This window comes from Streptomyces melanosporofaciens, from assembly GCF_900105695.1.
Lineage (GTDB): Bacteria > Actinomycetota > Actinomycetes > Streptomycetales > Streptomycetaceae > Streptomyces > Streptomyces antimycoticus.
In genome coordinates this window covers 7,842,972-7,958,314 of record NZ_FNST01000002.1, presented here as the reverse complement: position 1 = coordinate 7,958,314, position 115,343 = coordinate 7,842,972, and the positions used below count along the sequence as shown (strand labels likewise).

Annotated in this window: 96 protein-coding genes, 5 pseudogenes and 1 riboswitch (2 of these 102 cut by a window edge); of the genes and pseudogenes, 52 read left to right on the top strand and 49 right to left on the bottom strand. The window is 70.5% G+C overall.

The features are described from left to right. The 5 genes from BLV72_RS36510 to BLV72_RS36490 form a co-directional block, all read right to left on the bottom strand. On the bottom strand, window positions 1–352 hold the 5' end (the start) of the coding sequence (locus BLV72_RS36510; RefSeq protein ID WP_093467763.1) for an ABC transporter permease. Its footprint begins 509 nt before the window's first position; only the first 352 of its 861 coding nucleotides appear in the window; it begins with the start codon at window positions 350–352; its stop codon lies off the left edge, out of view. Continuing rightward, the gene (locus BLV72_RS36505) at window positions 349–1,299 is read right to left on the bottom strand and encodes an ABC transporter permease (protein WP_093467762.1); all 951 of its coding nucleotides are present in this window, start codon (window positions 1,297–1,299) and stop codon (window positions 349–351) included. Before BLV72_RS36505 ends, BLV72_RS36510 begins: the two co-directional genes overlap by 4 nt. 10 nt (window positions 1,300–1,309) lie before the next feature. Further along, complete coding sequence (locus tag BLV72_RS36500; RefSeq protein ID WP_093467760.1) at window positions 1,310–2,872, bottom strand: ABC transporter substrate-binding protein; 1,563 nt, start codon at window positions 2,870–2,872, stop codon at window positions 1,310–1,312. A gap of 251 nt (window positions 2,873–3,123) precedes the next feature. Next, window positions 3,124–3,762, bottom strand: coding sequence for a hypothetical protein (locus BLV72_RS36495; RefSeq protein WP_143059832.1), 639 nt, complete (start codon window positions 3,760–3,762; stop codon window positions 3,124–3,126). A 130-nt stretch (window positions 3,763–3,892) separates the two neighbouring features. After that, window positions 3,893–5,152 carry an ROK family transcriptional regulator gene (locus BLV72_RS36490; protein ID WP_167746458.1) on the bottom strand — a complete coding sequence of 420 codons (1,260 nt, stop codon included), beginning with the start codon at window positions 5,150–5,152 and terminating at the stop codon, window positions 3,893–3,895. Between the two features lie 147 nt (window positions 5,153–5,299). Between BLV72_RS36490 and BLV72_RS36485 the strand changes: the two genes are divergently transcribed. From BLV72_RS36485 to BLV72_RS36440, 10 genes are all read left to right on the top strand, one after another. After that, window positions 5,300–6,703 (top strand): sulfatase family protein, encoded by a 1,404-nt coding sequence (locus tag BLV72_RS36485; protein ID WP_093467756.1) that lies wholly within the window; start codon window positions 5,300–5,302, stop codon window positions 6,701–6,703. A 150-nt stretch (window positions 6,704–6,853) separates the two neighbouring features. Next, window positions 6,854–8,845, top strand: a complete 1,992-nt coding sequence (locus BLV72_RS36480) for an alpha-L-arabinofuranosidase C-terminal domain-containing protein (RefSeq protein ID WP_167746457.1) — start codon at window positions 6,854–6,856, stop codon at window positions 8,843–8,845. Further along, window positions 8,838–9,302, top strand: coding sequence for a DUF6924 domain-containing protein (locus BLV72_RS36475; protein WP_093467753.1), 465 nt, complete (start codon window positions 8,838–8,840; stop codon window positions 9,300–9,302). Before BLV72_RS36480 ends, BLV72_RS36475 begins: the two co-directional genes overlap by 8 nt. Window positions 9,303–9,387: 85 nt before the next feature. Next, window positions 9,388–10,782, top strand: coding sequence for an FAD-binding oxidoreductase (locus BLV72_RS36470; protein ID WP_093467751.1), 1,395 nt, complete (start codon window positions 9,388–9,390; stop codon window positions 10,780–10,782). Between the two features lie 169 nt (window positions 10,783–10,951). Further along, entirely contained in the window at window positions 10,952–11,683 is a 732-nt protein-coding gene (locus BLV72_RS36465) for a GntR family transcriptional regulator (protein ID WP_093467750.1), read from the top strand. Between the two features lie 180 nt (window positions 11,684–11,863). Beyond that, window positions 11,864–12,904, top strand: coding sequence for an ABC transporter substrate-binding protein (locus BLV72_RS36460; RefSeq protein ID WP_208905840.1), 1,041 nt, complete (start codon window positions 11,864–11,866; stop codon window positions 12,902–12,904). Beyond that, window positions 12,901–14,082: an ABC transporter ATP-binding protein gene (locus BLV72_RS36455; protein WP_093467747.1), complete on the top strand. Its 1,182-nt coding sequence runs from the start codon at window positions 12,901–12,903 to the stop codon at window positions 14,080–14,082. Before BLV72_RS36460 ends, BLV72_RS36455 begins: the two co-directional genes overlap by 4 nt. Next, window positions 14,043–14,966 carry an ABC transporter permease gene (locus tag BLV72_RS36450; RefSeq protein ID WP_208905838.1) on the top strand — a complete coding sequence of 308 codons (924 nt, stop codon included), beginning with the start codon at window positions 14,043–14,045 and terminating at the stop codon, window positions 14,964–14,966. The genes BLV72_RS36455 and BLV72_RS36450 overlap by 40 nt, the downstream gene beginning before the upstream one ends. Beyond that, entirely contained in the window at window positions 14,963–15,850 is an 888-nt protein-coding gene (locus tag BLV72_RS36445) for an ABC transporter permease (protein ID WP_208905836.1), read from the top strand. Before BLV72_RS36450 ends, BLV72_RS36445 begins: the two co-directional genes overlap by 4 nt. 48 nt (window positions 15,851–15,898) lie before the next feature. After that, the gene (locus tag BLV72_RS36440) at window positions 15,899–17,212 is read left to right on the top strand and encodes an NAD(P)/FAD-dependent oxidoreductase (protein ID WP_208905835.1); all 1,314 of its coding nucleotides are present in this window, start codon (window positions 15,899–15,901) and stop codon (window positions 17,210–17,212) included. On the opposite strand, the gene BLV72_RS36435 is transcribed toward BLV72_RS36440, so the two are convergent. The 4 genes from BLV72_RS36435 to BLV72_RS36420 all read right to left on the bottom strand — a co-directional run bounded on the left by BLV72_RS36435 (window position 17,169) and on the right by BLV72_RS36420 (window position 24,235). Continuing rightward, window positions 17,169–18,383, bottom strand: a complete 1,215-nt coding sequence (locus BLV72_RS36435) for an SGNH/GDSL hydrolase family protein (RefSeq protein ID WP_093467745.1) — start codon at window positions 18,381–18,383, stop codon at window positions 17,169–17,171. The two genes, BLV72_RS36440 and BLV72_RS36435, sit on opposite strands and share 44 nt — an antisense overlap. Beyond that, window positions 18,380–20,803, bottom strand: coding sequence for a glycosyl hydrolase family 95 catalytic domain-containing protein (locus BLV72_RS36430; protein WP_167746456.1), 2,424 nt, complete (start codon window positions 20,801–20,803; stop codon window positions 18,380–18,382). The genes BLV72_RS36435 and BLV72_RS36430 overlap by 4 nt, the downstream gene beginning before the upstream one ends. Before the next feature lie 60 nt (window positions 20,804–20,863). Further along, window positions 20,864–22,693: an alpha-galactosidase D gene (locus BLV72_RS36425; RefSeq protein WP_093467744.1), complete on the bottom strand. Its 1,830-nt coding sequence runs from the start codon at window positions 22,691–22,693 to the stop codon at window positions 20,864–20,866. Window positions 22,694–23,023: 330 nt separating this feature from the next. Continuing rightward, window positions 23,024–24,235 (bottom strand): ROK family transcriptional regulator, encoded by a 1,212-nt coding sequence (locus tag BLV72_RS36420; protein ID WP_093467742.1) that lies wholly within the window; start codon window positions 24,233–24,235, stop codon window positions 23,024–23,026. A gap of 230 nt (window positions 24,236–24,465) precedes the next feature. Here BLV72_RS36420 and BLV72_RS36415 point away from each other — a divergent pair, with 230 nt between their 5' ends. Then, window positions 24,466–26,601, top strand: a complete 2,136-nt coding sequence (locus BLV72_RS36415; protein WP_093467741.1) for an alpha-galactosidase — start codon at window positions 24,466–24,468, stop codon at window positions 26,599–26,601. Between the two features lie 47 nt (window positions 26,602–26,648). Here BLV72_RS36415 and BLV72_RS36410 read toward each other — a convergent pair whose 3' ends face one another. Next, window positions 26,649–27,500, bottom strand: coding sequence for a LysR family transcriptional regulator (locus tag BLV72_RS36410; protein WP_093470754.1), 852 nt, complete (start codon window positions 27,498–27,500; stop codon window positions 26,649–26,651). 110 nt (window positions 27,501–27,610) lie between these two features. Here BLV72_RS36410 and BLV72_RS36405 point away from each other — a divergent pair, with 110 nt between their 5' ends. Next, complete coding sequence (locus tag BLV72_RS36405) at window positions 27,611–28,096, top strand: cupin domain-containing protein (RefSeq protein WP_167746651.1); 486 nt, start codon at window positions 27,611–27,613, stop codon at window positions 28,094–28,096. Next, a complete protein-coding gene (locus tag BLV72_RS36400; protein WP_093467739.1) occupies window positions 28,093–28,455 on the top strand; it encodes a DoxX family protein in 363 nt (120 codons plus the stop codon). Before BLV72_RS36405 ends, BLV72_RS36400 begins: the two co-directional genes overlap by 4 nt. Before the next feature lie 110 nt (window positions 28,456–28,565). Here the strand turns inward: BLV72_RS36400 and BLV72_RS36395 are convergent. Both BLV72_RS36395 and BLV72_RS36390 read right to left on the bottom strand, forming a co-directional pair. Next, window positions 28,566–29,589, bottom strand: a pseudogene (locus BLV72_RS36395) (metallophosphoesterase); the annotation flags it as partial. 117 nt (window positions 29,590–29,706) lie between these two features. Further along, window positions 29,707–31,080, bottom strand: a complete 1,374-nt coding sequence (locus BLV72_RS36390) for an MFS transporter (protein WP_208905834.1) — start codon at window positions 31,078–31,080, stop codon at window positions 29,707–29,709. Between the two features lie 164 nt (window positions 31,081–31,244). Between BLV72_RS36390 and BLV72_RS36385 the strand changes: the two genes are divergently transcribed. From BLV72_RS36385 to BLV72_RS36370, 4 genes are all read left to right on the top strand, one after another. Further along, a complete protein-coding gene (locus tag BLV72_RS36385; protein WP_093467738.1) occupies window positions 31,245–31,766 on the top strand; it encodes an SRPBCC family protein in 522 nt (173 codons plus the stop codon). A gap of 29 nt (window positions 31,767–31,795) precedes the next feature. Then, window positions 31,796–34,087, top strand: a complete 2,292-nt coding sequence (locus BLV72_RS36380; protein WP_093467736.1) for an FdhF/YdeP family oxidoreductase — start codon at window positions 31,796–31,798, stop codon at window positions 34,085–34,087. Between the two features lie 614 nt (window positions 34,088–34,701). After that, window positions 34,702–35,673, top strand: a complete 972-nt coding sequence (gene speB / locus BLV72_RS36375; RefSeq protein WP_208906090.1) for an agmatinase — start codon at window positions 34,702–34,704, stop codon at window positions 35,671–35,673. Between the two features lie 202 nt (window positions 35,674–35,875). Further along, entirely contained in the window at window positions 35,876–37,327 is a 1,452-nt protein-coding gene (locus tag BLV72_RS36370) for a carboxylesterase/lipase family protein (RefSeq protein WP_093470750.1), read from the top strand. Window positions 37,328–37,342: 15 nt separating this feature from the next. Here BLV72_RS36370 and BLV72_RS36365 read toward each other — a convergent pair whose 3' ends face one another. Continuing rightward, window positions 37,343–37,774 carry an Lrp/AsnC family transcriptional regulator gene (locus BLV72_RS36365; protein ID WP_425288550.1) on the bottom strand — a complete coding sequence of 144 codons (432 nt, stop codon included), beginning with the start codon at window positions 37,772–37,774 and terminating at the stop codon, window positions 37,343–37,345. A 365-nt stretch (window positions 37,775–38,139) separates the two neighbouring features. On the opposite strand from BLV72_RS36365, the gene BLV72_RS36360 reads away from it, so the two are divergent. Both BLV72_RS36360 and BLV72_RS36355 read left to right on the top strand, forming a co-directional pair. Beyond that, entirely contained in the window at window positions 38,140–38,787 is a 648-nt protein-coding gene (locus tag BLV72_RS36360) for an HD domain-containing protein (RefSeq protein WP_093467733.1), read from the top strand. Beyond that, complete coding sequence (locus tag BLV72_RS36355; RefSeq protein ID WP_167746650.1) at window positions 38,784–39,794, top strand: GlxA family transcriptional regulator; 1,011 nt, start codon at window positions 38,784–38,786, stop codon at window positions 39,792–39,794. Before BLV72_RS36360 ends, BLV72_RS36355 begins: the two co-directional genes overlap by 4 nt. A gap of 17 nt (window positions 39,795–39,811) precedes the next feature. On the opposite strand, the gene BLV72_RS36350 is transcribed toward BLV72_RS36355, so the two are convergent. The 3 genes from BLV72_RS36350 to BLV72_RS36340 all read right to left on the bottom strand — a co-directional run bounded on the left by BLV72_RS36350 (window position 39,812) and on the right by BLV72_RS36340 (window position 43,803). Then, window positions 39,812–41,176, bottom strand: a complete 1,365-nt coding sequence (locus tag BLV72_RS36350) for an MFS transporter (protein WP_093467732.1) — start codon at window positions 41,174–41,176, stop codon at window positions 39,812–39,814. 97 nt (window positions 41,177–41,273) lie between these two features. Beyond that, entirely contained in the window at window positions 41,274–42,752 is a 1,479-nt protein-coding gene (locus BLV72_RS36345; protein ID WP_093467730.1) for an NAD-dependent succinate-semialdehyde dehydrogenase, read from the bottom strand. Between the two features lie 172 nt (window positions 42,753–42,924). Continuing rightward, on the bottom strand, window positions 42,925–43,803 hold the full coding sequence (locus BLV72_RS36340; protein WP_244321185.1) for an IclR family transcriptional regulator: 879 nt from the start codon (window positions 43,801–43,803) through the stop codon (window positions 42,925–42,927). 202 nt (window positions 43,804–44,005) lie between these two features. Between BLV72_RS36340 and fae the strand changes: the two genes are divergently transcribed. The 6 genes and pseudogenes from fae to BLV72_RS36310 form a co-directional block, all read left to right on the top strand. Next, window positions 44,006–44,545 carry a formaldehyde-activating enzyme gene (gene fae, locus BLV72_RS36335; RefSeq protein WP_093467729.1) on the top strand — a complete coding sequence of 180 codons (540 nt, stop codon included), beginning with the start codon at window positions 44,006–44,008 and terminating at the stop codon, window positions 44,543–44,545. Continuing rightward, entirely contained in the window at window positions 44,542–45,654 is a 1,113-nt protein-coding gene (locus tag BLV72_RS36330; RefSeq protein WP_093467727.1) for a mandelate racemase/muconate lactonizing enzyme family protein, read from the top strand. Before fae ends, BLV72_RS36330 begins: the two co-directional genes overlap by 4 nt. Beyond that, window positions 45,651–47,171 (top strand): aldehyde dehydrogenase, encoded by a 1,521-nt coding sequence (locus BLV72_RS36325; protein WP_208905832.1) that lies wholly within the window; start codon window positions 45,651–45,653, stop codon window positions 47,169–47,171. Before BLV72_RS36330 ends, BLV72_RS36325 begins: the two co-directional genes overlap by 4 nt. Window positions 47,172–47,245: 74 nt before the next feature. After that, window positions 47,246–48,181, top strand: a complete 936-nt coding sequence (locus BLV72_RS36320; protein ID WP_093467726.1) for an NAD(P)-dependent oxidoreductase — start codon at window positions 47,246–47,248, stop codon at window positions 48,179–48,181. A 47-nt stretch (window positions 48,182–48,228) separates the two neighbouring features. Beyond that, window positions 48,229–49,398: an iron-containing alcohol dehydrogenase gene (locus BLV72_RS36315; RefSeq protein ID WP_093467724.1), complete on the top strand. Its 1,170-nt coding sequence runs from the start codon at window positions 48,229–48,231 to the stop codon at window positions 49,396–49,398. A 292-nt stretch (window positions 49,399–49,690) separates the two neighbouring features. Continuing rightward, window positions 49,691–49,951: pseudogene (locus BLV72_RS36310) on the top strand (sigma factor); the annotation flags it as partial. 227 nt (window positions 49,952–50,178) lie between these two features. Here the strand turns inward: BLV72_RS36310 and BLV72_RS36305 are convergent. Both BLV72_RS36305 and BLV72_RS36300 read right to left on the bottom strand, forming a co-directional pair. Next, window positions 50,179–50,637, bottom strand: coding sequence for a MarR family winged helix-turn-helix transcriptional regulator (locus BLV72_RS36305; RefSeq protein ID WP_093467723.1), 459 nt, complete (start codon window positions 50,635–50,637; stop codon window positions 50,179–50,181). Between the two features lie 105 nt (window positions 50,638–50,742). After that, a complete protein-coding gene (locus tag BLV72_RS36300; RefSeq protein WP_093467721.1) occupies window positions 50,743–51,735 on the bottom strand; it encodes an ArsR/SmtB family transcription factor in 993 nt (330 codons plus the stop codon). A gap of 128 nt (window positions 51,736–51,863) precedes the next feature. Between BLV72_RS36300 and BLV72_RS36295 the strand changes: the two genes are divergently transcribed. Further along, window positions 51,864–53,093 carry an MFS transporter gene (locus BLV72_RS36295; protein ID WP_244321184.1) on the top strand — a complete coding sequence of 410 codons (1,230 nt, stop codon included), beginning with the start codon at window positions 51,864–51,866 and terminating at the stop codon, window positions 53,091–53,093. Between the two features lie 159 nt (window positions 53,094–53,252). Here BLV72_RS36295 and BLV72_RS36290 read toward each other — a convergent pair. Continuing rightward, window positions 53,253–53,741: pseudogene (locus BLV72_RS36290) on the bottom strand (cysteine hydrolase family protein); the annotation flags it as partial. 206 nt (window positions 53,742–53,947) lie between these two features. Here BLV72_RS36290 and BLV72_RS36285 point away from each other — a divergent pair. Further along, window positions 53,948–54,553, top strand: coding sequence for a TetR/AcrR family transcriptional regulator (locus BLV72_RS36285; protein WP_093467718.1), 606 nt, complete (start codon window positions 53,948–53,950; stop codon window positions 54,551–54,553). Next, window positions 54,550–55,569, top strand: coding sequence for a DMT family transporter (locus BLV72_RS36280; RefSeq protein WP_093467717.1), 1,020 nt, complete (start codon window positions 54,550–54,552; stop codon window positions 55,567–55,569). The genes BLV72_RS36285 and BLV72_RS36280 overlap by 4 nt, the downstream gene beginning before the upstream one ends. A gap of 51 nt (window positions 55,570–55,620) precedes the next feature. Here the strand turns inward: BLV72_RS36280 and BLV72_RS36275 are convergent, their stop codons facing one another. From BLV72_RS36275 to BLV72_RS36255, 5 genes are all read right to left on the bottom strand, one after another. Beyond that, window positions 55,621–55,962, bottom strand: a complete 342-nt coding sequence (locus BLV72_RS36275) for a hypothetical protein (protein ID WP_093467715.1) — start codon at window positions 55,960–55,962, stop codon at window positions 55,621–55,623. 112 nt (window positions 55,963–56,074) lie between these two features. Next, window positions 56,075–57,880, bottom strand: coding sequence for an FAD-binding dehydrogenase (locus BLV72_RS36270; RefSeq protein WP_093467714.1), 1,806 nt, complete (start codon window positions 57,878–57,880; stop codon window positions 56,075–56,077). Window positions 57,881–58,036: 156 nt separating this feature from the next. After that, complete coding sequence (locus BLV72_RS36265; RefSeq protein WP_093467712.1) at window positions 58,037–58,420, bottom strand: hypothetical protein; 384 nt, start codon at window positions 58,418–58,420, stop codon at window positions 58,037–58,039. 69 nt (window positions 58,421–58,489) lie between these two features. After that, window positions 58,490–58,667: riboswitch (cobalamin riboswitch) on the bottom strand. Between the two features lie 60 nt (window positions 58,668–58,727). Further along, window positions 58,728–60,803, bottom strand: coding sequence for an NAD-binding protein (locus tag BLV72_RS36260; protein ID WP_425288475.1), 2,076 nt, complete (start codon window positions 60,801–60,803; stop codon window positions 58,728–58,730). A 73-nt stretch (window positions 60,804–60,876) separates the two neighbouring features. Next, window positions 60,877–61,074 (bottom strand): hypothetical protein, encoded by a 198-nt coding sequence (locus tag BLV72_RS36255; RefSeq protein WP_143059831.1) that lies wholly within the window; start codon window positions 61,072–61,074, stop codon window positions 60,877–60,879. A gap of 192 nt (window positions 61,075–61,266) precedes the next feature. Here BLV72_RS36255 and BLV72_RS36250 point away from each other — a divergent pair, with 192 nt between their 5' ends. Further along, entirely contained in the window at window positions 61,267–63,168 is a 1,902-nt protein-coding gene (locus BLV72_RS36250) for a glycoside hydrolase family 97 protein (RefSeq protein WP_093467708.1), read from the top strand. Window positions 63,169–63,175: 7 nt separating this feature from the next. Here BLV72_RS36250 and BLV72_RS36245 read toward each other — a convergent pair whose 3' ends face one another. The 6 genes from BLV72_RS36245 to BLV72_RS36220 all read right to left on the bottom strand — a co-directional run bounded on the left by BLV72_RS36245 (window position 63,176) and on the right by BLV72_RS36220 (window position 69,563). After that, a complete protein-coding gene (locus BLV72_RS36245) occupies window positions 63,176–63,577 on the bottom strand; it encodes a hypothetical protein (RefSeq protein ID WP_093467706.1) in 402 nt (133 codons plus the stop codon). A gap of 166 nt (window positions 63,578–63,743) precedes the next feature. Next, window positions 63,744–64,361 (bottom strand): hypothetical protein, encoded by a 618-nt coding sequence (locus BLV72_RS36240; protein WP_093467705.1) that lies wholly within the window; start codon window positions 64,359–64,361, stop codon window positions 63,744–63,746. A gap of 42 nt (window positions 64,362–64,403) precedes the next feature. Next, the gene (locus BLV72_RS36235; RefSeq protein WP_093467703.1) at window positions 64,404–65,441 is read right to left on the bottom strand and encodes a PHP domain-containing protein; all 1,038 of its coding nucleotides are present in this window, start codon (window positions 65,439–65,441) and stop codon (window positions 64,404–64,406) included. A 49-nt stretch (window positions 65,442–65,490) separates the two neighbouring features. Next, window positions 65,491–67,836: a glycoside hydrolase family 65 protein gene (locus BLV72_RS36230; protein WP_093467702.1), complete on the bottom strand. Its 2,346-nt coding sequence runs from the start codon at window positions 67,834–67,836 to the stop codon at window positions 65,491–65,493. After that, entirely contained in the window at window positions 67,833–68,576 is a 744-nt protein-coding gene (locus BLV72_RS36225; protein ID WP_093467700.1) for an HAD family hydrolase, read from the bottom strand. The genes BLV72_RS36230 and BLV72_RS36225 overlap by 4 nt, the downstream gene beginning before the upstream one ends. 87 nt (window positions 68,577–68,663) lie before the next feature. Further along, window positions 68,664–69,563: a Gfo/Idh/MocA family protein gene (locus BLV72_RS36220; RefSeq protein ID WP_093467699.1), complete on the bottom strand. Its 900-nt coding sequence runs from the start codon at window positions 69,561–69,563 to the stop codon at window positions 68,664–68,666. A 214-nt stretch (window positions 69,564–69,777) separates the two neighbouring features. Between BLV72_RS36220 and BLV72_RS36215 the strand changes: the two genes are divergently transcribed. The 4 genes from BLV72_RS36215 (at window position 69,778) to BLV72_RS46850 (ending at window position 73,324) form a co-directional block, all read left to right on the top strand. Continuing rightward, window positions 69,778–71,028, top strand: a complete 1,251-nt coding sequence (locus BLV72_RS36215) for a YVTN family beta-propeller repeat protein (RefSeq protein WP_093467697.1) — start codon at window positions 69,778–69,780, stop codon at window positions 71,026–71,028. A 93-nt stretch (window positions 71,029–71,121) separates the two neighbouring features. Continuing rightward, window positions 71,122–71,625, top strand: a complete 504-nt coding sequence (locus tag BLV72_RS36210; RefSeq protein ID WP_093467696.1) for a MarR family winged helix-turn-helix transcriptional regulator — start codon at window positions 71,122–71,124, stop codon at window positions 71,623–71,625. A 72-nt stretch (window positions 71,626–71,697) separates the two neighbouring features. Then, complete coding sequence (locus tag BLV72_RS36205) at window positions 71,698–72,969, top strand: MFS transporter (RefSeq protein ID WP_093467694.1); 1,272 nt, start codon at window positions 71,698–71,700, stop codon at window positions 72,967–72,969. A gap of 100 nt (window positions 72,970–73,069) precedes the next feature. Then, the gene (locus tag BLV72_RS46850) at window positions 73,070–73,324 is read left to right on the top strand and encodes a hypothetical protein (protein ID WP_143059830.1); all 255 of its coding nucleotides are present in this window, start codon (window positions 73,070–73,072) and stop codon (window positions 73,322–73,324) included. A 42-nt stretch (window positions 73,325–73,366) separates the two neighbouring features. On the opposite strand, the gene BLV72_RS36195 is transcribed toward BLV72_RS46850, so the two are convergent. From BLV72_RS36195 to BLV72_RS36185, 3 genes are all read right to left on the bottom strand, one after another. Then, window positions 73,367–73,744, bottom strand: coding sequence for a hypothetical protein (locus BLV72_RS36195; protein ID WP_059146634.1), 378 nt, complete (start codon window positions 73,742–73,744; stop codon window positions 73,367–73,369). Window positions 73,745–73,746: 2 nt separating this feature from the next. After that, window positions 73,747–73,986: a hypothetical protein gene (locus BLV72_RS36190; RefSeq protein ID WP_014057435.1), complete on the bottom strand. Its 240-nt coding sequence runs from the start codon at window positions 73,984–73,986 to the stop codon at window positions 73,747–73,749. A gap of 89 nt (window positions 73,987–74,075) precedes the next feature. Beyond that, a complete protein-coding gene (locus BLV72_RS36185; protein WP_093467693.1) occupies window positions 74,076–75,044 on the bottom strand; it encodes a carbon-nitrogen hydrolase family protein in 969 nt (322 codons plus the stop codon). Window positions 75,045–75,287: 243 nt separating this feature from the next. On the opposite strand from BLV72_RS36185, the gene manD reads away from it, so the two are divergent. Both manD and BLV72_RS36175 read left to right on the top strand, forming a co-directional pair. Then, window positions 75,288–76,529, top strand: a complete 1,242-nt coding sequence (manD, locus tag BLV72_RS36180) for a D-mannonate dehydratase ManD (protein ID WP_093470746.1) — start codon at window positions 75,288–75,290, stop codon at window positions 76,527–76,529. A 42-nt stretch (window positions 76,530–76,571) separates the two neighbouring features. Next, complete coding sequence (locus BLV72_RS36175) at window positions 76,572–77,555, top strand: aldo/keto reductase (protein WP_093467691.1); 984 nt, start codon at window positions 76,572–76,574, stop codon at window positions 77,553–77,555. A gap of 16 nt (window positions 77,556–77,571) precedes the next feature. Here the strand turns inward: BLV72_RS36175 and BLV72_RS36170 are convergent, their stop codons facing one another. From BLV72_RS36170 to BLV72_RS36135, 8 genes are all read right to left on the bottom strand, one after another. Continuing rightward, complete coding sequence (locus BLV72_RS36170; protein ID WP_093467690.1) at window positions 77,572–79,512, bottom strand: cellulase family glycosylhydrolase; 1,941 nt, start codon at window positions 79,510–79,512, stop codon at window positions 77,572–77,574. Between the two features lie 94 nt (window positions 79,513–79,606). Then, entirely contained in the window at window positions 79,607–81,061 is a 1,455-nt protein-coding gene (locus BLV72_RS36165) for an FG-GAP and VCBS repeat-containing protein (protein ID WP_093467688.1), read from the bottom strand. Between the two features lie 96 nt (window positions 81,062–81,157). Further along, window positions 81,158–82,237 carry a CobW family GTP-binding protein gene (locus BLV72_RS36160; protein ID WP_093467687.1) on the bottom strand — a complete coding sequence of 360 codons (1,080 nt, stop codon included), beginning with the start codon at window positions 82,235–82,237 and terminating at the stop codon, window positions 81,158–81,160. A gap of 104 nt (window positions 82,238–82,341) precedes the next feature. After that, the gene (locus tag BLV72_RS36155; RefSeq protein WP_093467685.1) at window positions 82,342–83,349 is read right to left on the bottom strand and encodes an aldo/keto reductase; all 1,008 of its coding nucleotides are present in this window, start codon (window positions 83,347–83,349) and stop codon (window positions 82,342–82,344) included. A 73-nt stretch (window positions 83,350–83,422) separates the two neighbouring features. Next, on the bottom strand, window positions 83,423–85,972 hold the full coding sequence (locus tag BLV72_RS36150; RefSeq protein WP_093467684.1) for a beta-L-arabinofuranosidase domain-containing protein: 2,550 nt from the start codon (window positions 85,970–85,972) through the stop codon (window positions 83,423–83,425). A gap of 93 nt (window positions 85,973–86,065) precedes the next feature. Next, window positions 86,066–87,952 (bottom strand): family 43 glycosylhydrolase, encoded by a 1,887-nt coding sequence (locus BLV72_RS51220; protein ID WP_093467682.1) that lies wholly within the window; start codon window positions 87,950–87,952, stop codon window positions 86,066–86,068. After that, complete coding sequence (locus BLV72_RS36140) at window positions 87,949–89,832, bottom strand: glycoside hydrolase family 43 protein (RefSeq protein WP_093467681.1); 1,884 nt, start codon at window positions 89,830–89,832, stop codon at window positions 87,949–87,951. The genes BLV72_RS51220 and BLV72_RS36140 overlap by 4 nt, the downstream gene beginning before the upstream one ends. Window positions 89,833–90,004: 172 nt before the next feature. After that, a complete protein-coding gene (locus BLV72_RS36135; protein ID WP_093467679.1) occupies window positions 90,005–91,036 on the bottom strand; it encodes a DUF8189 domain-containing protein in 1,032 nt (343 codons plus the stop codon). Window positions 91,037–91,315: 279 nt separating this feature from the next. Between BLV72_RS36135 and BLV72_RS36130 the strand changes: the two genes are divergently transcribed. The 6 genes from BLV72_RS36130 (at window position 91,316) to BLV72_RS36105 (ending at window position 97,587) form a co-directional block, all read left to right on the top strand. Continuing rightward, window positions 91,316–92,401, top strand: a complete 1,086-nt coding sequence (locus tag BLV72_RS36130; RefSeq protein WP_093467678.1) for a MerR family transcriptional regulator — start codon at window positions 91,316–91,318, stop codon at window positions 92,399–92,401. Window positions 92,402–92,580: 179 nt separating this feature from the next. Further along, window positions 92,581–94,575, top strand: coding sequence for a glycoside hydrolase family 127 protein (locus BLV72_RS36125; protein WP_093467676.1), 1,995 nt, complete (start codon window positions 92,581–92,583; stop codon window positions 94,573–94,575). Window positions 94,576–94,762: 187 nt separating this feature from the next. Then, window positions 94,763–94,993 carry an SGM_3592 family protein gene (locus BLV72_RS36120; protein ID WP_093467675.1) on the top strand — a complete coding sequence of 77 codons (231 nt, stop codon included), beginning with the start codon at window positions 94,763–94,765 and terminating at the stop codon, window positions 94,991–94,993. Window positions 94,994–95,123: 130 nt separating this feature from the next. Further along, window positions 95,124–95,918: an ABC transporter substrate-binding protein gene (locus BLV72_RS36115; protein WP_093467673.1), complete on the top strand. Its 795-nt coding sequence runs from the start codon at window positions 95,124–95,126 to the stop codon at window positions 95,916–95,918. A 41-nt stretch (window positions 95,919–95,959) separates the two neighbouring features. Beyond that, window positions 95,960–96,745, top strand: a complete 786-nt coding sequence (locus tag BLV72_RS36110) for an amino acid ABC transporter permease (RefSeq protein ID WP_059146648.1) — start codon at window positions 95,960–95,962, stop codon at window positions 96,743–96,745. Window positions 96,746–96,750: 5 nt separating this feature from the next. Further along, window positions 96,751–97,587 (top strand): amino acid ABC transporter ATP-binding protein, encoded by an 837-nt coding sequence (locus BLV72_RS36105; protein ID WP_425288474.1) that lies wholly within the window; start codon window positions 96,751–96,753, stop codon window positions 97,585–97,587. A gap of 101 nt (window positions 97,588–97,688) precedes the next feature. Here the strand turns inward: BLV72_RS36105 and BLV72_RS36100 are convergent, their stop codons facing one another. Continuing rightward, a complete protein-coding gene (locus tag BLV72_RS36100) occupies window positions 97,689–98,933 on the bottom strand; it encodes an SGNH/GDSL hydrolase family protein (protein ID WP_093467672.1) in 1,245 nt (414 codons plus the stop codon). 380 nt (window positions 98,934–99,313) lie between these two features. Between BLV72_RS36100 and BLV72_RS36095 the strand changes: the two genes are divergently transcribed. After that, window positions 99,314–100,357: a LacI family DNA-binding transcriptional regulator gene (locus BLV72_RS36095; RefSeq protein ID WP_093467670.1), complete on the top strand. Its 1,044-nt coding sequence runs from the start codon at window positions 99,314–99,316 to the stop codon at window positions 100,355–100,357. Window positions 100,358–100,540: 183 nt separating this feature from the next. Continuing rightward, window positions 100,541–101,509 carry an acetylxylan esterase gene (locus BLV72_RS36090; protein WP_093467669.1) on the top strand — a complete coding sequence of 323 codons (969 nt, stop codon included), beginning with the start codon at window positions 100,541–100,543 and terminating at the stop codon, window positions 101,507–101,509. 129 nt (window positions 101,510–101,638) lie between these two features. On the opposite strand, the gene BLV72_RS36085 is transcribed toward BLV72_RS36090, so the two are convergent. After that, on the bottom strand, window positions 101,639–102,322 hold the full coding sequence (locus tag BLV72_RS36085; protein WP_093467667.1) for a TetR/AcrR family transcriptional regulator: 684 nt from the start codon (window positions 102,320–102,322) through the stop codon (window positions 101,639–101,641). 207 nt (window positions 102,323–102,529) lie between these two features. Between BLV72_RS36085 and BLV72_RS36080 the strand changes: the two genes are divergently transcribed. The 6 genes from BLV72_RS36080 (at window position 102,530) to BLV72_RS36055 (ending at window position 107,626) form a co-directional block, all read left to right on the top strand. Continuing rightward, complete coding sequence (locus BLV72_RS36080) at window positions 102,530–103,051, top strand: Zn-ribbon domain-containing OB-fold protein (RefSeq protein WP_342030696.1); 522 nt, start codon at window positions 102,530–102,532, stop codon at window positions 103,049–103,051. Between the two features lie 195 nt (window positions 103,052–103,246). Next, window positions 103,247–103,597, top strand: a complete 351-nt coding sequence (locus BLV72_RS52175; RefSeq protein ID WP_093467666.1) for a phosphopantetheine-binding protein — start codon at window positions 103,247–103,249, stop codon at window positions 103,595–103,597. 73 nt (window positions 103,598–103,670) lie between these two features. Beyond that, on the top strand, window positions 103,671–104,810 hold the full coding sequence (locus tag BLV72_RS36070) for a CaiB/BaiF CoA transferase family protein (RefSeq protein ID WP_093467664.1): 1,140 nt from the start codon (window positions 103,671–103,673) through the stop codon (window positions 104,808–104,810). 211 nt (window positions 104,811–105,021) lie between these two features. Beyond that, window positions 105,022–105,678: a DedA family protein gene (locus BLV72_RS36065; protein ID WP_093467663.1), complete on the top strand. Its 657-nt coding sequence runs from the start codon at window positions 105,022–105,024 to the stop codon at window positions 105,676–105,678. 269 nt (window positions 105,679–105,947) lie between these two features. Then, complete coding sequence (locus BLV72_RS36060; protein WP_342030695.1) at window positions 105,948–106,991, top strand: sensor histidine kinase; 1,044 nt, start codon at window positions 105,948–105,950, stop codon at window positions 106,989–106,991. After that, the gene (locus BLV72_RS36055) at window positions 106,982–107,626 is read left to right on the top strand and encodes a response regulator (protein ID WP_161558708.1); all 645 of its coding nucleotides are present in this window, start codon (window positions 106,982–106,984) and stop codon (window positions 107,624–107,626) included. The genes BLV72_RS36060 and BLV72_RS36055 overlap by 10 nt, the downstream gene beginning before the upstream one ends. Window positions 107,627–107,762: 136 nt before the next feature. Here the strand turns inward: BLV72_RS36055 and BLV72_RS36050 are convergent, their stop codons facing one another. Then, window positions 107,763–108,722 (bottom strand): ornithine cyclodeaminase family protein, encoded by a 960-nt coding sequence (locus BLV72_RS36050; RefSeq protein ID WP_244321183.1) that lies wholly within the window; start codon window positions 108,720–108,722, stop codon window positions 107,763–107,765. Window positions 108,723–109,174: 452 nt separating this feature from the next. Between BLV72_RS36050 and BLV72_RS36045 the strand changes: the two genes are divergently transcribed. Further along, window positions 109,175–111,361 (top strand): MMPL family transporter, encoded by a 2,187-nt coding sequence (locus tag BLV72_RS36045; RefSeq protein WP_244321182.1) that lies wholly within the window; start codon window positions 109,175–109,177, stop codon window positions 111,359–111,361. 103 nt (window positions 111,362–111,464) lie between these two features. On the opposite strand, the gene BLV72_RS36040 is transcribed toward BLV72_RS36045, so the two are convergent. The 5 genes and pseudogenes from BLV72_RS36040 to BLV72_RS36025 all read right to left on the bottom strand — a co-directional run bounded on the left by BLV72_RS36040 (window position 111,465) and on the right by BLV72_RS36025 (window position 114,451). Next, window positions 111,465–112,178 carry an alpha/beta fold hydrolase gene (locus tag BLV72_RS36040; protein WP_244321181.1) on the bottom strand — a complete coding sequence of 238 codons (714 nt, stop codon included), beginning with the start codon at window positions 112,176–112,178 and terminating at the stop codon, window positions 111,465–111,467. After that, a pseudogene (locus tag BLV72_RS50480) lies at window positions 112,147–112,233 on the bottom strand (MbtH family NRPS accessory protein); the annotation flags it as partial. The gene BLV72_RS36040 and the pseudogene BLV72_RS50480, both read right to left, overlap by 32 nt. Before the next feature lie 57 nt (window positions 112,234–112,290). Beyond that, on the bottom strand, window positions 112,291–113,172 hold the full coding sequence (locus BLV72_RS51215; protein WP_483153944.1) for an alpha/beta fold hydrolase: 882 nt from the start codon (window positions 113,170–113,172) through the stop codon (window positions 112,291–112,293). Then, window positions 113,173–113,816: pseudogene (locus BLV72_RS51210) on the bottom strand (AMP-binding enzyme); the annotation flags it as partial. 155 nt (window positions 113,817–113,971) lie between these two features. Then, window positions 113,972–114,451, bottom strand: coding sequence for an ArsI/CadI family heavy metal resistance metalloenzyme (locus BLV72_RS36025; protein WP_093467654.1), 480 nt, complete (start codon window positions 114,449–114,451; stop codon window positions 113,972–113,974). Window positions 114,452–114,531: 80 nt separating this feature from the next. On the opposite strand from BLV72_RS36025, the gene BLV72_RS36020 reads away from it, so the two are divergent. Then, on the top strand, window positions 114,532–114,942 hold the full coding sequence (locus tag BLV72_RS36020) for an ArsR/SmtB family transcription factor (RefSeq protein ID WP_093467653.1): 411 nt from the start codon (window positions 114,532–114,534) through the stop codon (window positions 114,940–114,942). Beyond that, a protein-coding gene (gene arsB / locus BLV72_RS36015; RefSeq protein WP_093467651.1) for an ACR3 family arsenite efflux transporter crosses the window boundary here: on the top strand, window positions 114,939–115,343 show its start. Its footprint extends 708 nt past the window's final position; only the first 405 of its 1,113 coding nucleotides appear in the window; it begins with the start codon at window positions 114,939–114,941; its stop codon lies off the right edge, out of view. Before BLV72_RS36020 ends, arsB begins: the two co-directional genes overlap by 4 nt.

Here is a 115,343-nt window from a genome sequence, read left to right as displayed (position 1 = left end):
ACCGGGCCAGTCCGCTCGCGAGGCCGATGAGGATCCCGGCGAGGGCACCGATCGGGACGGCTATCACGGTGGCGAACACGTCCTGGCGCAGCCCGTACAGCACCCGGGAGAACAGGTCGCGGCCGTATTCGTCGGTGCCGAGCGGGTGGGTTGACGACGGATCGGCGAGGGCGAGCGGCCCTTGTTGGGTCGGCGAGGCGGGTGCCAGAAGCGGGGCCAGCACACCGGCCAGGACGAGCACGACGACGAGTCCGAGCCCCATGCTCAGCACCGGGCGGCGCGGCGGCCGCGGCCGACCTCCGCCACGGACGGCGACGGTGGCCGTCGGCGGTGCCTCAGTGCTGGTGGTCATGCTCGCTCCATCCTGAGTCGGGGATCGACGGCCGCGTGCAGCAGATCGGTCAGGGTCTGCAGGACGACGAACACCGTGACCGTGATGAGCAGCAGATTCTGCACGACGAAGTAGTCGCTGCTCTTGAGAGAGTCGATGATGAGCTGGCCCACGCCCGGCCAGGCGAAGATGGCCTCCACCACGATCGCCCCGCCGAGCATCTGGCCGATCTGAATGCCGAGGACGGTGAGCACCGGCGGCAGGGCGTTCGGAAGCGCGTGGCACAGGACGATCCGGCGCCGCCGCAGGCCCTTCGCCGTGCCGATGCGGATGTAGTCCTCATCGAAAACCCGCCGGATCGATGTCGACAGGAAGCGCGCGAGTACGGCGGCGGCGGGCAGGGCCAGGGCGAGGGCCGGCATGATCAGGTACTGCACCCCGATCTCCGGGTCCGCGGTCAGGGAGATGTGGCCGCCCGCGGGCAGGATCCGATGGGTGATGGCGAACACCATCACCAGGAGCACTCCGCTGACATAGGGCGGTATCGCGAAGGCCAGTGCCGTCGCGGCGGCGGTCGCGCCGCGGATGAGGCGGCCTTTGGCCACGCCGAGCACAAGCCCGGCCGGGCCACCGAGCAGGACCGCCAGGACGATGGCGCCGAGGGTGAGTTCAAGGGTGTTGCCGAGGCCGTTGCCGATCAGGGTGGCGACCGGCACTCCGCGTACATAGGACTCCCCGAGGTCGCCCGTCAGCACCCCGCCGAGCCAGGACAGGTACTGCCGGGGCAGCGAAGCGTCCAGTCCCAGCTGGTGCCGGACCGCGGCCACGGTCTTGGCGGAGGCGTCCGGGCCCGCGGCGAGCACGGCGGGGTCGCCGGGCGCCAGGTGGAGAACGCCGAAGACCACGACCGACGCGATGGCCAGCACCACCAGGGCCGAGGGGACACGCCGGAGGGCGTAGCGGAGCATGGGATCCTCCTCATGCCAGGTAGGCATTGTCGAGGTCGATGCCGTCGTACATGGTCCAGGTCAGACCGTGGAGCGAATCCTGAATGGCATATGTATGGGTGCTGTTGATCAGGTCGATGACGAACTGTTCCTCAAGGAGCAGTTCGTTGAGGTCCCGGTAGGCGGCGGTCAGCGCGTCGCCCTTGCCGGTCCAGATCTCTTCGGCCAGGCGGCTGTACTCGGGATCGCGGAAGTTGGACGCGTTGTGCTGGGCATTGAAGGGCCAGGCGCCTTTGACGAGGGTCGACGGAGTCAGTTGCCCGAAGCCGTGGCCGTTGACGAACAGGCCGGGGATCTTCCCGCTGACGAACAGCTTCTGATACTCGGCGTCCTGCTTGGGTCGCAGCCGGCAGGTGAGGCCGATGTCCTCGAGGTTCGCCTGCACGATCTGGGCGATCGCGGCGTTGGTCGCCAGCGTGTTGCTGTAGTACAGGTCGACCTTGGCGTCGGCCGCGCCGGCCTGTCGCAGCAGACGTTTCGCCTTCTCCGGATTCAGCGTGTAGGCCGCTGCCCGATCGGGGTCCCAGGCGGCCGAGGCCGGTGACCACGGCAGGCTGCTCGGTCGGCCGATCCCGCCCAGGGCCTGGGCGAGCACGCGCTCCCGGTCGACCGCCCAGGCCACTGCCTGCCGTACCTCGGCCTTGTCCAGCGGGGGCACTGTGACGTTGGCCCCGATGTAATAGGTGAGATCGTGGGCGTCGGACTGCACCAGGCGGAATCCCGGCCGGTCACGGATGCCGGCGGCGTCGAGTGGCGAGAGGTCGAGGGCCAGATGTGTCTGCCCGGAGCGCAAGGAGGCCACGGCGGTGGACGACTGCGCGGCGATCGCGATCTCTATGCCGTGGAGGTAGGGACGGCCGGGTTTCCAGTAGTGGCGGTTGCGTTTCAGTGAGATCGACGAGCCCGGCTTGTAGGACTCGACGGTGAACGGCCCGGTGCCGATGATCTCCCGTCCCGAGGCGAGATCGGCCACCGACTCCCGGTCGATCACGACCATCATCTCGAACATGTCCCACACATTGCTGACGGCCTTGCCGAAGCCCACGGTGACTTCGTGAGCGCCGGTCCGCTCGGCGGAGGTGACCTGCCGAGCCACGGCCTTGACCTGGGAGCTGGTGGTGTCCTTGGTCAGGTGGTCCAGGACGAACACGACGTCGTCCGGTCCGAAGGGGCGGCCCGAGTGGAACGTCACGTCGTCACGGAGCTGGAAGACATGGGTCCGTCCGCCGTCCGACACCCGCCAGCTCTTCGCGAGCGACGACCTGGGCCGCAGAGTCCTGTGGTCCAGCTCGGTCAGGGTGTTGAAAACCGTGCGGCTCACCGAGAAGTTCGGGTTGATCTGCGACAGCAGGAACGCGGGGAGGATGTCCGTGCCCTGGACCATGTGCAGGGTGCCGCCGTGGCGCGGCCCGCCCCCGGACCCCTGCTGTTCCGCGACGGCACTGCGGCAGGCGGTGTTCAACGGGCCCGTACCGAGCAGGAGTCCCGCGGCGAGGACCGTGCGGCGGGCCGGCTGACCACGTTGTCCGGTCACGCTGACTCCTACCGGTCGGTTGACCACACGAGCCGCTTGCCCGCGTGATGGTCGGCGAGGTCGGGGACGGGGTGGGAGCAGGCGGCGTCGGGGCAGCCCGCGCCGCACCGCAGCCTCTCCCACCCTTTAAATTAGAGTAGTTTATTTAACTACGCTGGAGTGACCTTGCAACCAAAACCCAGGGAGGTCAAGGGTCCCGCCGGGTGAGCCTGCCGCGGGATCCCCCGGTTCCCGCGGCCGCCAACGCCGCGTCAGCCGATGGAAAGACCCAGGTCCGTCACATACCAGCGACCGTCCACGACGGCGGCCTCGACCCTGACACCCATCTCGTCCTCCTTCACTCCGGTGGAGTTCGACAGGACGATGGCCTTCAACGTCTGGCCGTCCACGGTGATCTGCTCGCCGTCGACCGTCGCCTTCTTCTCCGCGACCGGGACCTTCGCCACCTTCACCGTCGGGGGATTCTTCGGCTGATCAGGGGCGAACGAGGCGTGCAGACGGTGTATTTGCTGCTTCATCTGCTGGGCTTGCGGTGTGTCGCCGCCGCACATCGCCGCCGTGTTGGGCTTCGCGGGAGACCCGTCGGTGGCCGAAGTCGCCATGACCAAGCAGGCCTTCTTGGGACGGTCCTGTACGACCCCGGTGACCCAGGTGGCCACCGCCTCCTGCACCGTGGACTGACCACCGGGCCGCCCCTTCGGGGAGGGGGTGGGTTCGGCGCTGGTGCCGGTCGAGGCAGACGGGGCGGCCGAGGCCGAGCCGTCCGGGCCCTTCGACTTCGTGGAGTCCGAGTCCGTCGAACACCCCGTGAGGGCCGGCGCCGCGGCCAGCAGCACACATACGCCGGCGATCCAGCCGGCAGCCGTCTTCTTCGGCATCGCGGTTTTCATGCGGTTCACGCTCTCTGGTAGTTCATCATCGGTGGAACCCCGGATGGTCCTCGTCGCCATCCACACATGGCCGGATATTCGGCCGGCCGGGACGGACGCAGAGGTGGCCGGTGGGGCATTCGGCAGGAAATCAGGCCGCCCTGGGGGCGGGGGCGAGGGGGTCGAGGTAGTCCGTCTCGGCCGTGTCGAGGGCGAGGCGTACGGCACCGGTGACCACGGCATGCTCGCGCAACGGCGAGGCTTCGATGCGGGGGACGCGCGGAACGAGGTCGGTCAGCCGGCGCCGCAGCGGCGGCAGCAGAACGTCTCCCGCTCCCGCCACGGCACCGGTGACCACCACCAGTTCGGGGGCGAGCAGCATCGTCAGCGTGGCGATCGCGCGGGCGGCCGCCTCCAGCCCCTCCTCCAGGGCCCCGGCGGCGCCGAGGTCGCCCCGGCGGACGGCTTCGAAGACATCCCTCGCGCTCACGCGGCGCGGGTCCGCGTCGGTCAGTGTGCGCAGCTCGGCGCCCGGTGCGCCGGGGCGCGGCGGGGTGGCTCGGGCCGCCGCCTCGGCGACCAGGGACGCTCCCCGCTCCCGGACCGATCTCGCGATGCCGTCGTCGCGGGAGTAGTCACCCATCAGGGACAGGAAACCGAGGTCCCGGGCGCTGTTGGCCTGGCCGCGCACCAGGGTGCCGCCGGTGCACATGCCCACCCCCAGCCTCTCCCCCGCCAGCAGACAGACGACATCCTGGGAGGTGCCCGCACATCCGCGCCAGCGCTCGCCGATGAGCGCCAGGTTGCAGTCGTTCTCCACGCACACCCGCGCGGAGAAGTCCCGGGCCAGCGCGGCGCGGAGGTCGACCCCGAGGAAGCCCGGGATGCCGGTGCGCTGCTGTACGACGCCGTCGGCGTCGACGGGGCCGCTGGTGCCCACGCAGACCGCCAGTACCTGCTCATCGCGCAGCCCGGCGGTGCGCACCACCTCGACGGCGAGCTTGCGCACCCGCGTGATGCGCTGCTCCGGGCCGACCGACGGGTCACCGAACGCGATCCGCGCCTCGGCGACGAAGGCTCCCCGCAGATCGGCGACGACGACGCGGACACTGTGTGCGCCGATGTCGATGCCCAGAACATAACCGGCGGTCGCCGCGAACGAGAAGACCCTCGATGGCCTACCGCGCCCGGAGAGTCGCCCGTCGACGCGATCGCTGCTCTCCCGGACCCAGCCGAGCTCGACGAGGTGGTGCGCGGCGGCGTGCACGGTGGGCCGCGACATGCCGGTGGCATCCACCAAGTCGCCGGAGGACATCTCCGCCCGCTTCGCGGGGCGTTCCCGCAGCTTTGCCAGGATGCGGGCGGCGTTGACCCTCCGGGCCAGGGCGGATGTAGCGATATCGCCCGGCATCTGCTGCGGCGCTCCTCTCGACTGCGCACTGAGGACATTGACGAGTACGGGATCTTGACCCCGGCGCGCGCGGCCTGGAAGTCTAGCGCACGGCTTGCTTAAATAAAATACTCTCATAAAAAACAAGGGACAGGAGGGCCACGCACGATGACCCGCAGCGCTTCTCCCTCCGGCCCCACCACGTCCACGCGGCGTCCGAACGTCCTCGTCTTCTTCACCGACCAGCAGCGCTGGGACACCACCGGTCTGCACGGGAACCCGCACGGGCTCACGCCGGTCCTCGACCGCCTTGCCGCGGAGGGGGTGAGCGTGGACCACTCCTTCACCTGTCAGCCCGTGTGCGCGCCCTCCCGCGCCAGCCTCCAGACCGGGCAGTACCCGACCACCACCGGCGTCTTCCGCAACGGCCTCGCCCTCCCCCGGGACACTCCGTCCCTGGCCCGCTCCTTCCGGGACGCGGGCTATACCACCGGCTACATCGGCAAGTGGCATCTCGCCGGCGACCACACCGCCGGGCCGGTGCCGGAGGAGGACCGGGCGGGTTACGAACACTGGCTCGCCGCCAACCTGCTGGAATTCACCTCGGACGCCTACGAGACCACGCTGTACGACGGCAGTGGCTCCCCGCACCCGTTCGAGGGCTACCGCGCCGACGCGCTCGGCACCGCCGCGATCGACTTCATCGACCACGCCCGCGGCCGGGGCCAGGGCCAGGATCAGGACCGGCCGTTCTTCCTCTTCCTGTCCTTCCTGGAGCCCCACCACCAGAACTCCCGCGACGACTATCCCGCCCCGAACGGCTACCGCGACCGCTATGCCCCTCCCTGGGTGCCGTCCGATCTCGCTGCCCTCGGCGGCGGCAACTGGGCCGAGCATCTGCCCGGTTACTACGGAATGGTGCGTCGGCTCGACGAGGTGCTCGGCCGCATCGTGTCCGCCCTGGAGCGGCGCGGGGAGATGGCCGAGACCGTCATCCTCTTCACCTCCGACCACGGCTGCCACTTCAAGACCCGCAACGACGAGTACAAGCGCAGTGTGCACGACGCCTCCCTGCGCGTGCCCACCGTGCTGCGGGGGCCGGGGCTGCGCGGTGGCGTGCGCCTCCCGGAGCTGGTCAGCCATGTCGACCTGCCGCCCACGTTGTTGCGGGCCGCGGGCATACCCGTGCCGCCACAGATGCAGGGACGGTCCCTGCTGCCACTGCCACACAGCACGGACGGCGCCGAGTGGCCACGCGAGGTGCTCTTCCAGATCAGCGAATCGGAGGTCGGGCGAGGGCTGCGGACCGACCGCTGGAAGTATGCCGCGACCGCGCCGGGCGCCGACGCCTGGAACGAACCGCGCGCCGAGCGGTATCAGGACGCCTACCTCTATGACCTGCACTCCGACCCCGATGAGTTGAGGAACCTCGTGGACGACCCGACTCATGAGGACGTCCTGGTGAAGCTGAGACGGCGGCTGGCGCAGCGCATCGTCGACTCGGGCGAACCGCGGCCCTCGATCACCGCGAGGGAGACGGCCCCGAAGGCCGTATCCGAGGACAGCGTCTAGGCCGGTCGGGCAGCGGCTCCTCACATGAATCCCACAAAGACAGCATTTACCGTCCTCTTCACGAAGACGTACAACTCGTGGGAGGTTGCGCCATGTTCGGCAGTCGCCGTTCGCGTGTCCTCGGCCCCTTCGGAAGGAGCGAGAGCGCGCATGAGTGAAATAGGTCGGCGCCACTTCCTGTACGGCGCGGCCGCCGCGGTGGCCGGCGTCATGGGCACCGGGTGTACCCCGGACGACCTGACGGGGTCGAGCGGCCCGGACGGCGTGCCGGTCATCGCCGTCGACGCCCAGCGGCGATCGTTCACGGTGAGCCCGTTCATGACCGGTGTGAACGGGGCCAAGTGGTACGACGACGCCTACGGCATGTGGGACCCGAAGCACAACCGCCCGGCCCCGGGCATCGTCGGAAAGATCAAGAAGGCCGGAATCGGGATGATCCGGTATCCCGGCGGCACCTCCTCCAACCTGTTCAACTGGAAGGGGGCCATCGGCCCCCAGGCGGACCGGACTCGCCAGGTGGAGGCGCAAGAAGGGGTACCCGTCGACAGCCGGTTCGGGCCGGACGAGTACATGGCCTTCATGCGGGAGGTCGGCGCCACTCCGGAGATCATGGCGCCGTTCGCCAACTCGACCCCCGACGAGATCGCCGACTGGGTGGCGTACATGAACGCACCCCAGGGGACCACGTGGGGCGACCTCCGGGCGCGGAACGGCCACCCCGAGCCCTACGGCGTGCGCTACTGGGAAATCGGCAACGAGCTGCACGGAGAGAACCAGCGCTACTGGATGAGCGCCGACGACGACAAGGCCATGCGGCAGTACGCCTTCGGGGGCACCCAGCGGCAAAAGCGCCAGCGCGTCGGAACACCCACCGACCACCGGCCCTCCGCCGCGGTGAGCAATGGCCAACCGAACCAGAGCTTCACCGTCTGGTACCCGCCCGTCGTACCCAAGAGCCAGACCATCCGCGTCGATGAGGACACCTGGCGCGAGGTCGCCGATCTCGCCTCGGCCGGAGCGGACGACCCCGTCTACACCTTCGACCCGCGCAGCGGCAGGATCCGCTTCGGCGACGGACACCACGGAGAGGTCCCCCGGAAGGGCTCGGAGATCACCGCCGATTACGACTCCGGACCACACGCCGGTTTCGTCGACTACTACACGAAGATGAAGGCGGTCGATCCGACCATCGAGGTGCTCGCCATCTGGGCGCCCATCGAGGACGGGAAACCGGCGGGCGGGAAGAGCTTCCCGGAGCTCATGGCCGAGCACGGCCACGCGGACGCGTACGACGGCATGGCCATCCACCCGTACACCAACTTCTCCCGGGACCTGAAGGCCACGAGCTTCCCCGACAAACAGGCCGGACACGACTATCAGATGCTCGGCGAAAGGGCCGCCGCGAAGATGGTCTCCGACCTCATCGCGCAGGTACGCGCACACGGCAAGGATCGCGCCTATGTCGCCGTCTCCGAATGCGGCGCCCTCTTCTTCGGGAAGAAGAACGATTCCAAGGACTATCCCGAATACTCCTATGCCATGTCGCACGCCCTCTATATGGCGTCCCAATGGGCCCGGTTCGCCGACCTCGGTGTCCGCTGGACCACGGGCAACGGCCTGATCGGGAAGAAGCCGGGACTGCAGCGGACGCTGTTCGGAGGCGCGCCCGGCTTCGTGACCACCCCGGAAGCGATCGTGCGCGAGCAGCTCAGCGACTTCTTCCACGGCGGCGGACACGTCGTGGCCAGCGAAGTGAAGGGCAACACCGAGGTTTCCACCCGGGAGACACCGCTGGGCTCGTCCTACGAGGCACTGGTGACGAATGCCACCGTCGACAAGGACGGAACGCTCAACCTTCTCGTCGTCAACCGCTCACCGGAGGACGACATCAAGTCCCGGGTCGAGCTGGAAAGTTCCCAGCATGCCACGACGGTCGACGTATCCGTGGTGGCGGGCAGGAGCTATCACGACTTCAACGACGCCGAACACCCCGACGCCGTCACCATCGAAAAGTCTCGCGCCACGGCCCACGGCACCTCCCTGACCTGGTCATTTCCAGCACACTCGGTCACGCTCCTGCAATTCTCACCGGAAAAGGCAGGAGCTACATCGAGCGACAAGAAGAGGACTTCCCATGCGTGACCCCGCCATGCCACCGACCATCGATTTCACCCATCACGACTTCGAAGCCGAAGCCCTTGTCGTGCGTACGGACTTCTCGGACGACGTGGCGTGGCGGACAGTCGTCGATCTGCTCCACCAGCCCGACGACAACGGTTTCGAGGTGCGCACCTTCCTGCTCGACGACCGTGCGTTCGCCGGGGCGAGTCCGGACGACGTGATATCCGCTGCCGCCGAACCCGCCCTCGAAGTCGTGTTCTTGGCCGATGCCGTCACCATGACCGGCGACCACCCCCTGCTCGCGGTTTCGACCAGAAGCCAGGAGCTGGAGGACGGGGACATGGAGCTCGACCGCGCATTCCGACTGACGCCCCCGAATGTCAATGTGATGCATGTGAACCTGGCCATCGGACATATGGACTTCTGGGAATTCGCCTATCACGCGGCACGCGCCACCGATCGCGTCCTCCGCTTGTGAGCCGAACCTGATGTCCCACGATGGGATTGGTGCCACCGCGTGGTCTCCGGCTCACGCACATATTGATGTACCTATGGAGCAAGGCATGACAGTCACCTCGCAGACTCAGCAGAGGGCGGTAGCTGCGCTGAAGGAGCGCCTGCCTGTCGATCGGGTCCTCACCGCGGGTCCCGAGTACACGGCGGGCACCGCGCTCTGGAATGGCGCGGTCACCTTCCGGCCCGCGATTCTGCTGCGCTGCACATCGACCGCCGAGGTACAGACAGGAGTCCGGACCGCTCGGGAGTTCGGGTTGCCGCTCTCGGTGCGGGGCGGAGGCCACGACTGGGCGGGACGTGCCCTCAGCGACCAGGGGCTGACGCTGGATCTGACCCCGATGTCCTCGGTGCACGTCGATGTGGGGGCCCGCCGGGCGACCGTTGCGGGAGGGGCCAGGACGAACCATGTGCTCGCCGCCGCCGACCCGTACGGCATGGTCGCCGCCACCGGCACCGTCGGCACCGTGGGCATGGCCGGGCTGACCCTGGGCGGCGGCTACGGCCCGTTGGGCGGCCGATTCGGCCTCGCCGCGGACAACTTGGCGGGTGCCGAGGTCGTGCTGGCCGACGGATCCGTCGTGTGGGCCGACGCCGAGCACGAACCGGATCTGTTCTGGGCGCTGCGCGGCGGAGGTGGCAACTTCGGCGTGGTGACGTCCATGGAGATCCGGCTGCATACGGTGCCCGCCGTGGTCACCGGGATGGTGCTCTATCCGTTGCGGCAGGCCCCGAAGGTCTTCGCACGGCTGGGGGCACTCCTCGCGGACTGCCCGGACGAGTTGACGGTGCAGACCGGAATCATCAACGGGCCCGACGGGGCACCGATGGCCATGCTGTGGCCGACCTGGTCCGGCGAACCGGCCGTCGGCACGGATCCATCCGGTCCGGTACAGCGGCTGACGCGCCTGGGCACCCCCGCGGTGGCCGAGTTCGAGACCGGTTCGTTCGCGACCGCGATAGCCGCACGGGACACGATGTTCCCGAACGGGCGGCACGTCAGCCTCCGTACGCGCTCCCTCCCCCGCCACACCCCCGAGGTGGTGGACGCCCTGGTGCAAGGCGCCAAGACGATGACCTCACCCCTGTCGGCCTTCTCGGTGCACCACTTCCACGGAGCGGCCGCCCGCGTCCCCTGGGAGGAGACGGCCTTCGCGCTGCGCAAGCCCCATATGATGGCCGAGGTCCTCGCCGTGTGGACGCCGGAGACGGACGGCGGCCGGCACACGGCCTGGGCCGATGCCGCCTCGGCGGCGCTGGAGCCACATGCCTTCGCCGGCGGCTACGCGAACCTGCTGGGGCCCGATGCCACGGACCAGATCCCTCACGTCTTCGGTGGCAACACCGCCCGGCTGCTCGCGGTGAAGGACACCGTCGACCCGGACGGCGTGTTCCGGGGGATTCCCCTGCCGATGGCGGAGCCCCGCGCGCTGAGCCACAGGTGACGTAGGGCCGGAGGCCCTGGTAAGCGGCTGACGCCGGGGCCCGTCTCCCACCCCCAACCGCGTTGCGGAGACGTTTCCCGCCGCGTCCGGCGAGGAGGATGCGTTACGGCCCTACGTCATATCCATCCAACGTATTGACATAGCAATTGATAGAGATCACCCTCTTCGCATGGCCGAACGTGACCTCCCGCTGTACGAGCAGATCCGCAGGGAGCTGGAGGGAAACATCCGGGACGGCCGGTGGGGACCCGGGACCCGGGTACCCACCGAAGCCGAGCTCGGAGAACAGTTCGGCGTCTCGCGAATCACCGTGCAGCGCGCGCTGCGCGACCTCGCGGACGCCGGGCTGGTCGTCCGGTACCGCAGGCACGGCACGTTTGTCGCACAGACCACCGATGAGGAGAACCTGCTCCGCTCCGCGGGCGTGCTGACCAGCGGGCCGGAAACCCACGGCGACCACCGGGTGATCAGCGCCAAGGTCCTGCCCGCGGGCGGCGCGGCCCTGCGGCTGCCCGGCCTGGACGACAACGACGCCGTCGTACAACTCGATCGCCACAAGCTGAGCGCGGACGGCAGCCGCGTGACCGGCACGGAGCTCGCCGTGCTGCCCTTCCGGTTCGCCCCCGACCTGCTGGACCAGGACCTGGTCACCATCACGAGCCATATGTACCTCCGCGACCGCGGAGTGCCCCTGCAACGTTCACGGCTCTACGTGGAGCCGTACGCCCTGGACGAGGAGCATGCCGGGCTCTTCGGCCTGAAACCGGGTACCGCGGTCTTCCGCTGGCTGCGCGTCACCTGGGCGGAGAACGACGAGGTGGTCGAACACCTCGAAATCATCCTGCCGACCGACACTTCCCGCTTCTACGTGGAGACCTCGCTCCCCGGCCCGCTCGGCTGACCCCGTTCGCCTCCGTATCTCTCTCTTTCCTCGTCCCCCTCGCGCACTGCGCGACGCCCGGATCCCCCATCGCTTCACCCTCCCTCCCGCCTCCTCCGGTCGCGGGAACGGCACTTCCATCCCTCATCGCAGGAGGTAGCCATGGATTCCCCCCGATCAGCCCTGCCAGCCCTGTGTGCCGTGTCCAGTGCCCTCGCTCTCACCGTCGCACTCACCGGCTGTGGCTCTCCCCATCCCTCAGCCGGTGGCGGCAGCGGGGGCGCCTTGGTGGTGGCCGGCTACGGCGGCTCGTTCGAGACGGCGTTCCGCGACTCGGTACTGCCCGCGTTCGAGAAGAGCTGCGGCTGCAAGGTCACCTATATCCCCGGCTCCTCCACCGACACCGTCGCCAAACTCAAGGCGCAGCGTGCCAACCCGCAGATCGACGTCGCGCTGGTCGACGACGGTCCCCAGGCGCAGGCACTGGAGGCCGGACTGCTCGCGTCGATCGACACCAAGGTGGTGCCGGTGGACGATGTGGTGCCGATCGCCCGGATGGAGAACAACTCGGGGGTGGGATTCGGGCTGACGGCCACGGGCATCGCCTACAACCCCGAGTGGTTCGAGGATCACGGCATCCCCAAGCCCACCACCTGGGAGGACCTGGCCAACCCCAAGCTGAAGGACAAGGTGGTCCTTCCGTCGATCACCAACACCTACGGGGTGGGGCTGCTGGTCGGCGCGGCCAAGGCGAACGGAGGCTCGGAGAAGGACGTCGACCCCGGCCTCACGGCGGTCAAGAAGATCGCCCGGAACGCGGCGACGTTCGACACCACCGCCGATGTGTCCAACTACTTCCTCCAGGGCCAGGCCGCCGCCTCGGTGTGGGGGGTGTCGCGGACCTCGACGCTCGCGGAGAAGGACTTCCCGATCGAGTTCGCCTACCCGAAGGACGGTGCCATCGGCCTGGTGACCACGGCGAACGTGGTGAAGAAGGCACCGCATGAGGAGGTGGCCCAAAAGTTCGTCGCCCATCTGCTGGAGCCGTCCGTCCAGCAGGCACTGGCCAAGGCGACCTACGACGGCTCGGTGGTCAAGGGCGTCAAGGAGGACCCCGCTCTGAAGAACAAGGTCGTCAGCGCCGACAAGGTGGACTCCCTGCTGAGGCTCGACTGGAAGACCATCAACAAGAACCGCTCCGCCTGGACCGACCAGTGGAACAAGCAGGTGGAGAGCAAGTGACCGCGGGGACGGAAACCGTGGGCAAGGAGGCCGCACCGGCCGGCCCGGACACCGCCGCACGGGCAGGAAGTAGCCGCGGGCGGCTGGTTCTCCAGGGGATCCACAAGGCCCTGGGCGGCAAGGAGGTCGTACGCGGTATCGACCTGACGATGGAGCCCGGGGAGTTCCTCACCCTGCTCGGTCCGTCGGGCTGTGGCAAGAGCACCACGCTGAACATGGTGGCGGGCCATTTGCTGCCCGACTCCGGCGTGGTGGAGGTGGACGGCCGCGACATCACACGGCTCCCCGCGAACCGGCGGGCCATGGGCATGGTCTTCCAGTCCTACGCCCTGTTCCCGCATATGACGGTGGCGGAGAACATCGCGTTCGGCCTGCGGATGCGCAAGGTCGGGGCCGCCCAGCGCAGGCGCAGGGCGGCCGAGGCCCTGGAGCTGGTGGGGCTCGACGGCATGGGCGAGCGCTATCCGCGCCAGCTCTCCGGCGGGCAGCGCCAGCGCACGGCCCTGGCCAGGGCGCTGATCGTGGAACCCGACCTGCTGCTGCTCGACGAGCCGTTCTCCAACCTCGACGCCCAGCTCAGGGTGCGCCTGCGCGAGGAGGTCGCCGCCCTCCAGCGCCGGGTGGGCACCACCACGATTCTGGTCACCCACGATCAGGACGAGGCGCTCGCGGTGTCGGACCGGATCGCGGTGATGGCCGAGGGGACGATCCATCAGCTGGACGCTCCGGAGACCGTGTATCTGCGTCCGGCCACGGACTTCGTGGCGCAGTTCGTCGGCGAGGTCAATGTGCTCGACGGGATCGCGGCGGGGGCCGCCGCCGAAGGGCACCGCTGCCGGATCGGTGACGCGCATCTCGTCATGGCGACATCGGTCGGCACCGCGCCGGGCGACGGGGAGGCGGTACGGCTCTATGTGCGGCCCGAGGCCGTGCGGGTGCTGGCCGCATCCGAGGAGGGCCGCTCGGACCGGACACCGGCCGATACGACGGCGCAGCCGGGACTGCCCGGCACCGTCGAGGCCACCCGTTTCCTCGGAACCCGCATCCGCTGCGTCGTGGCCACGGCCGCGGGACGCGTCGAGGCCACACTGCCGTTCGGTTCCGAGGTGCCCAGGCTGGGCGAGGAGGTGATCTGCGCATGGCAGCCACAGCACGCATCGCTGACGGCCCGGCCCTGAGGCCCGACGACTCCGCGCCGACCCCGAAGGTTTCCCAGAAGGACACGGCGCGCGGCCCCTGGCGCACCGGGCTGCTGCTGGCCTCCCCCGCCATCGCCGTGCTCGCCCTGCTCTTCATCGCACCGCTGTTCATGCTGGTGTACAACAGCTTCCGCACCCAGGCGGGCGACCCCACTCTGCAGAACTACACACGGTTCCTCGGGGACTCCTTCTACCGGGACGTGCTGTGGCACACCCTGTGGATCGGCGCGCTGACCACCCTCGGCTGCCTCGTCGTGGGCTACCCGTTCGCCGTCTATCTGCGCGGACGCTCGCCCAGGGCGCGCAACTACCTCTCCCTCGTGCTGCTGTCGCCACTGCTCATCTCCATGGTGACCAGGGCATACGGGTGGCTGGTGCTGCTCGGGCCGAAGGGACCGATCGCGGACGGGTTCCACGCCGTGGGCCTGGACGCGCCGAAGATGCTGTACAACGACACCGCGGTCGTCGTCGGCATGGTGCATGTGATGCTCGCCTATATGGTGCTGCCCCTGATGGGCAGCCTGGACCGGATCGACCCGGCCCTCACGCCCGCGGCCAAGGGCCTGGGGGCGAGCGGCTGGACCTGCTTCTGGCGGATCACCGTCCCGCTGTCCTTGCCGGGGATGCTCGCCGGTTCGCTGATCGTGTTCAGCCTGACCGTCTCCAGCTTCGTCACCCCGGCGATTCTGGGCGGGCCCACGGTGAAGCTGATGCCGTACTTCGTCTACACCGAGGCGACGTCCAACCTGAACTGGCCGTACGCGGCGGCGATCGGCTTCGTGCTGATCGTGGTGACGACGATTCTGACGGCCGTGTACGCCCGGCTGCTGCGCGGGCGTGGCGGCAAGGAGGTGTTCGCGTGAACACGGCAACGGCAACCACCGCATCGACAGCGAACAAGGCGGCGGACGGGGCTGAGGGCAAACCCATCGCCCCGGGCGTGGGCGAGCGCGCGAGGCGCCTGCTCGGGGCCGCGTTCGCCGCCCTCGTCGGGCTGTTCCTGCTGGCTCCCGTGCTCGTGACCATCGCCTCGTCGCTCACCACGACCAGCTATGTCACCTTCCCGCCCAAGGGGCTGACCCTGCACTGGTACGCGGAGCTGCTGAACCGGCCCGAGTTCCTGGACTCTTTCCTGCTCAGCATCGGCGTGGCGGCGGGAGCGGCCGTGGTGTCCACGGCGCTGGGGCTCGCGGCGGGGCTGGCCATCCACCGCTACCCGTTCCCGGGGAAGTCGGTGCTGGACAGGCTGTTCTCGAGTGCGTTCGCCGTGCCGACGATCGTGCTCGGCATCGGGCTGCTCCAGTGGTACGCCCAGCTCGGCATGGCGTCCAGCCCGCTCACCCTGCTGCTGGCGCACCTGGTCCTGACCGTCCCGTACACGGTGCGCCTGGTCCTGGCCGGTCTCGCCGGGCTCGACCGGTCGGCTGAGCTGGCGGCCGCCGGTCTGGGTGCGAAGGCGCCGCAGGTGTTCTGGCATGTGACACTGCCCGCGGTGCGCGGGCCACTGATCGCGGGGGCGTTCTTCGCCCTGATCACGTCCTTCGACGACCTGACGATCGCGCTGTTCGTGGTGACCACGGACATGCAGACCCTGCCGGTGCGGATCTTCAATTACCTCCAGTACAACTACGACCCGACCGTGACCGCCGTCGGCACCGTGATGGTGCTTTTCGCCGCGGTGGCCGTCGTCATCATCGAGCGCGTCGTCGGCGTCGCTCATCTCTTCGGGGCCGATCCCGAGCAGTGACCTTGTCCAGTGACCTCGTGTAGTGACCCCGTACTAAGGAGGATTCCCGTGCGAGTTGTGGTCATCGGAGCCGGAGTGGTGGGCGCGGCCGTGGCGGCGGAACTGGCCGCGCGTGGCGCCCGGGTCACCGTGCTCGAGGCGGATCACCCGGGAGCGGGTACCACCGCGAACTCGTTCGCCTGGATCAACAGCGCGAACAAGGAGCCGGAGCCGTACTTCGCGCTCAACCACGCCGGTATGCGCGCACACGACGAGCTGGCCGGGGAGGGCGCGCCGTGGTTCTTCCCCGCCGGGAACCTGGAGTGGGCGGTGACGGACCGGCACAAGGAGGTGCTGGCCGGGCGGGTGGCGCGGCTGACGGCCAGGGACTACCCGGTGGAGTGGATCACCGCGGAACAAGCCGGGAAGCTGGAGCCGGACCTCGCGGCGACACCGTCGGACGCCGTGTTCGCCTTCTTTCCTCATGAGGCGTACACACTGCCCGTGCTGCTGCTGTCCCGGCTGCTGGGCGCGGCCAGGGACCGGGGCGTGAGGGTGGTCGGCGGCGCCAGGGTGACCGCGATCGAGCACGGCCCGGCGGGCACGGCCGTGATCTGCGCCGACGGCGGCCGCTACGTGGCGGACACGGTGGTGAGCTGCGCGGGCCGGTGGACACAGGGCGTGGCCGAGCTGGCCGGTGCGCACGTCCCCATGGCCGACCCGGATCTCGCGGGCTCGACGACGGTCGGCTTCCTCGCCACCACCGCACCGACGGCCGCGCGCCTGTCCCGCGTCCTGACCGGCCCGCGGCTCAACGTCCGTCCCGACGGCGGTGGCCGTCTGCTGCTCCAGGCCCTGGACCTGGACGCGGCCGCGGACCCCGCCACGCCGTACGCGCCCGACGGCGAGATCGCCACCGACATGCTGGCCCGTCTGCCCGAGGTGCTGAACGCCGCCGAGGGCACCGTCGTGGAGAAGGTCCGGGTCGGCCAACGCGCCATGCCGGGCGACGGTTTCACGGTGGCGGGCTTCCCCGCCACCGACGTTCCGTTCTACGTGGTGGCGACCCATAGCGGCATCACCCTGGCCCCGCTGCTCGGTCGCCTGGTCGCGGACGAGCTCCACGGCCATGAGTCCCCCCTGCTGAAGGACTTCCGGCCGGGCCGCTTCACCTCGGGCGAGGTGCTGCCCCACCGCCTCCGGCACGCCGTCCGGGCGAGCAGTGAGACGGGCGCCCCGGTCCTCCGCGACGGCAGCGGCATGACCGGCGCATCCCAACGAGCCGGGTGGCCGGGCGCGGTGTTCCACCAGCCGCGCCCGGCCACTCACCGGCCCGGGTTCAGCCCGTGGAGCGCGGGCCGTCTGTGCAGTCGAGCGCCGTGAGGTCGATGGCATCGGCCATCGCCTGCATCCCCTTGTCGTTGGGGTGCAGATGGTCGCCGTTGTCGAGGAATGGCAGCACCCGCTCGAGGTCGTAGGGGCTGCGCAGGACGCGGTCGAAGTCGGTGACCGCGTCGAACTCGCCGCTGCCGCGGACGAAGGCGTTGACGTCCTGGCGTACCCGCTCGGCGGCCTCGTCCCATTCGGACCAGCCCTTGAAGGGGCCCACGGTGGCGCCGACCACGCACTTCCCGGCCGCGTGCGCCCGCGCGATGATCTGGCGATAGCCGTCGATCATGTCCGCGGCGGTGACACCGGTGTGCGCCTTGATGTCGTTGACCCCCTCGAAGAGGAACACGGTCCGCACGCCCGGGAGGGACAGCACGTCGCGGTCGAGCCGGTTCAGGGCGCTCTGCCCGGCGCCGTCGGCGAGGACCTTGTTGCCGGAGATCCCCTCGTTCGCCACTCCCCGGACGTCGGAGGCCGCCTTGTGCAACCGGCGCGCGAGATAGTCGGGCCAGCGGCGGTTGAGGTCGATGGTGGACTGCCAGCCGTCGGTGATGGAATCGCCGAGCGCCACCACGGCCCCGGTGGCGGCGGACGTGCGGACCGTGACGGCGTCGAGGTAGAACCAGGAGCCGGTGGTCTCCGTCCAGTGGGTGGCGCTCTCCTCTCCCGTGTGATCGCCCTGGGTCGTGTACGACGTCTGCATCGCCATCCCGTGCCCCGTGGCCGGACCGGCCGCGTCGGGGGTGTGGAGGCTGACGACCAGGTTGGTCGCGGCGGGCAGGCTGCCGGGCAGGGCGTCGCTGAGCACGGTCTCGCCCGCCGGGACGGTGACGGAGTGCCCGCCGCCGAAGGTCAGCCGCCGGTTGCTGCCCGGCTTCAGCTCGGCACCCGACTTCTGAACGCCGGCGTAGACGCTGTCGAGGGTCAGCGGCCGGTCGCCGAAGGCGTTGGAGAGACGGATGCGCAGATCGCTCCCGCCGACGCTGGTGTGCACGACCATCCGGTAGCCGCGGTCCGGTGTCCCCTCCCCCAGGCGATCCGCGCTCGCCGCCCAGGTGACGACGTCGTGCCGGCTGCCCGCCGCCTGGGCGGGGGTGGCGTGGAGGGCGGCGGCCGCGAGCAGTGCGGCGGCCGCGCCGCCGAGGGCGGCGCGGCGGACCGTCATCGGGCGAACCCGTTCAGCGTGTGGGACTCGCCGGGCGCCAGGCGGATCGTACGGGAGGTGCCGCCGTGGGCCACCGTCGTGGTGCGGCCGCCGACGCTGTGGATCCGGACCGACGTCGGCACCCCCCGCTTCCAGCGCAGATCGACGACGAAGCCGCCCCGCGCGGCCAATCCCGTCACCGAGCCGGAGGCGGCCCAGGCGTCGGGCAGGGCGGGAAGCAGCTCCAGGTGGCCGGGGCGGGAGTACAGCAGCATCTCGCTGATGGCGGCCGGGGTGCCGAAGTTGGCGTCGATCTGGAAGATGCCACGGCCCTTCTCGACCTCATAGATGTCGAACAGGTTGAACGCGGTGCCGTTGCTGCCGCCGATGGAGGGGCGGAGGTTGTTGGCGATGAGCTGGTATGCCTTGTCGGCGTTCTTCAGCCGCGTCCAGCACAGGGCGCGCCAGGCGTTGGCCCAGCCGAAGCTGTCCATGCCGCGCGCGGTGAGCAGGGCGGTGGCCCCGTCCACGATCTCCTGGGGAGTGGAGCCGTCGGGGCGGATGCGGTCGCCGGGGAACAGGCCGATCAGGACGGACAGATGGCGGTGGGTGGTCTCGCCGAGGTTGTCGGGGGACATCCACTCCTGGAGCCATCCGGACTTCGGGCTCACCTCCGGCAGGTACAGCTTCTTGCGCAGCGCGCTGATCGTGTCCGCGTAGTCGGTGTCCTTCTTCAGCTCGGCGGCCGCGGCGGCGAAGTTACCGAACAGCGCCCACACCAGCTCCTGGGAATAGGTGTTGCCCTTGGCGTCCTGCGGGCCGTGTTCGGGCGACCAGTCGCTGTCGTCGATCAGCACCTCCTTTGAGGTGCCGGGGAGGGTGGTGGTGAGCAGCCGCGCCTCCCAGAACTCACAGGCGCCCTTGAGCAGCGGGTAGACCTTCGCCAGATACTCCCGCGACTGGGTGTACTCGTAGTGCTCGTACAGGCTGTTGCTCAGCCAGGCGTTGCCCGCGGGATGCCACCACCAGCCGCTTCCACCGTGGATGTTGGTGGAGAAGGCCACGGCCCAGCCGCCGACCTTCCCGGTGGAATTGCGGTAGCGGTTGCGGGGATCGTTGAAGAGGTCGTGGGTGAGCTCGGTCCAGGACGGGAGCTGGGCGAGGCAATAGTCGGCGAAGGCGTCGAAGCACGCGGACAGGCCCGCCCGGTCGGCCATCCAGTAGTTCATCTGGATGTTGATGTCGGTGTGGTAGTCGCCCATCCAGTCCGGGTCGTTGCCGTCCAGCCACAGGCCCTGGAGGTTCAGGGGCAGGCTGTCGCGCGAGCCGGAGATCATCAGGTAGCGGCTGTACTGGAGGTAGGCGGCCTCCAGTTCGGGGTCGGGCACACCGTCCCGGGCGCGTGCCGTGAGGCGCTGCCAGGTGTCCAGGGATCGCTGGGTGTCCGTGGAGGTGCCGAGTGAGAGGGTGAACTTCTCGTACAGGCCGCGGTAGTCGGCGATATGGGTGCGCCGCAGGGTGTCCGCGGAGTGCTGGGCGGCGGCGTGGACCTTCGTACGGGCCAGCTTCTCGGGGTCGAGGGAGGGGTCGCGGTACTCGCGCTCGGCGTCGGGCACATAGTTGGTGCCGCCGCTGACCACCACCGTGAGGTCCTTGCAGCCGGAGAAGTCGATGCGTGTGCCGTTGACCCGGACCCGGCCGCCGCTGCCGTATGCCGTGACCGCCGCGCCGTACCGCAGCCCGCCCGGGAAGGAGGCGCCGAACGACTCGGCGTTCGACGCCTTTTCGCCGTGGGTGCCCCCCAGGGTGATGGTGCCGGTGTAGTGGCCGCCGCCGCTCTGTGTGAAGTGCAGGACGATCGCGTCGTCGGGGTGGCTGGCGAAGACCTGGCGCCGGTAGGTGACACCCGAGCGGACGTAGGAGCTGGTGACCAGTCCCTGCGCGAGGTCGAGGCTGCGGCGGTAGCCGTTGACGCCGGACAGGTCGTGGTCGGGGATGTCCACGGTGAGCCGGGCGAGCAGGGTGAAGGAGCCGAAGTCGCCCCGACCATAGGGGAATTGGCCGTCGGCGTCGAGGGTGTCGTTGAGGCCGCCGGTCCACATCGTGGCGTCGGTGATCAGCAGGAGTTCACGGCCGGGGTCGTTGCTCGCGAGGGCGCCGAGGCGGCCGTTGCCGACCGGCAGGCCCTGCTCGATCAGGGAGCCCTCGTCGCCGGGGGCCTGCCACCACAGCTGGTCGTGTGAGGTGCCGGTGAGCGGCGGGGTGTCGGCGGGGCGCCGGGGCGCGGCGGAGGCGGTGAAGGCGGGCAGGGCGCCGAGAGCGGCGGTGAGACCGGCGGTCGCCGCGAGGGACAGCGCGGTTCTTCTGCTGGGGTCACTCCCGGGGGCTCTACCGGGCTCTCTGCTGGGGTCACTGCCGACGTCGGTCGGGCGGGGGTTCATGGCGGCTCCAAGCGTCTGAGATCGGCGCGGGGGCCCGGCCGGGGCCGGGCCCCCGCGGGTTCAGGAGGACTTCGGTACGTCGATCCGGTCGATGTCCGGCGCGTAGCCGGAACCGCTGTCGAAGGTGATGGTGTTGGAGCCGTCCTTGAGCGCCACCGGTACGTGGACACTGCTGACGGTGGACCAGTCGCCGGTCGAGGGGAAGGCGTGGCTCGTGGCGCCGCCGCCGTTGGCCGAGACGGCGACGGAGCGGGCGTCACCGCTGATGTAGGCGACCTTGATCTGGTAGGTGCCGGCCTTGTCGACGACCACGTTGTTGAGGGTCAGCTTGCCGCCGGTGTAGAGGTTGCCGACCTTGTGGCCGTCGGAGCAGGCCGGGCAGTCGGCGACGGAGGCGTTGCCGCTGAGGGTGTTCGCGGACGACTCGGCCTCGATGCCGGTCCAGGTGAGCGCGTCACCGCGCGGGGTGACCGTGAAGAGGCGGGAGCCGTGGGCGGGCAGGGCCTGGGTGATCTTGTCCTTGTGGCTGCCGAGGCTCTCGTGGTTCCACAGATCCCGGACCGCGGCCTTGCCGGTGAAGCCGAGCGTCGACCAGTCGGCGGTCACCGAGGCGGGCTTGTCGGCGAGGTTGAACAGGGCGACCGTGTAGGTGCCGTCGCTGTTCTTCGCGGCCCACACCTGCTGCGGGTCGGACGGGGTGACCGGCTTCGCGGGCGCGTCGCCGCTCTGGTTGACGGCGATGACCTCTCGGTTGGTCAGCAGGGACAGGCCGTAGGAGTCCAGCCTGGTCAGGTCGTCGCCGGTGTAGAGCGGGGACTTGGCGATGGCCCACAACGTGGCGTAGCTCTGCCGCTCGGCCTTGGTCAGGCCGTCCATCTCGCCGTTGCCCACGTCGAGGGAGTCGAGGTCGTTCCAGCCGCCGGGGCCGGCGTGCCGGGTCCAGGCGGGGGCGTCGCTCCAGCGGTCGTCCACGGAGTTTTCCCAGCTGACGAGCGTGTTGCAGTAGCACTCGACGTCGGTGTCGATGCGCCAGCCGTTGGAGTACTTCTCCCAGTCGGCGGCATGTCCGATGTCCAGGGACCAGGACAGTTCCAGATGGATGGGGCGGCCGGTGGCGGCGATCGCCTTCTGCCAGGCGGCCACGTCGGCGACGTTGTTGTAGTTGTCGCCACTCTTGAAGGAGCCCGGGCCCACACCGTCGAGCTTGAGGAAGTCATAGCCCCAGTCTGCGAACAGCTGGGCCTGGGAGTCGATGTACTTCTGTGCGCAGGGACGGGAGAAATCGATCTTGTACGCGCTGTCCCAGCCATTGGTGGTGCGCAGGTCGTCGTAGACGATGTCGGCGGTGGTGCAGCCCTCGGCCTTCCAGATCGGCACCTTGCCCCCGCCGTACGCCTCCTTCTCCAGGCCGACGGGCAGGTAGATACCGGCCTTGAGACCCTTGGAGTGGATATGGTCGGCGACCGACTTCATACCGCTGGGGAAGCGCACCGGATCGGCCTTCTGCCGGCCGTACTCGTCGAACTCGGGCGTCCACCCGTAGTCGCGCCACCAGCCGGCGTCGATGTTGACGTACTCGTAGCCGTATTTCTTCAGCTTGGCGGCCATGGCGTCGGTCTGCTTGAGGACGTTCGCCTCGGTGAGGTAGCTGTAGTCGCCGTTCGGGTTGAGACCCGGGTACTTCGATGACTGCATGCTCCAACTGGTCCAGCCCATATAGGGCTTGGCGGCGACAGTGGCCGAGGCCGCCGGGGATGCCGGGGCGGCCTTGTTGTCGCCGGGCTGTGCCTGCGCCGCCGGGATGGCGGTGGCGAAGCCTGCGGCGAGGGCCATGACGACGACGGTTCTCAGACCGCGTACGGGCATGAGGGGGTACGAGGATGACCGCATGGGTCCTGCCTTCTGGAGGTGTGGTCCGGGGAAGGGGGTGGCGAGGGGGACGCGGCGGGGTTCGGGGAGACGGCGGCGAAGGCTCGGCCTTGCCCGAATTGAGGGTGAACGCGCCGGTGAACGGGCGTCGGGGCGGGCGAGGTAGTGGGCTCGCGGCCATTCGGGGAACGACAGCGCGATCGGGGCGGGGACGGGCGGCCGGACGAAGACCGGCGGGGGCGATCAGCGGCGGGTGGTGGCGACCGCGAGGGAGCGGCGGTCGCCGCGTCCGCGACGGGAGCGGGAGCGGGTCGCGGAGGGCACGGTGTTTCTCGGTTTTTCCGGTTTGGTTCAGGCGTGCTGCGTCATGGCTGCTCCTCGCATCTGCTGGTTCGCGTCCGACCTGATGAAGGACTGGATGGCGGTGGCCGCGGCGCCGCGGGCCCATTCGTCGAAGGGCAGCGGCCGGGTCTGCACATCGCACTGCGCCGCGGAGCCGAAGGCCGCCGCGGCGAAGGCGGCACGGATGTGGTCGGCGAACAGGTCGTAGGCGGCCAGGCCCTCGCCGGAGATGATCACGCGTTCGGGGCCGAGCAGATTGGCCACGGTGGCGATGCCACGGCCGATGGCGTCGCCCGCCCGTGCGTAGATCTCCCGTGCGCCGGCCACGCCGTCGTGGGCCAGTCCGGCGGCCTGGACCGCGTCGGCCACCTGGACCCCCGTGGCCGCGCGCATCTGACGGACGATGGCGTCGTCGCTCGCGATGGCCTCCACACAGCCGCGGTTGCCGCAATGGCAGCGGGGGCCCGCCGGGTCGACGGAGACATGGCCGACCTCGCCGGCCACGCCATGAGCCCCGGCGACCACCCTGCCGTGGACCACGAGGCCGCAGCCGATGCCCGCGCCGACCGTCACGACGGCGAAGCCGGACAGGCCCACGCCCGCCCCGAACCACTGCTCGGCCACGGTCAGCGCGCGCACGTCATTGTCGACGGTGACCGGCAGTCCCGTGGTCATGGCGGCGAGTTCGGCGAGCGGCACATCGCGCCATTCCAGGAAGGGCGAGTAGCGCACGACGCCCTCGGCGCGGTCCACGTCGCCGGAGACGGCCATGCCCAGACCCGCGACGCGCACACCGAGGCCGTCCGCTTCGATGAGCAGCTCCCGTACGAGTTCGGTGGCCGACCCCAGCACCGCCTTGGGGTCCCGGGCGGCGAGGGGGATGTGCCGGGCGACCAGGATCCGGCAGCACAGGTCGGTGAGCACACCGATGATCTTGTCTCCGGTCACCTTGACCCCGATGAACAGCGCACGGCCGCCGTCCACCCGCACCAGGTTCGCGGGCCGCCCGAGCGCCGGGCGCGCGTCCTCGTCCACGTCCTCCACCAGGTAGCCGGCCTCGATCAGGGGACGGACCGCCTTGGTGACGGCCGCGGCCGACAGCCCCGCCCGCCGGGCCACTTCCATACGGGTGAGCGGGCCCTGGGACAGGACCGTGGTGAAGATCTGCGCGGCGGCCGACGTGTTCGCGGGGAACGACTCGACGGCAGAGGGCGAGGACATGGCCGGGAACCTAGGCTCCTTATTTTCCGCTGTCAATGAAAGAAGCAGGAATCTCCTGAGGATTGCCTGTGAGCCCTGATCCCGGCTCCAAAGCCAGCCACACACGGGGTGTTGACATGTGATCGAAGGTCTCGTTGGCTTACGAGGCGATCCTCGTCCCCGTCACCGAGCGCCCCGCATCCGCGGGCGGCACCCGCCGCTCCCCCGTCGTCTCCCGAACGTGAGGCCCGATGCCGACGATCTCCCATGCCCCGGACACCGGGGTCTGGCTGCTGACCACTCCCCGTACGTCATACGCCCTGCGCATCGACGAGACGGGCGCGCCCTGCCACCTCGCGTGGGGGCCGCGGCTGACGCTGCCGGAGGCGGAGGAACTGGTCGTGCCCGCCGGGGAGGCGGCGAGCAGCTTCGAGGGACGGCCCGCGGTGGGCGAGGAACTGCCGGTCGACGGCGGCACCCGCTACGGCACGCCGTCCCTCCAGGTCCGCTACGCGGACGGCTCCCGCGCCTTCGAGTGGCAGCCGACCGGGCACCGGCTCCGCACGCCGTCCGACGGCGTCCACGAACTCTCGCTGGAATTCCGCGACCGCCACTATCCGCTGCGCGTCGCCCTCCACTACAGGGTGCGGGACGACACGGATGTCATCGAGCGCTGGACGGTGCTGAACAACGACGGTGACCAGCACCTCAGCCTGGTCCGGGCCGACTCGGCCGCCTGGTCCCTGCCGGCGACGGCCGACTACCGGCTCAGTCATATCACCGGCCAGTGGTCCGCGGAGAGTCAGCTGCGCCGCGAACACCTGCCGTACGGCGAGACCGTGCTGACCAGCCGGCGTGGCATCACCAGCCATCACGCCGCCCCCTGGGTGATGGTGGACGCGGGCGACGCGACCGAGGAGTACGGCCGGGTGTTCGGCGCGGCCCTGGCCTGGAGCGGGAGTTGGCGCCTCACCGTCCAGCGCACACCGGACGGACGCGCCGGGTTCTCCGGCGGCGTCGGCCACGAGGGCACCTGCGTGCCGCTCGCGCCGGGCGAGGAATTCATCACCCCCGTGTTCGCCGGGCTGTTCACGGACGGCGGGTTCGGTGCGGCGAGCCGGGCCTGGCACGCGTACACGCTCAACCACGTCCTGCCGCACGGGCATGAGGTGGCACCCGTGCTCTACAACTCCTGGGAGGCCACCGGCTTCGACGTGGCCGAGGCGAACCAGAAGGCGCTGGCCGAGCGGGCCGCGGCCCTGGGCGTGGAGCTGTACGTCGTCGACGACGGCTGGTTCGGGGCCCGGCGCAGCGACCACGCGGGGCTCGGCGACTGGACCCCGGCCCAGGACCGCTTCCCCGAGGGCCTCGGCCCCCTGGCCGACACGGTGCACCGCCTGGGCATGCGCTTCGGCATCTGGGTGGAGCCGGAGATGGTCAACCCCGACAGCGACCTCTACCGCGCGCACCCCGACTGGGTTCTGCACACCCCCGGCCGGGCCCGCAGCGAGCTGCGCAACCAGCTCGTGCTGAACTTCGCCCGCGACGACGTCGCCGACTGGGCCTACGGCTGGCTGACCCGGCTGGTCGCTGACCACGGCATCGACTTCCTCAAGTGGGATATGAACCGCGCCTTCAGCGAGGCGGGGTGGCCCGGCCCCCCGGACGGCAACGACCGGCTCTGGACGGGCTATGTGGCCAATCTGTACGGCGTCCTCGACCGGCTGCGGGCCGACCATGCCGGGCTGCGCATCGAGACGTGCAGCGGTGGTGGCGGACGCGTCGATCTGGGCATCCTCACCCGTACGGACCAGGCGTGGGTGTCGGACAACACCGACGCGGTCGACCGTCTGGTCATCCAGCACGGCTTCGGTCAGCTCCACCCGGCGCGCACGATGTCCGCCTGGGTGACCGACGTGCCCCATCAGCTCACCTTGCGCACCGTGCCGTTGCGGTTCCGCTTCCACGTGGCCATGTGCGGGCTGCTGGGCATCGGCGGCGATCTGACCCGCTGGTCGGAGGAGGAACTCGCCGAGGGCGCCGAGCTGGTGGCCGAGTACAAGCGGGTGCGCCACCTCGTCCAGCACGGCGCCCTGTACCGGCTGTCCGGGCCGCCCGGCGAGTCGCCGACCGTGGTGCAGTACGCCGCCGAGGACGGCGCCGAGACCCTGGTGCTGGCCTGGCAGCGCGGCCCGCGCCACGGAGTTCCGCGGCTGCCGGTACGGCTGCGCGGGCTCACCCCCGGCGCCCGCTACCGCGACACCCGCACCGGTGAGGTGCGCCATGCCACCGTGCTCACCGCGTACGGATTCCACCCGGACCTCCGGCCCGGCGACTGGGCCAGCACAGCCGTACACCTGGTCAGGATGGAGCAGGGCGATGACTGACACCGCTCGTGGGTCGCACCGGCCGTAGTCGGTGACCCGCCGGTGGCTCAGTCGCGGTAGGCCGCGATGGCGATCTGGACGAAGGAGCGGATCAGTGGATTCGTGTCGTCCTCGTTCCACGCCGCCACCACACGGCTCGGCGGCATGTCGATCAGCGGCACCACGGCGAGCCCCGCCGCCGGTTCGTGGCCCACGAGGGTCATGCCGACCGTGCCGTTCCACAGAACGGCTTGCAGGCATTCCTGGACGCCGCGCACCACCGGGCCCTGGCGAGGTTCCCCGCCGTTCCAGTACGCCTGCCAGAGGGGGTCGGTGCCTTCCGGGAAACGGAACCAGCGGCGGTCGGCGAGGTCGGCCAGTTTCAGGCTGTCGCGGCGGGCCAGCGGATCGTCGGCGCGCAGCAGCGCGCCCACCGGGTCGGTGCGCAGCTCGTGCACGGTCAGACCGGTCTCGTCGAACGGCGCGCGGGTCAGGGCGATGTCGACCAGTCCGGCGTGCAGTCCGCAGGTGGGATCGGTCAGGTCGGTCTCGCGGATGTGGACCTCGACGCCCGGGTGCCGCCGGTGGTAGGCGCCGGCCAGCCGGGTCGCGCCCGGGTCGGCGCTGTCGGCCAGGAGGCCCACGGTGATGGTGGCGGCGCCGGCCGCGGCGGCCACGCGTACGCGTACCCGGTCTGCCTGCTCGAGCAGGGCGCGCGCCTCGTCCAGCAGCACGGTCCCCACCGGAGTGAGCGCGACACCGGCGGGCGATCGGTGGAACAGCGCGGCGCCGAGTTCGGTCTCCAGCTGCTTGATCGCCCGGCTCAGTGGCGGCTGGCTCATATGCAGCCGAACGGCCGCCCGGCCGAAGTGGAGTTCCTCGGCGACCGCCACGAAATAGCGCAGTGTCCGTAGCTCCATGGTGGAACGATACCCGTACGGTATCGACAGCACAGCATGGGTCTTGGACAGTCGCAGCGCACTGGCACTGGAATCGACGGGTGACTGATGAACCGAAGACCAGCGAGCCGATGGCCGACCCCGCCGTATCGGTGGTGGGCCCGGGCGACGGCGAGACGATCGTCCTGGGCACCACGCGACTGCGCATCCTCGAAGACGGCAGCAACACCGGACACCGCCTCGGGCTCGCCGAGTCCGTCCTCGCACCGCACACGCCCGGACCGCCGCAACACCGCCACGCCGAGCACGACGAGGGTTTCTACGTCATCTCCGGCACCGTGCGATTCACGGTCGGAGAACAGGACTACGACGCCGGCGCGGGCACGCTCGTGATGGTCCCTCCCGGTGCCCCGCACACCTTTGCCAACACGACCGACCAACCGGCCGTCATGCTCAGCACGTTCACACCGGACCTGTATGTGCGGTACTTCCGGGACCTGCAGGACATGATCGCCGGTGGCCAGGCGCTGACCCCGCAGGCGAACATCCAGGTGATGCGCCGTTACGCCACCGAGCCCGCCACCGACTTCGATCAGAGGACGGAGTCGGCATCGTGAACGTCGCCTATTGGATCGTCGCCGGCCTGCTCGCTCTCTTCTACCTCTACGGGGGCGGGGTGAAGGTGGTCCGGAGCCGTGAGCGGCTCCGGCCGATGATGGCCTGGGTGGACACCACGCCGATGCCGGCCGTGCGGGCCATCGGGGTGATCGAAGTGCTGGGCGCGATCGGGCTGATCCTCCCGCCGCTGACCGGCATCGCGCCCTGGCTGGCCCTGGCCGCGGCCATCGGGTTCGTGGTCCTCCAGCTCGGCGCGACCAGGGTCCATCTGAGCCGCGGAGACCGCCAGGTCGCTCTCAACATCACGCTGCTCATCGCCGCGGCCGTGGCCATCTGGCCGGCGACGACATGGCTGTGACTCCGGGCGAGGTCGGCGAACGATGAGCCGTACCGCGGCGCTCGCGTAAGGCCGTCGCGCCGCAATTGGACCGGGGTATTGGACGGCGGCCCGCACTGCGTCGCCGGGATCGAGGGATTGCGCGCCACCGGGCAGCCGTTCACATACAGCGTGGTCTGTCGTCCGTCGTTCACCACCGCCCCATGCCACCAGGTGTTCAGCGGCAGCTCATGGCTCCAGTTGGTGACCGCGCCGTCCTGTTTCAGCGGATAGACGGCCCACTGGAGCACATGGCCGTCGGACAGCGAGAGGGTGACCACCGGCTCCTCCGTTTCACCGCCCGTCTTTCCCCGCGTCGCCACTGCGGCCCCGTCGGCTGAGCGGCCTTGGTGAGGTGGTTCCACGCCCCGAGTGATCGGTGATCGGGACGGTCGCTCGAAGTCGATCGGGACGCTGAAGTGGGGACCGGTGCGTTCGATCTCGCCCCGCTCCAGCTCGTTGAGGTGGTCATCGTCGCGGTCCAGGCCCCACGGGGAGAGCATCCGGACGTCGATGGTGTGGCGGGCCAGGTCGAACTGGTAGAGGCGGATCACCCCGGCACCGCCGTAGTAGCGGTCCTGGGAGTTGGTGATGTGCAGATGGACATCATGGCGTACGTGTTGTAGCCGTCCGGGCCGGCTCCGCGGAACGAGGGCGAGGAGCGGAACCGCCGGTGCCGAAGGCGTCCAGGTAGGGAGTGCGGCCCCGCTGGTCGTCGGTGGACGAGTCGAGGTCGTGGTTTCCGGCCACCACGCCGTAGGCGGCGCCCCGCTCGTCCAGGAGGCGGAACGCCCGGGCGATCGGCCCGAATTCGGTGGCCTTCCCATGCTCGGTGAGGTCGCCGAGGTGGGACAGGAAGACGATGTTCTCCTCGCGTGCGTGACTGAGGAGGTAGCGGAAGGACGCCTCCACCGGCGCCGGGTGGATGCTCTCGCCGTCGAAGAGGTACTGGGTGTCCGGCATGACGGCGAGGGTGAATCTGGGGCTTTCGGGGTCGGGGTGCCAGGCGGGCGCGCCCGTGGCGCCTGATGCCGGTGCGGCAGCGGCGGGCGGCGCCAGCTCCAGCCCGGTCACACGATGGGACGGCGGGGATCGAGGGCACGTTATGAGGCCCATGAGTGCAAACACAACAAACACAGGAAGATGTCCGGCAACCAACGGGGAAGAGCACATGAATGACCTCCCCTCCGTGTGCGGGGCCGGGCAGCGCCGGGCGACTGCCCATTGCGGGCGTCAGTGGTGGAGGTCCTCGGCGGTGAGGGTGTCCCGGGTCTCCGGCGCCCAGGCCAGGCTGACGACCGTTCCGAGCAACAGCACCAGCGCCATCCAGCCCATCGACCACCCCGCGCCGAAGTGGCTCAGACTGACCGGCAGCACGAAGGTGCCGATGGCGGAAGCGACCCTGCTGGTGCCGTTGAGGAAGCCGACCCCGGAGCCGCGCAGCGCGGTGGGGAAGAGCTCGGCCGGATAGACCTGGGTGATGGTGGAGGCACCGGCCATGACGAAGGTGTAGATCAGGAAGGGGACCATCAGCGCCCCGCTGGAGGCACCGCTGAGTACAGCCATCGCCGCCAGACAGAGCGTGAGGATCGTGAAGGTGCCGATGGTGAACGGCCTGCGGCCCAGGCGCTGCACCGGCCACAGCCCGATCACACCGCCGAGCAGCAGGGCCAGGTTGAGCACCAGGTTCTGGGTGTCGGCGCCGGAGATCCGCAAGGTGGCCAGGATCTGCGGCATGAAGGTGTAGATGGCGAAGTAGGGCAGCACCTGGGCGCTGTAGAAGACGACGCCGAACCAGGTCTTGGTCGCCTGGCCGGGGGCGAAGAGCTCGCGGTACCGGGCGGCGGGCGGCTGCTTTGCGGCCGCGGCCTGGGCGTCGGCGGCGGTGGCCTCGGACTGCCCCAGATACGTGCGGCGGATCTTCGCGGCCTCGGCGGCCCGGCCTCGGGCGGCCAGCCAGCTCGGGGATTCCGGGATACCGATCCGCAGCAGCAGCACCAGCACGGCGGGCACCGCGCCGCTGGCCAGCAGCCAGTACGCGGAGGTGCCGTTGATCGGGATGTAGGTGCCCAGGACGTTGGCCAGGACGTAGCCGACGGTCCACAGCACGGTGAGTGAGCCCAGGAGGACGCCGCGCAGCCGGCTGGGGACGAACTCGGAGAGCAGGGTCGGACCGACGGCGTAGTCGGCGCCCAGACCGAAGCCGATGGCCAGCCGGAGCAGGAAGAGGACCAGCGGGCTGTGCGCCCAGAACTGGGCGGCGGAGGCGACGGCAATGAGTACGAAGTTGTAGAGATACAGCTTCTGGCGCCCGATGACGTCGGCCACCCGCCCCAGCAGGATGCTGCCGAAGAACAGGCCGATCAGGGCGGAGGCGCCGAGCAGGCCCTGCCACATGCCGGACAGGTGCATATCGGTGCCGAGCGCGGGCAGCACCGCGCCGATGACGCCGAGGGCGTAGCCGTCGGAGAAATTCGCCCCGAAGGTGGTGGCCGTCACCCGAATGTGGAAGCCGGTGAGCGGCTCCTTCGAGGTGGTGCCCGGCACAGGCGCCGCATCCCGGTCCCATGCCGTCCGCGCGTCCGCCGCCTCCGTGTGCACTGCCACGCCTGCCTCCCGACCGTTCACATTCGGACAGCGCCAGCATGCATGAATTCATGCAGTCAAACAACGGGTTGACTGCAGATTGTCATTCACGTAGAAGGAAGATCCATCTGGCGACCTGCTGGTCGGGCGGTGACACTGAGGGCAGATCTGGAGACAGGTGGGCCATGAACACCATCGAAGAGACGATCGAGGTCGCGGTCCCGGTACGCACCGCCTACAACCAGTGGACCCAGTTCAAGAGCTTTCCGCGGTTCATGTCCGCGGTGAAGCGGGTCGAGCAGATCAAACCCGCGATCACCCACTGGGTCATCCGGTACGGCCCGGTGCGCTGCGCGTTCCAGGCGGAGATCGTGCACCAGCGGCCGGACTCCTCCGTGGTGTGGCGTTGCCTTCAGCGCCGCCCCTCCCACTGGGGTGAGGTGTCGTTCCGCCCCACGGCGCCGGACCGCACCCAGGTCACCGTGCGCATAGAGAGCACTCCCGGCAAAGTCGCGTCCCTCCTCACGAACGCCTCCTCCAGGCTCACCCGCCGTGTGGTCCAAAGGGAACTCGGGCATTTCAAGGAGTTCATCGAGGGCCTGGGCCAGGAGAGCGGCGCCTGGCGGGGGTCGATCCACAACGGACACGTACAGCCGACGGAACCGGAACCGCCGAGAAGCCGGGTTGCTCGCTGGCCTGTGGGCTGACCCTCGTCCAAGAGAGCGAGACACACCTGATGAAGAAGGCGCCGAGACACGAGCCGGACGAACGACTCTCCGCCACGCCGCCCAAGAAGTGGGCGGCGGGAGTGCCCGCGGTGACCCATGCGCTGGAGTACTCACTGGAGGAGACGACGGTCCGGCGCACCGCGACGACGCTGCTGACCATGAACCAGGTGGCGGGCATCGACTGTCCCGGCTGCGCCTGGGCCGACCCCGCCCCCGGCCACCGGCACCGCAACGAATACTGCGAGAACGGCGCCAAGCACATCAACGACGAGGCGACCGCGCGGCGCGTCACCGCCGACTTCTTCCGTACGCATACGGTCTCCGAACTCGGCCGCCGCTCGGACCTGTGGCTGAACCAGCAGGGCCGGCTCACCGGACCGATGGTCAAGCGGCCGGACGCGGATCACTACGAGCCGATCAGCTGGCATGACGCCCTGAAGCTGATCGCCGCGGAGCTGACGTCGCTGGACTCCCCGGATGAGGCGGTCTTCTATACCTCGGGGCGCGCCAGCAACGAGGCCGCCTTCGTACTGCAGCTCTTCGCCAGGGCCTTCGGCACCAACAACCTGCCCGACTGCAGCAATATGTGCCATGAGTCCAGTGGCGTCGCGCTGCACGAGACGTTGGGCACCGGCAAGGGCACGGTGAGCCTGGACGATCTGCACCAGGCCGACCTGATCTTCCTGGTGGGCCAGAATCCCGGTACCAACCATCCGCGACAGCTCTCCGCGCTGGAGCAGGCGAAGATCAACGGCGGCCACATCATCGCGGTGAACACGCTGCCGGAGGCCGGACTGCTGCGGTTCAAGAACCCGCAGCGGGCCCGCGGGGTGATCGGACCCGGCACCCGTATCGCCGATCGTTTCCTCCACATCCGCAGCGGCGGCGACCTCGCGCTGTTCCAGGGCCTGAACCGGCTGCTGCTGGAGGCCGAGGACGCCCGGCCGGGCACCGTACTCGACCACGATTTCATCCGCTCCAGCACCAGCGGGTTCGAGGAGTTCTCCCAGCACGCCCGCACCATCGCCTGGGACGACGTCCTGGCCGCCACCGGACTGACCCTCCAGGAGATCGAGCAGGTCCGGGACGCCGTCCTGGGCAGCAAGCGCATCATCGTCTGCTGGGCCATGGGGGTGACACAGCACCGCCACGGTGTCCCCACCATCAGGGAGATCGTGAACTTCCTGATGCTGCGCGGAAACCTCGGCCGGGCCGGAGCCGGGGCCTGCCCGGTGCGCGGGCACAGCAATGTGCAGGGAGACCGCACGATGGGCATCTGGGAGCAGATGCCGGACTCCTTCCTGGACGCGCTGCAGCGCGAGTTCGGCTTCGATCCGCCTCGCGCCCACGGGCTGGACTCGGTGAACTCGATCAGGGCCATGCGCGAGGGCCGTATCAAGGTCTTCCTCTCGCTCGCGGGCAACTTCGTCCGGGCCGCTCCGGACAGTGCGGTCACCGAGGAGGCCATGCGGCGCTGCCGCCTCACCGTTCACATCTCCACCAAGCTCAACAGGTCCCATACGGTCTGCGGCCGGACCGCGCTCATCCTGCCGACCCTGGGCCGCACCGAACGGGACACCCAGTCCGGTGGCGAGCAGTTCGTCACCGTGGAGAACTCGATGAGCGAGGTGCACACCTCCTATGGGCGCCTGAAACCGGCCTCCAAGCTGCTGCTCAGCGAGGTGGCCATCCTCTGCCGGCTCGCCCGCCACACCCTCGGCGACAAGGCCGGCATCCCCTGGGAGGAGTTCGAGGCCGACTACGGGGCGATCCGCCACCGCATCGCCCACGTCGTTCCGGGGTTCCACGACTTCAACCGGCGGGTGGCCCGTCCCAGTGGCATCAGGCTGCCCAACCCGGTCAACGAGGGGGTCTTCGCCACCCCCGCCGGCAAGGCCCTGTTCACCCGCAACGCCTGGGACATGCTGCGGGCCCCCGAGGGGCATCTGCTGCTGCAGACCCTGCGCTCCCACGACCAGTGGAACACCATTCCCTACACGGACAACGACCGCTACCGGGGCATCCACGGACGGCGCAGGGTGGTCCTGGTCAATCCGGCGGATATGGCCGAACTCGGTTTGTTCGAGGGGCAGTTCGTGGACCTCGTGGGCGTGTGGACCGACGAGGTGGAGCGCCGCGCGGAGGACTTCGAGGTGGTCCCGTATCCGACCACCCGCGGCTGCGCGGCCACGTACTACCCCGAGACCAATGTCCTGGTGCCGCTCGACAGCGTGGCCGAGATCAGCAACCAACCGACGTCGAAGGGGATCATGGCCCGCCTGGAGGCCCGTAACGGGTAGCGCGTCCAACCGCTCGTTCGCCCGACGCGAGCAGTCATCGGAGGCCGGGTGGGAGGGTTATAACTGCCGGTTCTACGATCGGACATGACCGAGGTACGTGCAGAGGCCAGCGGTTGTGTGCTGGGCTGCCCACATCGTGCCGCGAGGCAGCCGCCCGCGAGGCGGAGGACCACAAGGGTGTGACGAGTGAGCGAACGCCGGGACGGCGCCCAGTGAGCGGCTGTCGCGGGCGCCGCTGCCTCGTCGCGGAGAGCCGAAGACCCACTGACCGGGGGTTTCCTGGACCGGGTTTCCCGGATCCGGGAAACCCGGTCCCCATGGCCGGCTCCCGGCGCGTCCGCCACGTGTCCTAGGCGCGGCACTCCTTCCCCCGCAGGAGTACCGACTGACGACCGCTTCGCGCGTCCGCAATCCCTGGGCGCCGAGCGGGTCACCTGGCGATGTGCGCAGGACTGCCGCGGAGCCAGGCGAGCGCCCTTCCCCGTTCACCAACGGACGCTTTCATCATCCACGTAACACGGCCTCGACCAGGCCGGCATTCCCCCCACACGGATCATTCCCCCCACAGAAGAAGGACTCAGCACCGCATGACCGCGAACCCTCCCGACATGGCAATGCCCGTTCCGCCCCATGAGACCGATGCCACCCTGCACTTCACGGGCCCGGCGACCTTCGGCCGTGTCCCCCGTCTGGACCAGGTCGGCACCACGGATATCGCCGTGGTCGGGGTGCCGTTCGACGCGGGTGTCTCCTACCGGCCGGGCGCCCGCTTCGGCTCGAACGCCGTCCGGGAGGCCTCGCGCCAGCTGCGCCCCTACAACCCGGCCCAGGACGTGTACCCGTTTCACTACGCCCAGGTGGCGGACGCCGGTGACATCACGGCCAATCCGCACAACATCGACGCGGCCGTCGAGAGCATCGAGCAGGGCGCGGACGCTCTGCTGTCCACGGGCGCGCAGCTGATGACGCTGGGCGGCGACCACACCATCGCACTGCCGATCCTGCGCTCGGTGGCCCGCCGGCACGGCCCGGTGGCGCTGTTGCACTTCGACGCGCACCTGGACACCTGGGACTCCTACTTCGGCGCCCAGTACACCCATGGAACGCCGTTCCGCCGCGCGGCCGAGGAGGGCCTCCTGGACACCTCCGCGCTCTCACACGTCGGCACCCGCGGCTCGCTGTACAGCAAGGAAGACCTGGACGAGGACACCAAGCTGGGCTTCGGGATCGTCACCTCGGCCGATGTGATGCGGCGCGGGGTGGACGAGGTGGTGCAGCAGCTCAAGGAGCGCATCGGCAAGCGGCCGCTCTACATATCCGTGGACATAGACGTCCTGGATCCCGCACACGCCCCCGGCACCGGCACCCCCGAGGCGGGTGGCCTCACCTCGCGGGAACTCCTGGAGATCGTGCGCGGGCTCAGCGATTGCTATCTGGTCTCCGCCGACCTGGTCGAGGTCGCCCCGGCGTACGACCACGCCGAGATCACCTCCGTGGCCGCCTCGCACACCGCCTACGAACTGATCTCCGTCATGTCCCGGCAGATCGCCTTCTTCCGCTGGCTCGAGGAGAACGAGCAGCCGTAGACCGCCACCATCCGTCCCACGTTTCACCGATGCCACGTCAGCCAGGCTGACGTGGCACGGGCGCGTACCGCACGTCGCACTTTCGGCTGGTCCGGAGATCATTTGTCGCCGAATCCTCGCCCTCACCCGCTGTTCTGGCTCCTCCGCGCAGGCTGACATAGAACGAGACCAGAACGTCGGTGAAGCGAGAGAGGTGGAGTCGATGACAAACCTGGCGGACCAGGTCGTGGCCACGGACCGGGGCAAGCTCCGGGGCTCGGACGAGGGTGCCGTGGTGTCCTTCCGGGGGATCCCCTACGCCGCCTCACCGGTGGGCGCGGCGCGCTTCGCGGCCCCGCACACCCACCCGGGCTGGACGGGCGTACGGGAAGCGGTGCGGCCGGGACCGGCCGTGCCGCAGGCGCCGTCCCGGCTGGAGCGGGTCATGGGGACGCGCAGGCCCGACTGGGACGAGGACGGTTGCCTCACTCTGAACGTGTGGGCTCCGCGGCCCGCACTGGAGGAGAAGGTCCCCCGTCCGGTTCTGGTCTGGTTCCACGGCGGCGGTTTCAGCAGTGGCTCGGGCGGGTGGGACTGGTACGACGGAGCCCGCCTGGCGGAGGTCGGCAATGTGGTGGTCGTAACCGCCAACTACCGGCTGGGGCCACTCGGCTATCTGTATCTCCCGCGGATCGGCGCCGACAACCTCGGCTCTCAGGATCAGGCCACCGTGCTGCGCTGGGTGCGCGACAACATCGCCTCCTTCGGCGGCGACCCGCGAGCCGTGACCGTCGGCGGGCAGTCGGCCGGTGCGTACTCGGCCCTGTCGCTGGCCCTGGATCCGGCGACCGGGGGGCTCGTCGACCGTGTGCTCCTGCAGAGCGGCCCTTGGGGCCTTAAGCCGCAGAGTCCGGAGCAGGCAGCCGAGGCCGCCGAGGAGTACCAGCGGCTGCTGGACATCCCGCGAGGCGCGGAGCCCGGCCAGGTGCTGCGCTCGCTTCCCGTCGAGCGTCTTCTGTCCGCCTACGGCGAGCTGGCGGCCCGGCTCGCGCGCCCGGGCAACGTCGCCCCTCCGATGTACCCGGTTCTCGGCGGCGCCGGTATGCCACGGGCCTGGCGGGACGCGCTCCTGGACGGGGCGCTGGAGGGCAAGGCCCTGCTGATCGGCACCGCCCAGGAGGAGATGAGCGCCTTCTTCGCCTTCGAGCCGCGCATCCAGTCGCTCACCCGGGAGGGTGCCGTCGACCTCCTGACCAGCCGGCTCGGCCACGAGGCGCCGGAGGTCTACCAGCGGTACGCCGACAGGCTCCCGCACGCGGCCCCCGCCCAGGTCTTCACCGCACTGCAGACCGATGAGCTGTTCCGTGACGGCGCCCTGCGGATGGCCGACCACCATGCCGCGGGTGGCAATGCCACGTACGTCTACCAGTTCGACTACCGTCCCGCCCACGACCCCGGCCATCTCGGCGCCACGCACTGCGGTGAACTGCCCTTCCTCTTCGGCACCTTCGACAGCTACCCCGACAGTCCGATGCTGGGGAGCCCCTCCGACGCGGAGCGGGCGATGGGCCGGGCCTTCGCCACTGCTGTCACCACGTTCATCGCCGGTGGCTCTCCGGGCGACTGGCCTCCGTACGCGCCCGAGGCCACCGCACGGATCCGGCACTTCGGCTGAGACTCACCGAGCCCCTCACACGGAAATCGACGCGGGGCGTACCAGGCCGGTGCGCTTGACGCCGGAGAGAATGGGGGTCACCTCAAGCCCGGAGATATGTGGCAAGGCCCCCACCGTGCCGGTCAGAATCACATACAGCGCGCTCAGATCGGTGGCGGCCACCGCCACCAGCAGACTGCTCGAACCCGTCGTGGCGGCGGTGAAGCGCACCTGCGGATGCCTGCTGAGGATCTGCCCGGTCTCCTCCAGCGCCCCCGGATCCGCGGTGATCCACAGCAGGGCCTCGGCGTGCACCCCCAGCAGGGCCAGATCGACTTCGGTGGCCAGCCGGACGCCATGCGCCTCCACCAGGGCGTCCAGGCGGCTCCGTACGGCCCGTGGAGTCCGGCCCGTGCGACGGGCGAGCTCTCCATAGGTCATCCGGGAGTCTTCCACCAGCGCGTCGATGAGCGCTTCGTCGTCCTACCCAGCACCTCGGCGACGCTCCGCCAGGAGGCCCGGGGCGACGCCAGCAGAACGGCCGTGATCCGCCGGTCCGTGGCATCGAGGTCGTGGCGTACTTTCCGCATGAGAAGGCCCTCGATGTTCCTCTTCTCTCGATTCGACTCTATCCGGTGACCGGAACAGGACGGTCTGCGGTGTCGTACGCCGCGGTCCACCGGGGAGCTGCGCCGCGGGGCCACCACCGGCGTTTCCCGTCGCTATCCGTGGGATACAGGGCGCTATCGTCATGGCAAGCGGGCCGGCCGCCGCGCGAGGCTGTGGACAGTGCCCCACAGGGGCGTACTGCTATGGACACGGAGAGCGGACACATGACGACTGACACTGCTGTCGCGGCAGGCGTGAAGGTGCCGGGCACGACGCTGGCGCGCGAGGCCACGGAGCTGATTCGGGACACGACGAGCGAGCTCATCTATCACCATTCACGTCGGGTCTACTTCTTCGGCAGCCTGCAGGGCCACCGGCGCGACCTGAGCTTCGACCCGGAGCTGCTGTACCTGGGGGCGATGTTCCACGATGTGGGCCTGAACGAGGCGTTCCATGACAGTGGCCGCCGTTTCGAGGTGGACAGCGCGGCCGAGGCGAAGCGGTTTCTGCAGGCCCATGGCGTACCCGAGGACAGCATCCGCCGGGTCTGGACGGCGATCGCCCTGCACACCACTCCCGGGGTCCCCGAGTTCATGGAACCGGAAGTGGCGCTGGTGACGGCCGGTGTCGAGTACGACGTGCTCGGCATCGGGTACGAGGATCTCTCCGCCGAGGACCGGGCCGCGGTCGTGGCGCTGCATCCGCGCCCCGATTTCAAGAACAGGATTCTGCGGGCGTTCGCCGATGGCATCCGCCCCAAGCCGCAGACCACGTTCGGCAACGTCAAGGCGGATGTCCTGGAGCACTTCGTCCCCGGCTTCGAGCGGGGGAACTTCGTCCGGACGATCCTGGATTCGCCGTGGACGGAATAGCGCGCCGGGCGTCACCGGCGTCCCGTGGCGGGCGCACCGTCGTGATCGTCGCGTTCGACGGGGTGCAGCTGCTGGATGTCACCGGCCCCGTGGAGGTCTTCACCACGGCCAACCACTACGGCGCCGACTACGACGTACGGGTCGTCTCCCCCGCCGGTGACACCGTCACCACCTCCTCCGGACTCGTGATCGGCGCCGACGGCGCGCCCGGCACACTGCCACCGCGCCTGGGCACCCTGCTGGTCCCGGGGAGGAGGGACTGGCGTTCGGCCGTGGCCGACACCGATCTGGTCGGGCTCGTGACCCGGCTGTCGGTGCGGGCCAAGCGCGTGGCGTCCGTGTGCGCGGGCGCCTTCGTGCTGGCCGAGGCCGGCATCCTGGACGGCCGCCACGCCGCCACGCACTGGGAGCTGGCGGCGCAGTTGGCCACCGCCTACCCCCAGGTGCGCGTGGACGGCAATCCCGTCTTCGTCCGGGACGGCCATGTGGCCACATCGGCCGGCATCACCGCGGGAATCGACCTCTCGCTGTCCCTGGTCGAGGAGGACTGGGGAGCGGAGGTGGCCCGTAATGTGGCCAGGCAACTGGTGGTCTTCATGGCCCGCCCGGGCGGGCAGGCGCAGTTCAGCGCGCGGCTGGCCCCGCGTCAGCCACGGCATCCGGCGGTGCGCCGGGTGATGGACCGCGTCACCGCGGACCCCGCGGGGTGCCACACGCGGGCCACGCTGGCCGCCTCGGGCGGCGTGAGCGCCCGACACCTGGAGCGGCTGTTCCGCACCGAGGTCGGCATCACGCCCGGCCGCTACGTCGAAGCCGTCCGCGTCGAGGCCGCCCAGGCACTTCTCGCGGACGGCACCGGCACGGTCGAGGAGGTGGCGCGGCAGGCGGGGTTCGGCTCCTCGGAGTCGCTGCGGCGGGTGTTCCAGCAGACCCTCGGGGTCTCGCCGACGGTCTACCGCGCCCGTTTCCGCAGCACCGTCGGCGCACCCCGTCTCTCGGCCGGGTAGCCGGCCGCCGCCTGTCCCTACGCCCCCTCGCGGGCCGTTCGCGCCGCCCGGGCCAGGTCCAGGTCGGTGGTCTCCGGCGCCAGGAACTGGGACACGAGGGCGCCGACCACCAGCACTCCGGCGCCGATCAGGAGCACGAACTCCGCGCCGAAGTGGTCGAGCCCCATCGGCAGCAGGAACGTGCCGATCGCGGCGCCCACCCGGCTCATGGCCGTCGCGAAGCCGACGCCCGTGGTGCGCAGGGAGGTGGGGAACACCTCCAGCGGATAGACCGCGGTCAGCGCGCTGGAGGCGGCGTTGAGGAAGATGAAGAACAGGAAGCCGACGACGATGACGGGGGTGGAGGACGGCCACACCGCCACCAGGGCCAGACATGCGGCCGTGATCCAGAACGGCGGGATCAGCAGCTTGCGGCGGCCGATCCGGTCCACGACGAGGCACCCCGCGGTGACACCGGCCACGGCGGTGAAGGAGTAGACGAGCAGCGCCGCCACCGCGTTGTCCCCCATGTGCAGAGCCTCGAAAACCTCGGTCCAGAAGGTGCCGATGGCGAAGTACGGCAGCACCAGGGCGGCCCAGAAGACGCTGGCGAACACCGTGGAACGCAGATGCTGCCGGCTGAAGAGCGCGCGGAACCCGTCCTGCCGCACCTCGTCGCGGTCGTCCAACTCCGCTTCGACATCCACCTCGATGCCGTACTTCTCGATCAGCGCTTCGGCCTCGTCCCGGCGTCCCCTGCTCAGCAGCCAGCGCGCGGACTCCGGGATGCCACCACGCAGGGCCACGCACACCACCGCGATCACCGCACTGCTCGCCAGGGACCAGCGCCAGCCGCCGTCGACGGAGGTGAACAGCGCCCCCACGACGGTGGCCAGCGCGTATCCCACGTACCAGCTGATCTCCAGGCTCGCCAGCAGCCGCCCGCGGCCCAGCCGGCCCGCGTACTCCGACAGCAGCGGGGCGCCGATCGCGTACTCGCCGCCGATCGCCACGCCCATCACCAGCCGGATGAGGATGAGCTGGGTGCCGTCCGCGACGAAGAACTGGAGCACCGAGCCGATCAGGAAGATCAGCATGTCCATCAGGAACACCGGCCGGCGTCCGAACCGGTCGGCCAGCCGGCCGAAGAGCGGCCCTCCGATGAAGATCCCGATCAGCGGTGAGGCGCCGACCAGCCCCTGTTCCATGGAGGACAGATGGAGGTCGTCAGTGATCGCCCCCATCGCCAGGCCGATGCCGCCGATGATGTAGCCGTCGATTCCCTGGCCGATCTGGGTGGCCAGCTTCAGCTTGGTGTGCAGCCGCTTCCGTTCGCGTTCGGTGGCGGGTGCGCCCGGCGGTGTGCTGGGCTCGTTCTGCTCGGTCACAGGCGTCGTTGCCATGCGCGGGTCCTTCGCTGAGAGGGGGAGGAGACCGCTGCCCCGGGAGAGAGCGGCCGGGGAGGAGTGGCCCCGGGAGCAGCGGTGGGGAGAGGGGGAATCAGTCGGTCGGCCAGTCGAGGGCGATGTACTGCGTTTCCAGGAAGGCCTCGATGCCCTCGCGGCCGCCCTCCCTGCCCAGGCCCGACTGCTTGACGCCGCCGAAGGGCGCGGCCGGGTCGGACAGCAGGCCCCGGTTGAGGCCGACCATGCCGGTCTCCAGGCGCTCGGCCAGGCGCAGGGCCCGGCCCACGTCGCGCGAGTAGATGTACGAGGCGAGGCCGTGCACGGTGGCGTTGGCGCGGGCCACCAGCTCGTCCTCGTCGGTGAAGGTGGCCAGGGGCGCGACCGGCCCGAAGACCTCCTCGTTCATGATCCGGGCGTCCTCGGGCACGTCCACCAGGACGGTGGCCGGGTGGTAGCAGCCAGGGCCTTCGGGCACGCTGCCCCGCGCGGCGACCTTCGCGCCACGAGTGACCGCGTCGTCGACCAGGGAACGGATGGACTCCACGGCGGTCCGGTTGATCATCGGGCCGAGGGTGACGCCCTCCTCCAGACCCGCTCCGGCGCGTACCGCGGTCATGGCCGCCGCGAACTTCTCGGTGAATTCGGCGGCGACGGACTCATGGACGTAGAACCGGTTGGCGGCGATGCAGACCTCGCCACCGCCCCGCATCTTGGCGTCCATCGCACCGCGCACCGCGGCGTCGACGTCGGCGTCCTCGCAGACGATGAAGGGGGCGTTGCCGCCCAGTTCCATGGTCACGTTGACCACGTTCGCCGCCGCCTGCCCCAGGAGGGTCCGGCCGGTGGCGGTGGAGCCGGTGAAGGAGAACTTGCGGACCCGCTCGTCGCGGAGCCAGGCGGAGACCACCTCGGGCGCGCGGTCGGTCGGCAGGACGTTCAGCAGCCCGTCGGGCAGGCCCGCCTCGCTCAGCAGGGCGGCGATCGCGAGGGCGGTGAAGGGGGTGTCGGGGGCCGGCTTGAGGAGCACCGGGCAGCCGGCGGCGAGCGCCGGGGCGATCTTCCGGGTGGCCATCGCGGCCGGGAAGTTCCACGGTGTGACGAAGGCGGTGACGCCCACCGGATGCCTGCGCACGACATGCCGGAAGCCGCCACCGGGCGCATCGCCGAACGAGGAGCCGATCCGCACCGCCTCCTCGGCGAACCAGCGGAAGAACTCGGCCGCGTAACCGACCTCGGACACCGCGTCCCGGTATGCCTTGCCATTCTCCAGGACGATCAGGCGGGCGAGCGTGTCGGTGTGCTCGCGCATCAGCGCGAACGCCGTGTGCAGGACCTCCGAACGACGGCGGGCCGGCGTCGCCCGCCACCCGGCGGCGGCCGCCTGGGCCGCCTCGACCGCCGCCAAAGCGTCCCCCGGGCCCGCCGCGGACACCTCGCGGATCAGCTCCGCGGTGGCCGGGTCGTGCACGGGGAACGTCCGTCCGTCCTCGGCCGCACACCAGCGGCCGGCGATGAACACATCGCCTTCGGCGAACGGCGCCTTGGCGAGGGTTTCTATGCCGGGGAGGTTCATGAGCTGCTCTTTTCTCCGTTCCGAACAGGGGCTGGTCCGGTTCGCGGTGAATTTACGAGCGCGTCATGCGGCCGACAAGACCGCTTCTCGGATCGCAATGGTGGTTGCTGTCAGGGCAACTCCCCGCCATGCCCGCCCCCGCACCCGCCGGGGCCGCAGGGCCCCGGCGCTTTCAGGTGAGCCGTGCCCTGGGGAAGGAGGTGTGCCGAGGCTCCCAGCCCAGCATCACGGAGACGCGTGCCGCCGCCTTGGCCGTGGTGCGGCCCGCCTGGTCCAGACGGTCGCCGAGCCGGGACTTGGGTGCCGAGATGTTGAGCGCCGCGACAACACGTCCCCGGAAGTCGCGTACGGGTGCGGAGACCCCGACCAGACCGGTCTCGAACTCCTCGCTCACCCCCGCGTAGCCCCGCCGCGAAGCCTCCTGGATCAGTGACCACAGCTCGGGGATCGGCGGCGTCGAGGCGGTGCCGAAGCGGACGTACAGCTCATCGGGGGTGGCATCGGCCAGCAGCACGCGCCCGGCCGAGGTCTGCCACGCGGGCACTCCGCGCCCTTCCCAGCCGTGGACGCGGAAGGAGTGTCCGGAGACCGAGAGCAGGGTGAGCACCTCACGGTCGCTCAGGACACACAGATGGCTGGTCTCCTCCACGTCCGACGAGAGCGCGTGCATCACCGGCTCCGCCATGCGCACCAGCCGGTTCTGCGAGGTCCGCGCGACGAGCGAGAAGAGCCGCCAGCCCAGGCGGTACTCCAGGGTGTCGGGGTCGCGTTCCACGATCCCCGCGGCGGCCAGGGCCTTGAGGGCCCGCGAGACCTGGGTCTTCTCCCGGCCCACCAGATGCGCCAGGCGTACCACGCCGAGCCCGCCGGCGTTCTGGGCCTCGTCGGAGGCGAGCGCCTCCAGCAGGTCGATGTCACGGCGCAGCCCGTGGCCGCGCGGGGCAGCGGTGTCCGCGGGACCGGAGGAGGCGTCGGGGCCCGTGCCGTGCGGATCGGCGGGGTCCTCGGGACCATCGGTGCCGCGAGGGGGGAGGTTCGTCACGCGCGACATCCTAGAGCGCACCCCACGGAAGCCCCAGGTCAGCCGCCGGGTTGTCATGAGAGCAACCGGCATTTCGATTCACCCCGGCGCCTTGTCGGCGGGGTGGCGGCGGTTCTAGATTCGCCGCATCGGACCGGAGAACTGCGGCGAATGCGCGGTTCCTCCCCTGCGGTCCGTCGATTCCCCGCTCCCGGAGATCCAGGAGATCCCCATGCCATCGCCTTTTGCCCCGACCGCCCTCATCGGCGAGTCCTTCGCCGGGGAGGGTGCCAACGCCGCGCACACGAATGTCGTGATCGGACGCAAGGGCGGACCCGTCGAGACGGCCTGGGCCACGGCGCTGGCCACGCCCAGCGCCGGACACGTCCCCTTCGTGACGATCGTGCGGCCCTCGGTCCCGGTGAAGCCGCTGACGCTGTTCGTGCCGAAGGCCGCCGCGGAGGGTGAGCTGCACCAGCGCGCCACGTGGGGCTCCGCCCAGGCCGGTCTGGCGCAGGGGGTCACGGACGCGGTCCGGGACGGTCTGCTGTCCGCCGAGGAGGCCGACGATCTGCTGATCATCGCCGCGATCTGGGTGAACCCGGCGGTCGACGACCTGGATGTGTCCTTCCGCAACCAGCGCGCCGCCGCGTACGAGGCGGTGCGGGCCGCGGTGACCGGCACCCCGACCGTGGCCGATGTCCTCGCGGCCGCCGAGGAAGGCCCGGCCAACCCGTTCTACGCCCCCACCTCCGAGGTGCTCACCCGATGAAGATCACGGATATCACCCTGGACCGGCTGCGCCTGGAGCTGGACCCGCCGTTCCGGGCCGCGTGGGACCCCGAGCCACGGCGCCACTTCGACGCGACGATCGTCCGCGTCCACACCGACGAGGGGATCACCGGTATCGGCTCCGGTGATCTGATGGACGGCTTCGACACCTATAAGCACCTGTTCGTCGGCGAGGACCCGCTCGACATCACCCGGCACGTCAAGGCCATCGAGACCGCCAACTTCCACGGCGCCCACTACTGGCCGCTGGAGGCGGCGCTGTGGGACATCATCGGCAAGGTCCACGGCCGCCCGGTGGCGGAGCTGTTCGGCAACGCGGCCAAGAAGCTGCCCGCCTACGCCTCCTGCGGTGAGCTCAAGTCGCCGCAGGAGCGGGTCGCCACCGCGCTGAAGGTCCGCGAGGCGGGCTTCCGCGCGATGAAGATCCGCATCGACCGCAACCGGGTGGACGAGGGGATCGCCGCGGTCCGCGCCGTACGCGAGGAACTGGGCGCCGACTTCGAGATCATGGTGGACCTGAACCAGTCGTGGCGCATGGCGGGCGACACCGCGGGCGCCACCGACCTCGCCCGGACCCGCAAGACCATCGCGCGGCTGGCCGAGCTCGACGTGTTCTGGGTCGAGGAGCCGCTGCCCTACGGCGACCTGGCGGGCTTCAAGCGCCTGCGGGCCGAGAACCCCGGGGTGCGCATCGCCGCCGGCGAGATGCACCACTCCCCCACCGAGCTGCTGCGCTACCTCGAAGAGGACGCCCTGGACATCTACCAGATGGACGTGGTGCTCGCGATCGGCATGCACCGCGCCCGTACCCTGGCGGAAATCGCCCAGCTCAAGCACCGCCACTTCACCCCGCACAGCTGGACCAACGGCATCGGTGTGCTCGCCAATCTGCACGTGGCGGCGGGGGTCGGCGGCGGCCCGTTCTTCGAGTTCCCCTATGACCCGCCCGGGTGGACCCCGGAGCGCCGGGACTTCATGCTCGCCGACCCGGTGCGGGTGAACAGCGAGGGCGACCTCGAGATACCCGCGCGGCCGGGCCTCGGTATCGAGCTGGACGAAGACGCGATCGACCGGTGGAGGATCACATGACGCACGGCATCGACGCCCTGCTCGCCCGTACGTACGACCAGTGGGTGGCCGCGGCCGGCGCACTCACCTTCGAGACCCGGCTGTTCATCGACGGCCGCTTCACCGACGCCCGCTCCGGCGACACCTTCACCAGCGTCTCGCCGCGCGACGGTTCGGTGCTCGCCAAGGTGCAGGCGGCCGGCGCCGAGGACGTGGACCGTGCCGTACGCGGCGCGCGCGCCGCCTTCGAGGACGGACGCTGGCGCGACCTCCCGCCCAAGGAGCGCAAGAGCGTCCTGCTGCGCTGGGCCGAGCTGATCCGGGCGAACGCCGAGGAGCTGGCCCTCCTCGACACCCTGGAGATGGGCAAGCCCATCACCGAGTCCGTGCGGATCGACGTGGACAAGGCCGCCGAGACCATCGCCTGGTACGCGGAGGCCATCGACAAGACCTACGACGAGGTGGCGCCGACCCCCGGGGACGCCATCGCCCTGATCACCCGGGAGCCCCTGGGTGTCATCGGCGCGGTCGTCCCGTGGAACTACGCGCTGCTGATCGCCAGTTGGAAGCTGGGCCCGGCACTGGCCACCGGCAACAGCGTCGTCCTCAAGCCGGCCGAGCAGACCTCCCTGGCCACCCTGCGCCTGGCCGCCCTCGGCTCCGAGGCGGGTCTGCCGGACGGGGTGCTCAATGTCGTCCCGGGCCGCGGCGAGGTCGCCGGACAGGCGCTGGGCCGCCACCCGGAGGTCGACAAGATCGCCTTCACCGGTTCGGCGGAGGTGGCCCGGCTCTTCCAGGTGTACGCGGGCGAGTCCAACGGCAAGCAGGTGGCCGTCGAGGCGGGTGGCAAGTCGCCCCAGCTCCTGTTGCCCGACGCCGACATCGAGGCCGCCGCGTCGGCGGTGGCCTGGGGCATCTTCTACAACGCCGGACAGACCTGCAACGCGGGTTCCCGCGTCGTGGTGCACGCCTCCGTCAAGGACCGGCTCCTGGACGCCCTGCGCCGGATCACCGCGGAGACCTTCCAGGTGGGCGACCCGCTCGACCCGGCCACCGTCATGGGCCCCTTGGTCGACGAGACCCAGCTGGCCACGGTCCTCGGCTATATCGAACGCGGTGTGGAGGACGGGGCGAGCGTGGTGTTCGGCGGTGGCCGCACCCTCACCGCGTCGGGCGGCAGCTATGTCGAACCGACCGTCCTGGACGGGGTGGTGAACACCTCCGCCGTCGGCCAGGAGGAGATCTTCGGCCCGGTCCTGGCCATCGTGTCCTACGACGGCGACGCCGACGAGGGCATCCGGCTGGCCAACGAGAGCGACTACGGGCTCGTCGCCTCCGTCTGGACCCGTGATGTGGCCGTCGCCCACCGCGCCGCCAAGCGGCTGCGGGCCGGGACGGTCTGGATCAACACCTTCGACGCCAGTGATGTCATCACCCCCTTCGGCGGCTTCAAGGCCACCGGCGCGGGCCGTGACAAGTCGCTGCACGCACTGGACGCGTACACGGCGCTGAAGACCACCTGGATCAACCTGGCCTGAACCGGCCATGGCGCACGGACCTGTTCATCCCCTCCCTTCTTTACTTTTCTCTTCTCACCACAGCGAGGACAACGATGAGGATCGGTTTCATCGGCCTGGGCAACATGGGACGCCACATGGCCCGCCATCTCATCCACGCGGGCCACCTGGTCACCGTGCACGACACCCGGCCCGAGGCCGCCGCCGAGCATCTGGCGCTCGGCGCCCGCTGGGCCGATTCCCCCGCGGCCTGTGCCGAAGGCGCGGAATTCCTGATCACGATGCTCCCCACCCCGCGCATCGTCGAGGACGTCCTGCTGCGCGGTGGCGCGGCCCAGGCCCTGCCGCCCGGCGCCCTGTGGATCGACATGTCGACCTCGACTCCCGCGGCCGCGGACCGCGTCGCCGCCGATGTGCTGAACGGGCGCGGGGTGCGCCGGCTGGACGCACCGGTCAGCGGCATGGCACGGGGCGCCGAGGCCGGAGCACTGCAGATCTTCGCCGGCGGTACGGACGACGACTTCCGCATCGCCCTGCCCGTCCTCGAAGCCATGGGCGATCCGGACCGGATTCTGCACGTCGGCCCGCCCGGCGCGGGCTACACGGTCAAGCTCATGCTCAACCTGCTCTGGTTCAGCCACGTGGTCGCCACCTCCGAGGTGCTCGCCATGGGCGTCAAGGCGGGCGTCGACCTCGGGACGCTGCGCAGCTCGCTGCTGGCGAGCCCGGCCGCCTCCGCCTTCGTCGAGAAGGACCTCATGTCCATCCTCGCCGACGGTGACTACGACGACTCGTTCGCCATGGCACTGGCCTGCAAGGATCTGGGGCTCGCCGTCGACCTCGGCCGCGACCTGGGCGTGTCCACCGAACTGTCCGCCCTCGTCGAGCAGATCTACCGCCGCTCCAAGGCCCATCACGGCGAGCTCGCCGGTGAGATGAGCCCGGTCCGCCTCTACGAGGCCCTCGCCGGGCAGGAGTTCCGGCTGCCCGACCCGACCATCACGCCGGCCGACGCGACCCTCGCGGTCTGAGAAGAAGCGAACGCCACCCCGCACCACGACGCCAGGAGCCGCACCCCATGACCTCTCCCGGGCCCGGCGGTCCCACGCCGCTGAGCATCGACCCCACCTGCCGTATCGAGTTCGGTCCCGGCCGCATCGGCCAACTCCCCGCACTGATCGCGGCCACCGGCCACGATCGCGCCTTCGTCGTCACCGACCACGGCCTGCGCGCCGCGGGCGTCCTCGAGCCGGTCCTCAAGACCCTCCGGGCCGCGGGGCTGGAGTACGCCGTCTACGACGAGGTGGCCCCCAACCCCTCCACCGCCAACGTCGACGCGGGTGCCGCACGGGCCCGTGCGTTCGGCACCGCCGCGGTCGTCGCCCTCGGCGGCGGCTCCGTACTCGACGCGGCGAAGGGCATATCCCTGCTGGTCGGCAACCCGAAGGCCACGGCCGACGACGCCGACGAGCTCTGGGAGGCGGCCGACGGACTCCCGCTCGTCGCGATCCCCACCACCTCCGGCACCGGCGCCGAGACCAACGGCTTCGGGGTCATCGAGGACACCAGCGCCTGCCGCAAGGTGTACATCGGCCACCCCTCCGTGAAGCCGCGCGTCGCGCTGCTCGACCCGGAGCTCACCCTGGGCCTGCCCGCACCGGCCACCGCCGCCACCGGTATCGACGCCCTGGTCCATGGCATCGAGTCACTCGCCTCGCGCGGCGCGAACCCGGTCTCCACCGCCTACGCCACACAGGCCGTGACCATGGTCAGCCACGCCCTGCCCGCCGCGTACCGGGACGGCGCGGACCTCGACGCCCGCGCCGAGCTGATGCTGGGAGCCCATCTCGCGGGCCAGGCACTCAGCCTCTCCGGGCTCGGGCTGGTCCATGGCATCGGCCACGCGCTGACCGCACACACCGGCACCCCGCACGGTGTAGCCCTCGCCGCCGTCCTCGAAGAGGTGATGGAGTTCAACGCCCCCGCCGCGCAGAGCGCCTATGAGCAGGTGGCGCGCGCCATGCGCGTCGCACCGCCCGCCGACGGGGACTGGGCGCGGGCCGCCATCGACGCGGTACGCGAAATCGCGGGCGCCGTCGAGGTGAAGCGCCCCCTGCGGACGCTCGGCGCCGACCGCGGCATGCTGCCCGCCATCGCCGCCGGGGCGGTGGCGGACGCGGTGACGACGAACAATCCCCTGTCCCCCGATCACACCCAGGTTCTGGAGATCCTCACCACCACCTACTGACCGTGGCGCGCCACCGTGGCCCTGACGATCCAGGCACGGTGGCGACCGCTGTCACATGCGCGAACCCGGCGGTGTCCTCATGCCGAACAGGCAACCGCACAGGGAGACACCATGTCGCTACGCGTTCCCGAGGGGGAGCTCCCCACCGAGCTCCGGGAAACCCCAGCAGCTCGGTGAGGAGCCCGAGCCCGACGAGGTGCTGTGGAACCCTGGACCTGGCCACGGCGAGCCAGGTGCCGCGCTGGATCCGTTCGTCGCCCATCGCAGCCTGCTGTTCACGGTCGCCGACGAGATGCTCGGGTCGGCCGCCGACGCGCAGGACGTGGTCCAGGAGTCCTGGCTGCGGTGGGCCGACGTCGACCGGTCGCGGGTGCGTGACCCGCGGGCCTGCCTCGTCCGCACGGTCACCCGCCAGACGCTCAACCGCCTGCGGACACTGTCACGCCGCCGCGAGGAGTACGTCGGCGAGTGGCTGCCGGAGCCGCTGCTGACCAGCCCCGATGTCGCCGAGGGCGTCGAACTCGCGGAGAGCGTGCCGATGGCGATGCTGACACCGCGGGCCGGCTCGCCTTCGACGGCGAGCCGTCCGCGGTGAGCCTCCTGGTGGAGAACGGGCGCATCGCCCGGATCTACGTGGCGAGAAACCCACGGAAGCTGACCCGGCTGGATGTACCGGCCGAACTGGCCAGGTAGGCGCGTCACGGCTCTGGTGCCGTGGGTGTCCTGGGCGGTGAGAAACCGCCCAGGACACCGACGACCACACGGGGGGCCGGTCCCTCCCTAGTGGTGCCAGGCATGTCCGCCCGTGTTGTGGATGAAGCGCTGCAGCACCTTGATCGTCGTCAGGTACTCCTCGTCGGAGATGCCCGCGTGCCGTTCCGTCCACAGCTCGTCCTGGAGGGCCGCGGCCTTGTCGAAGAAGGTTCTGCCCTCCGCCGTGAGTCCCAGACGTCCCTCGGCGTCCTCGGTGATCCAGCCCTGGGCGGTGGTCCGGTCGATCTCCTCCTCCATGACCTCCGGACCCGCTTCGAGATAGTTGCCGAGGAGGTCGGACACCTCCTCGCGGGTCTTGGCGGGGTCGGCGTGGGCGACCTGTGCGAGGACCCACCACTGTGGCTGGGTGGTGCCGATCCCGGCGAGCGTGGTCTGGATGCGGGTGACAACGGCTTTGTACGCCGCCCAACTCCAGTATCCGATGGGCTGCCGTATCAGTTCGGCGTCACTGTGGGAGTACTCCATGGCCGGTCCCTCCGTCGTTGCTTGAACTCGTTCGACGAAACCGACCGTAAAAGTTGAACCGAACGTGAAGTCAAGGACGTTCGGCCCTGCCTCACGGCCATTACCTCACCCGTACGACCCGTCCGGGGCCGCCAGTCGGTCGCCGAGAGTGCTTCGCCGGTACAGCACCTGCCGTCCGTGGCGTGCCCGGGTGACCAGCCCCGTGGCATGCAGCACGCGCAGGTGCTGGGAGACGGCGCTCGGCGTCACCCTGAGGCGGCGGGCGAGCTCTACGGTGGGCAGTGGCTCCTCCAGGAAGCCGAGAAGTCTCGCCCGGGGCGCGCCGATGAGCGAGACGAGAGCGGGCGCGTGGTGGGTGGGCGCCGAGGACCAGAGCGTCGCCACTCCACGGCTGGGATAGACCAGCGACGGAGGTTCCTCCGGGCTCACCGGGGGCGCGGGCTTGTGCGCGAAGACCGAGGGCAGGAGGAGCAGCCCCCGGCCGGATGCCGCGACATGGTGCCGGCTGATCATCTTGGCGATGTGCAGCACCCCGTTGTGCCATCGCAGATTGGGGTGCATATCGGCGAAGAGCAGGCGGGCTCCGCCCATGGCCAGTTGCCGTGCGCGGTAGGTCATGTCCGCCTCCACGACGAGTCGCATCTGCGGCCACATCGGCTTGACGGCGATCTCCCAGTACTGCCGCAGGAGTGCGCAGATGGTGTCGCGTAGTGCGGCGACGGGTGCGTCGTCGGCGGCGGTGGCGTCGCGCAGCGCCGAAGGCAGCGGGTCCGGCGCGTGGGTGGCCAGCAGATCGCGGCGGACCAGGCCGGGAGGGGTCAGGCGGACGACGGCCAGTTCGTCCTCGAAGGCCGGGGCGAAGCTCGCGGGCCGCGGAGTCAGAAAGTCCGGGAGGGTGCGCCTCCGCGCCACCAAGGACATCAGCAGGTCCGTGTCCAGGTCGCCGAGTCCGCCGAGCACGGATCTGCGCCACGGGAGGTGCACCGCGGACAGGCTCGGATCGTGCAGCACCCGCAGGCTGAACACCGTCTCGTTCAAGGGCGATACGGCGAACCGGGTGTCCGCCAGGTCCTCGACTCCGAGCGCGAAGCTGATCATTAAGCCGTACGCTACATCGATTGGCAAGGCCACGCCGGTGCCATGGACTTCAGCCCATGACGCATCCCACGCATGCACAGGCGACGGCCGTGGCGACCGGTGCCGCCGATGGGCCGGTGGACTGACGCATGAGCCGCCGCATGGTCCTGATCCTCACCATCACCTGTGCGGTGGCGGTGGGCAACATCTATTTCCCGCAGTCCATCGCCCCGCTGGTCGCCGACGGACTGCAGGTGTCGGCCGACTCCGCCGCCCTGGTGGTGACCGCCACCCAGGTCGGCTACACGGCCGGGATCGTCCTGCTGGTGCCGCTCGGCGACCGGATCCCGCACCGCACGTTCCTCGTCGTCCTGCTCGCCCTCACCGGCCTGGCCCTGTTCGCCGCGGGGTGCGCACCGGCCCTGCCGCCCCTCGTCGCCGCCAGCGCCCTCGTCGGCCTGACCACCGTGGCCGCGCAGATCGTGGGCCCGCTGGCGGCCGGACTGGTGGCCGCCGACCGCCGAGGGGCGGTGATCGGCACTCTGCTGAGCGGATCGACCGGCGGCATGCTGCTGGCCCGCACCTTCAGCGGCACGCTCGGCGAATGGCTGGGCTGGCGGGCCCCCTATCTCGTGGCCGCGGTCCTGGCCCTGCTCCTCGCCACCGTCCTGGCGTTCGCGGTGCCGGCCACGGCCCCGGGTTCCCGGCAGTCCTATCCCGCGCTTCTGGCCGAACCGCTGCGGCTGCTGCGCACCGAGCCGGAGCTGCGCCGCTCCTGTCTGTACCAGGCGACCGTCTTCGCCGGATTCTCGGCCGTCTGGACCTGCCTGGCGCTCCTCCTCACCGGTCCGGCCTACGGGCTGGGTGCCCAGGCCGTCGGGATGCTCGCCCTGGTCGGCGCGGCGACCATGTTCTGCACCCCGCTCGCCGGCCGCCTGGTGGACCGCCGAGGGCCCGATCCGGTGAACCTCGTCTGCCTGCTCGGGGTCCTCGGCTCCGCCGTGATCCTCGCCGCGGGCGCCCGCGGCGGGACGCTGGGCCTGGCCGCCCTGACGGTCGGCACGCTGCTCCTGGACGTGGCGATGCAGTCCGGCATGGTCGCCAACCAGGCCCGCGTCTACGCCCTGCGCCCGGACGCCCGCAGCAGACTCAATACCGCCTATATGACCTGCGCCTATCTGGGCGGCAGCGCGGGTTCCTGGCTCGGGGTCCAGGTCTGGAGCCGGGTCGGCTGGTGGGGCGTGTGCGCACTGGTCAGCGTCCTCACCGGGATCGCCCTGGTCCGCCACCTGACGCTGCGCCGATCCCAGGAGGGCCCGCCCCGTGGGGAGATCCCGGAGGGCCGCGTCGTCGGTTCCGGCTCGGCCCCCGCGCCGTAGAGCACCGCCGCTACGCCCCGGCGCCCTCCCCGGCAACGCGGCGAGGAGCTCGCTCGTGGCGAGGATGGCATGGGCGAAGGTGGGGCCGTTCAGCTCATGCGCGGAATGCATCATCTCGGGTGTGGCGGCGGCGGTGGCGTCACGGACCAGCGTGACGTGGTAGCCGAGTTCCATGGCGAAACGTCCGGTGGACTCGATGCAGGTGTTCGCCAGCAGTCCGATGAGGATCACATGGGTGATGCCGTGCTGCCTGAGCTGCATATTCAGGTCGGTGTTGGCGAACCCGCTCTGCGCCCAGTGCTCATGGGCCACCACCTCCCCCGGCCGCGGCTGGAAGTCCGGATGGAACTCCCCACCCCAGGTGTCCCGGGCGAAGCTGTGCCGGACCATGATGTTCCGCTGGGTCGGGTTGGGGTGGGTCCACGACTCGTAGTCACCCGGCTCCCAGCGGCGGTGCGGGACGAACACCACCCGCACCCCGGACTGCCGGGCGGTGCCGACGACGGCGCGCAGATTGTCCAGCAGACCGACCTTCTGGGCCACGCTCTGCACGACCGGCCAGACCTTGCCTCCCTCGGAGAGGAAGTCGTTGTACGGGTCGACGAGCAGCACTGCCGTTCGCCGGGGGTCATAGGTCTCGGCTGCCATGATCTCTCCTCCGCCCTCTGGAAGATCACCCATCGCCCGGGCAGGCCACATCCTGGCCCCTTCGAGTGCCCGCCGTTCTCCCGCTCAGTCGGCGATGGTCCGCGGGCGGCGTCGGAGGCCGACTGCTGGTGGAACTCACTTCCCGGATCTCTCATCGCCCTCTATATTAGGTAGACCTACCTACCTAATCTGTCGGGATGCATGCGATGAGTGAGACCGGTACGAGGACGACGGGCCCCGGAAGGCGGCGGCCGGCCCGGGAGCGCCTGCTGGCGGCCGCCGCGCGGCGCTTCTACGCCGACGGCGTGACGGCGACCGGAATCGACACGATCACCACCGAAGCCGGCGTGGCGAAGATGAGCCTGTACAACAACTTCTCCTCCAAGTCCGACCTCGTCAGGGCCTATCTCGACGCCCGGCACGAGGAGTGGCTCGCGCTGTACACGGCACGGCTGGAGCAGGCGCAGAACCCCCGCGACGGCGTCCTCGCGGCCTTCGACGCCTACGCCGATCACGCGGCGTTCGCCTACGAGCGCGGCTTTCGCGGCTGCGGCCTGCTCAACGCGGCCGCCGAGCTGCCCGCCGGAGACGAGGGGCGGAGTGTCGTACGCCGCCACAAGGAACAGGTCGAGCGCCTGATCGCCGGGCACCTCGAAGAACTGCTGCCCGAGCGCCCCGACGACGTGCGCACCATGGCGGAGCACCTGTCGTTCCTGCTGGAGGGCGCGATGGCGCGCGCTGGGCTGGAAGGCGACGGCAGCCGGCTGCGGCACGCCCGCGCGATGGCGGCGGCCCTGCTGGACAGGCTGTGAGGCGGCCCACCGGACACAGCGCCCGTTCGGCGGGCGCCGGATCGTTGTGTGTGCTCGCCGCGTCCGTGCTGTGGGGTACCACCGGCACCGCGGCGACCTTCGCCCCGGACGTCGGGCCTCTCGCCATCGGCGCCGTCGCCATGGGCCTGGGCGGCCTGCTCCAAGCCCTGGTCGCGGCCCCCCGCATCGCCCGTCAGGCCCCGCGGCTGCGTGCGCGGCGCGGCACCGTACTCCTCGGCGCGTTCGCGGTGGCGGTCTACCCCCTGGCGTTCTACAGCTCGATGCACCTGGCCGGAGTGGCGGTGGGAACCGTGGTGTCGATCGGCATGGCGCCACTGGCCTCGGCCGTGATCGAACGCGTCATGGACCGGCGCCGGCTGACGCGCCGCTGGACACTCGGCGCCGCCCTGGGCCTCCTGGGCACCCTCATGCTGTGCGCGGCCCAAGCCGCTCAGGACCCCGGCGGCCGGGAGCAGCCATCCATGGCCGCCACGATGCTCGGCGTGGGGCTGGGCCTCATCGCGGCCACGACCTACGCCCTCTACTCCTGGGCGGCGCACCGGCTGATCACCCACGGCATCACCTCCCGCGCGGCGATGGGCACGGTGTTCGGCCTGGGCGGACTGCTCCTCGTGCCCGTCCTCCTGGTCACCGGCGCGCCGCTGCTCGACTCCGGGTCCACTATGGCCGTCGGCGCCTACATGGCGGTGGTGCCCATGTTCACCGGCTACGTCCTGTTCGGCTGGGGACTGGCGCATGTGCCCGCGAGTACGGCGACCACGCTCTCCCTGCTCGAACCGGCCGTCGCCGCCGTCCTCGCCGTGCTGGTCATCGGCGAACGCCTCCCCGCCGTCGGCTGGACCGGCATCGCACTCGTCCTCGCCTGCCTGGCCGTCCTCACCGCCCCCACAGCCGTCTCCGGACGGCGCCGGCAGCGGCCGGAAGGCGTGACGCCGCCACAGCGCACGGAAGCTGAGCACGCCGTTGCTCGGTCAGACCCCGGGCGGGTGCCGTAGCGGCATCCGTCGCCGAGCGGGGCGGGCGGCGAACGCTCCGCCGCCCGCCCCTCACTCCGCGGCGGAAAACCGCTTCGCGAGGTCGCGATGCCGGTCCGCGGCCAGCTTCGCCTGGTCCGTGCTGATGGTCGATCCGGGCATCCGCCCCAGCCGTTCGAGCTCGTCCGCGAAGCGCAGATGCTCCAGCCGCGCGTACTCACGGCAGGCAAGGCAGGTGACGTTCTCCGGCCGCGGAGAGGTCATCGCGTACGGCGCCCGCAGCCCGCATCCGGTGGCGATGCGGCTCGGCAGGTCACCGGCCAGCCCGAAGGTGGACGCCATCATGTCGCGGACGGCGGCGACGCCTCGGACCACCTTCGACTCGACATGGATATGCGGATCGTCCCCGCCCATGCACCCTCCCCTGCCCAGCGACTTCATGGGCCGGGGATGCTCCCGGCCGCCCGCGGATCGCAGGAGGAGTCTGCCATGTGCCCGGTGCGCCACCGCCGCCGCACCCGCCGGTTCAGGTCGCGGTCGCGGCCGCCGCCGCACGGCCCGCGGCGCGGCCCGAGAACAGGCAGCCGCCGAGGAAGGTGCCCTCCAGGGAGCGGTAGCCGTGCACTCCCCCGCCGCCGAAGCCCGAGACCTCACCGGCCGCGTACAGGCCGGTGATCGGGTTGCCGGAGGCGTCCAGGACGCGGCCGGTGAGGTCGGTCTGGAGGCCGCCGAGGGTCTTGCGGGTGAGGATGTTGAGGCGCACGGCGATCAGGGGTCCGGCGGACGGGTCCAGGATCCGGTGCGCGGAGGCGGTGCGGCTGAGCGTGTCCCCGGGGTAGGCGAGCGCGTTGCGGATGCCCATGACCTGGACGTCCTTGGTGTACGGGTTGGCGATCTCGCGGTCGCGGGCCTCGATCTGCCGGGTGAGGTCCGCCACATCGATCAGGTTGTCGCCGGTCAACTTGTTCATGCCCGCGACCAGTTGGGGCAGGGTGTTGGCGACGACGAAGTCCTCGCCCTTGTCCCGGAACCGCTGGATCGGCTCGGGTGTCTGCCAGATGCGGGAGAGGAGCTGCAGGATGTCCTTGTTGGTCAGGTCCGGGTTCTGCTCGGAGCCCGAGAGCGCGAACTCCTTGGCGATGATCTTCTGGGTGGTGACGAACCAGGAGTAGTCATAGCCGGTGGCGGTGATCGTCCCGAGGGTGTGCAGGGTGTCGTAGCCCGGGATGTCGGGGGTGGAGAAGCGCTTGCCCTTCGCGTCGAACCACATCGACGAGGGGCCCGGGAGAATGCGGATGCCGTGGCCCGGCCAGATCGGGTCGTAGTTTCTGAGGCCCTCGGTGTAGTGCCACATGCGGTCGGGGTTGACGATCCGTCCGCCTGCCTTCTCGGTGATCGCGAGCATCCGGCCGTCCACATACGCCGGGACGCCGGTGACCATGAACTTCGGAGGTGAGCCGAGCCGGTCGGGCCAGTTCCGCCGTACGAGATCGTGGTTGGCGCCGATACCGCCCGAGGTGACGATCACCACCGGGGCGTTGAGCTCGAAGTGGCCGACCATATTGCGCGAGGTGGGCTTGCCACGGGCGGCATCGCTCGGCTCCAGGATCGCGCCGCTGACCCCGGTGACGGCACCGCCGGTGACCACCAGATCGTCCACCCGGTGCCGGAACTTGAAGGTCACCCGCCCGTCCTTCGCGGCGGCCCGCACCTTCTTCTCGAACGGCTCGACCACCGCCGGACCGGTACCCCAGGTGACATGGAAACGCGGCACCGAGTTGCCGTGCCCGTCCGCGAGGCCGCCGCCGCGCTCGGCCCAGCCGACGATCGGGAACCACTGCACGCCGAGCCCGTGCAGCCAGGACCGCTTCTCCCCGGCGGCGAAGTCCACGTACGCCTCGGCCCATTTTCGGGCCCAGTAATCCTGGCCGCCGGGATCGGAGACGCCGCGGTCGAAGCCGGCCGTGCCGAGCCAGTCCTGCCAGGCCAGTTCGTGGGTGTCCTTGATGCCCATCAGCCGCTGTTCCTCGGAGTTGACGAAGAACAGGCCGCCGAAGGACCAGAACGCCTGGCCACCGAGGTTGCTCTCGGGCTCCTGGTCGAGGAGGAGCACCTTGCGTCCCGCGGCCGCCAGTTCCGCCGTGGCGACCAGCCCGGCGAGCCCGCCGCCGACCACGATGGCGTCCGCGTCCGAGGACGCCCCGGAGGCGGCGAAGGCCGGGCCCGCCGCCTGGGCGAGCGCGGCGCCGGCGAGCACACCGCCCGCCGCCGTCAGGGCGCGGCGGCGGCTGATCCCGGCGAGCGAGGCGGCATTCTCTGTGGAGTTCTCCATGGGCTGCCTTCCGGAAGGGGGTTCGGAGGGTGCGGGAGATGCGAAGGGGGTTGCCGCGACGGCAACGTGTTACCGACGGTAGCCCACGGGATGCGGGGCCGCCAGACTCCTGCTCTCAATGAGCAACTCCCGGAAGCCGTGGGGGACTTCGGCCGGTCAGCGCCCGCCGGATGACGGCTCCGGCGAGGCGCGCCGCCGTGGCGAGAAGGCGTACAGATCGAGGATGTCGGGCAGCGGTGCCACACCGGGGCCGCCCGCCGTCACCCACGCCACGATGTCCTCTGTCGCGTCCGTGCCGTTGACCAGGCCGAGCCACACCGGCCTGCCCCCGGCGGCACGTCCGGCCGCCGATGGCTGCACCACGATCACATTGGCCTGATCGCAGACGTCCAGACACGCGGAGACGCGTACGGGCGCTTCCTCACGCAGCCGCGCGATCTGCGCCGCATGGTCGATTCCGGTCACCTTGGGGCTGCCGCAGCAGCAGTCCCGGCATACGGTCACCCGGCATGGCACCGGGTCGGTCGGCCTGACAGGCATGGCGCATCGCCCTCCTCCGGGGAAGTCCGCCCCCCACGCGGCGGAGCCGCACATCGACACACCCCGTCGAGGAGGCGACCGCGTGAGTCTCCTGGCTCTCGGGTCGATGCTCGTCCCGGCCTTCCCACCCGCGCGTACGGGCAGTGGCCTGTTCGGGATCCGCTCGCCGATCACAGTGGCGGCACCGCGCCGGATTCACACCGGCTTCCTCGTTCCGCCGTCGCCTTCGTCGCCCGGCATCATCGCATCCCGGGCACCGCCGCACCATGTGGCCCCCGCTCCCAGGAGCGCCACGGGCGGCTGGACGTCAGTTCCGGCCGGCCGCCGCCCCCGCGAGGATCTCGCCCAGGCCCTGGCGGGTGGCGGCCAGCACCACCCGGTCGTGCGGCCGCAGGACATAGCCGGGGTGCAGATCCCACACCAGGGAGGGCGCCTGGGTGGCGCCGTCGTAGGGAGGCGCCGCGGCGAGGTCGCGCTGCCGGTCGGCCGGTTCCGCCGCGTCCAGTGCGATCACCCGCCAGGCGCCCGGTGCGAACGCCTCGGCGACGGTACGCCCCTCCAGTTGCGGATGCCCGGCGACATGCAGGGCGGCGAAGAGCAGCACCCGGCGCTCGACCGGTATGGCGCCGAGGACCTGACGTCCCATCATCGCTCCGGCGAACGCCGGGGCCGCCAGGCTGGAGACGCTGCGGCTGCGGGTGAGGGCGCGCGGATGGGCCGCGCGCAGCGTGCGGTAGACGGCGGTGGCGAAGCGGTCGTCGTACAGGCGCAGCGCCACCCGCAGCCGGGGCTTGACCGAGCGGGCGTACAGCGTCGCCTCCAGGTTGGTGGTGTCGACGCTGGTCAGGGCGAGCAGGGAGTGCGCCCGCTGGATCTTGGCGGCCTCCAGGACGCCCTCCTGGGTGACATCGCCGATGACCGTCGGCACGCCCAGCCTGCGGGCCAGCGGGATGCCGCGCGCCCCGGGGTCCTCCTCCACACACACCACGGGGATGTCCATCTCCCGGAGTCTGGCCAGGACCCGGGTGCCGACCTTGCCGAGCCCGAGCAGCACGACATGGCCGGAGAGGCCGCGCGGAGGGCGGCGCAGCGCGGAGGCGGTGCGGAAGGTGCCCAGCGCTTCGAGCGCGGCGGCCACCAGGACGGGCAGCATCAGCAGTCCGGTCAGCCCGGACAGCAGTTGGAGGACCTTGCGCCCGGTCGGCTCGTCCAGCGCCGGGTCGTCGATCGCCAGCACGTCCAGCACCGTGAGGTAGGCAGCGCGGAGCAGACCGGCACCGGTGAGCTGCCAGGAGGCGATGGTGAGGGCGAGGACTGCGATCGCCATTCCGGCGACGGACCAGCGCAGCCGACGGGAGAACAGCGAGGCGAGGGGCAGTCTGCGGGTGCCGAGCCGCCGCGGCGGCAGCGGTGGGCCGGTGGCGGAGACGGCCTCGAGCACCACCGTGTCGCGCCCGGTGGCGGCGGCCACCTCCTCGTCTCCGGGCAGCAGCTTGGGCCCCTCGTCCCCGCTGCTGTCCGAGCCCTCGCTGCCGCCGGGGTCGCTGGTGGTGGACGAGAGCAGGGCGAGGGTGCACAGCCCCGGGCGGGCCACCTCGTCGGGGCCGGGCGGGGTGCGCTCGGCCGCGCGCAGCAGCAGCCCGTCGGCCTGGAGGACTTTGCTGGTGCCCGCGACGGCGGTGGCCGCCAGGGCGGGGGCCGCCGTGTCGGCGTCCGACAGTACGGTGGTGGTGGCGTCCAGCTCCGCCGGGTCCATACCGGGATCGGCCACCCGCGCCGCCTCGTCGAGGAGTTCCTCCAGATGCTGGCCGAGCTTGCGGTTGTAGAGCCGGATCACCAGGCGCAGCCGGGGGTTGAGGCGGCGGGCGCGGAGGGCGGCGTGGATGTTGGCCTCGTCGTCGTCATGGACCAGGGCGAGGGCCGTCGCATGCTGCGCACCCGCCTCGGTCAGCACCTCCTCGTCCAGCGCCGGGACCTCCATGACCCGCACTCCCCCCTCCGGAGCGGGATCGTCCGCGGTCTGCCGGGGCAGCGGGACCCGTCCGACGGCCGCGCTGAACCGGCCGAAGAGCGCGGAGGCACGGCCGCCCGACCGCCATCCGGCCATGCGCTGCCCGGCCGGGTCCGCCAAGGGGGCGCCGCCGGGGATGACGACCGTCACCCGTGTCCGGTAGACGAAGTGGAGCTCGGCGGCGAGGCGGTGGGCGAGCGCGTCGTCACCGCACACGACCATATGGGCCGCCCCGAGGGGGTCGGCGGGGCGGAGGTGGAGGTGGAGAACACGACGGCGAAGCCCCCCGTTGGTCCGTGATGCCGTGGGTCGTCCGGGCGGGATACGGCGGCCGCGGTCTCCGGCGGCCGGCACCCGCGCTCCGGCGGTCATGATCAGACCGTACCTGGTGGGCTGCCCAGGGGAGTTGGGCACCGGGGGCGGGCGGCCGGGGCGCCCCGTGTGCTCACTCCCTGGGCGCTCCGCAGCGCGCACAGCGGGCGAAGGGCGCGGTGTCCTGGATCGCGCCGCAGTCGGCGCAGACCCGATCCAGCCAGCAGGCGGACTCCCCGCCCTCGGGCTCGGCGGGCGCCGGGTCCGGGTCCGCCGCCTCCCCGTTCACCGTTTCCCGGTCCGGGTCGCCGGGTCGAGCCGTGCCGCTCATCGTGTGCGCCTCCCTGTCCGGACCGTACACGGGTCCATCCTCCGACCCTCCACCCGTGACTCCGTCCCGGGAAGCGGCCCCGCCATAGATCCGATCTCTCAGACGCCAACGACCCTTGACGGGGCGTAATGGCGCCCGCCCCCTCCCCAGTTATCGGATGACTCGGTAACGTATCCGCCTCGGGAGGCAACAATGCCGAGATCTTACCGACGCTCCGCTGTGGCATTTCTGCTCTGCGGCGTCCTGGCCATGACGCTCTTCATCACCGGGCCCGCGCAGGCGAAGGACTCCGCCTGGACCGTGCGCGGCCCCTCACCCCACTCCGGTCCCCTCGCGCAGCTACGACTCGACGGAGCCTCCGGAGCGCTGACGCTCCACGTGTCCCGGGGCGGACGGACGGTGGTCGAGCCCTCGCCCGTGGGCATCGTCACCGAACGGGCGGATCTGTCGCACGGGCTGCGCTATCTGGGGCGCCACGACCGCACCGTCGTGGAGCGCTACCGCTCGACGGTCGGCAAGGAGCGCTCGCGCACGGCGCGGATGACCGAGACCCGCTTCCGGTTCCGGGGCAGCGCAAGCGCCCGGCTGGACCTCGTGGTGCGGGTCTCGGACGACGGGGTCGCCTATCGCTATGTCCTGCCCTCCGGCAGCGGCGATGTCCTCGGCGAGACCTCGGCCTTCACCTTGCCCGCGGACGCGGCCGCGTGGCTGGGCGACTACCGCAAGGACAACGAGAACCTGTTCAAGGAGTACACCGCGGCGACCGCGCCCACCGGTGAGTACATGTCCCAGGCGCTCTTCGAGACGGCGGGCGGCTACGCCCTGATCGCCGAGTCGGATCTCAGCGGCCGCTACTCCGCCGCCCGGCTGATCCATCAGCAGGGGCAGCCCACGTACCGCATCGGGCTCTGGGACCAGCGGGTCGCGTCCGACGGACCGCTCAGCACACCCTGGCGCGCGATGATCGTGGGCGATCTGGCGACCGTCACCCAGTCCACCTTCACCGACGATCTGGCACCCGCGTCGCGGGTCGCCGACACCTCGTGGATCCGGCCCGGGCCCGCGCTGTGGACCTGGCTCGCGGGCGGCAAGCCGGCCGGGCAGAGCCTGTCGATGCAGAAGGGGTACGTGGACTACGCGACCCAGCGCGGCTGGCCGTATGTGGTGGTGGACGCGGGCTGGTACTTCGACCCCGACCAGTGGGATGTCACCGATCCCGACTGGCCGCGGAACAGCTGGCTTCCGCAGCTCGTGGACTACGCGCGCGAGCGCCATGTGGGCATCCAGGTCTGGATCCACCACCGCGACCTCGACACCGCCGAGGAGCGTGAGCTGTGGCTGCCCACGCTGGAGAAGTGGGGGGTGAAGGGCGTGAAGATCGACTTCATGGACTCCGAGGCCCAGGAGACGCTGCGCTGGTACGACGAGATCCTCAAGGCCACCGCGGACCACCATCTGCTCGTCAACTTCCACGGCTCGACGATCCCCAAGGGCATCCAGCGCACCTGGCCGCAGGTGATGTCGATGGAGGGGGTGAACGGCGAGGAGAAGCGGACCAACACCCCGCAGCATCTGGCGACACTGCCCTTCACCCGCAATGTCATCGGCTCCATGGACTTCACCCCCGGGGCCTTCCACCGGGCCGAGCGCCCCAACGCGGGTTCGGACGCGGGGGAAGTCGGCCTGTCGGTGCTCTACGAGTCGGGTATCCAGAACCTGGCGGGCACCCCGGAGTCCTATGACGCCCGTCCGCTCGCCCGCCGCTTCCTGGAGCAGATCCCCGCCAGCTGGGACCGCACCCGGCTGCTCACCGGGCGGCCCGGTGAGAGCGCGGTGCTCGCCCGCGCCAGCGGCTCGCGGTGGTTCATCGGCGGTACGTTCACCGGCCCCGAGCACACCGCCGAGGTGCCGCTGCGGCTGGAGCCGGGCCGCTGGCTCGTCGATCTGCTCCTGGACGGCCCGGACGGTCTGGTCCGCACGCCCACGGTGGTGCGCGGCGGCCAGACGCTGTCCGTGCCGGTGACGGCGGACGGCGGGTTCGCCGCCATCGCCTGCCGCTGGCGGCCGGGCCTGTCGACCTGCGACCGCCCCTGACCATCCCTCACTCGGACACCCCGTCCAGGACGCCCGTCCAGATCCCGATCGCCGGGACACAGACGCCGGCCGCGAAGACCCGTGCGGCGGCGACGGCACGGGCGTAGGGGGCGGGGTGGCCGCCGGTCCAGCCTCGGGAGAGGGCCGGCAGCCGGTCGGCCTTCTGCCGTGTCGGGTTCTTCTCCTGCTGATGGGTGAGGAAGGCGGACAGCCGGTCCGCCGACTCCGCGTCCGTGACCGCCTCGGCGTCCGCCCGCATCTCCATCAGCGTGACCAGGACCCGGCCGGCCCGGCTGTTGGCGTAGAAGCCGCAGGTCAGGGTGAGGACGAAGACGGCGATCGAGGTGAGAGTCTGCGCCGGGCTCTCCACGGGGGTAACGGCGAGGGCCGTCATCCCGTCGAAGGACACGGCGACCCTCCCCGCCGCCGGCGCATGACGCAGATGGCGCCGTCGCATCGGATCGCCGTGGCGCAGATGCGAGATCTCGTGCCGGAGCAGGACCGCACCGACGGGCTTCTGAGCAGGGTGCGCCGGCTGCGCGGGATGGCGACATGGACGGTGGGCCTGCGGATGTTCAGGGTGAACGCGTGGTACAGGAAGGTGCCCGCGACCGCCCAGAGCGCGGCGACCAGGATGATCGCTTGACCAGGACACGATCCCCGTCGAACGGCAGGGAGATCCGGTCCTGCAGTACGGCGAAGGCCAGTCCGCCCGCGGCGCCGACGGCCCAGACGGACTTGCGGCGCCGCAGCCTCGTCCCCCAGTTCTCCATCCGGCCCAGCCGTCCCGGGGACGGCTGGGGGACGTGGACCACCTTCAGGTCGGCCGCCGGGGACCAGCTGGAGACCGCGTCCAGCCGGGCGGTGTCCAGTCCGGCGGAGTGGAAGGTGTCCCGGACGCGCACCCCGCCCTTCGCCGACCAGTCGACCGGGTGCGGCGCCTCCTCGGCCTCACGACCGCTGAGGGAGTCGGCCCGCCACTCGTTGACGAGGGGCAGCAGGAAGACGATGAGGAGGACGAGGACGGCCAGGAACGCGGTGGCGCCGACCGCAGCCGGCACGGACAGCCGATTGTCCCCTGTGGTCAGCACGCTCGCCCCGGTGGCGGGCGCCGCGCACAGCGGCCCGATGAGCACGGTCCAGCAGGTTGGCTCGGCCCGGCGCAGCCGGCGGACCGAGGACGCGGCGGTCATGGCCGGCCGGGCCCGGCGGGGTCCGTGCCGTCGTCGGGGCCGTCAGCTCGCGCGGCGCGGGGGCCGGCGCGTGCGGGTCCACTCCACCAGCTGCCGCGACGTCCAGGTGGTGATGACGCGCTCCGCGGGCACCCCGCATTGCGCGGCCCGGGCGCATCCGTTGCGCTGCCAGTCGAGCTGGCCGGGCGCGTGGGCGTCGGTGTCGATGGAGAAGAAGGTCCCCGCCCGGACGGCCTCGCGCAGCAGCCTGCGCGGTGGATCCAGCCGCTCCGGACGGCAGTTGATCTCCACGGCGGTGCCCGCCTCCGCGCAGGCGCCGAAGACCTCCTCATGGTCGAAGGCGGACTCGGGGCGCTTTCCGCCGAGCAGCCGTCCGGTGCAGTGGCCCAGCACATCGACCAGCGGATCGCTGACGGCGGTGACCATCCGGCGGGTCATGGGGCGGGCGTCCATCCGCAGCTTGGAGTGGACCGAGGCCACCACCACATCCAGCCGGTCCAGCAGCTCCGGCTCCTGGTCCAGGGAGCCGTCGGGGAGGATGTCCACCTCGATCCCGGTGAGCAGCTCAAAGGGGGCCAGCTTCGCGCGCAGCTCCGCCACCACGTCCAGCTGGGCGCGCAGCCGCTCCGCCGAGAGGCCGCGGGCCACCGTCAGCCGCGGGGAATGGTCGGTGAGCACCGCCCATGCGTGCCCCAGCCGCGCCGCCGTACGGGCCATCAGCTCGATCGGGGAACCGCCGTCGGACCAGTCGGAGTGCATATGGCAGTCCCCGCGCAGCGCCGCGCACAGCTTCGCCGCGTCCTCGTCGGGCTCGGACTCGGTTTCGGCGGACTCGGCCTCCAGGTTCGCCAGATACCCGGGCACCTGGCCCTTCATCGCCTCCTTGACCACCTGGGACGTCTTCGGCCCGAACCCCTTGAGCGACCGGAGGGTGCCGTTCGTGACACGCCGCTCGACCTCCTGGGGGTCCAGACCGGCGAGCACCGCCTGGGCCGTGCGGAAGGCACGCACCCGGTAGGTCGGCGCCTGGGCGCGCTCCAGAAGGAACGCGATCCGGTCCAGGGCCTCCAGGGGGTCCATCACGCGCTCCTCGCTGTATCCGGCGTCCGCGCTGTGTGGCGTCCGCGTCTCAGGCGCGGCGGTTCGGGCGTCGGCCGGGGGGCTGGTGGGGTTCGGGACGTGCCGTCAGCTCGGCGATGTCGCAGGTCTGGGGGGTCTTTTCGGAGACGGTGATGGGCCGGCCGTAGTGCCGGATCTCCATGGGGGCGCCCTCGGTCAGGGAGTAGGTGACACTGCGGCGGGTGATCTCCACGCGCAGCCTGCGGCCCAGCACCTGCATGGTGAAGGCGAGCCGGGCCAGCTTCTCGGGCAGCTTGGGCGAGAACTCCAGCCTGCCGTCGCGGTGCCGCATCCCGCCGAACCCGGCGACCAGGGCGATCCAGGTGCCGGCGAGCGAGGCGATGTGCAGACCGTCGCGGGTGTTGTGCTCCAGGTCCTTCAGGTCCATCAGGGCCGCCTCGCCCAAGTAGTCGTAGGCGAGCCGCAGATGGCCGACCTCGGCGGCCATGACGGCCTGGGTGCACGCGGACAGGGAGGAGTCCCGGACCGTGAGCCGTTCGTAGTAGTCGAAGTTGCGTGCCTTCTGCTCCTCGGTGAAGCACTCGCCGCGCAGATACATCGCCAGCACCAGGTCGGCCTGTTTGACGACCTGTTTGCGGTACATGTCGAAGTAGGGGAAGTTGAGCATCAGCGGGTACTGGTCGGCGCGGGTGCCCTGGAAGTCCCACTCCTGGTGGCCGGTGAAGTCCGCGGACTGCTCGTGGACGCCCAGGGTCTTGTTGTACGGGACCGACATGGACTCGGCCGCGTCCCGCCAGGCGGCGGCCTCCTCGTCGTCGACGCCCAGTTCGGAGCCCTTGTCCGGGTGGCGTTCGATGATGTCCGCGGCGGCCCGCAGGTTCGACTGGGCCATGAGGTTGGTGTAGACGTTGTCGTCGGCGATGGCGCTGTACTCGTCGGGGCCGGTCACCCCGTCGATATGAAAGCGGCCGTGGTGGTCGTGGTGACCCAGGGAGCGCCACAGCCGGGCCGTCTCCACCAGCAGTTCCACGCCGGTCTCGCGCTCGAACTCCTCGTCGCCAGTGGCTGCCACATAGCGCACCACCGCGTCCGCCACGTCGGCGTTGACGTGGAAGGCCGCGGTGCCGGCCGGCCAGTAGCCGGAGCATTCGGAGCCTTCAATGGTGCGCCAGGGGAAGGTGGCGCCCTCGTGGCCCAGCTGCTGGGCCCGCTCACGGGCGGCGGGCAGGATGGACTGGCGCCAGCGCAGCGCCTCGGCCACGGACTCGGGGAAGGTGTAGGTGAGCAGGGGCAGGACGAAGGTGTCGGTGTCCCAGAAGGTGTGGCCGTCGTAGCCGGAGCCGGTGAGGCCCTTGGCGGGGATGGCCCGTTCCTCGGCACGGGCGCCGGCCTGCAGGACGTGGAAGAGCGCGAAGCGCACGGCCTGCTGGATCTCGGCGTCGCCCTCGACCTCCACATCGGCGCGCGACCAGAAGTCCTCCAGCCATGCGCGCTGCTGGTCCACCAGGCCGCGCCAGCCGGTGCTGGCGGCCCCGGCGAGCGCGGCCTCGACCTGGTCCCGTACGGCGGGCAGCGAGCGGGCGCCCGACCAGCCGTAGGCCACCAGCTTCTCCAGCCGCAGGACCTGGCCCGGCTCCAGCACCGAGGTGACGGTCAGGCGGGCGACGTCGTCGCCGCTCTCGCCGGCGTGGCGGGTGGGCGGCGGCCCGGTGATGAGGTGGTCGGCGGCGACCGCGACCCGCAGGTCGCTGTCCTCGGTGCAGTGGATCAGCCGCAGCCGCTTGTCGTTGGCGGCGTTCTCCTCGGGGTTCAGCGGGGACTCCAGTGCCTCGGCCACCCGGGGGTCCCCGGCGCGCTCGGGAAGCTGCTCGTTGGCGACCAGCTCGGACTGGACGACGACGCGGATCTGGGCGTCGACGGCCTCCACCTCGTAGGCGACGGCGGCGATGGCCCGCTGGGTGAGGGAGACCAGCCGGGTGGAGCGGACCCGCACACTGGTGCCGGAGGGCGAGGTCCATTCGCAGGTGCGGTGCAGCACCCCGGCGCGCAGGTCGAGCACGCGCTCATGGGAGCGCAGCCGTCCGTAGCGCAGATCGAAGGGCTCGTCGTCCACCAACAGCCGGATGATCTTGCCGTTGGTGACGTTGATCATGGTCTGGCCGGCCTCGGGATAGCCGAATCCGGCCTCGGCGTAGGGCAGCGGACGCCGTTCGTAGACGCCGTTGAGATAGGTGCCGGGAAGGCCGTGGGGCTCCCCCTCGTCGAGATTGGCGCGCCAGCCGATATGGCCGTTGGAGAGCGCGAAGACCGATTCGCTCTGGGGCAGCAGATCGAGCCGGAGATCGATCTCCCGCAGCACCCAGGGGTCGACGACATATGAGGAATCGGTGATCACGAGTCGTCCTCCAGCAGCTCGGCGAGATCCTTGACCACGATGCCCGCGCCGTGGGCGCGCAGCGCGTCGGCCTGACCCACCCGGTCCACGCCGACGACACAGCCGAAGTGCCCCGAGCGCCCGGCCTCCATGCCCGCCAGTGCGTCCTCGAAGACGGCGGCCGCCTCGGGCGCGGTGTCCAGCTCCCGTCCGGCCTCCAGGAAGGTGTCGGGGTGCGGTTTGCCGGGCAGCTTGCGCTCGGCCGCGACCACACCGTCGATCCGCACCTCGAAGAGGTCCTCGATACCGGCGGCGATCAGCACATCGCGGCAGTTGGCGCTGGAGGAGACGACCGCGATCCGCAGGCCCTCGGCGCGCGCGGCCTCCACGAAGCGCACCGAGCCCGGGTACGCCTCGACTCCCTCCTCGCGGATCTTCTCCAGGACCAGGATGTTCTTGCGGTTGCCCAGGCCGTGCACGGTGTCCGCGTCGGGCGGATCGTCCGGCCCGCCCTCGGGGAGATCGATGTCCCGGGAGGCCAGGAAGGTGCGCACCCCGTCGGCGCGCGGGCGGCCGTCCACGTACTCGTCGTAGTCACGGGCCGAGTCGAAGGGACGGAAGGAGGGGCCGTCGCGCCGCCGCAGGAACTCGTCGAACATCTGTTTCCACGCCGCCGCGTGCACCACGGCGGTCCTGGTCAGCACGCCGTCGAGGTCGAACAGGCAGGCCCGGATGGAATCGGGCAGGCTGAGCTTGGTCATGGCCCCGATTCCCCGGGAACGCCGGAATATGCGGGGCGCGACGGCGGGACCGGGATCTTCAGCCACTCAGCGCATCGCCACCCCCGCTCAGCGCGGTACGACGGTGCGCCCCTCGCGGCGGGAGCGGTCGGCGGCCTCCAGGACGGCGACGACCTCGCGGCCGAACCGGACGTCGCAGGGGTCGGCCGCGCCCCCATTGCGGGCACCGCTCAGCAGCCGGTCGACGGCCGAGCCGAAGGCCGCCACCGCGGTGGTCCCGGCGTCGGGGACCTCGGCTATCCCCCGCTCCCCGTAGAAGTCGCAGGAGAAGCCCTGGGCGGCGGGCCGGGCGTCCAGGGTGAGCGCGAGCGTGCCGATGGCGCCGGACTGGTGGCGCAGCAGCACATGCGCGGCGCCGCGCGGCCCCTCCAGGGCGGTGACCTCGGCCACCGGGCCGAGGACCGGGAGCAGGACAGACAGGGAGTGCGGGCCGACGTCCCACAGTCCGCCGCGCTCCCGCCGCCAGTGGGATCCGCCGTAGTGGCCGCCGGGCTGGAAGATCGAGGCGAAGGCGGTGGCACGGCCGCCGTCCCAGCCACCGGCCGCCGCGGCCTCCTGGAGGAAGGTCTCGACGGGCGCCGCGAAGCGGTTGGTGAAGAACACCACCGAGGCCAGGGCGCGCTCGTCCACGGCGCGCACGATCCGGTCGGCCTCCTCGGTGCCGAAGGCCAGCGGCTTGTCCAGGAGCAGATGGCGCCCGGCCAGCGCGGCCCGCTCGGCGAGGTCGCTTTGGATGTCCGGCGGGAGGGCGATGGCCACGGCGTCCACGTCGGCGATCAGCGCGTCGGCGTCCGCATGGGCGCGGGTGCCCCAGCGGTCCGCCAGCGCCTGTGCCTTCGCCGGGTCGCGGCCCCAGATCCCGGCCAGTTCGGCCACCGGATGCGCGGCGAGCGCCGCCGCGTGGGTCTCGGCCGCCCAGTGTCCGGTGCCCAGCAGTCCGAACCGCACTGTCCGTCCCCCTCCAGCGAAGTTCCGGGGCCTTCCCCGGAGTCGGCCGCGATCCTACGCCCGTGCGGCCCACCCGCTTCGGCCGAGGGCGGTACGCCCCTCCCCCGCTTGGCCGCGGGCGGATGCCGGTGGGCGGGGCCGGTGCCAGGGTGAGGCCATGGCCGGCCACGGTGCGGGTGACGGCCGAAGCCCACCCTCACCGCTGGAGGAACCCGTGGCCCGTGGCTCGTCCCGCTCCCACTCCCGCGCGCTCCGGCGGCGCGCCACGTTCCGGGCGGCGGCGGTCCTGCTGCTGTGCGGGGCCGCGGTACCGTCCTGCGCCTCCACCAGTGAGCACCGGCCCGACCGGGCGAAGTCGGCGTCGGCGCGGCAGAGCGCGCTGGAGGCGGCCGCCGCGGCGAAGGCCGCGGCGAAGAAGAAGGCCGCGTCGGCCCGGCTGCTGCCGGGGATGCCGCCCCCGCTGGACCCCCGTGACCTCTACGCCGCCGACCGGCCGGGGAAGCTGTCCCGGGCGGTGAAGGACTTTCCGTCGCGGGTGTACGTCCCCAATACGCTCTCGGACACGGTGAGCGTCATCGACCCGAAGAAGTTCAAGGTCGTCCGCACCATCCAGGTGGGCCATCAGCCGCAGCACGTGGTGCCCTCGTGGGATCTGAAGACGCTGTGGGTCAACAACGACCTGGGCAACACGCTCACCCCCATCGACCCCGCCAGCGGCCGGGTCGGCCGCCCGGTGGACGTCCACGACCCGTACAACCTCTACTTCACCCCGGACGGCAAGTACGCCGTGGTGATGGCCTCCATGGACCGGGCGCTGGTCTTCCGGGACGCGCACACCATGAAGGTGGTCAAGTCGGTGCCGGCGAACTGCTACGGCGTCAACCACGCCGACTTCTCGCCGGACGGGCGCTACTTCATCGTCTCGTGCGAGTTCTCCGGTGAGCTGCTGAAGGTGGACACGGCGAAGAAGAAGGTGGTCGCCAAGCAGCGGCTGCCGATCGCCGGGGCCATGCCGCAGGACGTCAAGATCTCGCCCAACGGCAAGACGTGGTACATCGCCGACATGGTGGCGAACGGCCTGTGGGTGCTCAACGGCGACACCTTCGGCAAGCCGAAGCTGCTGCCCACCGGAAAGGGCACGCATGGCCTCTACGTGAGCCGCGACTCCCGTTCGATGTACATCTCCAACCGCGGCGAGGGCACCATCTCGGTGCTGTCGTTCAAGACCGGCAAGCTGGTGCAGCGGTGGCGGCTCCCCGGCGGCGGCAGCCCCGACATGGGCGGGGTGTCCAGCGACGGCAAGGTGCTGTGGCTCTCGGGCCGCTACAACGCCGAGGTCTACGCGATCGACACCCGCAACGGCCGACTGCGCGCCCGGATCCCGGTCGGCGGCGGCCCGCACGGGCTCGCGGTCTACCCGCAGCCCGGCCGCTACTCCCTCGGCCACACCGGAATCTTCCGCTGAGGCGGCCTGCCCGCCCGTGCCGTGGGCGGCTGTGAGGCTCTGCACGGCCATCTGCATAGGCTGCCTATATAGAGGCGTGATATAAATATAGATGTGGAATACACACAGCAGTCCGGTCCCCGGGAACCCGACGTCCCCGCGACCCCTGAGCAGGTCGCGGAGGCGCTGGAACAGCTGGCGTTCCTCGCGGTGCGCCATCTGACCAACCGGGACATCAGCTTCACCACGGCCTCGACCCTCGGCCGGCTCAGCCGGGAGGGGCCGTCCCGGCTGACGGCCCTGGCGGCCGACGAGGGTGTCACCCAGCCCTCGATGACCCAGCTGATCCAGCGGCTGGAGCGGCAGGGTCTGGTGACCCGGGTCGACGATCCGCACGACGGGCGGGTGGTGCTGGTGGCGATCACCGACGCCGGTCGGGAGTTGCTCGCCGAGCGGCGCCGCGGCCGTACGAACCGGCTCGCCGAACTGCTGGCCACCCTCTCCCCCGAGGACCAACAGGCACTCGCCACCGCCGTCCACGCCGCCGCCCCCGCCTTCCAGCGGCTGGTCGACAGCGCGGCACGGGCACGGAAGTCCCCGGGGAGTACCGCTTCCTGATCAACCGGCACCCTGCCGCGCCACGGCATTGCCATGTCGTCACGGCTGGGACCCTGAACGACGGAGCATCTTTTGTCCGCTCATCCCAGCGCCCCCAACCCCTTCAAGCAGCCGAAGGCCGTATGGGCGGTCGCCTTCGCCTGCGTGATCTCCTTCATGGGCATCGGCCTCGTGGACCCGATCCTGCCCTCCCTCTCCTCCCAGCTGCATGCCACGCCGAGCCAGGTGTCGCTGCTGTTCACCAGCTATCTGGTGGTGACCGCCGTCGCCATGCTGGTCACCGGATTCGTCTCCAGCCGCATCGGCGCCAAGCGCACCCTGGTGGCCGGTCTGGTGCTCATCGTGCTCTTCAGCGCGGCGGCCGGGGCGTCCGGCAGCATCGACGGGATCGTCGGCTTCCGCGCCGGATGGGGCCTGGGCAACGCCCTGTTCATCGCCACCTCGCTCGCCGTCATCGTCGGCTCGGCCAGCGGTGGCTTCGCGGGCGCGATCATCCTCTACGAGACCGCCCTGGGCATCGGCATCGCGATCGGGCCGCTGCTCGGCGGTGAGCTCGGCGGGATCAGCTGGCGCGGGCCGTTCTTCGGCGTGTCGGCCCTGATGGCCATCGCGCTGATCGCGACCATCGTGCTGGTCCAGCCCACCCCGACCCCGGCGCGCCGGGCCTCGATCGCCGACCCGATCAAGGCGCTGCGCCACCGCGGACTGCTCACCATGGGGCTGACCGCGCTCTGCTACAACTGGGGCTTCTTCACGGTGCTGGGCTATGCGCCGTTCCCGATGGACCTGGGCACCCATGAGCTCGGCTATGTCTTCACCGGCTGGGGTCTGCTCGTCGCCTTCTTCTCGGTCTTCGGCGCCCCGTGGCTGCAGGCGCGGCTGGGCATAGCCCGCTCCCTGTATCTGAACCTGGCGCTGTTCGCGCTCGACATCCTCGTCATCGGCCTGTTCACCGACTCCAGGACGACGCTGATCGTGGCGGTGATCGTGGCCGGCGCCTTCATCGGGATCAACAACACCATCACCACTCAGGCGGTGATGACCGTCGCCCCCGTGGAGCGGCCCGTCGCCTCCGCCTCCTACGGTTTCGTCCGCTTCATCGGCGGCGGTCTGGCCCCGTACGCCGCGGGCAAGATCGCCGAGCACAGCGGGGTGCATCTGCCCTTCTACATCGGGGCCGCGGCGGTCGCTCTGGGCATCGGCGTCCTGGCCACCGGGCATTCGCTGCTCGCCGAGGCCGAGCGCGTCCAGGCGGCGGAGGCGGCCGGACCCACTCCGACCGAGGAGCGGCGGGAGACGCTGGAGAAGCAGGCGCTGGCCGAGGAACTCGGCTCGGCCGGCTGACGCGAGGGACGGCCCCCGCACGCTGCGCGGGACAGGTGTGGACCAATTCGGGGGGCTCCAGTACGGTGCGCACACCATCGTACGGGGGCCCTTCCGAGGGGTGGCATGGCTTCCTTACGGTCCGCCCAGCGCATCGCCGGGCTCCGGTTCGCCGTACCCGCGGCCGTGGCGGTCGCGGGTCTCGCGTTCGCCTGGCCCGCAGCAGAAGTTCAGCGACGGCACTACCCGATGGGCCTGCCGCACCTTCGACAGCAGCAACGACCCCAAGTGGGGCGTGTACGGGGCCGAGAACAGCCGGGTGGTCAACTACATCGACGACCTCAAGGTCGGCACCACACGCGGTGACGTCGACTGACCCCCAAGCCCCCGTCCGAGCCCCCGCCGGTCCGTTGCCCCCTCAGATCCGCCAGGAGCGGATGCGGCCGGCCGCGTCGAACACATCGGCCTTGCTGGAGAGGATGTCGCGGACCAGATCGATCAGCGCCCCGTACGGCGGGTCGATCCCCTCGCCCGAAGCGTGCATATAGGCGACCGCGGTCGCGGCGGCGAACCGCGCGTTGCTCGCCGGGAGCGGTCTGAGCAGCGCGATGGTGTGCAACAGGGCCGCGGCCCGCCACGCCGGGTCGGGGTCGACCCCCAGGCGCGGCGGGTCCACCCGGTGACGGGCGACCGCGGCGACCAGCCCCGAGAAGTCCGAGATGGCCGGCTGTTCCGGCATGACTTCCTCATGGCGCTGCAGCAGCCAGGGGACGTCGATATGCAGCAGCGGGGCCATGGTCAGGCGGCCTGCCCGGGATGGCGGTGCTCATCGTCGGGGAACGCGTCCGCGAAGGCGTCCGCGTTGTCCGCGAAGAACCGCCGGAAGACCTCGGCACCCTCCTGCAGAGCGCGGTGCCGCGCGATGTCGGCCACGGTCGCCTCCCGGACGAGGGCCTTCATCGTCGTACCGCGTTCCTTGGCGATCTGGCGGAGGTCCTCAAGTTCCCGATCGCTGAATTCCACGTTGAGTGCTGACATGCGGGACACCCTACTCACCAGGTACCCCGTCAGCAATCGCCCCAGCTCAGATCATGTTTTTGTAGGTACTTGACAAAGCGTTCCCGCCATTACGGGAGGCTGCGGCCGGGGACCGGTCCGCCCTCGAGTCCCAGCCGGACGAAGGGGTCGCGCACCTCACGGCCCGTCAGGCTCCGGTAGGCGGCGGGGCGGCGGAAGGCGTCCCCCCAGGTCTCCCGGCGCCGGTAGTCGCGCAGCGCGTCGAGGTCGAAGACCGCGGGATAGACCCCCGCGGCCTCGCCCGCCTCGACCACCAGGGTGTCCCGCGACCGCCCATCGGCGAAGGCGATGCCGTCATGGGCGACGGAGTGGCCCCAGCCGGGACCGGCGTAGTTGGCCATGGCCATACCGGTCATGTTCTCCCCCGCGCGGGAGCGGAACTGGGAGAGCCGGTTGATCTCCAGCTCGCAGGCGTTCGGGGTGAGGACGATCTCGGCTCCGGCGAGCATCAGGGCGCGGGCGCTCTCCGGGAACTCGCGGTCGTAACAGATCATCGCCCCGGTCATCACCTCGCCCACCGCCGTGTCCAGGGCGCACACCTCGAACCCCTCCCCCGGGGTCAGCGCGGCCTCGGGCAGGTCGAAGACGCAGGTGTGCACCTTGGCGTAGGTCAGGACCAGACGGCCGTGCCGGTCGATGAGGGACAGGGTGTTGCGCGGCGCTCCGTCCCAACGCTCCAGATAGGTGAGCGCGATGGCCATCTCCAGTTCGGCGGCCAGCTCGCGGAAGCGGGTGACGAAGGGCGAGTCGCGGGTGATCGGCTCGCCCAGCCAGACGGCCCGGGGCCGCGGCGCCGCCGAGGCCTCGTCCCACAGCGACGGATGGCGGTAGCGATCGCCGCGGGCGAAGCCGTCCGGGACGGAGCAGCTGTAGCCGTTGCTCCACATCTCGGGGAAGAGCGCGATGTCGGCGCCCATGGCCCCGGCCCGGCGGCAGGCCGCCTCACCGAGGGCGAGGTTCACGGACAACTCGGGTCCGGGCGGGGCGAGTTGGAGCAGAGCGACGGTGAGGGTGGTCATGGCGGATGCCTCCTTCGATATCTGATGACGTGCGGACGGCGCGAAGGAGGTGTCCGGGCGGGCCCCTGGGGCGAGGCGGGTGTCACAGCGTGCCGCCACACTACCCGCGGGCGTGGGAGTTGACGAGGGGCGGGAGGCGGGCCGCCGCCCCGGATCCCGGCGGCGGGAAGCGGGTAGAGCTGCCCTTACGGCGTGATCGCCGCAAGGGACCGAGCAAGCGGAACAAGGGGAATGGGGTACACGGTGAGGATCGAGTCGGCCGAGGTCGTCATCACCAGTCCGGGGCGCAATTTCGTCACCCTGCGCATCGTCACCGAGGACGGCGTCACGGGTCTGGGGGACGCCACGCTCAATGGCCGTGAGCTGGCCGTCGCCTCGTATCTGCGGGACCACGTGGTGCCGCTGCTGCTCGACCGGGACGCCTCGCGCATCGAGGACACCTGGCAGTATCTGTACCGCGGGGCGTACTGGCGGCGGGGTCCGGTGACCATGGCCGCCATCGCGGCCGTCGACACGGCGCTGTGGGACATCAAGGCCAAGGCCGCCGGGATGCCGCTGTACCAGTTGCTCGGCGGGGCCTCGCGCAGTGGGGCGCTGGCCTATGGACACGCCTCCGGCCGGGACGTCCCCGAGCTGCTCGACTCCATCCGCGCCCATCTGGCGCAGGGCTATCGCGCGATCCGCGTGCAGACCGGCATACCGGGGCTGGCCTCGGTCTACGGGGTGGCCTCCTCCAGCGCGGGCGGCGGGGAGCGCTACGACTACGAACCCGCGCGCCGGGGGTCGGGGTCCCGGGTGCTGCCCGCCGAGGAGAGCTGGGACACCCGGGCCTATCTGCGCCATGTGCCGACGGTGTTCGAGGCGGTACGGCAGGAGTTCGGCCCGGAGCTGCCGCTGCTGCACGACGGCCACCACCGGATGACGCCCATCCAGGCGGCCCGGCTCGGCAAGGCGCTGGAGCCGTACGACCTGTTCTGGTTGGAGGACGCCACGCCCGGCGAGGACCAGGCGGCGCTGCGGCTCATCCGGCAGCACACCACCACCCCGCTGGCCATCGGCGAGGTCTTCAACCACGTCCACGACTACACCACCCTGCTGAGCGAGCGGCTGATCGACTACGTGCGCTCGGCGGTGACCCACACCGGCGGGGTCACCGCCATGCGCAAACTGCTGGACCTGGCCGCGGTCTACGGGATCAAGTCCGGCATCCACGGCCCGACCGACATCTCCCCCGTGGGCATGGCCGCGGCGCTCCACCTGGATCTGGCCATCCACAACTTCGGCATACAGGAGTACATGCCGCACACCGCCGACACCCTGGAGGTCTTCCGCAGCTCCTTCCGCTTCCAGGACGGGCTGCTGCACCCGTCCGACACCCCGGGCCTGGGCGTCGAGCTGGACACCGAGGCCGCCGGACGGTTCCCGTACCAGCCCGCCTATCTGCCGGTGAACCGGCTGGCGGACGGCACGGTGCACGACTGGTGAGCGGGGGTACGGTGAGCGTCGCAGCAGGAGAGAAGAGGGAGCATGGAGCAGCGTGAGTTCGGCCGGCTCGGCCGGAAGGTCTCGGTCGTGGGCCTGGGAACCTGGCAGCTGGGCGCGGACTGGGGCGAGGTCGGCGAGCAGGACGCCCTGGCCGTGCTGGACGCGGCCGTCGAAGCGGGTGTGACGTTCTTCGACACCGCCGATGTGTACGGGGACGGGCGCAGCGAGCAGCTCATCGGGCGGTATCTGCGGGAGCGGCCGGACGCCGGGATCTTCGTGGCGACCAAGATGGGGCGGCGGCTGCCGCAGCTCGAGGAGAACTACACCCTGGACAACTTTCGCGCGTGGACCGACCGGTCGCGGGCCAATCTGGGGGTGGACACCCTGGATCTGGTGCAGCTGCACTGCCCGCCGTCCCCGGTGCACTCCTCGGCGGCGGTCTTCGACGCGCTGGACACGCTGGTGGCGGAGGAGCGTGTGGCGGCGTACGGGGTGAGCGTCGAGACGTGTGCGGAGGCGCTGGCGGCGATCGCGCGGCCTGGCACGGCGAGCGTACAGATCATCCTCAACCCGTTCCGGCTCAAGCCGCTGGAGGAGGTGGTGCCGGCGGCGCGGGAGGCCGGTGTGGGGATCATCGCGCGGGTGCCGCTGGCGTCCGGTCTGCTGTCGGGGAAGTACACGAGGGACACCGTCTTCGCCGAGAACGACCACCGCACCTTCAACCGGCACGGCGAGGCGTTCGACCAGGGCGAGACGTTCTCCGGTGTGGGCTTCGAGGAGGGTCTCGAGGCGGCGGTGGAGTTCGCGGAGCTGGCGCCCGAGGGAGCCACCCCCGCGCAGACCGCGCTGCGGTGGATCGTCCAGCAGCCGGGCGTGACCTCGGTCATCCCGGGGGCGCGTTCGCCCGAGCAGGCTCGGGCGAACGCGGACGCGGCGGGCCTGCCCCCGCTGCCGGACGCCACGCTGGAGGCCGTCGGCGATCTGTACGACCGGCGGCTGCGGGCCCGGGTGCACCCTCGCTGGTGACGGTGGCCCGAGAAGCTCAGAAGCCTGCGTCCGCCGCCCACGCCGTCAGTTCGCGCTGGGCGGCGGCGCGCAGCTCGGCCGAGGGAGCGGCGGTGCCGTCGGCGATCAGCGCGTAGTGCACGGTGCCCGCGTCGGCCGGGGCCGAGAGCACCAGCCGGCGCGCGTCGGTGCCGCCGGGCTCCGCGGCGGTGGCGATGGCGTGGTCGGCGGTGTGGCCGTGCGCGGTGTACGCGGGCGGCCCGGTGACGGTGCCCAGATCGGAGACGACGGTGGTCCGGGCGGGGTCGAAGTCGCGGGGCAGACGCAGTTCGGTGGGCGCTTCGGTGCCGCCGCCGGAGCGCCACACCAGCATGCCGTAGCGGCCGGAGCCGGTCAGCTCGGCCACGTTCGGCAGGCTGCCGGGGATGCGGTTCCAGCTGAGCGTGGTGGAGCCGTCGCGTGAGCGGTCCTCGAAGGTGAAGGCGAGGGTGCGGCCCGCGACGGCGCGCGGATAGAGCCGGTCGAGCAGCCGTGCGTGCTGGCGCAGCCCGGCGTTGCCGGAGTCGTCGAGGCGGACGGCCGAGAGGTCCTCGCCGTTCCAGGCGTCGCCCTCGGTGAGGATCTTGCCGGTGTTGCCGTTCATGGCCTCGTGGTGGCGGCCGCTGTAGATGTCCCACTGCCACTGGGTGGAGGAGAGCACGGCGCCGGAGGCGGCCGGCCGGGTCCACCAGGTGGCGCCGGGGAGCCGGGAGTCCAGGGCCTGGTACATACCCTTGACGACCGTGGGGGCCTTGTCGGAGGTGAAGCCGGTCAGCGGATGGCCGAACTCGCTCATGACGGCCGGAAGGTCCAGTGCGGTGGAGCGGTCGCGCAGGGCGCCGAAGTCGCCCGCGTACTGGCCGTCGGCCGCCTTGCCGGGCATGAAGATGCCGGAGATGGCCTTCTGGTCGTAGTAGTGGGTGTTGAAGACGTAGTCGGGGCCGGGCTTTCCGGCGTCGAGGAGTCCGCCCTCCTGGCGCTGGAAGTCCAGGTTGGAGTTCCAGAACATATTGGGCTCCACGAAGGCGGGCTTGTCCTGCCAGCCCGCGGCGTCCATACGGGCGCGGAACTTCTCATAGAAGGGCCACAGCACGCTCTTCTCCCAGGTGCGGCTGTTCTGGCCGTCGTCGTACGCGCCCGCGTACGGCTCGTTGAGCGGGTCGAAGCCGGCGACGCGGGTGAACTGCTCGTCGGTGAGGTGCCGGGCGAGGTAGGTCATGGTCGTCCCGGCGGTGGCCAGGAAGGCGTCCTGGACACGGACGGTGCCCGCGCCGGTGGTCAGGGCGCGGTTGCGCCAGAAGTCGCGGGTGGCGTTCATGACCGCCTGGTTCTGGGTGATGTTCTGGCCCCAGTGGACACAGATGCCGCAGGACTCCTTGGGGTATCCGCCCGCGTCGATGACCCATTTCGGCGCGCCGTCGCCGCTGTACCAGCTGTCCTTGTCGAAGAGACGGCCGGAGTACAGGTCCTGGTGGAAGTCGGGGAAGACCCGGATTCCGGCGTCGAGGAACGCCTTCATCTGCGCGGTGGCCTTCTCCAGATAGGCGGTGTCCACCTGGCCGGGCTCGGGCTCGGCGTGGGCCCAGGACAGCAGGAAGCGCACCGCGTTGGCTCCGGTCAGGTTCCGCATGGCGGCGGCGGAGGCCCTGGCGTCGGCGGTGGTGGCGAACGGGAGCCCGCCGTTCTCCTCCAGTTTGGTCTCGCCGGACACATTGAAGCCGCGCAGCACGATCTCGCGGCCGTGTCCGTCGGTGAAGCGGGTGCCGTCCACGGTCATCCGGTCCGCCGCCCGCCCGTCGAACCAGGGCGCCTCGGCCGCGGCCGCCGGAGTGCCCGGGGCCGCGACCGCCGTCAGCAACGCAGCGGCCACCCCGAGCAACCGGGTGCGACCCGGTCGGGGGCGGCCGATCCGTATCCCTCGCGTCTCATGAGTCGGCATGGACCTACCGTCCAGTAGATCTGAGGGATCGTCAACTAGTCACGCGAGGAGCGCAGTTCGACCCCTCGGTGATGCGGGGGCGGCCGGAATCCGGCTACTGCTGGAATCCCGCGCCCAGGGCCGCACCGGCCTCAGGCGCCCCGAGGGAGTCGGGCCCGAAGGAGACGACGCCGCCCGTGGTCAGGCCGCCGGACTGGCCGCGCAGTACCCATGCCGCACCGCTGGTGGACTGGGCGCCGTCCTCGTCGGGGGCGCCCACCGCCAGGTCGTCCTTGCCGTCGCCGTCGGTGTCGCCGAGCCGGACGGCCATGCCGAAGTGGTCGTCCGCCTCCGCGGCGCCGGGGACACCGGCGGTGTCCTGGGTGAACGCCTGGGCTCCGGTGCCGGACAGCCCGCCCCGGCCGCCGTAGAGCTGGACGACGCTGCCCGCGCCCTTCTGGCCGGCCTCCAGTGCCTCGTACGGGATGCCGACGGAGATGTCCGCGTAGCCGTCGCCGTTGACGTCGCCGGAGCTGAGCGAGTAGCCGAACTGGTCGCCGTCCTCGTTGACGCCGGGGACGCCCGCGGTGTTCTGGTCGATGGTCGTGGTGCGAGTGGTGCTCGGCCCCGACGCGGTGCCGTAGAGGACCTTCAGCGTGCCGTGGTCGTACGGCAGGTCCTCGACGACGTTCCCCGGGACCGTGCGCAGCACCAGATCGCCGTGGCCGTCCTTGTCGACGTCTCCGATGGTCGCGGAGGCGGCGTCGGTGAGGTCCTTGACCTTCGGTGACAGGCCCTTGTCGTCCCCCATGAAGAACAGGCTGGACTGGGACATCTCCTCGAAGGCGTGGGTGGAGACGAGGTCGTCCTTGCCGTCGCCGGTGATGTCGCCCGCGGTCAGACTGGTCGGCCCGTCGAACCTGCCGGTGTCGGAGAAGGAGCTGCCCGCCTCCTTGCCGTCGCGGGTGAACGGGCCGAGACGGACGCGCAGGCCGGTCTTCTCCTCCTCCGAGCCCTCGTCGACGGTGACCACATCGACCAGGTCGGCCTTGCCGTCGCCGTTGAAGTCACCGCCCACGATGTCGCTGGAGCCCCAGTGGTCGCCGTTGCCGGCGGGCAGCTGGGTGCCGCCGGTCAGGCCGTTCGCCGAACCCCACAGGACCGTGATGGCCGGGGAGTCACCGGCCTGGACCGCCAGATCGGTGTAGCCGTCGCCGTCCAGGTCGCGGGCGACCGTATGGGCCCCGAAGTACGTCGACGCGGCAGGATCGCCGGGGACGCCCTCGGTGGCCTGGCTGACAACCTGGCGGTGGGTGGTGTCCGCACCGGAGGCGGAGCCGTAGACCACGGCGACGTAGCCCGCCTTGGCCTTGCCGTCCACCGTGCCGGCGGGGGCGGAGACGGCGAGGTCGGCGCGTCCGTCCTTGTTGAAGTCGACCTTCGGGGCGGCGGCCGCGGCGGTGCGGGCCTCGGCGGCGCCCGCCGAGGGGAGAGCGAGTAAGGCGGGGGTGGTCACAAGTGCCACCACGGTCGCGCAGCGCACGACGGTGGTGAGGGAACGGGAGCGCACAGATCCTCCTGCTCGTTGATGAGCGTTTACCTCATGTACACCCACCAGGACCCGTGACGCCGCCTCAGGGTTGCACCGCCGTTTCCTGGGATTTCCCTAGTCCGCCTCGTCCACATAGCGGAGCACGCCCATCATGTGCGTGTCGTCGACCTCTTCCGCGGGCGCCGCCACGCACTCGCCCAGCCGCTTGGTGAGGGTGTCGGCGTCGATCCCGGTGCCGATCATCACCAGCTGGGTGGTGCGGGGCTCATCGCGCTCCCAGGGCGAGGGCTGGAAGCGGAGATACGAGCCGACCGCGTGCAGGGTGAACTTCCGCTCCCGGCCCGCGCCCGCGAAGTGGAGGAACCCCTTGGCCCGGTAGAGGCCCGCCGGGAGGCTGTCGAGGAAGGCCATCAGCCGACGCGGATGGAGCGGCTCGGCCGCGGTGAATTCCATGCTCTCGTACGCGGCGTGGAGGTGATGGCCGTGGTCATGGCCGTCGCCGCACACGTCCTCGCCGCACTCGTCCCCGGCACCCGCGTCGTCGCTCCACACATCGGCGAACGAGAGCTGCCGGAAGCCTTCCCCGGAGGTCTCGCGGGGCCGGTGGTCGAAGAGGAGCGCGGGGTCGACACGCCCGTGCGCCGCGGCCAGGACCGGCGCGCCGGGGGCGATCTCCTGGATGTTCTCCACAAGATCCCGCCGCTGGTCCTCGGCGACGCGGTCGGTCTTGTTGAGCACGATGAGGTCCGCGGCGCGGACATGGCGGTCGAGCTCGGGATGGCGGACGCGGGTGTCGGGGAACTCCGCGGCGTCCACGACCTCGACCAGGCCGCCGTAGACGATCCGCTCATTGGTGCTGGACAGCAACGTACGGATCATGCTCTGCGGCTCGGCGAGGCCGCTGGCCTCGATCACCACGACATCGATGCGCAGCTCCGGATCGGTGAGCCGGTCGAGCATCTCGTCCATCTCGGAGGCGTCCGCCGCGCAGCACAGACAGCCGTTCTCGATCGGGATCATCGAATCGACCTGCCCGGCGACGGCCATGGCGTCGATGTTGATGGATCCGAAATCATTGACGATGACGCCGATGCGGGTATCCGCGCTGTCCCGCATCAGATGGTTGAGCATCGTCGTTTTCCCGGAGCCCAGAAAACCCGTGACGAGAATGACCGGAATCCGTTGTGTGGCCAAGGTTGCGTCTCCGTGCGGCGGTTCGTGGCGGTCTCGGGTGACCGCTCATGCTATCCGGCCGCGGGCCGGGCCGATCCCCGGCCCGCGGACGTCAGCGAACCCCGTCAGGGGATCTCGATGCCCGCCTCGGCCGAGAGGCGGTCGATCTCGGCCAGCTCGGCGTCGCTGAAGGCGGGCGAGTCCAGCACCGAGACGTTCTGCTCCAGCTGGGCGACGCTGCTCGCGCCGATCAGCACCGAGACCACCCGGGGGTCGCGCAGCACCCACGCGAGCGCCAGCTGGGCGAGGGTCTGGCCGCGCCCCTCCGCGAGCTTGTTGAGGGCGTGCAGCAGGGACAGCCGCTCCTCGGTGAGCGTCTCGCGCTTGAGGAAGTGGCCGAGCGCCATGCGCGAATCGGCCGGCACCCCATGGAGATACCGGTCGGTGAGCTGTCCCTGCGCCAGCGGCGAGAAGGCGATGACCCCGACGCCCGCCTCGGCGGACGCCTGCAGCACCCCGCCCTCGACCCCGCGCTGGAGGATCGAGTACGGATGCTGGTTGATCAGGTACGGGGTGCGCAGGTCCTTCAGGATCGCGGCGGCCTCGGCGATCGCCTCCGGCGGGTAGTTGGACAGGCCCGCGTAGAGCGCCTTGCCCTGGCGCACCGCGCTGTCGAGGGCGCCCATCGTCTCCTCGAGCGGGGTGTCCGGGTCGAAGCGGTGGGAGTAGAAGACATCGACGTAGTCCAGCCCCATCCGGGACAGCGACTGGTCGAGGCTGGCCAGGACGTACTTGCGCGAGCCCCACTCGCCGTAGGGCCCCGGCCACATGAGGTATCCGGCCTTGCTGGCGATGAAGAGCTCATCGCGATAGGGGCGGAAGTCCTGGGCGAAGATCGAGCCGAAGTTGGTCTCGGCGCTGCCGGGCGGCGGACCGTAGTTGTTGGCCAGATCGATATGGGTGACACCGAGGTCGAAGGCACGGCGCAGCACGGCGCGCTGGGTCTCCAGGGGGTGGGTGTCGCCGAAGTTGTGCCACAGGCCGAGCGAGACCTTCGGGAGCAGCACACCACTGCGCCCGGAGCGCTGGTACTGCATGGTTTCGTAGCGGTTCTCGGCGGCGAGGTGGACCATGCGCGTCGTCCTTGTCCTTACGGTGCGGCTGGGAGCGGGCAGGCCGTGGGGACGGCCCGCCCGCCTGAGCTTGTCAGTTTTGAGCCAAGGTGGCGACCTCATTCCCGCTGAGTGTTCTGCCGTATGCGCGGAAGTCGTCGAAGGCGGCCTTGAGGTACGGGTCCGGGTACTGCGACCTGCCGAGATAGCCGGCGCGGATGTGGTTGCCGAAGTGGACGGGCTCGACGGTGACGGCGGTGTTGCGTCCCACCTCGCGCCCGCCGACGTAGAGGACGGCGGTGCCGGTGCCGTAGGCGACGGCGACATGGACCCACTGGCCGGTGGGCAGCGGGGCGGCCTCGATGCGCTGCTCGGCTCCGCCGCCGCCCGCGGTGATGGCGAAGCGCAGCTTCCCGGAGTCGGCGACGGGGGTGAGGAACATATTGGCGGTCACCCCGGTGCCGATGTCGAAGATCCGGGTCCAGGCGGCGGGGGTGCCGTCCAGCCGGACCCAGGTGGCCAGGGTGTACGCCCGGGCGCCGGCCAGGACGTCGTCGGCGAGGACGACATGCCCGTCCGTGCCGTTCAGGGCGACCGCGCCGCCGGTCCTGCCCGCCGTCCAGGAGGCACCGCCGGTGAGCCGGGCGGCCTTGCCGTGGCCGGTGGCGTCGGCGGCGGTGGTGCCGGAGGTCTCGTCGAAGCGATGCCAGGCGGCGAAGGCGGGCGGCGGGGTGGGCGGCTGCCCGGTCAGCCAGTACACGTTGTAGTGCTGGTGGTGGACGCGGGCGACCGGCAGCAGGGTCACGCTCTCGCCACTGGCCGTGGCGCTGAACCGCATGGGGCTGGTGGCGCTCTGGGCCACGGATCCCTTGTCCAGGCGTGGCATGGTCATTCCGGTGCGGCCGCCGTACGCCCCGGCGAGCACGACGGGCCCGTAGAGCACGGCCTGGACATCGGGGTCGTCGGGGGTGGGGTCGAACGTCAGCTTCATCGGCAGGGTCACCTCGACCCGGTCGCCGGTCTTCCACTGGCGGTCGATGATCAGCCAACTGCCGGGGGCCGGCCGGTCGGCGAGGGGGGTGCCGTTGAGCGTGGCGCGGGCCCCCGCCGCCCAGGAGGGGATGCGGACGCGCAGTTCGAGGGAGGCACCGCCGGAGGCGACGGTGAGGGTGGTGGTCTGCTGGTCGGGGAAGCCGGTGGTCTGGCGCCAGGTGATGCCCTTGTCCTGCCAGCGCAGCTCGGAGGGGATGAAGAGGTTCACCAGCAGGCTGCGGTCGGCGTAGGTGTAGATGGTGTCGGCGAACTTGGCGTGGGTCTCCATCCCGCTGCCGTGGTCGCAGGAGAAGTTGTCGTAGTCGGTGGAGTACTGGTTGGGGTCGGTGCCCATGAAGGACGGCTGCTGTTTGAAGGAGCCGGGGGCGAGACCGGTGTAGTAGATGTTGAAACCGTGGGCCGAGTCCGGGTCCTGCTCGCCCAGCATCTGGTTGAGCAGGGTGCGCTCGTAGTAGTCGAGCAGATCCGTGCGCTCCGGCGCGTGGAAGTGGATCAGCCGGGTGAGCTTGAGCATGTTGTAGCTGTTGCAGTTCTCGCAAGCGTTGTTGGAGAGCTGGGCGGCGATGGCGTCGGGTTCGTGGAACGCCTCCCCGTTGCTGTTGCCGCCGATGACATAGGTGTGGTGATCGGTGACGATCTTCCAGAAGTTCTCGCCGATGGTGCGGTAGCGGCTGTCGAGCCCCTCCTCCCACAGCCGCACGGCGCCGACCATCTTGGGGATCTGGGTATTCGCGTGCAGCCCGGCGAGCCGGTCCTCGTTCCGGGCGAGCGGGTCGAAGACGCGGGCGTGGGTGAAGCGTTCGGCGACCTTCAGCCAGCGGCTGTCGCCGGTGATCTCGTGCAGATCGGCGAAGACGTCGTTCATACCGCCGAACTCGGTCTGCAGCACCCGCTGCATCTGGTCGTAGCTGAGCTTCCCGGTGCGGGTGTCGACCCAGGCGGCCTGGCGCAGCACGGTCTGCAGGGCCTCGGTGTTGCCCGCGAGCCGGTACTGGTCGACGAGCCCGGCCATGATCTTGTGAATGGTGTAGTACGGGGCCCACACCCCGGTGCCGGCCTCCAGCCGGTCGAAGAAGCTCTCGGGAAATGCCGAGAGATAGCCCTGGCCGTAGCCGGCCGCCGGGGACCTGGCCTGGCAGGCGGCGAGCGCCGAGACCAGTGCGCGGCCCTTGTCGCGCAGCGCGGTGTCACCGGTGGCCGCGTAGGTGAGGGCCAGTCCGGACAGGAGGTGGCCGGTGCTGTGGCCGCGCAGTTCCGTGGTGGGGCTCTCCCAGCCGCCACAGGGCTGGGCGGCGCTGGGGAGGCCGACGTTGAGGCGGAAGGTGTGCAGCAGCCGGTCGATGTCCACGAAGCGCAGATAGGCGGTGTTGCGGGACTGGTTGTCCTTGAAGGCGCCGGGGAGCAGGGTCACGGCGGTGAGCGGAAAGGGGCGGACGCCGGTCAGCGCCTTGGGCCCCCGGTGGGTCGCGGCCGAGGTGGCACCCGGGGGCGCCGCCGCGGCGGTGGATCCGGCCGCGACGGTGAGCGCCACGGCCGCGGCCCCTGTGGCGGTGGTGGTGATGAAATGCCGTCTGTCGACTGGTTCGCTCATGATTGCCCTCACTGAGGTTCGAAATTACGAACAATGTCCGACATCATGTGCACGGTGAAGGTACCGCCAAACGGGTCCACGGACACCCACGCATCACACCGTCTCCTTGAGGACGGTGAAGTGGCGGGCGAATCCGGTGAGCCCGGGCAGCTCCCGGATCGGGGTCCAGGTCCGGAAGCCGTCGAGGCTGTCGCTGTAGTAGTACTTCTGCTCGGTGTAGCCGTCGAAGTAGATCCGCCAGCCGCCGTTGTCCAGGCGCGCCGGCGCCGGTCCCTCGCGCCGGCTTCCCCAGCCCGCCCAGTCACCGGTACCGCGGAAGGTGTACGGCCCGCCGAGGCTGTTCGCCGTCGCGTGCTCGATGTACTTGGTCGTCTCCTGCTTGGTGAAGGCGTGGTACTGCCCCGCGTGGCGGACGACGAAGGTGTCGATGTAGTTGGACGTGTCCAGGCCCCGCAGCGGTGTCGGCGTGGTCCATGACGACAGCGACGCGTCGGTGGCGGTGAGCAGATGCGGCCGGAAGACGGAAGCGGGAGTGGCGGCGGTGTCCAGCGAGACGATGATGTTGACCCTGCCGCCGTCGTCCACGAAGAACTCCGGCGCCCAGGTGCGCTCAAGACCGGACACCGGCAGGGTGTGATTGCGGACGAAGGTCCAGGTGAGACGGTCGCGGCTGCGCGCGAATCCGATGGTGTTCCCGGTCCAGTTGGTCGTGTAGACGATGTAGTAGTAGCCGTCGGTGTGCTTGATGACGCTGGGGTCGCGGATGAGCCCGGACGGCGGGGTGTAGGCGGGTCCCTTGAGCAGCGTGTACGTGGTCGCGTCGGACGACTGGTAGACGTACATGTTCGACTCGCTGCTGTTGGTGAACGCCGTCATGGTGTAGCGGGTGGCGGCCGCGGTGTCCCGTGCGGGCGCGTCGGCCACGGGCACACCGAAGTCCGGGGTGCCGTCGGCCTTCCAGCCGAGGGCCTGGACGCGGGTGTGCCGGTTGGGGTCGTTCAGCGGGTCGCCGGTGATGTCCTTGTACTGGCGGGCGTGGTAGACGAGGAGGTCGGTGTGGCCGTCCTCGGCGACGGTGAAGGAGTTGTGGCCGGGCCCGTACTGCTTGGTGGTGTCATTGCTGGTGAAGACCGGCTGCGGGCTCTTCTTCCAGGCCGCGGCGGCGAGCAGGTCGCTCCCGGCGGAGGCGGTCAGCAGCCCCATGCAGTAGTTGGCGTCGGTGGCGCTGGCGGAGTAGGTGAGGAAGAGGTGGCCGTTCCGCTGCAGGACCGAGGGGCCCTCGTTGACCTTGAAGCCACGGGTCTCCCAGTCGTACGTCGGCCGGGAGATCTCCACCTGGGGCCCGGTGATGCTCCACGGGCTCGCCATCCGGGCGAGGTAGATGCTCGAGTTGTTGCCGACGTCCGGGTTGCTCTGCGCCCAGACGAGATAGCGGGTGCCCTGGTGGGTGAAGGTGGAGGCGTCCAGGGAGAAGGAGTCGATGGGCGTGACGATGCGGCCCTTCTCGGTCCAGGTCCCGGCGAGGGGGTTGGCGCTCGCGTTCTCCAGCACCCACATCCGGATCTTCCAGACGTCGTTCGCGGGCGCCGAGGCGAAGTAGACGTACCACTTGCCGTCGATGAAGTGGACTTCCGGGGCCCATATATGGGCGCCCATGTCACCGCTGGCGTGCTTCTTCCAGATCACCGACTCGGCGGCGGTGGCCAGGCCGCCGATGGTCCTGGAGCGCCGCAGGACGATGCGGTCGTACTCGGGGACGGTGGCCGTGAAGTAGTAGTAGCCGTCGGTGTGCTTGAGGATGTGCGGATCGGCGCGCCGGCGGACCAGCGGGTTGGCGTACGAGGCGGCCTCGGCGGCGGCCCGTGGCGCGGTGGGGGTGGCGGCCTGTGCGATACCGGGTGTTCCGGCGGCCGCCCCGAGGGCGAGGGCGCCCATCATCACACGCCTGCGGCTGGGCGGGTGTTCTGCGCTGCGGCTCATGCGGTTCTCTCCTGCTCTGGCTGGGGACGCGCCTGGGGTCGGACGGGCGTGATGCCGGCCTGTGTCGGGCGGATCCGCTGGATGGTGCCGTCGGGGGTGAACCGCATCCGGTCGATGGCGACTTCGCGATGGGTGCCGTCGCCGCCGGGGCGGGCGAAGCGGTGGTAGACGATGTACCACTCGTCGCGGCCCGGGACCTGGATGACGGAGTTGTGGCCGGTGCCGAGGATCTGATCGCCGGTGTCCTTGGCCAGGACCGGGTTGCCCGCCGCCTTGGTGAAGGGGCCGAGCGGTGAGTCGGAGACTCCATAGGCCACGCGGTAGTCGGGGCCGCGGGTGTCGTCCTCCGACCACATCGCGTAGTAGCGGCCCGCGCGCTTGAAGACGGTCGGCGCCTCGTTGTAGCCGGGCGGGGTGATCTTCACTGGCTGGGTGGCGAAGGAGACCATGTCGTCTTTCAGCCTGGCCGCCTCGAAGGCGCCCTGCCCGAAGTAGAGGTAGGGGGTGCCGTCGTCGTCGATGAACGCGTCCGGGTCGATCGACTGGTGGCCGAACTGCCCCTTGGCGACGAGCGGTTTGCCGAGGGCGTCGGTGAACGGTCCCCGCGGGCTCGCGGATTTGGCGACACCGATGGACTGGCAGGCGCTGAAGTACATCCAGTAGGTGCCGCCCTTCCTGACCACCGAGGGGGCCCAGGCGTTCTCGTGGCACCAGGAGACATCGGCGAGGTCGAGGGCGGGGCCGTGGTCGGTCCAGTGGACGAGGTCGGGTGAGGAGAAGCCGTTGAAGCGGGTGCCGCTCCAGCCGGGGTGGCCGTCCTCGGTGGGATAGATCCAGTACCGGCCCTCGGCGTACATCACATCGGGGTCCGCGTGGTAGCCGGGCAGGGCGGGGTTGGCGTCGCCGGGGCGCACGGTGGCGGTCTCCCGGATGACGGTGCCGTGGCGCACGACACCCGACAGGCCGGGCAGCTCCTGTTTGGGCGTCCAGTGCTCCAGGTCGGCGCTGTCGCTGTAGTAGTACTTCTTGACGGTGTAGCCGTCCATGAACATGCGATAGCCGCCGCCGGGGAGGGCGACGATGGTCTGGCCCTCCAGCAGGCCGCCCCATCCCGCCCAGTCGCCCTTGCCGGTGAAGCGGTACGGACCGGTGACGCGGTCGGCGACGGCGTGCTCGATGAGTTCGCCCGTGGCGTTCTTGGTGAACGCGTGGTAGGTGGCGCCCTTGCGGACCACGAAGGTGTCGATGTAGCCGTTGTAGTCGCTCTCGCTCGGGGAGATGCCCTCGAGCGGCTGGGGCTCGCTCCACCGGGTGAGCGTGTCGTCGAGCGCGGTGAGGACGTAGGGCTGGAAGTGCCGGTAGGCGGTGGGCCCGGTGGACAGCGACACGACGATACGGACCTTGCCGTCGGGCGCGTCGGTGAAGAACTCCGGTGCCCAGGTGTTGTTGGCCGCCACGCCGTGGTCGATGTCGGCGAGATGGGTCCAGGTGCGGCGGTCGTCACTGACGGCGAGGCCGAAGGTGGTGCCGGTCCATCCGGTGGTGTACGCGACGTAGTAGCGGCCGCCGCGGTGGATGACGCTGGGGTCGCGGACGAGACCGGAGGGCGGGGTGTACGCCTTGTCCTGGACCGACCAGAAGTCGCGGGCGTCGTCGGACCCGTAGACGTACATATTGCTCTCGCCGCTGTTCGTGAAGGCGGTGAACAGATAGCGCGAGACCGTGGTGGACTGCTGCACGGCGCGTCCGCTCCCGTGGCTCCGGTCGTGCTCCGCGGCGTGCACACGGCTCGCGGTGAGGGGAACCACGAGAGCGAGGGCGGCCAGCAGCGCGAGCAGCGCTGCCGGCGCTCTCCAGGGTCGGGTGGCATGCGGGGGCATCAGAGGGCTCCTGCGATCCGAAGTGATCGAATTTGTTCGGAGATTAAGGGTTCTGATGACTTCCGACAGCCCCTGGAGAGGGTGCGAAAGTTTCGAAAACCGGGAGCCCTGGAACACGCGCGATGGGGTGGTGCGGTGAGGCGAGTGGATCAGCGATGCGGCGAGGGGCGGATCAGACGAAGGTCTGACGCTGCAGCCAGAGGTCCCTGGCGGTACCACTGCCCTGGATGAAGACGTAGAGCAGATTCTCCTCGTTGAGGATGGGGACGCCGACGCCCGCGGAGCCGATGACCCCGCCCAGGGACTGGAAGCCGCTGTAGGTCGTGCCGTTCTCCGTGGTCTGCACGGCGACCCACAGGGCGTTGTCGGTGGCCTTGATGAACACGTTGACCCGGCCGTCCTGGGCCAGGGCGCAGGTGGGCCGCCAGACGATCTGTGCGCCGAGGCTCACGGGGGCGCCGAACGTGGCGTAGTCGTCGCTCTGTCCGACGCGCCGGACGGTCCCGTCGGAACCCCGGTAGAAGATCTGCACCCGGCCGGCCGCGTCCAGACACACCGACGGGCGGCTGGTCACATTGGAGGCGTCGAGGGTGAAGGGCCCCCAGGTGGCGGAGTTCTCGGTCTGCTGCTGGATGGTGTACAGCGTCTCGCCCGCACCCTTGACCGCCACCACGATCCGCCCTCCCCCGTCGAGGATGGGCGACGGCGTGGCGAAGATGGCACCGCCCAGCGATGTGGCGGCGGTGTAGGTCTCGTACTGCAGATCCTGGTTGCGGAGGTACCACAGAGCGTCGTCGGTGCCGGGGAAGAACACATAGATGCGGCCGTCGGTGCCGAGCGCCGCGGCCGGGTCGTCCCCGATGCCGGTGGCCAGGATCTGGGGCGGTCCGTACCCGGAGTTGATGGAGGTCTGGGTGATGACCTCCAGGTTGTTGCCCGGAGTGCGGTAGAAGACCCGGACCTTGCCGTCCCTGCCCCGGATCGGCGCCGGAATGCCGTCGACGGACAGGCCCGCGTACTGCTGCCACGGACCCCAACTGCCGTCGCGGGCCTCCACCCTGCTCCACAGGACGTTGGACCCGCCCCGGATGAAGACCTGCACCCGGTCGTCGGCGAACGCGACCGGGGCGGGCTCGGAGTGGATGCCGCCCTGCAGATTGATCCAGGTGCCCCAGACGGTGCCGGGGGTGGTGGAAACGGTCATGAGAGGACCTCCCTCTTCTCGTGAAGCCACGAGACTGCACGGATACACCGTCAATTCCCGGGAAAGCATGGCGGATACCCGAAGAAAGGAAGATGTACGGATATGACCGATTCATTATTATGAGAGACCGATATCAGATTAAATACGCTCGCCTGCTATGGAAATTCATCGTGCGAGAGAAGAGATTCTGATCGGGGACCTGCCGTTGACCTTCCCCAAGGGGGAAGCCCGAGCATCGTGGTCGTCGGGCGAGGTGCCCGGCGGCGAGGAGGGGCGAACATGGGGCTGCTGACCATCGGTGCGTTCGCGAGGGCGTCGCGGCTGTCCCCCAAGGCGCTGCGCCTGTACGACGAGCTCGGGCTGCTGCCGCCCGCCCGCGTCGATCCGCACTCCGGCTACCGCCTCTACGATCCGGCACAGCTGGAGCGGGCCCGTCTGGTGGCGTGGCTGAGGCGGCTCGGCATGCCGCTCGCCGACATCCGGGCGGTGTGCGAGCTGGGGCCGGAGGCCGCCGCGCGGGAGGTGCGGGCGTACTGGGCGCGGGTCGAGGCCGACACCGCGGCCAGAAGGGACCTGGCCGCCTTCCTCGTCGACCATCTGTCCGGGAGGGACACCACGATGTCTTCCGACCACACCACCCTGGGGATCCGCTACGCCGTGCTCTCCGACACCGGCTCGGTCCGGGAGAGCAATGACGACGCCGGGTACGCCGGTCCGCGCCTGCTGGCCGTGGCCGATGGATTCGGGGGCGGACGGCACGCCGGCGAGGCGGCGATCGAGGCGCTCAAACCGCTGGACGCGGGCGTCCCGGGCGGGGAGTTGCTGAGCGCCCTGGAGGAGGCGGCGCACCGGGCCCGGGAGTCGGTCTCGGCGCTGGCCGCGTCCGACCCCGCGCTGCGGGATGTCGGCACGACGCTCACCGCGATGGTGTGGTCGGGCTCCCGGCTGGGGCTGGTCCATATCGGCGACTCGCGCGCCTATGTGCTGCGCGACGGTGAGCTGTTCCAGATCACCCATGACCACACCGTGGTCCAGTCGCTGCTCGACGAGGGGCGGATCACCCCCGAGGAGGCCGCCTCGCACCCCCAGCGGGCGCTGCTGCTGCGCGCCGTGGGCGGCGGCTCGGCGTTCGAGCCGGACTTCGCCCTGCGCGACGCCCGCGCCGAGGACCGCTATCTGCTGTGCTCGGACGGGCTGACGGGGGTCGTGCCCGCCGGGGAGATCCGGCGAGTGCTCGCCTCGGAGGACGACCCGGGCGCGGCCGTACGGCAGTTGGTCGCCCTCGCCAACCGCGCGGGCGGGCCCGACAACGTCACCTGCGTGGTGGCACATGTGGCCGAGCGGAGGATGCTGACCTCGGCGTAAAGCCACCGCCGGGACCGTCTCGCCCGCCCACCGTGACCGCTTGCTGAACGTTGATGAATGGTGTGTGCAAGGGCTTGTCGGCCGGAAGAACGCCTCCTTATGCTCGCGGCGGAAATCGCTTTCCACTCCTGCCGACCGGGAGACAGGCACGGCCGGCGGCGCGGCGTAAGGGGCAGAGCATGTCCACAGGTCCGATCCGGCTCTCCCAGGGAGCGCACACCGCGCTCCGCCCGGCCACCGCGGCGCGGATCACCGGAGGCTTCTGGGCCGCCAGACGCCGTGTCAACGCCGAAGTGAGCGTCTCCCAGGGGCCGGACCGGCTGGAGCGGGCGGGCAATCTCGCCAATCTGCGGGCCGCCGCGGGGCCGGCGCCGGCGGAATCCGGTTTCCGGGGCGACTTCCCGTTCCAGGACTCCGATGTGCACAAGTGGCTCGAGGCGGCCTCCTGGCAGTTGGCGGCCGGCGGCGAGGGGCCGGCCGAGGACGAGCTGGCCTGGCAGGTCGAGCGGCTGACCGGGCTGGTCGCGGCCGCGCAGGCCGAGGACGGCTATCTGCAGACGTACTACCAGCTCGGGCCGGACGCCCGGCGGTGGGCGGAACCGCACTGGGGGCACGAGCTGTACTGCGCGGGCCACCTCCTCCAGGCCGCGGTCGCGCACCACCGGGCCACCGGCGCGGACGGACTGCTCGATGTGGCGGTGCGCTGCGCCGATCTCGTCGACGCCACGTTCGGGCCCGGTAAGAACGAGACGGTGTGCGGACATCCGGAGATGGAGACGGCGCTGGTCGAGCTGTACCGGGAGACCGGTGAGCGGCGCTATCTCGATCTGGCCGGGTACTTCGTGGACCGGCGCGGGCAGGGCAGCCTCGGCGACGGCCCGGCCGAGGGCTCGCCCGGCCCCCGGCCCGGGGCGCCCTACTGGCAGGACCACATCCCGGTGCGGGAGGCGACGGCGGTCGCCGGGCATGCGGTGCGCCAGCTCTATCTCCTGGCCGGGGCCGCGGATGTGGCGGCGGAGACCGGCGACGCGGGGCTGCGGGACGCTCTGGTGCGGCTGTGGGAGGACATGGCCACGACGAAGACGTATCTGACGGGCGGGGTGGGGTCCCGGCACGAGCTGGAGTCCTTCGGGGACGCGTACGAGCTGCCGCCGGACCGGGCGTACGCGGAGACCTGCGCGGCCATCGCCGCCATCCACTTCGGATGGCGGATGGCTCTGCTGACCGGGGAGGCCCGCTACAGCGATCTGGTGGAGCGGACCCTGTTCAACGGCTTCGCGTCGGGGGTGTCGATCGACGGTGAGCGCTGGCTCTATGTGAATCCGCTGCAGGTCCGCCAGGACGATGAGAGCCGTAAGGATGCCACCAGCGACCGAAGCGCCCACCGGACGCCGTGGTTCCGGTGTGCCTGCTGTCCGCCCAATGTGATGCGGCTGCTGGCCTCGCTGCCGCACTACATGGCGAGCGGCGACGCCCAGGGGCTGCAGCTCCACCAGTACGCGTCCGGCTCGTACGAGGCGGGCGGCGGGGCGGTGCGGGTGGGGACCGGCTACCCGTGGGAGGGGCGGATCGCGGTGGTCGTGGACACGGCTCCGCAGGACACGGACTGGACGCTGTCGCTGCGCATCCCGCACTGGGCCACGGCGTACGAGGCGACGGTCGGCGGGGAGCCGGTGGCCGAGCGGGCCCAGAACGGCTGGCTGCGGCTGCGACGCCGCTGGCGGCCCGGCGAGACGGTCGTGCTGAGCCTGTCCCTGGACCCCCGGCTCACCCGGCCCGATCCGCGGGCCGACGGGGTGCGCGGCTGTGCCGCGATCGAGCGCGGCCCGCTGGTGTACTGCCTGGAGCAGCCCGACCAGCCCGCGGGACTGCGGCTGGACGACATCGCCCTCGACCCGGATGCCACGCTGAGCGCGGAGCACCGGCCGGAGCTGCTGGGCGGGGTGACCGTGATCACCTCCCTGGCCCTGCGCCATGCCGTCGCGCGCGATGGCTGGTGGCCGTACCGCGACGGTGGCGCGGGCTCCGGTGGCGGCACGCGCCCGGGCGTGGAAGCGGGCGGCGTGGAAGCCCTCGATCCGGTGCCGGTGACCGCGATCCCGTACTACGCGTGGGCGAACCGCGAGCCCGGCGCGATGCGGGTGTGGACCCCGCTCCAGCCCCTGACCGGCTGACCTTCGCAGGACCGGTCCGGGCCTTTGACCTGCCGGTCTTCGGTTCATGCCCGGACCGGCTGATCTCCACCGGAGCCGGGCGTGTCCCACGCGGTGGCCACCGGAACTCGGCGGACACCCCATGCGTTCACCGCTCGAGGAACACGCTCTTGTGCCCGAGCGGCACCATGGCAACGGGAGGTGCCCCTTGAGCACCGGATCCACACCCGGCGGGGACGATGACGCCGACGGCTGGGACGACGTCACCCTCGACGAGGACTTCATACGGGACGCCGAGGTCGCCGAGCCCGCCGCGCGCACCCGGATGCTGACCGCACGGTGGCGGCGCGGCGCGCCCGAGCCCCAGCCCTGGCGGGCGGACGAGCCGCCGGCCGGATGGTTCTGGAGCAAGCGCCGCAAGCGGCGCCGGCGGCGCTGACCTCGCCTCTCCGTTATCCGGTCGCAATTGCGCGCGTAAAGACACCGCGGCATATCCGGTGGGAGGATTCGGGCCGACTCACTGATCATGAGGTCCGTGGTCATCCGCCGACCCCGTCCCCGGAGGTGCCGTGTCCGCTCGCTCCGCGTTGCCCGTCATAGCCGTCGCCGCCGTATCCGCCCTCCTGGCCGGGTGCACCAGCACCAAGTCGTCCGGGTCCGGCGGCAGCGACATCAGCCTGGTGAATTCCGGGAAGCTCACGACCTGCACGCATCTGCCCTATCCGCCCTTCCAGTCCAAGCAGGGCAAGAAGATCGTCGGCTTCGATGTGGACATGGTCGACCTCGTGGCCTCGGCGCTCGAAGTGAAGCAGGAGATCGTGGACACGCCCTTCGAGGGCATCCAGTCCGGGGAGGACCTCAACACCAACCAGTGCGACGTGGCCGCCGCCGGGATGACCATCACGGACGTACGCGAGAAGAACCTGGACTTCTCCGCTCCGTATTTCGAGGCCACGCAGGCGCTGCTCACCACCAAGGGCAAGCCCTACAAGTCCCTCGCCGACCTCAAGGGCAAGAAGCTCGCGGTCCAGCAGGGGACCACCGGTGAGAGCTACGCCCAGAAGCACGCCAAGGGCGCCGAGCTGGTCCAGTTCGAGGATCTCGCGCTGCTGCTGACCGCCGTCAAGACCGGGCAGACCGACGCCGGCATCAACGACAACGGTGTGCTCTACGACTATGTCAAGGACAACGCCGACACCACGGTGGCGGCCGAGTTCGAAACCGGCGAGCAGTACGGCATCGCCGTGCGGACCGGCAATGACGCACTGCGCAAAAAGATCAACGCGGTGCTGAAGGACGCCCGGGCGGACGGCTCCTACGACCGCATCTACAAGAAGTGGTTCGGCACCGCGCCCAAGAAGTGACACCCGCTGACGGCCATCGGAGCTGAGGAGTCCGCACACTTATGGCAATGACCCGCCGGCAGCGGGCGCGGGCGATACGAGCGGTGCAGTACGCCGTGCTCATCGCCCTGCTGCTCGCCATCGTCCTGGCCGCGGACTGGGGTGAACTGCGGCGCGCCTTCTTCGACGCCGAGGTCGCCCGGTCCCTGTTCCCCGACATCATCACCACCGCCCTGGTCAACACCGTCGTCTACACCCTGCTCGGCTTCGGCTTCGGCCTGGTCCTCGGGGTGGTGCTGGCGCTGATGCGGCTCTCGCAGGTGCCGCCGTACCGCTGGCTGGCGGTCGCCTACATCGAGTTCTTCCGCGGAGTGCCCGCGCTGCTGGTGTTCATCGCGCTGGGCTTCGGCGTGCCGCTCGCCTTCCAGGTGGCGCTGGACCGGCACGTCACGGTGATGCTGGCGCTGGGGCTCGTCGGAGCCGCCTACATCGCGGAGACGATGCGGGCGGGCATCCAGGCGGTGCCCAAGGGGCAGATGGAGGCGGCGCGTTCGCTGGGCATGTCGCACAGCCGGGCGATGGCCTCGATCATCATCCCGCAGGCGTTCCGCATCGTCCTGCCGCCGCTCACCAATGAACTGGTGCTGCTGACCAAGGACTCCTCCCTGGTCTATCTGCTGGGGCTCTCCCTGGACCAGTACGAGCTGTCCAAGTTCGGCCGGGACGCGCTGAATCAGCACCGCAGCCTCACCCCGATCCTGGTCGCCGGGGTGTGCTACCTGATCATCACCGTTCCGCTCGGCCATCTGGTGCGCCGGCTCGAGGCCCGTTCGGCGAAGGCGAGGTGACCGGCGTGAAGGAGACGACGGTGGTGAAGGAGACCGGCGAGGCGGACGGCATCGCCATCCACGTGGCGGGGCTGCACAAGTCCTTCGGCGCGCTGGAGGTGCTCAAGGGCATCGATCTCACCGTCCGGCGGGGCGAGGTGGTCTGTGTCATCGGCCCGTCGGGATCCGGCAAGTCGACGTTGCTGCGCTGTGTGAACCTCCTGGAGGAGCCGACCTCGGGCTCGGTCACCGTGGCGGGGACCGAGGTCACCGATCCGGACGTGGACATCGACCGGGTGCGGCGGCGGATCGGCATGGTGTTCCAGGCGTTCAACCTCTTTCCGCATCTGACCGCCCTGGAGAACCTCACCATCGCCCAGCGGCGGGTGCTGCGCCGCGGCAAGGCGGAGGCGGTACGGATCGGGCGGGACACTCTGCGGCGGGTCGGCCTGAGCGACAAGGAGTCGGCCTATCCGGCGCAGCTTTCGGGCGGACAGCAGCAGCGGGTGGCCATCGCCCGCGCGCTGTCCATGGACCCGGAGTTGATGCTCTTCGACGAGCCGACCTCGGCGCTCGATCCGGAGCTGGTCGGCGATGTGCTCGCCGTGATGCGTGCCCTGGCGGACGAGGGGATGACGATGCTGGTCGTCACCCATGAGATGAGCTTCGCGCGGGAGGTCGCCGACCGGGTCGTGTTCATGGACGACGGGGTGATCGTGGAGGAGGGCGGACCGGAGCAGGTCGTCTCCGATCCGGTCCATCCCCGCACCCGGGCCTTTCTCACCCGGGTGCTCAACCCGGCCGCGGCGCGGGTCGGGGAGGTGCCGGACACGGGCCCGCACGGAGCGCGGATCGACCGCTGAGCTCCGTGCGGGCGCTGAGCCTCGTGCGGGGGGCTGAGCTTCGTACGACCGCTGAGCTTCGTACGACCGGCTGAGCTTCGTACGGGCACGGGTCCGCGTGGTCAGCGGGCGGGACGCAGGCCGCGCAGGTCGATCGCGTCGGCCATGGCCTGCAGTCCCGCGTCGTTGAAATGGAGATGGTCGCCCGAGTCGTAGGCGGGCAGTGAACGGTCCGGAGCGGCGGGGTCGCGGACGGCGGCGTCGAAGTCCGCGACCCCGTCGAACAGGCCGCCGTCCCTGATGAAGGTGTTGACAAACTGCCGTACCGCCTCGCGCGCCGCGGTGTAGTTGCCGTTGCCGCCGAACGGGGTGATGGTGCCGCCGATGACGCGGATGCCACGGGCGTGAGCCCGTTCCACGATCCGGCGGTAGGCGTCCTCGAACGCGGCGGGATCGGTCTGATTGGGGTTGCCCTTGATGTCGTTGATGCCCTCCATCAGGACCACGGCGCGCACCCCGGAGCGGGAGAACACATCCGCGTCCAGCCGGGACAGGGCACTGGGCCCGGTGCCGTCCAGCAGAACGCGGTTGCCCGCGATCCCGGCGTTCAGCACCCCGAGCCGGCGCTGCGGGGGCAGCGCGCGCAGCCGGACCGCGAGCCGGTCCGGCCAGCGGCGGTTGGCGCTCGACGTCGAACCGGAGCCGTCGGTGATGGAATCGCCGAGTGCGACCACGCTGCCCGCGGCGGGGGCGCCGAGCACATCCACACCCGTCACGTAGTACCAGGAGCCGGTGGTGGCGGTGTACGCGGCGGCGCTCTCCTCCGCGGTGTGATCGCCGTCCGGCGCCAGGAACGAGGTCTGCAGGGCGGAGTGGTGGTACGTCGCCGGGCCCGAGTCGACCGGCGTGTAGAGGGTTACCAGCAGGTTGACGTCCGCGGCCACCCGCAGCGGCACCGGATCGCTGACCGCGTCCTCACCGGCCGGAACCGTGACCGAGGCCGCATGGCGGAAGGTGGCCGTGCGCATGGTCCCGGCCCGGGCGGCCGCGCTCTTGGGCGCTCCGCTCTCCTGCAAGGCGACGGTCACGGAGGTGAGGTGAAGGGGTGCGGTGCCCAGGCGGTTGGTCACCCGGACACGGACGGCGTGGCCGCCGACGCTGGTGTGCACCACATTGCGGATCGACTGACCGGGCAGGGCGGGGACCGTCCCGGAGGCGGCGGCCTCCCAGGTGCCGGTCCAGCCATGGCCGGGGGCGGGGGCGGAGGCCGGGTGGGAGGTGGCGGCCCAGGCGGGCCCTTGCAGTGGCAGGAGGGCGAGGACCAACGCGGCCAACAGGCCGCGGAGAACGTGCCGGATCGTGACCATGACGTGCTGCCTTCCAGAGCGGCGGAACTGGAGACGAGCGAGCTGGACCGAACGCGGCCGTGAGGATGACGGCCGAGGAGGAGCACGAGCGCGACGTAGACAACCAATAAGACATCGGAGGTGTCAAGGGTCAATGCAAGGGAAGAGTGTGGTTTTCCTGGATCGCAGGCACATAGACCCGATGAATGCACCTGTCGCGTCGAAAGCCGTCGAGATGGTGCGGGGAGCCGGCAACGTTTCGGCGGGCGGCGGCGACAAGGAGGCATGGGGCATCCCGCCTCGACTCCCGGGTCTTCCCGGCGACTTGAGGCGGCCTTAGGGTAGAAACCGATTGCTGCCCGGTCAGGGTTCCACGTGGGCGGTTAGGGAAGGGAGTCTCGATGGCTCGTTCCTCGGGATCGACGGGGCCCACGCTGGCGGTCGTCGCCCGTGAGGCGGGTGTGTCGGTACCGACCGCTTCGAAGGTGGTCAACGGCCGGGAGGACGTGGCCCCCGAGACCCGTCGCCGGGTCACCGAGGTCCTGGACCGCCTGGGGTACATCCGCAGGCCGCGCTGCGAGACGCCCAAACCTGCCGCGATGGTCGACCTGGTGGTGCACTCACTCGACAGCGCCTGGTCGGGGCCGGTGCTGCACGGCGCGGCGGAGGCCGCGCACGAGGCCGGACTCGAGCTGGTGGTCTCTGCCACGGCCACCCGTGGCCGTGGCGGCCCGAGCGAGCACGGCTGGCCGGACAAGCTGTACGCCCGGGGCAGCTCAGGTGTGCTGTTCCATCTCACGGAGCTCGCGCCCGCCCAGTACTCCTGGCTCGATGAGCACCGGATCCCGTTCGTGATGATCGACCCCGCGCACGACCCGCCGCCCGGGGTGCCGTCCGTGGCGGCCGCCAACTGGCAGGGCGGGATGGCCGCGACCGAGCACCTCATCGAGCTGGGGCACCGCCGGATCGCGGTGATCGGCGGTCTGGGGCGGGCGGTGCGCGACGGTGGCCGGGTCGCCGGGTACCGGTCGGCGATGGCGGCGGCCGCCTTGCCGGTGCCGTCCACGTATGTGCGCTACGGCGACATCAGCGAGGCCGGGGCGCGCCACCGGATGGCCGAGCTGCTGGGTCTGCCCGAGCCGCCCACGGGCGTCTTCGTCTGCTCCGATCAGATGGTGCCGGGTGTGTACCAGGCGGCCGGGGAACGGGGGCTGAGGGTGCCGCGGGACATCAGCGTCGTGGGCTTCGACGATCTGCCGCAGGCCCGCTGGATCACGCCCGCGCTGACGACGGTCCGTCAGCCGCTGTCGGAGATGGCGGCCGCGGCGCTGCGCACGCTGCTGCGGCTGATGACCGGCGAGATACCGGAGGCGATCCGGACCGAGCTGTCCACCCGGCTCATGGTCCGGTCCAGTACCGCTCCCCCACTTCGCGCTCTCTTATGACCGAGGACTCGAACACTGCACGGTTGTCCGGACAGACCCGTATCACCAGTCCCCTCCCTCACACCTGATTTGCCATCCTCCACACCGCCCACCGGTCCCGCCCATCCACGCCGTCCAACCGTGTCTCCGACCCGTATCGCCCCAGTTCATCGCCGCACCGATCGCTACGGAGGTCCGCCCACCGTGTTCATCGACCTGCCCCTGGAGCAGCTGCGCACCTACCAGCCCCCGCTGCCCGAGCCGGACGGTTTCGACGCCTTCTGGACGCGGACCCTCGCCGAGGCCCGCGCCTGCGCGCTGAACGCGGTGTTCACCGAGGAGGACACCGGACTGGCCCGAGTGCAGACCTACGACGTGGAGTTCTCCGGCTTCGGCGGGCACCGGATACGCGGCTGGCTGCTGGCCCCGCGGGAGGTGGCGGGCCCGCTGCCGTGCGTGGTGCAGTACCTCGGCTACAACGGCGGCCGGGGGCTGCCGCACAACTGGCTGCTGTGGCCGTCGGTGGGCTACGCGGTCTTCGTGATGGACAGCCGGGGCCAGGGCTGGGTCCAGCACTCGCCCGGCGTCACCCCCGATCCGGTCGGCGGCACCGGGCCCGAGACACCGGGCAAGATGACCCAGGGCGTCCTCTCCCCGGACGACTACTACTACCGCCGGCTGTACACGGACGCGGTACGGGCGGTGGAGGCCGCCCGTGAGCATCCGCTGGTGGATTCCGCGCGGATCGTGGTCAGCGGCGGCAGCCAGGGCGGTGCGCTGGCCCTGGCGGCGGCCGGGCTGGTGCCGGATCTGACGGCGGCCCTGGTGGATGTGCCGTTCATGACCCACATCCGGCGCGCGGTCGAAATCACCGACGCGGACCCTTACGGTGAACTGGCCCGGTTCTGTGCCGGACAGCGCCATCTGGCCGAGCGGGTGTTCGCCACGCTCGACCACTTCGACGGGCTCAACTTCGCGGCCCGCGCCAACGCGCCGGCGCTGTTCTCGACCGCGCTGCGCGATGAGATCACCCCGACCTCCTGCGGTTTCGCCGCCCATCATCACTACGCCGGTGAGAAGGACCTCAAGGTGTGGTCCTTCAACGGCCACGAGGGCGGGGGCACGCATCAGCAGGCCGAGCAGATCGGCTTTCTTCGGGAGCTGCTGGGCTGAACCCGGCGTGTCGGGCGGCGTTCGGCCGCCGGGACACCTCGGTCGCTCTGTTCGGTACACACGCCACACACGCCCCGCGCGCCCCTGTCTCCGCTGTGCGCGGCATCACTCGATCAAACGGAGCGGGCTTCAGTGCTCGGCGCCGTCCTCGACGAGACGTCGCAGCGAGGGGAGCAGGGTGTCGATGTCCTGCCCGGTTCTGAACGCGACGACGGTGGTCCCACCGCCGGGCGCCGGTGAGGAGCCGGGCGCCGGAAAGAGGGCGAGCACCTCACGCATCGCCTCGTCCACCTCGGCGACCGGGTCGGACGACTCGCCCCGAAGCCAGCGACGCAGCACGTGGTTGTGGGCGGCGACCACCGCTGCGGCCATGAGTTCGGCCCTCAGCGACGCCGGTTCCGTCGGGCCCCCCATCCAGTCGGCGATGAACTCCCGGAACAGTCGCTGATAGCGGCCTACGCTGGCGATCTCCCGGTCACGCAGGGCAGCCACCTTGCTCGTGAGGGCATATCGCCGCCTCGCCAGGTCGCCCTCCTCCACGTAGTGCAGCAGTACGAGTCGAACCGCGTCCGACACGGCGACCAGAGCGGTGCCGTGGCTCGAGGTCGCCAGCCGATCTCTGATCAACTCCAGGAGCCGGTCGTGGTCCGGGAAGATGACGTCTTCCTTGGATCGGTAGTTCCGGAAGAACGTCGTGCGCCCGAGCCCCGCTCGCTCGGCGATGTCGTCGACGGTCGTCTGCTCGTATCCGCGCTCGTCGAAGAGCGCGAATGCGGCGTCTGCCAGTCGGATCCGTGCAGGTGGCTTGCTCATGACCGCTCATCCTTCCCCGTCTCACCGCGCAGACGCCACTTGCCTCATCTCGATGGGATCGAACACCGCATTGCGAGCATCGGGCGCCGAGTGACGCGGCGAGGCTCTTATCACATGAACTCTGTTGGGACTGAGTCCTTTACTTCCGGAACTGAGTCCCATACTTTGTGAAACACGCCGCCACAGCGGTGCCGACGTGCTACAGCCGTGATCGGTGAGCCCTCGCCTCCCGTCGCGGGTCATTTCGGGACGGGGACTGAGGAGGACACCGTGCTCCATACAGCGATCGAAATCACCGATAGCGCCCCCGTCGAACGGGAGGTCGATCCAAGCGCGAGCCCACTCCCGGAGGCGGACTGCCCCACGCAGGTGCCGCTGGGTGGAGTGGGGGGTGGAGAGCTGTACTTCCAGCGCTGCCGCTGGTGTCGGACCGCAGTCTTCCGCCGTCTGTTGTGTCCCGTCTGCGCCTCCACCGATCTCGCCTGGGAGCTCAGTTGCGGCACCGGGGTCATCCGTCATGTCCTGGCCATGGGCCGGAGCCCCGGGAGACAGTGCGCACTCGCCACCATCAACATGAACGAGGGATTCTGGCTGTGCTCCAGGGTCATCGGCGTGCCGCCGCTCACCGTGCGGGTCGGGGCCCCGGTGTGTCTGACGGAAGGCATCGAGTCCGGCCCTCAGGCACTCCTCTTCCGCCTTTACGAGCCTCCACAGACTCCGTGGCGATGAAGGTCGAGGCAGCACGCCCACTCGCTCCAGCGACGTCTGGGGTGTGTACGTCCCCCCACGACGCCTTCTGACCTCGAGTTCGGCCCCGCGGGCCATTGCCCATCACCTCTGGAGCACCTCCAACGATCCCTCCTGGCTGCCGCCTACCACGCCGCCCCCCGATTCCGACCGAGCTGCTGCCTGCCGTGGCATCCGATGCCGAGGGACCCGGCGGGGCCGATGCCGCCATTGGCAGTGCAACCGAGCAGTGCAACCGAGAGGCGGCTGGCCCTCATCTGGTCGCGGATCCTCGCCGTGCAGCCGCAGGGTCAGGACGCGGACTTCTTCGCACTCGGCGGCGATTCCCTGGCCGTGCCTCGAGTCCGCGACGCTGTCTTGGCCAGCTTCGGCGTTGACGTCCCGCTGAACTCCTTCTACGAGTGCCCACAGCTGCGCCAGTTGGCCACCCGGGTCGGCATACGGACCACGGACACGATCCACCGGCCCTGGGCGCGGCGCGAACGCGGGAGACCAGGACACTCAACCCCGTTCGGAGCGTCCGGCTGAGCCCGTGCAACTCACGCTCAGTCTGTAGGAACGGTAGACAGGGGCTACCCGCATCGAAGCGAAGGAGCCGCCCGTGCCCGCGCAGCCGCTGGAAGGCATCACCGTCGTCGCCCTGGAGCAGGCCGTCGCCGCCCCGTTCGCCACCCGTCAGCTCGCCGATCTGGGAGCCAGGGTCATCAAGGTGGAGCGGCCGGGTCGCGGCGACTTCGCCCGTGACTATGACCGCGAGGTCAAGGGCGCGTCGGCCTATTTCGTCTGGATCAACCGCGGTAAGGAGAGCGTCGTCCTCGACATCAAGGACGACACCGACCGGGCGCTGCTCGATGCGATGCTCGCCCGCGCCGATGTCTTCGTGCACAATCTGGCGCCCGGCGCCGTGGACCGGCTGGGTCTGGGGGCGCGGACGCTGCGGCCCGCCCATCCCCGCCTGATCACCTGCGCGATCTCCGGCTACGGGGACAGCGGCCCGTACCGCGAGAAGAAGGCGTACGACCTGCTCATCCAGTGCGAGGCGGGGCTGCTGTCGATCACCGGCAGCCCAAAGGCCCCGGCCCGCCCCGGGATCTCGATCGCCGATATCGCGGGCGGGATGTACGCCTACACCGGCATTCTCACCGCGCTCTACGAGCGGGAGCGCACCGGTGCGGGGACGGACCTGAGTGTGAGCCTGCTCGACGCGCTGGGCGAGTGGATGGGCCACCCCTATTTCGCCCAGGCGTACGGCGGCGCCGGGGTCGTCCGCAGCGGCGCCCGCCATCCGTCGATCTCGCCGTACGGCGCCTACCGCTGTGGGGACGGCGCTCAGGTGTTCCTGAGTGTGCAGAGCGATCGTGAATGGGCCGCGCTGTGCGAGCGGGTGCTCCGCCGCCCGGAGCTGATCCGCGATCCGCGCTTCGCGGACAATCCCCTGCGCCGCACCCATGACGAGGAGCTGACGGCCGAGTTGGAGTCCTGCTTCGCGGACCACACCGCCGAGGGGCTGATCGCGCTGCTGGACGGGGCCGGTATCGCCAATGCCCGGCTGCGCGACATCGCGGAGTTCGGTGCCCACCCCCAGTTCGACGCCCGCGACCGCTGGGGCGAGTTCGGCTCCCCGGTCGGGCCGCTGCGCGGGCTGCTGCCGCCGGTGGAGGTGGCGGGCCGCAGGGCGCCGATGCGGCCGGTGCCGGGGCTCGGCGAGCACACGGAGGCGGTGCGGGCCGAGTTCTCCTGAGCCGGCCCGGCAGGGGCCGGGTGCCGCGCGTGGTGTGCCCGAGTGGCCCGGCACCCGGCTGATCTGCGGTTTCCCGCAGGGCGAGCGCTGCGGAGAACACCACCGGGTTGGGCGGCAATCCTCATGTCTTCGCTGGTCGGCGGTTTCTAGATTGACAGGCGTCGGGGCCGCGAAGCGCTCCGGCGCCTGACCGCCATGTTGGAGACCACGCATGCACTTGATGACCCTGGCTCTGCCCCAGGAGCCCTCGGACGGCATCGCCGGCTGGGCCGCGGACCTCGTGGACGCGATGGGCGGGCCGGGAGCCGGTCTGGCCATCGCGCTGGAGAACCTCTTCCCGCCGCTGCCCAGTGAGGTGATCCTTCCCCTGACCGGGTTCGCGGCCGGGCAGGGCGTGATCAGCCTGGCCTCGGCGCTTTTCTGGACCACGCTCGGTTCGGTGGTGGGCGCGCTGGTGCTGTACTGGATCGGCATGCTCGTGGGCCGTCGGCGCATGCACGCCATCTGGGCGAAACTGCCGCTGGTGAAGGCGTCCGACCTGGATCGTACGGAGCAATGGTTCGAGCGGCACGGCACCAAGGCGGTCTTCATCGGCCGCATGGTGCCGATCTTCCGGAGCCTCATCTCCATTCCGGCCGGGGTCGAGCGCATGCCGCTGCCGGTCTTCGCCCTGCTGACCACGCTGGGCAGCCTGGTCTGGAACACGGTGCTGGTGATGGCCGGCTACTGGCTGGGCGATCAGTGGGACGAGGTGGAGACCTACGTCGGTGTCCTCTCCAAGGTGGTCCTGGTCGCGGTTGTGGCGGCCATCGTGGTCTACGTGGTCGTGCGCTTCCGAGGCCGCGGCAGGCAGCGCCCCGCTTCATGAGCCACGACGCGGCCCCCGGCCCCTCCGCTCTGCTCGCGCCACAGCCCGGGCGATCTTGCCCGGGCTGTGCGGCCGGGCTAGGCTTGCCCCCCGTGCAGGGGGATTTGCCGAATTTCGCCACCCATCACCTGTTTCTCGGCTCGCCCGGTCCGAACGACGGCGGCAGGGGGGCGGCGGAATCCTCGTGGCCGCGCAAGATTCCGGGAGCACTCCTCGGCTGTTGCACGGCCATGCTCGGATTTCTATACTTGCTGATCGTCGGCACGGCCATGGCCCCTTTTCTGTTATGGCCGCGCACCCGGCCCGGCGCCCTGGCCGCGCTCGCCTCCGGGGCCCGTCGGCTCGCGGGGCTGGACCGGGCGCGCCGCTTCGTCTTCTTCGGCGATCGTTTCCCCGAGCACTACAAGTCGTCCGACCAGAAGGTCCTGCGCTATCTGGCGATCCGCAGCTACACGGGGGTGCTGTGCACCATCGTCGTGGGTCTGCTGGGGTTCGGTGTCATCCTCGCCGCGGTGCTGGCCATGCGATTGGTCCAGGGCCGCCTCGACCTCCAGGAACTCCTCACCCAGGCACTGCTCGGCGGTGTGCTGCTGTTCCTGGACGTGCAGGGCATCTACTCGCTCGCGGTGCTGGACGCCCGGCTGGCCCGGGAGTGCTTCGGGCCGTCGGAGCGGGAGTTGCTGCGGCAGCGCATCGACGAGCTGGCCACCAGCCGGGCCGCGGTCCTCCAGGCCGTCGACGCCGAGCGCCGCCGCATCGAGCGCGATCTCCACGACGGCATCCAGCAGCGCCTGGTGGCACTCGCCATGCTGCTCGGCCGGGCGCGCCGCAGCCGCGGCCGCAACCCCGAGCAGGTGGACGCCCTGCTGCACCAGGCCCACCAGGAGTCCCAGGAGGTCATCACCGAACTCCGGGAGGCGACCTGGCGGATCTACCCCTCCGCCCTGGACAGCCTGGGGCTGAAGGAAGCACTCAGCGGGGTCTCCGAGCGGTGCTCCCTTCCCATCCGCATGGACTTCGAGGTCGACCGTGTGCTGCCACAGACGGTGGAGACCGCCGCGTACTTCGTGGTGTCGGAGTGCGTGACCAATGCCGCCAAGCACTCCGGCGCCACGGCCATCACCATCCGACTCGCGCTGCACGGAGCGGTGCTGGTGGTCCGGGTCGAGGACAATGGCACCGGCGGAGCCAATCCATCGGGCAGCGGCCTCACCGGGCTGCGCAGCCGGGTGAGCGCGCTCGACGGTCTGCTGCACATCGACAGCCCCCTCGGGGGACCCACGACCATTACCGCGGAGCTTCCATGCGCGTGATCCTCGCCGAGGACTCGACCTTGCTACGGGAAGGACTGGTACGTCTGCTGGTCGAGGAGGGCCATGAGGTCGTCGCCGCGGTGGGTGACGCGGTGTCCCTCATGAAGGAGGTCGAGGAGCGGATGCCCGACATGGTCGTCGTCGACATCCGGATGCCGCCGACCCACACCGACGACGGGCTGCGGGCCGCCCTGGAGATCCGTAAGCGCTGGCCCCAGATAAGCCTGCTCGTGCTCTCGCAGCACGTGGAGCGCAACTACGCGGCCCAGCTCCTGGCGTCCAACGCGGAGCGGGTCGGGTATCTCCTGAAGGACCGCGTCGCCCAGGTCGAGGAGTTCCTGGACGCGCTGGAGCGGATCCACGCGGGTGGCGCGGCCATCGACCCGGAGGTCGTGCGGCAGTTGGTCATCCGCACCACGCACGGCGACCCGCTCGCCCGGCTCACCCCGCGCGAGCGCAGTGTTCTGGAGACGCTGGCGCAGGGCCACACCAACACGGCCATCGCGCAGAAACTGCATATCTCGCTGAGCTCGGTGGAGAAGAACCTCAACACGATTTTCGACAAGCTCGACCTGTCGCACACCGCCGGCTACAGCCGGCGGATCCTGGCGGTCCTGCGGTATCTGGAGTCCTGAGGCGCGCGACGGGCGAGGGCATGGTCACCGAGGTGCTCGACGACGTGTTCCCACACGTCGTCGAGCACCTCTCGGCGTCCGAGACGCCACCGGGCTGTCTGCGGCCCCACGTCCGGGCGGGCACAGCCCGGTGCCGTCACTGGAAGGAGTACGGGTTGAGCGCGTCCTCCGGCAGGTGTTCCAGCTGCACCCGGTCGCCGATACCGGCCTCCTCGGCGAGTTCGAGGAGCACGTCGAAGGCGACGTGATCCTCCAGGGCGAATCCGGTCGAGTCGAAGACGGTCGGCTGCTCCCGCCGCCCCTCGGCGAGCGCCGGGTCGGCGCACAGCGCGGGCAGCTCCGGGCCCAGCTCGCTCTGGTCGAGCTGCTGGCACTCACCCTCGCGCAGCGCCTGCCCCTGGTGGTCGGGGGTGACGAAGGCGGACTTCAGCACGGACAGCGGCACCTCGTACTTGCCGATCAGGTCGGCGCCTATCGCGTTGATGTGGACGTGCGGGCGCAGCCGCTCGCCGTGGAGGACCGGGCCGTCCCCGACCCCGACCGAGGTGACGGTGCAGATGATGTCCGATGCCGCCTCGATCTCCGCGACGGATGCCACCTCCACGTCGATACCGAGGAATTCCACGCGCTCGGCGAAGGACTCGGCGTGGGCGGGCTCGATGTCGTGGACGAGGATCCGGTCCAGCCGGAAGACTCGGCTGAGGGCATGGGCCTGGGTCACCGCCTGGGCGCCGGCGCCCACCAGGCCGAGGACCCGGCTGTCGGGGTGGGCGAGCAGACGGCTCGCGATGGCGGACGCGGCGCCGGTGCGGACGGCGGTGGGCAGAATCCCGTCACCGACGGCCAGCAGACGGCCGGTCACGTCGTCGTAGCGGGCCATCGTGCCGATGATGGTGGGCAGCTGATGGGTGAACGGATTCGTGGGGGTGTACGCCACGGTCTTGATGGTGATCGAGTCGCCGGGCTGGTGGTGCGGCATCCACTCGAGGACGGCCGTGTTCTGCGGACCGCGCACGAATCCGTCCCGCGCCGGGGTGATGCCCCATCGGCTTTCCGCACGGAACGCCTCGTCGAGCCGGTCGATCATCCGGTCCATGAAAAGGTCTAATCCCTTTCCCTGGACGATCTTGGCAACATGCTGCCGAGTGAGGACCGTGGTCTCCATTGTTTCCCCTTGATTTGCATCACGGTGCGGCATTTACCTGCCAATGGAATTTCTGCTCCATCGGAAAGGACGAACCGGAATATGAAACTAATGGCTGCAGTTTCCTCCGGTCAAGGTTTCGCCTGGGCGAGTACGGTTTCCCGCAACTGTCACCCTGCGGAGAACCGCAGGGTGACAGTTGCGGGAAACAATGGCTACCGAGGCGGTTTACCCCGTGTCGACGTCCGGGACATGAAACTAGCGTTTTAGCGTCATGAGCCCGGCAGCCGCCACCACGGTTCGGCACCATTGGGAGGACGCAGACAGTGCGAAAGAAACCGGCGACGTTACGGGTTGCCCGATGGAGTGCCACACATCCGTGGTCCGCGATCGGACTGTGGGTCGTGTTCGTCGTCCTGTGCCTCTTCCTCGGCGGCGCCGCCGGCACCAACAAGCTCGACTCCGAGGAGTCCGGGGTCCGGGAGTCGGGCCGGGCGGGCAAGATCGCTTCTTCCGGGGACTTCACCAAGAGGCCCGAGGAGAACGTGCTCATCACCGCCGACTCGGGCGGGAAGCTGGACCAGCGGGCGGCGCGGCGGGCGGCCAAGGACATCACCGGCCGGATGAAGGCGCTGCCCGAGGTGCGGAGCGTCGGTGCGCCGGTTCCCGCGCCGAACGGCAAAGCCCTGCTCGTACCCGTGACGATGAACGGTGACGAGGACGACGCGATCAACCGGGTCCGCCCGCTCCTCGATGTGAGCGCCGAGGCCGAGCGCACCCACGACGGGCTCAAGATCGAGCAGGTGGGCACCGGTTCGACGGCGAAGGGCATGTCGGACACCATCGGCAAGGACTTCAGGCGGGCCGAGCTGATCAGCGTTCCGCTGACCCTGCTGATCCTGCTGGTGGTCTTCGGCGCGATCATCGCCGCCGGAGTGCCCGTGCTGCTCGCCCTGTCCTGTGTGGTCACCGCGATGGGACTGTCGTCCCTGGCCTCGCATGTGCTGCCGGAGACCAGCGCGGTGAGCAATGTCATCCTGCTCATGGGCATGGCCGTCGGCGTCGACTACTCGCTCTTCTACCTCAAGCGGGAGCGGGAGGAGCGCCGTAAGGGCAAGTCCCACCTCGACGCCATCGAGATCGCCGCGGAGACGTCGGGGCATACGGTCGTGGTGTCCGGCACCACCGTGATCGTGGCGATGGCCGGGCTCTACCTGGCCCAGGAGGCCACCTTCGCCTCCCTGGCCACCGGTTCCATCATCGTCGTGGCGGTCGCGGTCCTCGGCTCGGTGACCGTGCTGCCCGCCCTCCTCGCCAAGCTGGGCCGTTGGGTGGACCGTCCCCGGGTGCCGTTCCTGTGGCGGCTGACGATGCGCTCCGGCGAATCGCGGGTGTGGCCGGTGCTGCTGCGCCCGGCGCTGCTCAAGCCGGCGCTCACGCTCGTGGTGTCCATCGGCGCGCTGCTGCTGCTCGCCCTGCCCGCCCTGGACATGAGGCTCAAGCAGCCCGGCCAGGACGACCTGTCACGGGACATCCCGGTCGTGCAGGCGACCGACCGGCTCACCGACGCCTTCCCGAGCGAGGGCACCGTGCACAAGGTGGCGGTACGGGCCCCGGCCGACGAGGCCGGCCAGGTCAAGGCCGCGCTGCGGGGGCTGATCGACCGCACCGAGGGCAACAGCCTCTTCGCCCACGACCAGACGCCGGTGATCCGTGAGTCCGGTGACCACCGGGTGCACACCGTCGAGGTGGGTACGCCGTACCCGCCGAAGAACCCCAAGGCCACCGAGTCACTGAAGGTGCTGCGCGGGTGGGTGCCCCAGGCGCTGGACGAGGTCCCGGACGCCGAGAGCGGCGTCGGCGGCGCGGTGGCCCAGGGCATCGACTTCACGGACCATCTGGAGGAGCGCATGCCCTGGGTGGTGGGCTTCGTGCTGCTGCTGACCTTCGGCACCATGGCGGTGATCTTTCGCTCTCTGGCCGTGGCGCTGTCGGCGGTGCTGCTGAACCTGCTCTCCGCGGCCGCCTCGTTCGGTGTCCTGGTGGCGGTATTCCAGCACACCTGGGCGGAGGGTCTGCTCGACTTCGACAGCTCGGGCACGGTGGTGTCCTGGCTTCCGCTCTTCCTGTTCGTGGTGCTCTTCGGACTGTCCATGGACTACCACGTGTTCGTGGTCAGCCGGATCCGGGAGATGGCGGTGGCGGGCGCGTCCGTGCGGGACTCGGTGCGTGAGGGCATCGTTCGCTCGGCGGGCGTCGTGACCAGTGCCGCGATCGTCATGGTGGCGGTGTTCTCGATCTTCGGCACGCTCAACGCGGTCGAGTTCAAGCAGCTGGGCGTGGGACTCGCGGCGGCGATCATGCTGGACGCCGTGGTCATCCGGATCTTCGTGCTGCCGGCGCTGATGACCGCGCTCGGCCGGTGGAACTGGTGGCCCGGCGGCACGTCCGGGACCGGCCGGGAGACGTCCGCCGTATCGGCCCCGGCCGAGGGCGGGACCGGTGCGCCGACGGGCCTGCCGGCCCCGTACGCACAGTCCCCCGCGCCCCGGACGGACCGGGCACCGTCGCCCGGCCACCGGCGGCGGTAGTGGCCGAGCAACCCCTGTGACGAGGGGGAGGGCCGTCCGGTACCCCCGGCCGGGCGCCTCCCCCCTCTTTCTCGTTCCTGTGCCGCTCGCCACCCCAGGGCGGTCAGCGGGCGACCGCCCCGGTGAGGAACTCCACCATCACCTTGTTCACCGTCGCGGGGTCCTCCAGATAGCCGTAGTGCCCACAGCCCTCGATGAGTTCGTACTCGGCTCCCGGGATGGCGTCGGCGACCTCGCGCGCCAGGTGCGCGGGGGTGATCAGGTCGTCCGCGAAGGCGATGACCTGGCAGGGGACGCGGATGCCCCGGTATGCCCCGAGCCGGTGGTCCAGCGTGCTCAAATCCATCTGCGCGCGCTGTCCGGGACCGGCCGCGGGCGACAGCTCGAACAGATCGAGCCAGTCGGCCATCGCCTCGCCGTCGTCGAGGGTGCGCGGGGACAGCGACTTCAGGGCCCGCACCACGGCGGCGTACCGGGCCGGGAGTTCCACCCCGGCGTCGTGCAGCTCGATCTCGGCACGCGTGATCGCGGCGCGCAGCATATCGGTGCGGCCCCGGGTGGCGATGAGGACGGCCCGGCGCACGAGGTCGGGCCGGGACAGCGCGAGTTCCTGCGTGATGAACGCGCCCAGGGACGTGCCGACGACCCGGCAGGGACCGATCCCGAGGTGCTCGACGAGCCCCGCCACATCGCCGACCATGTCCTGGAGGGTGAACCCCTCAGGGCACTCCGAAGTCGGCGGTATGCCGCGGTTGTCGAGGGTGATCACGCGGAATCCGGCGGACGAACGCCGGCCACAAAGAGTGCTGCCCCTCATCGTTGACGAGCACGAGATACGTGCCCTCGGGGTCCTCGAAGGGGTTGGTGCTCATGAGATCGCTCCTTCTCGAAGAAATTCTTTCACTTGCCGCCTGACGTACATTCACGGCTCACAGCCGGTCGGCGAGAAATCGTCCGATACGCGCCGCGTGACGGGCGTCGGTCATCAGATCTCCGTGGTTCGAGTCTATGCGGCATATCTCGATCGAACCGCCTGTCAGTGGTTGCCACAAGTTGACATCCAAGAGGGTTTCCCGGCCGGCGGGTTTGCGCTCCGCGGAGATGAAAAGCATGTCCCCGTCGAAGAACTGGGGCACATAGGACCGCATGATCCGGACATTGTTCACGTAGACGTCCTTGAGGGCCAGCACGTCCTGGGCCTCGAGGTGGTCGAGGTGGGCCATGGGGTGATTTCCCCCTTGCAGGAATTCCCTGAAGCGCAGCAGAACCCGCTCCTGATCTGCTATGAGCTCGGCCATGTCGACGGTGAATCCCATGGCCCGCAGGTTGTTGGCGACGACTTCGTGCTCCACCGGCTCCGAGTGGTCGCTGTGCTCCCCCGGCGGGTAGGAGTCGAGTACCGCGAGCATCCCGACCTCCTCGCCCGCCGCGCGGATCCGGACGGCCAGCGCCTGCGCGGTCAGTCCGCCGAAGGACCAGCCGGCGAGCCGGTAGGGACCGTGCGGCTGCACGGAGCGGATCCGCTCGAAATAGTCCTCGACCATCTCCTCCATGGACGCCGGGAGCGATCCGGTGCCGTCGAGACCGCGGGCCTGGACGCCATAGACCGGCACATCGGCGCCGAGATGGCGGACCAGTCCCGAATAGCACCAGCTGAAGCCGCCTCCCGGGTGCAGGAAGAACAGCGGTGCGGCCGAACCGCGGGCGCGCAGGGGCAGCAGCGTCCCGGTCGAGTCGCCCTCGACGGCCGCCTCGCCCGTCAGCAGGCGGGCGAGCGCCGCCGGTGACGGGGCGTCGAAGACCGCGCGCACGAAGAACTCGTCGTCGGCTCCGACCTCCGCCACGCCCAGGACCTCGGAGAACAGGGCGCACAGCGCACGCTCCTCGGCGTCCTCGGTCGGCCCGAGGCCGTATCGCCCCGGTACTCGGGCGCCGGCAGCGCGGCCCGGTCGAGCTTGCCGTTGGGCGTCAGCGGCAGCGCGTCCAGGGTGACGAACGCGGCGGGCACCATGTGGTCGGGCAGGTGCCGGGCGGCGTGCTCGCGCACCCGGCGCGGTCCGGGCTCGGCGCCGTGCGCCGCGACCAGGTAGGCGACAAGGCGCCGGTCCCCCGGCCGGTCCTCCCGCACGTCCACGGCCGCCCGTGCCACTTCCGGGGCGGTGGTGAGCACCGCCTCGATCTCACCCGGTTCGATGCGGAACCCGCGGATCTTGACCTGGGTGTCGGTGCGCCCCAAGTACGTCAGCTCTCCGTCGCGGGTGAGGCGGGCCAGGTCGCCGGTGCGGTACATCCGAGCGCCCGGCGGGCCGTAGGGATCGGCGACGAACCGCTCCGCGGTGCGGTCGGGGCGGGCGATGTAGCCGCGGGCCAGGGCGGCGCCGGTGATGTACAGCTCGCCGGGGACACCCGGCGGCACCGGGTTCAGCCGGGGGTCGAGCAGCCGCACGGCGGTGCTGGAGAACCCGGATCACCGGCGCGCACGCCGCCGCCCGATTCACCAGCTTGTCCATGCCGCACTCCAGGAGTACCGCGGCCGGCTCATCGCACAGCTCGACGCCTGACCGCGGCCCCATCATTCGATGGTGTTCAGGATCGGCCGAGGACCGCTCCTCAGGCACCGCACCCGCAGCCCGCCCCGACCGCGTCGGACTTATCGCCGTCCTCCTGCTCGCCGCAACAGCCGCCGGGACCGTTCTCGACGGCAGGGCTCTTACCCATCTGCTCGGCGTCGGCCTTGACGACGTAGACCTCCCAGGGCTCCTTGCCGGGGCCGTGGACCCAGACCTTGTCCTGGAGCGCGTAGCAGCAGGAGGTGTCGTTCTCCTCGAAGGTGGCGAGCCCCGCGTCATTCAGGCGGCCAGCGGCCGCGAGGACCTGGTCGGTGGAGGTGACCTCGACGCCGAGGTGATCCAAGCGGGTGTCCTGGCCGGGCTGGCCTTCGATCAGGACGAGCTTGAGCGGCGGCTCGCTGATGGCGAAGTTGGCGTACCCGGGGCGGCGCTTGGCCGGCTCGACGCCGAAGAGCCGGGAGTAGAACGCGATGGATCCCTCAAGGTCGGCGACGTTGAGGGCAAGCTGAACGCGGGACATAACGATCCCCCTGGTCTTGTTGTATCGATGCCTGTCGATTCAAGGTTGCATCTTGAATCGAGGAACGTCAACATAGAAGCATGTCGAAACAAGAGCTTGAGGTCATCGGCCAGGACGGAGTCGAGGGCTGCTGCGCCGGACTGTTGGCCGCCCCGCTGGACGAAGACCAGGCAGTGGAACTGGCGAAGGTGTTCAAGGCCCTGGGCGACCCGATCCGGCTGCGGCTGCTGTCGATGATCGCCACCCGGGCCGGTGGCGAGGTGTGCGTGTGCGACCTGACCCCCGCCTTCGACCTCTCGCAGCCGACGATCTCCCACCACCTCAAGCTGCTGCGGCAGGCCGGACTGATCGACTGCGAGCGCCGGGGGACGTGGGTGTACTACTGGCTGCTGCCGGAGATGACCGACCGGCTCGCCGGCATCCTCACCCGCCCCGCAGGCACTGCGCTTCCCGAGCGAAACGGGAAGAGTGTCGCCGGGGCCGCGTCATGACCGCCACAGCATCGCAGACCGGGCCGGTGGCGGCCCGGCTGTCGTTCCTGGACCGGTTCCTGGCGGTATGGATCCTGCTCGCGATGGCCGCCGGCCTCGGCCTGGGACGGCTCGTCCCCGGCCTGGGCGAGGCGCTGGCGAAGGTGACCGTCACCGGTGTCTCCCTGCCGATCGCGCTGGGGCTACTGGTGATGATGTATCCGGTGCTGGCCAAGGTCCGCTACGACCGCCTGGACGCCGTCACCCGCGACCGCCGCCTGCTCATCCCCTCCCTGGCCGTGAACTGGATCGCCGGACCGACGGTCATGTTCGCCCTGGCCTGGCTCTTCCTGCCGGACCTACCGGAGTACCGGACGGGCCTGATCATCGTCGGCCTGGCTCGCTGCATCGCCATGGTCATC

Bases quoted from the DNA above. Each gene is read 5' to 3' on its own strand.
- speB (WP_208906090.1), top strand. From the start codon at position 34,702: ATGCCCGTTCCGCCCCATGAGACCGATGCCACCCTGCACTTCACGGGC.
- BLV72_RS36055 (WP_161558708.1), top strand. From the start codon at position 106,982: ATGCGCGTGATCCTCGCCGAGGACTCGACCTTGCTACGGGAAGGACTG.
- BLV72_RS36420 (WP_093467742.1), bottom strand. From the start codon at position 24,235: ATGTCCTCGCCCTCTGCCGTCGAGTCGTTCCCCGCGAACACGTCGGCC.
- BLV72_RS36085 (WP_093467667.1), bottom strand. From the start codon at position 102,322: ATGAGCAAGCCACCTGCACGGATCCGACTGGCAGACGCCGCATTCGCG.
- BLV72_RS36345 (WP_093467730.1), bottom strand. From the start codon at position 42,752: ATGAACCTCCCCGGCATAGAAACCCTCGCCAAGGCGCCGTTCGCCGAA.
- BLV72_RS36150 (WP_093467684.1), bottom strand. From the start codon at position 85,972: ATGAGCGAACCAGTCGACAGACGGCATTTCATCACCACCACCGCCACA.
- BLV72_RS36195 (WP_059146634.1), bottom strand. From the start codon at position 73,744: ATGGCCCCGCTGCTGCATATCGACGTCCCCTGGCTGCTGCAGCGCCAT.
- BLV72_RS36025 (WP_093467654.1), bottom strand. From the start codon at position 114,451: ATGTCCCGCGTTCAGCTTGCCCTCAACGTCGCCGACCTTGAGGGATCC.
- fae (WP_093467729.1), top strand. From the start codon at position 44,006: ATGCCATCGCCTTTTGCCCCGACCGCCCTCATCGGCGAGTCCTTCGCC.
- BLV72_RS36155 (WP_093467685.1), bottom strand. From the start codon at position 83,349: ATGGTCCACCTCGCCGCCGAGAACCGCTACGAAACCATGCAGTACCAG.
- BLV72_RS36100 (WP_093467672.1), bottom strand. From the start codon at position 98,933: ATGGTCACGATCCGGCACGTTCTCCGCGGCCTGTTGGCCGCGTTGGTC.
- BLV72_RS36185 (WP_093467693.1), bottom strand. From the start codon at position 75,044: ATGACCACCCTCACCGTCGCTCTGCTCCAACTCGCCCCGCCCGGACCC.
- BLV72_RS36295 (WP_244321184.1), top strand. From the start codon at position 51,864: ATGAGCCGCCGCATGGTCCTGATCCTCACCATCACCTGTGCGGTGGCG.
- BLV72_RS36095 (WP_093467670.1), top strand. From the start codon at position 99,314: ATGGCTCGTTCCTCGGGATCGACGGGGCCCACGCTGGCGGTCGTCGCC.
- BLV72_RS36260 (WP_425288475.1), bottom strand. From the start codon at position 60,803: ATGACCGCCGGAGCGCGGGTGCCGGCCGCCGGAGACCGCGGCCGCCGT.
- BLV72_RS36490 (WP_167746458.1), bottom strand. From the start codon at position 5,152: ATGCCGGGCGATATCGCTACATCCGCCCTGGCCCGGAGGGTCAACGCC.
- BLV72_RS36370 (WP_093470750.1), top strand. From the start codon at position 35,876: ATGACAAACCTGGCGGACCAGGTCGTGGCCACGGACCGGGGCAAGCTC.
- BLV72_RS36410 (WP_093470754.1), bottom strand. From the start codon at position 27,500: ATGGAGCTACGGACACTGCGCTATTTCGTGGCGGTCGCCGAGGAACTC.
- BLV72_RS36130 (WP_093467678.1), top strand. From the start codon at position 91,316: ATGGGGCTGCTGACCATCGGTGCGTTCGCGAGGGCGTCGCGGCTGTCC.
- BLV72_RS36110 (WP_059146648.1), top strand. From the start codon at position 95,960: ATGGCAATGACCCGCCGGCAGCGGGCGCGGGCGATACGAGCGGTGCAG.
- BLV72_RS36270 (WP_093467714.1), bottom strand. From the start codon at position 57,880: ATGGAGAACTCCACAGAGAATGCCGCCTCGCTCGCCGGGATCAGCCGC.
- BLV72_RS36340 (WP_244321185.1), bottom strand. From the start codon at position 43,803: ATGTCGCGCGTGACGAACCTCCCCCCTCGCGGCACCGATGGTCCCGAG.
- BLV72_RS36060 (WP_342030695.1), top strand. From the start codon at position 105,948: ATGGCCCCTTTTCTGTTATGGCCGCGCACCCGGCCCGGCGCCCTGGCC.
- BLV72_RS36300 (WP_093467721.1), bottom strand. From the start codon at position 51,735: ATGATCAGCTTCGCGCTCGGAGTCGAGGACCTGGCGGACACCCGGTTC.
- BLV72_RS36065 (WP_093467663.1), top strand. From the start codon at position 105,022: ATGCACTTGATGACCCTGGCTCTGCCCCAGGAGCCCTCGGACGGCATC.
- BLV72_RS36380 (WP_093467736.1), top strand. From the start codon at position 31,796: ATGAAGAAGGCGCCGAGACACGAGCCGGACGAACGACTCTCCGCCACG.
- BLV72_RS36170 (WP_093467690.1), bottom strand. From the start codon at position 79,512: ATGCCGACTCATGAGACGCGAGGGATACGGATCGGCCGCCCCCGACCG.
- BLV72_RS36250 (WP_093467708.1), top strand. From the start codon at position 61,267: ATGCCGAGATCTTACCGACGCTCCGCTGTGGCATTTCTGCTCTGCGGC.
- BLV72_RS36465 (WP_093467750.1), top strand. From the start codon at position 10,952: ATGGCCGAACGTGACCTCCCGCTGTACGAGCAGATCCGCAGGGAGCTG.
- BLV72_RS36020 (WP_093467653.1), top strand. From the start codon at position 114,532: ATGTCGAAACAAGAGCTTGAGGTCATCGGCCAGGACGGAGTCGAGGGC.
- BLV72_RS36450 (WP_208905838.1), top strand. From the start codon at position 14,043: ATGGCAGCCACAGCACGCATCGCTGACGGCCCGGCCCTGAGGCCCGAC.
- BLV72_RS36040 (WP_244321181.1), bottom strand. From the start codon at position 112,178: ATGAGGGGCAGCACTCTTTGTGGCCGGCGTTCGTCCGCCGGATTCCGC.
- BLV72_RS36125 (WP_093467676.1), top strand. From the start codon at position 92,581: ATGTCCACAGGTCCGATCCGGCTCTCCCAGGGAGCGCACACCGCGCTC.
- BLV72_RS36315 (WP_093467724.1), top strand. From the start codon at position 48,229: ATGACCTCTCCCGGGCCCGGCGGTCCCACGCCGCTGAGCATCGACCCC.
- BLV72_RS36225 (WP_093467700.1), bottom strand. From the start codon at position 68,576: ATGACCAAGCTCAGCCTGCCCGATTCCATCCGGGCCTGCCTGTTCGAC.
- BLV72_RS36485 (WP_093467756.1), top strand. From the start codon at position 5,300: ATGACCCGCAGCGCTTCTCCCTCCGGCCCCACCACGTCCACGCGGCGT.
- BLV72_RS36470 (WP_093467751.1), top strand. From the start codon at position 9,388: ATGACAGTCACCTCGCAGACTCAGCAGAGGGCGGTAGCTGCGCTGAAG.
- BLV72_RS36425 (WP_093467744.1), bottom strand. From the start codon at position 22,693: ATGCGGTCATCCTCGTACCCCCTCATGCCCGTACGCGGTCTGAGAACC.
- BLV72_RS36285 (WP_093467718.1), top strand. From the start codon at position 53,948: ATGAGTGAGACCGGTACGAGGACGACGGGCCCCGGAAGGCGGCGGCCG.
- BLV72_RS36430 (WP_167746456.1), bottom strand. From the start codon at position 20,803: ATGAACCCCCGCCCGACCGACGTCGGCAGTGACCCCAGCAGAGAGCCC.
- BLV72_RS36325 (WP_208905832.1), top strand. From the start codon at position 45,651: ATGACGCACGGCATCGACGCCCTGCTCGCCCGTACGTACGACCAGTGG.
- BLV72_RS36305 (WP_093467723.1), bottom strand. From the start codon at position 50,637: ATGGAGTACTCCCACAGTGACGCCGAACTGATACGGCAGCCCATCGGA.
- BLV72_RS36330 (WP_093467727.1), top strand. From the start codon at position 44,542: ATGAAGATCACGGATATCACCCTGGACCGGCTGCGCCTGGAGCTGGAC.
- BLV72_RS36240 (WP_093467705.1), bottom strand. From the start codon at position 64,361: ATGACCGCCGCGTCCTCGGTCCGCCGGCTGCGCCGGGCCGAGCCAACC.
- BLV72_RS36320 (WP_093467726.1), top strand. From the start codon at position 47,246: ATGAGGATCGGTTTCATCGGCCTGGGCAACATGGGACGCCACATGGCC.
- BLV72_RS36255 (WP_143059831.1), bottom strand. From the start codon at position 61,074: ATGAGCGGCACGGCTCGACCCGGCGACCCGGACCGGGAAACGGTGAAC.
- BLV72_RS36190 (WP_014057435.1), bottom strand. From the start codon at position 73,986: ATGTCAGCACTCAACGTGGAATTCAGCGATCGGGAACTTGAGGACCTC.
- BLV72_RS36235 (WP_093467703.1), bottom strand. From the start codon at position 65,441: ATGGACCCCCTGGAGGCCCTGGACCGGATCGCGTTCCTTCTGGAGCGC.
- BLV72_RS36415 (WP_093467741.1), top strand. From the start codon at position 24,466: ATGCCGACGATCTCCCATGCCCCGGACACCGGGGTCTGGCTGCTGACC.
- BLV72_RS36405 (WP_167746651.1), top strand. From the start codon at position 27,611: ATGGCCGACCCCGCCGTATCGGTGGTGGGCCCGGGCGACGGCGAGACG.
- BLV72_RS36135 (WP_093467679.1), bottom strand. From the start codon at position 91,036: ATGACCGTTTCCACCACCCCCGGCACCGTCTGGGGCACCTGGATCAAT.
- BLV72_RS36265 (WP_093467712.1), bottom strand. From the start codon at position 58,420: ATGCCTGTCAGGCCGACCGACCCGGTGCCATGCCGGGTGACCGTATGC.
- BLV72_RS36050 (WP_244321183.1), bottom strand. From the start codon at position 108,722: ATGGACCGGATGATCGACCGGCTCGACGAGGCGTTCCGTGCGGAAAGC.
- BLV72_RS36495 (WP_143059832.1), bottom strand. From the start codon at position 3,762: ATGAAAACCGCGATGCCGAAGAAGACGGCTGCCGGCTGGATCGCCGGC.
- BLV72_RS36275 (WP_093467715.1), bottom strand. From the start codon at position 55,962: ATGGGCGGGGACGATCCGCATATCCATGTCGAGTCGAAGGTGGTCCGA.
- BLV72_RS36475 (WP_093467753.1), top strand. From the start codon at position 8,838: ATGCGTGACCCCGCCATGCCACCGACCATCGATTTCACCCATCACGAC.
- BLV72_RS36140 (WP_093467681.1), bottom strand. From the start codon at position 89,832: ATGCCCCCGCATGCCACCCGACCCTGGAGAGCGCCGGCAGCGCTGCTC.
- BLV72_RS52175 (WP_093467666.1), top strand. From the start codon at position 103,247: ATGCCGAGGGACCCGGCGGGGCCGATGCCGCCATTGGCAGTGCAACCG.
- BLV72_RS36360 (WP_093467733.1), top strand. From the start codon at position 38,140: ATGACGACTGACACTGCTGTCGCGGCAGGCGTGAAGGTGCCGGGCACG.
- BLV72_RS36505 (WP_093467762.1), bottom strand. From the start codon at position 1,299: ATGCTCCGCTACGCCCTCCGGCGTGTCCCCTCGGCCCTGGTGGTGCTG.
- BLV72_RS36175 (WP_093467691.1), top strand. From the start codon at position 76,572: ATGGAGCAGCGTGAGTTCGGCCGGCTCGGCCGGAAGGTCTCGGTCGTG.
- BLV72_RS36350 (WP_093467732.1), bottom strand. From the start codon at position 41,176: ATGGCAACGACGCCTGTGACCGAGCAGAACGAGCCCAGCACACCGCCG.
- BLV72_RS51220 (WP_093467682.1), bottom strand. From the start codon at position 87,952: ATGAGCCGCAGCGCAGAACACCCGCCCAGCCGCAGGCGTGTGATGATG.
- BLV72_RS36435 (WP_093467745.1), bottom strand. From the start codon at position 18,383: ATGACGGTCCGCCGCGCCGCCCTCGGCGGCGCGGCCGCCGCACTGCTC.
- BLV72_RS36480 (WP_167746457.1), top strand. From the start codon at position 6,854: ATGAGTGAAATAGGTCGGCGCCACTTCCTGTACGGCGCGGCCGCCGCG.
- BLV72_RS36385 (WP_093467738.1), top strand. From the start codon at position 31,245: ATGAACACCATCGAAGAGACGATCGAGGTCGCGGTCCCGGTACGCACC.